Source organism: Aquimarina aquimarini, from assembly GCF_900299535.1.
Classification (GTDB): domain Bacteria; phylum Bacteroidota; class Bacteroidia; order Flavobacteriales; family Flavobacteriaceae; genus Aquimarina; species Aquimarina aquimarini.
Genome location: NZ_OMKE01000056.1, coordinates 1 through 115,343 on the forward strand (window position 1 = coordinate 1; position 115,343 = coordinate 115,343).

The 115,343-nt window shown below is 32.0% G+C and carries 85 protein-coding genes and 2 tRNA genes (1 of these 87 running past the window's edge); 42 read left to right on the plus strand and 45 right to left on the minus strand.

Features of this window, described 5'->3' with window-relative positions; translation table 11 throughout:
- Nucleotides 1-264: CHAT domain-containing protein (locus DG508_RS18760; RefSeq protein ID WP_159090928.1), on the plus strand; the 264-nt coding region annotated here is incomplete at its 5' end.
- A 727-nt stretch (nt 265-991) separates the two neighbouring features.
- Here the strand turns inward: DG508_RS18760 and DG508_RS18770 are convergent.
- Nucleotides 992-3,628 carry an AsmA-like C-terminal region-containing protein gene (locus DG508_RS18770; protein ID WP_108869623.1) on the minus strand — a complete coding sequence of 879 codons (2,637 nt, stop codon included), beginning with the start codon at nt 3,626-3,628 and terminating at the stop codon, nt 992-994.
- A 147-nt stretch (nt 3,629-3,775) separates the two neighbouring features.
- Nucleotides 3,776-4,483, minus strand: a complete 708-nt coding sequence (locus tag DG508_RS18775; RefSeq protein WP_108869762.1) for a queuosine precursor transporter — start codon at nt 4,481-4,483, stop codon at nt 3,776-3,778.
- A gap of 382 nt (nt 4,484-4,865) precedes the next feature.
- Here DG508_RS18775 and folK point away from each other — a divergent pair, with 382 nt between their 5' ends.
- A complete protein-coding gene (gene folK / locus DG508_RS18780; protein ID WP_108869624.1) occupies nt 4,866-5,993 on the plus strand; it encodes a 2-amino-4-hydroxy-6-hydroxymethyldihydropteridine diphosphokinase in 1,128 nt (375 codons plus the stop codon).
- 174 nt (nt 5,994-6,167) lie between these two features.
- Entirely contained in the window at nt 6,168-7,091 is a 924-nt protein-coding gene (locus DG508_RS18785) for a hypothetical protein (protein WP_108869625.1), read from the plus strand.
- Between the two features lie 59 nt (nt 7,092-7,150).
- On the opposite strand, the gene DG508_RS18790 is transcribed toward DG508_RS18785, so the two are convergent.
- A complete protein-coding gene (locus DG508_RS18790) occupies nt 7,151-7,678 on the minus strand; it encodes an RNA methyltransferase (protein WP_108869626.1) in 528 nt (175 codons plus the stop codon).
- Between the two features lie 322 nt (nt 7,679-8,000).
- On the opposite strand from DG508_RS18790, the gene mutS reads away from it, so the two are divergent.
- The 6 genes from mutS (at nt 8,001) to DG508_RS18820 (ending at nt 12,738) form a co-directional block, all read left to right on the plus strand.
- Complete coding sequence (mutS, locus tag DG508_RS18795) at nt 8,001-10,592, plus strand: DNA mismatch repair protein MutS (RefSeq protein WP_108869764.1); 2,592 nt, start codon at nt 8,001-8,003, stop codon at nt 10,590-10,592.
- A gap of 95 nt (nt 10,593-10,687) precedes the next feature.
- Nucleotides 10,688-10,759: transfer RNA gene (locus DG508_RS18800), tRNA-Gly, on the plus strand.
- A gap of 20 nt (nt 10,760-10,779) precedes the next feature.
- Nucleotides 10,780-10,863, plus strand: a tRNA-Leu gene (locus DG508_RS18805).
- Nucleotides 10,864-11,315: 452 nt separating this feature from the next.
- On the plus strand, nt 11,316-11,906 hold the full coding sequence (locus DG508_RS18810; protein WP_108869627.1) for a TetR/AcrR family transcriptional regulator: 591 nt from the start codon (nt 11,316-11,318) through the stop codon (nt 11,904-11,906).
- A 68-nt stretch (nt 11,907-11,974) separates the two neighbouring features.
- Complete coding sequence (locus tag DG508_RS18815; protein WP_108869628.1) at nt 11,975-12,433, plus strand: hypothetical protein; 459 nt, start codon at nt 11,975-11,977, stop codon at nt 12,431-12,433.
- A 2-nt stretch (nt 12,434-12,435) separates the two neighbouring features.
- Nucleotides 12,436-12,738, plus strand: a complete 303-nt coding sequence (locus DG508_RS18820; protein WP_108869629.1) for a DUF3817 domain-containing protein — start codon at nt 12,436-12,438, stop codon at nt 12,736-12,738.
- Nucleotides 12,739-12,908: 170 nt separating this feature from the next.
- Here DG508_RS18820 and DG508_RS18825 read toward each other — a convergent pair whose 3' ends face one another.
- From DG508_RS18825 to DG508_RS18860, 8 genes are all read right to left on the minus strand, one after another.
- Entirely contained in the window at nt 12,909-14,234 is a 1,326-nt protein-coding gene (locus DG508_RS18825; RefSeq protein WP_108869630.1) for an FAD-dependent monooxygenase, read from the minus strand.
- Between the two features lie 144 nt (nt 14,235-14,378).
- Entirely contained in the window at nt 14,379-16,055 is a 1,677-nt protein-coding gene (locus DG508_RS18830; protein ID WP_108869631.1) for an aminotransferase class I/II-fold pyridoxal phosphate-dependent enzyme, read from the minus strand.
- Between the two features lie 20 nt (nt 16,056-16,075).
- Complete coding sequence (locus tag DG508_RS18835; RefSeq protein ID WP_108869632.1) at nt 16,076-18,928, minus strand: type I polyketide synthase; 2,853 nt, start codon at nt 18,926-18,928, stop codon at nt 16,076-16,078.
- A gap of 2 nt (nt 18,929-18,930) precedes the next feature.
- Complete coding sequence (locus tag DG508_RS18840; protein ID WP_108869633.1) at nt 18,931-20,136, minus strand: aromatic ring-hydroxylating oxygenase subunit alpha; 1,206 nt, start codon at nt 20,134-20,136, stop codon at nt 18,931-18,933.
- Nucleotides 20,137-20,299: 163 nt separating this feature from the next.
- Nucleotides 20,300-26,935 carry an SDR family NAD(P)-dependent oxidoreductase gene (locus tag DG508_RS18845; protein ID WP_108869634.1) on the minus strand — a complete coding sequence of 2,212 codons (6,636 nt, stop codon included), beginning with the start codon at nt 26,933-26,935 and terminating at the stop codon, nt 20,300-20,302.
- A 149-nt stretch (nt 26,936-27,084) separates the two neighbouring features.
- Complete coding sequence (locus DG508_RS18850; RefSeq protein ID WP_108869635.1) at nt 27,085-27,621, minus strand: FcoT family thioesterase; 537 nt, start codon at nt 27,619-27,621, stop codon at nt 27,085-27,087.
- Between the two features lie 3 nt (nt 27,622-27,624).
- Nucleotides 27,625-28,521 carry a TauD/TfdA dioxygenase family protein gene (locus DG508_RS18855; RefSeq protein ID WP_108869636.1) on the minus strand — a complete coding sequence of 299 codons (897 nt, stop codon included), beginning with the start codon at nt 28,519-28,521 and terminating at the stop codon, nt 27,625-27,627.
- A 19-nt stretch (nt 28,522-28,540) separates the two neighbouring features.
- Nucleotides 28,541-30,118, minus strand: a complete 1,578-nt coding sequence (locus DG508_RS18860; protein ID WP_108869637.1) for a long-chain-fatty-acid--CoA ligase — start codon at nt 30,116-30,118, stop codon at nt 28,541-28,543.
- A 1,238-nt stretch (nt 30,119-31,356) separates the two neighbouring features.
- Between DG508_RS18860 and DG508_RS18865 the strand changes: the two genes are divergently transcribed.
- The 4 genes from DG508_RS18865 (at nt 31,357) to DG508_RS18880 (ending at nt 35,053) form a co-directional block, all read left to right on the plus strand.
- Complete coding sequence (locus DG508_RS18865; RefSeq protein WP_108869638.1) at nt 31,357-31,713, plus strand: hypothetical protein; 357 nt, start codon at nt 31,357-31,359, stop codon at nt 31,711-31,713.
- Nucleotides 31,714-32,039: 326 nt separating this feature from the next.
- Nucleotides 32,040-32,981: a diiron oxygenase gene (locus DG508_RS18870; protein WP_108869639.1), complete on the plus strand. Its 942-nt coding sequence runs from the start codon at nt 32,040-32,042 to the stop codon at nt 32,979-32,981.
- Nucleotides 32,982-33,112: 131 nt separating this feature from the next.
- Nucleotides 33,113-34,285, plus strand: a complete 1,173-nt coding sequence (locus DG508_RS18875) for a hypothetical protein (protein WP_108869640.1) — start codon at nt 33,113-33,115, stop codon at nt 34,283-34,285.
- Nucleotides 34,286-34,300: 15 nt separating this feature from the next.
- A complete protein-coding gene (locus DG508_RS18880) occupies nt 34,301-35,053 on the plus strand; it encodes a glutamine amidotransferase-related protein (RefSeq protein WP_108869641.1) in 753 nt (250 codons plus the stop codon).
- A 598-nt stretch (nt 35,054-35,651) separates the two neighbouring features.
- On the opposite strand, the gene DG508_RS21120 is transcribed toward DG508_RS18880, so the two are convergent.
- Nucleotides 35,652-35,837, minus strand: coding sequence for a hypothetical protein (locus DG508_RS21120; protein ID WP_159090929.1), 186 nt, complete (start codon nt 35,835-35,837; stop codon nt 35,652-35,654).
- Between the two features lie 255 nt (nt 35,838-36,092).
- Between DG508_RS21120 and DG508_RS18885 the strand changes: the two genes are divergently transcribed.
- Together DG508_RS18885 and DG508_RS18890 are read left to right on the plus strand one after the other, a co-directional pair.
- Nucleotides 36,093-39,704 (plus strand): carbohydrate-binding protein, encoded by a 3,612-nt coding sequence (locus tag DG508_RS18885; protein ID WP_108869642.1) that lies wholly within the window; start codon nt 36,093-36,095, stop codon nt 39,702-39,704.
- Nucleotides 39,705-39,901: 197 nt separating this feature from the next.
- Nucleotides 39,902-40,885, plus strand: a complete 984-nt coding sequence (locus DG508_RS18890; protein ID WP_108869643.1) for a phosphatidylinositol-specific phospholipase C — start codon at nt 39,902-39,904, stop codon at nt 40,883-40,885.
- A 100-nt stretch (nt 40,886-40,985) separates the two neighbouring features.
- Here the strand turns inward: DG508_RS18890 and DG508_RS18895 are convergent, their stop codons facing one another.
- Nucleotides 40,986-42,848, minus strand: a complete 1,863-nt coding sequence (locus tag DG508_RS18895; RefSeq protein ID WP_108869644.1) for a beta-1,3-glucanase family protein — start codon at nt 42,846-42,848, stop codon at nt 40,986-40,988.
- A 138-nt stretch (nt 42,849-42,986) separates the two neighbouring features.
- Nucleotides 42,987-44,414, minus strand: coding sequence for a carbohydrate-binding protein (locus DG508_RS18900; protein WP_108869645.1), 1,428 nt, complete (start codon nt 44,412-44,414; stop codon nt 42,987-42,989).
- 956 nt (nt 44,415-45,370) lie between these two features.
- Between DG508_RS18900 and DG508_RS18905 the strand changes: the two genes are divergently transcribed.
- The gene (locus DG508_RS18905) at nt 45,371-48,199 is read left to right on the plus strand and encodes a helix-turn-helix and ligand-binding sensor domain-containing protein (RefSeq protein ID WP_108869646.1); all 2,829 of its coding nucleotides are present in this window, start codon (nt 45,371-45,373) and stop codon (nt 48,197-48,199) included.
- Nucleotides 48,200-48,308: 109 nt separating this feature from the next.
- Here the strand turns inward: DG508_RS18905 and DG508_RS18910 are convergent, their stop codons facing one another.
- The gene (locus DG508_RS18910; RefSeq protein WP_108869647.1) at nt 48,309-49,310 is read right to left on the minus strand and encodes a hypothetical protein; all 1,002 of its coding nucleotides are present in this window, start codon (nt 49,308-49,310) and stop codon (nt 48,309-48,311) included.
- 705 nt (nt 49,311-50,015) lie between these two features.
- On the opposite strand from DG508_RS18910, the gene DG508_RS18915 reads away from it, so the two are divergent.
- Entirely contained in the window at nt 50,016-51,026 is a 1,011-nt protein-coding gene (locus tag DG508_RS18915; RefSeq protein ID WP_108869648.1) for a helix-turn-helix domain-containing protein, read from the plus strand.
- An 88-nt stretch (nt 51,027-51,114) separates the two neighbouring features.
- On the opposite strand, the gene DG508_RS18920 is transcribed toward DG508_RS18915, so the two are convergent.
- Both DG508_RS18920 and DG508_RS18925 read right to left on the minus strand, forming a co-directional pair.
- A complete protein-coding gene (locus tag DG508_RS18920) occupies nt 51,115-53,874 on the minus strand; it encodes a CHAT domain-containing protein (protein ID WP_108869649.1) in 2,760 nt (919 codons plus the stop codon).
- 71 nt (nt 53,875-53,945) lie between these two features.
- On the minus strand, nt 53,946-55,328 hold the full coding sequence (locus tag DG508_RS18925; RefSeq protein WP_159090930.1) for a S8 family peptidase: 1,383 nt from the start codon (nt 55,326-55,328) through the stop codon (nt 53,946-53,948).
- A 379-nt stretch (nt 55,329-55,707) separates the two neighbouring features.
- Between DG508_RS18925 and DG508_RS18930 the strand changes: the two genes are divergently transcribed.
- Complete coding sequence (locus tag DG508_RS18930) at nt 55,708-56,280, plus strand: RNA polymerase sigma factor (RefSeq protein WP_108869651.1); 573 nt, start codon at nt 55,708-55,710, stop codon at nt 56,278-56,280.
- Nucleotides 56,277-57,086: a tetratricopeptide repeat protein gene (locus DG508_RS18935; RefSeq protein ID WP_108869652.1), complete on the plus strand. Its 810-nt coding sequence runs from the start codon at nt 56,277-56,279 to the stop codon at nt 57,084-57,086. The genes DG508_RS18930 and DG508_RS18935 overlap by 4 nt, the downstream gene beginning before the upstream one ends.
- Before the next feature lie 30 nt (nt 57,087-57,116).
- Here DG508_RS18935 and DG508_RS18940 read toward each other — a convergent pair whose 3' ends face one another.
- Entirely contained in the window at nt 57,117-58,250 is a 1,134-nt protein-coding gene (locus tag DG508_RS18940; RefSeq protein ID WP_108869654.1) for a formylglycine-generating enzyme family protein, read from the minus strand.
- 423 nt (nt 58,251-58,673) lie between these two features.
- Here DG508_RS18940 and DG508_RS18945 point away from each other — a divergent pair, with 423 nt between their 5' ends.
- Together DG508_RS18945 and DG508_RS18950 are read left to right on the plus strand one after the other, a co-directional pair.
- Nucleotides 58,674-58,895, plus strand: coding sequence for a hypothetical protein (locus tag DG508_RS18945; protein WP_108869655.1), 222 nt, complete (start codon nt 58,674-58,676; stop codon nt 58,893-58,895).
- A 97-nt stretch (nt 58,896-58,992) separates the two neighbouring features.
- Nucleotides 58,993-60,153, plus strand: coding sequence for a pentapeptide repeat-containing protein (locus DG508_RS18950; protein ID WP_108869657.1), 1,161 nt, complete (start codon nt 58,993-58,995; stop codon nt 60,151-60,153).
- Between the two features lie 258 nt (nt 60,154-60,411).
- Here DG508_RS18950 and DG508_RS21345 read toward each other — a convergent pair whose 3' ends face one another.
- Together DG508_RS21345 and DG508_RS18960 are read right to left on the minus strand one after the other, a co-directional pair.
- Nucleotides 60,412-60,687 (minus strand): hypothetical protein, encoded by a 276-nt coding sequence (locus DG508_RS21345; protein ID WP_234418264.1) that lies wholly within the window; start codon nt 60,685-60,687, stop codon nt 60,412-60,414.
- Nucleotides 60,684-61,016 (minus strand): hypothetical protein, encoded by a 333-nt coding sequence (locus DG508_RS18960; RefSeq protein ID WP_108869659.1) that lies wholly within the window; start codon nt 61,014-61,016, stop codon nt 60,684-60,686. The genes DG508_RS21345 and DG508_RS18960 overlap by 4 nt, the downstream gene beginning before the upstream one ends.
- A 77-nt stretch (nt 61,017-61,093) precedes the next feature.
- Here DG508_RS18960 and DG508_RS18965 point away from each other — a divergent pair, with 77 nt between their 5' ends.
- Nucleotides 61,094-61,660 carry a nitroreductase family protein gene (locus DG508_RS18965; RefSeq protein ID WP_108869661.1) on the plus strand — a complete coding sequence of 189 codons (567 nt, stop codon included), beginning with the start codon at nt 61,094-61,096 and terminating at the stop codon, nt 61,658-61,660.
- A 65-nt stretch (nt 61,661-61,725) separates the two neighbouring features.
- On the opposite strand, the gene DG508_RS21210 is transcribed toward DG508_RS18965, so the two are convergent.
- Together DG508_RS21210 and DG508_RS18975 are read right to left on the minus strand one after the other, a co-directional pair.
- A complete protein-coding gene (locus tag DG508_RS21210) occupies nt 61,726-62,166 on the minus strand; it encodes a hypothetical protein (RefSeq protein ID WP_199912816.1) in 441 nt (146 codons plus the stop codon).
- A gap of 357 nt (nt 62,167-62,523) precedes the next feature.
- Nucleotides 62,524-62,907: an endonuclease domain-containing protein gene (locus tag DG508_RS18975; RefSeq protein WP_159090932.1), complete on the minus strand. Its 384-nt coding sequence runs from the start codon at nt 62,905-62,907 to the stop codon at nt 62,524-62,526.
- A 166-nt stretch (nt 62,908-63,073) separates the two neighbouring features.
- Here DG508_RS18975 and DG508_RS18980 point away from each other — a divergent pair, with 166 nt between their 5' ends.
- Nucleotides 63,074-63,841, plus strand: a complete 768-nt coding sequence (locus DG508_RS18980; protein ID WP_108869665.1) for an XRE family transcriptional regulator — start codon at nt 63,074-63,076, stop codon at nt 63,839-63,841.
- On the opposite strand, the gene DG508_RS18985 is transcribed toward DG508_RS18980, so the two are convergent.
- Nucleotides 63,838-64,836 carry an App1 family protein gene (locus DG508_RS18985; RefSeq protein WP_108869667.1) on the minus strand — a complete coding sequence of 333 codons (999 nt, stop codon included), beginning with the start codon at nt 64,834-64,836 and terminating at the stop codon, nt 63,838-63,840. The genes DG508_RS18980 and DG508_RS18985 overlap by 4 nt on opposite strands.
- A gap of 539 nt (nt 64,837-65,375) precedes the next feature.
- On the minus strand, nt 65,376-67,694 hold the full coding sequence (locus tag DG508_RS18990; RefSeq protein WP_108869669.1) for a sodium-translocating pyrophosphatase: 2,319 nt from the start codon (nt 67,692-67,694) through the stop codon (nt 65,376-65,378).
- Between the two features lie 310 nt (nt 67,695-68,004).
- Between DG508_RS18990 and DG508_RS18995 the strand changes: the two genes are divergently transcribed.
- Both DG508_RS18995 and DG508_RS19000 read left to right on the plus strand, forming a co-directional pair.
- Complete coding sequence (locus tag DG508_RS18995) at nt 68,005-68,724, plus strand: collagen-like protein (RefSeq protein ID WP_108869671.1); 720 nt, start codon at nt 68,005-68,007, stop codon at nt 68,722-68,724.
- A gap of 103 nt (nt 68,725-68,827) precedes the next feature.
- Nucleotides 68,828-69,598: a hypothetical protein gene (locus tag DG508_RS19000; RefSeq protein ID WP_159090933.1), complete on the plus strand. Its 771-nt coding sequence runs from the start codon at nt 68,828-68,830 to the stop codon at nt 69,596-69,598.
- Nucleotides 69,599-69,691: 93 nt separating this feature from the next.
- On the opposite strand, the gene DG508_RS19005 is transcribed toward DG508_RS19000, so the two are convergent.
- The 3 genes from DG508_RS19005 to DG508_RS19015 all read right to left on the minus strand — a co-directional run bounded on the left by DG508_RS19005 (nt 69,692) and on the right by DG508_RS19015 (nt 74,049).
- Nucleotides 69,692-70,222 carry an inorganic diphosphatase gene (locus DG508_RS19005; RefSeq protein ID WP_108869675.1) on the minus strand — a complete coding sequence of 177 codons (531 nt, stop codon included), beginning with the start codon at nt 70,220-70,222 and terminating at the stop codon, nt 69,692-69,694.
- 207 nt (nt 70,223-70,429) lie between these two features.
- Nucleotides 70,430-72,925 carry a DUF5686 and carboxypeptidase-like regulatory domain-containing protein gene (locus DG508_RS19010; protein ID WP_108869677.1) on the minus strand — a complete coding sequence of 832 codons (2,496 nt, stop codon included), beginning with the start codon at nt 72,923-72,925 and terminating at the stop codon, nt 70,430-70,432.
- A gap of 113 nt (nt 72,926-73,038) precedes the next feature.
- On the minus strand, nt 73,039-74,049 hold the full coding sequence (locus DG508_RS19015; protein ID WP_255412594.1) for a pyruvate dehydrogenase complex E1 component subunit beta: 1,011 nt from the start codon (nt 74,047-74,049) through the stop codon (nt 73,039-73,041).
- Nucleotides 74,050-74,289: 240 nt separating this feature from the next.
- Between DG508_RS19015 and DG508_RS19020 the strand changes: the two genes are divergently transcribed.
- From DG508_RS19020 to DG508_RS19060, 9 genes are all read left to right on the plus strand, one after another.
- Nucleotides 74,290-75,036, plus strand: a complete 747-nt coding sequence (locus DG508_RS19020) for an electron transfer flavoprotein subunit beta/FixA family protein (RefSeq protein ID WP_108869681.1) — start codon at nt 74,290-74,292, stop codon at nt 75,034-75,036.
- 106 nt (nt 75,037-75,142) lie between these two features.
- Complete coding sequence (locus tag DG508_RS19025) at nt 75,143-76,111, plus strand: electron transfer flavoprotein subunit alpha/FixB family protein (protein WP_108869683.1); 969 nt, start codon at nt 75,143-75,145, stop codon at nt 76,109-76,111.
- Between the two features lie 88 nt (nt 76,112-76,199).
- Nucleotides 76,200-76,817 carry a bifunctional nuclease family protein gene (locus tag DG508_RS19030; protein ID WP_108869685.1) on the plus strand — a complete coding sequence of 206 codons (618 nt, stop codon included), beginning with the start codon at nt 76,200-76,202 and terminating at the stop codon, nt 76,815-76,817.
- 59 nt (nt 76,818-76,876) lie between these two features.
- Nucleotides 76,877-78,577 (plus strand): NupC/NupG family nucleoside CNT transporter, encoded by a 1,701-nt coding sequence (locus DG508_RS19035; protein ID WP_108869766.1) that lies wholly within the window; start codon nt 76,877-76,879, stop codon nt 78,575-78,577.
- Nucleotides 78,578-78,711: 134 nt separating this feature from the next.
- Nucleotides 78,712-79,536 carry a thymidylate synthase gene (locus tag DG508_RS19040; protein WP_108869687.1) on the plus strand — a complete coding sequence of 275 codons (825 nt, stop codon included), beginning with the start codon at nt 78,712-78,714 and terminating at the stop codon, nt 79,534-79,536.
- Between the two features lie 23 nt (nt 79,537-79,559).
- On the plus strand, nt 79,560-79,985 hold the full coding sequence (locus tag DG508_RS19045; protein WP_108869689.1) for an energy transducer TonB: 426 nt from the start codon (nt 79,560-79,562) through the stop codon (nt 79,983-79,985).
- Nucleotides 79,986-80,094: 109 nt separating this feature from the next.
- Complete coding sequence (egtB, locus tag DG508_RS19050; protein ID WP_108869691.1) at nt 80,095-81,261, plus strand: ergothioneine biosynthesis protein EgtB; 1,167 nt, start codon at nt 80,095-80,097, stop codon at nt 81,259-81,261.
- A gap of 14 nt (nt 81,262-81,275) precedes the next feature.
- Nucleotides 81,276-82,247, plus strand: a complete 972-nt coding sequence (locus DG508_RS19055; RefSeq protein ID WP_108869768.1) for an L-histidine N(alpha)-methyltransferase — start codon at nt 81,276-81,278, stop codon at nt 82,245-82,247.
- 22 nt (nt 82,248-82,269) lie between these two features.
- Nucleotides 82,270-82,554 (plus strand): DUF427 domain-containing protein, encoded by a 285-nt coding sequence (locus DG508_RS19060; RefSeq protein WP_199912817.1) that lies wholly within the window; start codon nt 82,270-82,272, stop codon nt 82,552-82,554.
- A 134-nt stretch (nt 82,555-82,688) separates the two neighbouring features.
- Here DG508_RS19060 and DG508_RS19065 read toward each other — a convergent pair whose 3' ends face one another.
- The 4 genes from DG508_RS19065 to DG508_RS19080 form a co-directional block, all read right to left on the minus strand.
- Nucleotides 82,689-83,738 carry a YncE family protein gene (locus DG508_RS19065; RefSeq protein WP_108869695.1) on the minus strand — a complete coding sequence of 350 codons (1,050 nt, stop codon included), beginning with the start codon at nt 83,736-83,738 and terminating at the stop codon, nt 82,689-82,691.
- Between the two features lie 36 nt (nt 83,739-83,774).
- Nucleotides 83,775-84,788, minus strand: a complete 1,014-nt coding sequence (locus DG508_RS19070; RefSeq protein ID WP_108869697.1) for a PLP-dependent cysteine synthase family protein — start codon at nt 84,786-84,788, stop codon at nt 83,775-83,777.
- A 497-nt stretch (nt 84,789-85,285) separates the two neighbouring features.
- The gene (locus DG508_RS19075) at nt 85,286-85,582 is read right to left on the minus strand and encodes an isoamylase early set domain-containing protein (protein WP_103865818.1); all 297 of its coding nucleotides are present in this window, start codon (nt 85,580-85,582) and stop codon (nt 85,286-85,288) included.
- A 125-nt stretch (nt 85,583-85,707) separates the two neighbouring features.
- Nucleotides 85,708-86,790, minus strand: coding sequence for an aminotransferase class V-fold PLP-dependent enzyme (locus tag DG508_RS19080; RefSeq protein ID WP_108869699.1), 1,083 nt, complete (start codon nt 86,788-86,790; stop codon nt 85,708-85,710).
- Between the two features lie 65 nt (nt 86,791-86,855).
- Between DG508_RS19080 and DG508_RS19085 the strand changes: the two genes are divergently transcribed.
- The 3 genes from DG508_RS19085 (at nt 86,856) to fabD (ending at nt 89,651) form a co-directional block, all read left to right on the plus strand.
- Nucleotides 86,856-87,794, plus strand: a complete 939-nt coding sequence (locus DG508_RS19085) for a dihydrofolate reductase (protein WP_103865816.1) — start codon at nt 86,856-86,858, stop codon at nt 87,792-87,794.
- On the plus strand, nt 87,794-88,645 hold the full coding sequence (locus DG508_RS19090) for a fructosamine kinase family protein (protein ID WP_108869701.1): 852 nt from the start codon (nt 87,794-87,796) through the stop codon (nt 88,643-88,645). Before DG508_RS19085 ends, DG508_RS19090 begins: the two co-directional genes overlap by 1 nt.
- Before the next feature lie 124 nt (nt 88,646-88,769).
- Nucleotides 88,770-89,651 (plus strand): ACP S-malonyltransferase, encoded by an 882-nt coding sequence (fabD, locus tag DG508_RS19095; RefSeq protein WP_103867379.1) that lies wholly within the window; start codon nt 88,770-88,772, stop codon nt 89,649-89,651.
- 294 nt (nt 89,652-89,945) lie between these two features.
- Here fabD and DG508_RS19100 read toward each other — a convergent pair whose 3' ends face one another.
- From DG508_RS19100 to DG508_RS19125, 6 genes are all read right to left on the minus strand, one after another.
- Nucleotides 89,946-90,578: a SanA/YdcF family protein gene (locus tag DG508_RS19100; RefSeq protein ID WP_108869703.1), complete on the minus strand. Its 633-nt coding sequence runs from the start codon at nt 90,576-90,578 to the stop codon at nt 89,946-89,948.
- Between the two features lie 27 nt (nt 90,579-90,605).
- Nucleotides 90,606-91,508, minus strand: a complete 903-nt coding sequence (locus DG508_RS19105; protein ID WP_108869705.1) for a hypothetical protein — start codon at nt 91,506-91,508, stop codon at nt 90,606-90,608.
- Nucleotides 91,509-91,623: 115 nt separating this feature from the next.
- A complete protein-coding gene (locus tag DG508_RS19110) occupies nt 91,624-92,619 on the minus strand; it encodes a serine/threonine dehydratase (protein WP_103867375.1) in 996 nt (331 codons plus the stop codon).
- Nucleotides 92,620-92,764: 145 nt separating this feature from the next.
- The gene (locus DG508_RS19115) at nt 92,765-93,484 is read right to left on the minus strand and encodes a M949_RS01915 family surface polysaccharide biosynthesis protein (protein ID WP_108869707.1); all 720 of its coding nucleotides are present in this window, start codon (nt 93,482-93,484) and stop codon (nt 92,765-92,767) included.
- A gap of 370 nt (nt 93,485-93,854) precedes the next feature.
- Entirely contained in the window at nt 93,855-95,129 is a 1,275-nt protein-coding gene (locus DG508_RS19120) for a metal-dependent hydrolase family protein (protein ID WP_108869709.1), read from the minus strand.
- Between the two features lie 185 nt (nt 95,130-95,314).
- The gene (locus DG508_RS19125; protein ID WP_108869711.1) at nt 95,315-96,205 is read right to left on the minus strand and encodes a LysR family transcriptional regulator; all 891 of its coding nucleotides are present in this window, start codon (nt 96,203-96,205) and stop codon (nt 95,315-95,317) included.
- Nucleotides 96,206-96,336: 131 nt separating this feature from the next.
- Here DG508_RS19125 and DG508_RS19130 point away from each other — a divergent pair, with 131 nt between their 5' ends.
- Both DG508_RS19130 and DG508_RS19135 read left to right on the plus strand, forming a co-directional pair.
- The gene (locus tag DG508_RS19130) at nt 96,337-97,203 is read left to right on the plus strand and encodes a DMT family transporter (protein WP_108869714.1); all 867 of its coding nucleotides are present in this window, start codon (nt 96,337-96,339) and stop codon (nt 97,201-97,203) included.
- A gap of 504 nt (nt 97,204-97,707) precedes the next feature.
- Nucleotides 97,708-98,148, plus strand: coding sequence for a BLUF domain-containing protein (locus tag DG508_RS19135; protein WP_108869716.1), 441 nt, complete (start codon nt 97,708-97,710; stop codon nt 98,146-98,148).
- Between the two features lie 88 nt (nt 98,149-98,236).
- Here the strand turns inward: DG508_RS19135 and DG508_RS19140 are convergent, their stop codons facing one another.
- From DG508_RS19140 to DG508_RS19155, 4 genes are all read right to left on the minus strand, one after another.
- Nucleotides 98,237-98,668, minus strand: a complete 432-nt coding sequence (locus DG508_RS19140) for a response regulator (protein WP_108869718.1) — start codon at nt 98,666-98,668, stop codon at nt 98,237-98,239.
- Nucleotides 98,665-102,687 carry a CheR family methyltransferase gene (locus DG508_RS19145; RefSeq protein ID WP_108869720.1) on the minus strand — a complete coding sequence of 1,341 codons (4,023 nt, stop codon included), beginning with the start codon at nt 102,685-102,687 and terminating at the stop codon, nt 98,665-98,667. Before DG508_RS19145 ends, DG508_RS19140 begins: the two co-directional genes overlap by 4 nt.
- Before the next feature lie 266 nt (nt 102,688-102,953).
- Nucleotides 102,954-105,851, minus strand: coding sequence for a DEAD/DEAH box helicase (locus tag DG508_RS19150; protein ID WP_108869722.1), 2,898 nt, complete (start codon nt 105,849-105,851; stop codon nt 102,954-102,956).
- 151 nt (nt 105,852-106,002) lie between these two features.
- Entirely contained in the window at nt 106,003-107,148 is a 1,146-nt protein-coding gene (locus DG508_RS19155; RefSeq protein WP_108869724.1) for a DegT/DnrJ/EryC1/StrS family aminotransferase, read from the minus strand.
- A 105-nt stretch (nt 107,149-107,253) separates the two neighbouring features.
- On the opposite strand from DG508_RS19155, the gene DG508_RS19160 reads away from it, so the two are divergent.
- Nucleotides 107,254-108,498, plus strand: coding sequence for a 3-deoxy-D-manno-octulosonic acid transferase (locus DG508_RS19160; RefSeq protein ID WP_108869726.1), 1,245 nt, complete (start codon nt 107,254-107,256; stop codon nt 108,496-108,498).
- A gap of 32 nt (nt 108,499-108,530) precedes the next feature.
- Here the strand turns inward: DG508_RS19160 and DG508_RS19165 are convergent, their stop codons facing one another.
- The 3 genes from DG508_RS19165 to DG508_RS19175 all read right to left on the minus strand — a co-directional run bounded on the left by DG508_RS19165 (nt 108,531) and on the right by DG508_RS19175 (nt 111,336).
- Complete coding sequence (locus DG508_RS19165) at nt 108,531-109,967, minus strand: hypothetical protein (protein WP_108869728.1); 1,437 nt, start codon at nt 109,965-109,967, stop codon at nt 108,531-108,533.
- An 83-nt stretch (nt 109,968-110,050) separates the two neighbouring features.
- The gene (locus DG508_RS19170; protein WP_108869730.1) at nt 110,051-110,707 is read right to left on the minus strand and encodes a DUF2461 domain-containing protein; all 657 of its coding nucleotides are present in this window, start codon (nt 110,705-110,707) and stop codon (nt 110,051-110,053) included.
- Nucleotides 110,708-110,721: 14 nt separating this feature from the next.
- Nucleotides 110,722-111,336, minus strand: a complete 615-nt coding sequence (locus DG508_RS19175) for a deoxynucleoside kinase (protein WP_108869732.1) — start codon at nt 111,334-111,336, stop codon at nt 110,722-110,724.
- A 429-nt stretch (nt 111,337-111,765) separates the two neighbouring features.
- On the opposite strand from DG508_RS19175, the gene DG508_RS19180 reads away from it, so the two are divergent.
- Complete coding sequence (locus tag DG508_RS19180; protein ID WP_159090934.1) at nt 111,766-112,176, plus strand: DUF302 domain-containing protein; 411 nt, start codon at nt 111,766-111,768, stop codon at nt 112,174-112,176.
- 80 nt (nt 112,177-112,256) lie between these two features.
- Here the strand turns inward: DG508_RS19180 and DG508_RS19185 are convergent, their stop codons facing one another.
- Complete coding sequence (locus DG508_RS19185) at nt 112,257-112,598, minus strand: hypothetical protein (RefSeq protein ID WP_108869736.1); 342 nt, start codon at nt 112,596-112,598, stop codon at nt 112,257-112,259.
- 349 nt (nt 112,599-112,947) lie between these two features.
- Between DG508_RS19185 and DG508_RS19190 the strand changes: the two genes are divergently transcribed.
- A protein-coding gene (locus DG508_RS19190; RefSeq protein WP_108869738.1) for a TonB-dependent receptor crosses the window boundary here: on the plus strand, nt 112,948-115,343 show its 5' portion. It continues 25 nt past the right edge of the window; only the first 2,396 of its 2,421 coding nucleotides appear in the window; it begins with the start codon at nt 112,948-112,950; the stop codon falls past the right edge of the window.

Below are 115,343 nucleotides of genomic sequence, written 5' to 3' on the forward strand. Positions count from 1 at the left end.
ACCCCTGAATTGATGAAATATTTTTACACCTATCTCAAATCAGGAATGAATAAAGGCAAGGCACTACAGCAAGCTAAGTTGCAATATCTGGCAACTGCCAACATCAATAGAACAGCTCCTTTTTATTGGGCAGGATTCTATCTGGTAGGAGATACTACACCTATGCATTTTGAGCAGAGGACTGTATGGTATTGGGTACTTGCAGTGCTGGTATTAATCCTAATATCAACATGGTTTTGGTATCGAAAGAAGTATAAAATATAAAACCACAAAATTATAAATGTAAAATCATAAAGTGAAAAAGAGTTTTTGAATATCGAATACTGTCTTCTCCTGAAATAGCGATTGGGTAAAAAACATGCTCTAATGGACCAAAAAGACGTTCCGTTAGACTCAAGAGGCCCAAAATTGGACATTGAGGTCTCAAAATTAGAGAAGAGCCACCCAATTTTGGACTATAGACACCCATCGTTAGACTATATAGACCCAAAATTGGGACTCCTGAGTCTAAATTTTCATCAAATAGACCCAACGGAAGGTAAAATCGGTCCATCACATTATATAGACCTCCCAAATTTGAGACATGTTGACTCAAAATTGACACATAAACAGTTGAGAAATGAGAATTGTGAAAAAGGAATATCGAATATTGAAGTTTTCTCAATACTTATTACTCAATTCTCACTACTGATTTATTAAATGTAAAACCGCAAAATTATAAATGTAAAATGTAAAAGTGAAAAATATCAAGTTCACAAACTATCAACAAACAACCACCACATATTCTACCCTCCCAACGCAGACTGGGAACCAAGGAGTGTTTATTGTATGCTGTTGGATTCCAGTCTACACTGGAATGAAAAAGGAACACCGAATATCGGAGTTTCTCACTACTCAATTCTAACTTCTCACTACTACATCACACCTGTAAAAAACAAAAAGAGGTTGTCTTAAAAAAGCAACCTCTTTCTTTGTAACTAATATCTAGTATTTAATTTTTTGTTTTGGTAGTGTCTTTTTTCTTTTTCTTTCCAAGAAAACCACCCAAAATGTTCTTAGCTGTATTCTTTAGGGTTTCTTCTGTATTGGTTGAATTGGATTTTGTAGAATCGGTTTTCTTTTTAGAACCTCCTAATAAACCTGTCAATGCTTCTTGACCTTTGCCAATAAGTTCGCCTTTTACTTTTTCTTTTTTTCTGTCAAGGATTTGTTGACTCAGTTGTTTTACCGCCTGACCTGTATTCATATTGATTTTTGGGTTTTTAAAATTACCCGTTAAGCCTATTGGGATACCCACTGTCATGGCATTGGCTTCTTTATCATTGAGTTGAGATATCAGACTACCAACTTCACTACCCAAATATTTGGCGGGGACATCTAGCTTGATATTGTAATCCATTTTTTGCTCAAAACTATGACTTCCTCCAGTTGTAATTTTTATTCCTTTTACATCAAACTCAAAAGGCTTTACATTAATTTTTCCATCATCAAAACTTAAATTTGTTTTGATATCTTTTAGATTAAGTTGGTCTATTTCTATAAAATTAAGTTGATTATCCAAATTAGATAAAAAAGGAGTTTTGGTAGTAGATACTTGCGCATTAAGTATTTCTGCAAGTGCTTTACCTTTTAGGGAGCTCAAAATAGGAATAAGACTCTCATTTAGACTACCGTTTAGGTTTATTTTGGTAGTAAGGCTACCTGTAAGTGCTCTTGCAATAGGAGCAAGTCCTTTTATTAACTCTAGGTTGTTGAATGATTTTACGATATCAATCTTACTCAAATCTAGTGCCATATCAAAAGTTGGTACTTTGGCTTTGGTAGAAACGTTACCATTCAAAGCCATTCCACCATCAAAAATAGTAGAAGTTACATTTTCTAGATAGGCAGTTTCATCTTTTATTTTTACGGTTCCTTTGGTATTCTGTAGTTCTAGATTATCGTAGTATACTTTTTTGGTAGCAAAGTTTAGTGTAGCATCCAAGAAAGAAGGAATTCTCATCGTTTCATCTTCTACAGTGCTTTTAGAACTAGCAACTTCTTCGGTAGTTTCTTGCTCGCTAACCATAAAGTCATCTACAGCAAACACATTAGAATTTACATCAAAATTTCCTTTCAAGTCTTGTTTCGCAAAGAGAAAACCCATCAAATTATCGATGGTTCCTTTTGCAGCAAGATCAGACCTACCTGTAGTAGCCTGTATATTGTCTAATGATATAGTTTGGGGATTAAAACTCACATTGGCAGTTTCAATCTTTATTTCATTAGGCGTATCAGGAGAAGCGTATGTAAATTTTGATATACTGGCCGTTCCTGAGCTTTTTATGTTTTGGTATTGTTCTTTCTCTAAGGACTGCATATCAAAATGCGTTTGTATATCAGCCTTTACAATCCCGTTTAGTTTTTCCTCTAGTTGCAAAGGATATGCTTGATTCAGATTGGCTAAATTCAATGTTCCTTTTAGCATCATATCCACAATCATATTTTTGGTAAGATTTCGTAAACTTCCCTTGGCAGCAAAAGAATCTTGGTCTATCTTAAAGGTAAGGTTGCCTATTTTGATATACGTATCATCTACCAGTCCAGTCTCATTCATGATTTGAGTATCAATATTGATCTGTTGCACCCCTTTTGGCAAATCGGGATATTTGAATGATGCATTGTTTGATGCAATTTTGATATCCATTTTTGGGATATACGTATCATCAGACTTTCCTTTGATTTTCCCATTAATAGAAAAATCTCCACTCGTTTGTATTCCGTCTAGATTTTTAACATAAGCTTCAGGAATCACCGCAAGAAAATTTTTGAAATCAGAAGAAGGAGTTTTAAAACTGAGGTCTATATCTGTGAATTTTTCAGACAATTGTACATATCCAGCAAACTCTAGTGGTAATCGATTAATTAATGCTTTGTTCTCTTTAAAGGAGTATCGTTGGTTTTTGAGATCTAATTCTAGTAGGGCATCCAGTTGTAGTTTATTCTTGTTTAAATATTTTGTACTGTCTAAACTAAAAGAGGCTTCTGTATGTGTATGTGTGTCCAAAATGATTTTATCTCCAGATACAGAGCCATCACCACTGTGATTAAGACCTGTCATTGCCAGCATGGTTTTGCTAACATCATCTTTGAATAAAATTTTACTATCATTAATTTCGTAATGATCCAGATCAAAAGTAAATGCACTACTTTCTTCTTCTGGTTCAGGGTCAGAGGTTTCTTCTGATTTTTTAGCAATATCTACATTAGAATTTCCTTTTGCATCAGTTTTGATAGCAATATTGGCTTCGTCTATCTTTATTTTTTGAACACTGATAGGTTCAGAAGCTCCTTTGAATAATTCATTGACAGACATATCCAGAGCAATCTTTTTTGAATATGCCAGCGTATCCCCTTCAAAAGGCGCATAGTTTATGATAGAGAATTCATCGATTACTATAGATGCATGCGGAAAACTCCTTATCAGACTGATATCTAGATTTGCAAAATCTACCTTTGCGTTTACGTGCTCATTTACCAAATAGCGTACTTTATCCTGAATGGTGTCTTTGAATACAAAAGGAATGGCTATAAGAGCGATAATGAGTAGTAATAAAAGAATGCCAAGAACTTTGAGGACTTTTTTCATGGGTGTTGAATTATTGTTGTTTGTTGCACAGATCTGTGTAGCTATAAATTTGTGATAAAAAGGTACTTAATTTTATATAAATCGTGACAAAATAACGATTTACAAAGATACGATGTTACTTTTTTTAAGTTAACTATTTGTTAGATTTTAAATTTCGAGCGCTAATTCATCTCCTTGTTTTAGCCTAAATCGTCTTCTTATTGCATATACGCAGAGATATAAAATAGGGGTGTCTAATGCGGCAACGAGCACTTTAAATAAAAAACCATTCAGTAATAAAATTCCAAAGCGTTCCCAATCTATTACTCCTGCAAAGCATAATAAAAGAAGTACGGTGAAGGTGTCTATAAATTGAGAAGAAAATGTAGAAAAATTATTTCTCAACCATAGGTGTCTTCCTTTGGTAATCCGTTTCCAGAAATGAAAAATCTGGATATCGATATATTGCGCAAAAAGATAAGCCATCATTGAGGCCAATACAGCTACCACTGTTGCGCCAAATACCTGATTGAATATGGTATCGTTGATAGGAGACCATGCTGTTGCAGGGACTGCTGATGCTATAAATACGATAAGTAGAGAAAAGAATGATGCAAAAATACCTGCGGTAACAATCTGATTGGCTTTTTTCTTGCCAAAAATTTCACTAATAATATCGGTGATCAAAAAAGTAATTGGATAAGGGAGTATTCCTACAGAGATCTCAAAAGTATACATTCCTAAAAAATCCCAATAAAAGAATTTTTGAAAAATAAGATTAGATACTACAAGAGAGGAGATAAAAAGCGCACCCAAAATCAAATATATTTGATATGCTACTTTCTTGTCTTTTAAGCTGAGTGAGGTTTTATACAAAATCAAATGATTATTAATAGTCCTTTGTACAAATATAATAAGAAGCTATAATGTAGACTTGTTTAGTGTGTAATAGTTAAAAAGAGATAGACTAATTAGTCATCAAAATTCCCATCAGAAGGGAGTGTTCTAAAAAGGAGAGTAATGAGTTAATCCCCTTAAGGTGCCAAGGAACAAATGATTACAGGTGCTAAGAAAAGAAACTTAGTTTTGAAAAACTTCATTAGATGTTTTTTTGAAAACATAAAATTAAAATTGAAAAGAAGATAATAGGATAAATGAAGGATTTTATTTTTATGATTATCTATTTCTTTAGTTATTTTTGCGCTACACTATATAAATAGTGGTATTCGTATATTACCAAACTATATAATTCTAATTCTTGAAAACATTTCACCTATTACATATTTCGCTAGGAAGCAATATGGGCAATCGCCTAGATTTTATTCAAAATGCTATTGATGAAATATATAAAAGAATAGGGGATGTGGTATCTGTATCGGGAGTGTATCAAACACCAGCTTGGGGATTCAGTAGTGAAGATTTCTATAACTCTTGTATAGCTGTTCAAACTTTTCTTTCTACAGAAGAAGTGTTGCCTATCTTATTAGAGATAGAAGATATTTTGGGAAGAAAGAGAACTGAAGGAAAAGGGTATGAGGCAAGAACAATTGATCTGGATATTATTTTTTCATCAGGAGGTAATATCTCAACAAAAGAATTGATAGTCCCGCATCCCGCTATGCAGGATAGGAAGTTTGTATTGGAGCCATTGGCAGAAATTGCAGGAGATGTTGTGCATCCTAGATTAAAAAAAACAGTAAAAGAGCTGTTAGAGAATACCTCAGATAACTCAAAAGTAAGCAGATTACTTGATGTAGTTATAAATCCTAAGGATCGATATAATTTGTCTCATTTTCAATACCTCACTATAGAAGGTAATATTGGAGCTGGTAAAACAAGTTTAGCACAACTTATAGCCAAAGAATTTAACGCAAAACTTATTTTGGAGCGTTTTGCGGATAATCCTTTTTTGCCAAAGTTCTATGAAGATATGGAGCGGTATGCTTTTCCTCTAGAGATGTCTTTTTTGGCAGATCGCTATCAGCGATTACAGGATGATATTGCGCAATATGATTTGTTTAAGGATTTTGTAGTAAGTGATTATGATGTGTTTAAATCTTTGATTTTTGCAAAAGTGACCTTGCAGGAAGAAGAATTTGCGTTGTATAAAAAAGTATTTGATCTGATGTATAAAAACCTGACTAAACCAGGGTTGTATGTGTATTTGTATCAAAATACAGAGCGATTATTAGAAAACATCAAAAAGAGAGGAAGAGAATATGAACAAAAAATTCCACCAGAATATCTAGATAAAATAAATAAAGGCTACTTGCAATTTATAAAATCTCAACCAGAATTTAATGTAAGGGTAGTAGACGTTTCTGAATTAGACTTTGTAGCTAATCGATCTGATTATATAGCTGTTCTCAAAGAAATTTCTCAATAAAAAAAGATGTCTCTTAATTTTCAATAATAGTGAGTTTGTAATCATTGATTTTTGAATTGATACAACAATATTTAGCTATTTTTTTTGTTTTATCCCGTTAGTTTGTAGTTGGTTGTGATATTGTGAGTACTATTTTTTTCTTATTTTTAGCCTACCAACTTATATATAGATACCATGACACAAACATCGATTTCTAGACCTAATCTTATTATAATATTACGCCTTTCTGCTTTTCTTGTTTTTTTAGGAAGGGCCTACCAACATATTGTGTGGGATGCACCATATAGAGCTTTCTTTTGGGATGAAGCAATGCTGAAAGGGGTTGTTGAATCCACATTTGGGATAACCTGGCATCATTATGTGACCAGCCTATCCGTTGGCAACGGGATCTCTTTATTTATAAAAATGATAGGTGTTTTCTATTTACTATGCGCTATTGCTACATTATGGATAAAACCGAATATGAAAAGATTGGGTAAATTCTTTTTGCTCGGCGGTAGTATTGCACTTTTTATATTGGCATTTTTGTACTGTAAGGAAAAGTTTTTTCACGTTGGGCAGTTTTTTGAGTATACTATTCAATTCATGTGTCCTGTATTACTTTATATGTTACTATTTAGTACTATATCGTTAAAAAAAATACGATTTATAGCACTTATAGCCATTGCACTTACATTTAGTTGTCATGGTTTGTATGCTATAGGATACTATCCAAGGCCAGGAAGTTTTATTGATATGACATTAAATACTTTGTCAATTAATGAACCAAGTGCTCATTTATTGCTGAAAATAGCAGGAGTCCTTGATTTTGTAATAGCAATAGCAATTTTTATTCCCAGAATATCATACGTTGCATTGGTGTATGCATTTGTTTGGGGAGGCCTTACTGCAATAGCGCGTTTGACAGGGCATTTTTATGTTGACTTTTTAGGCGATACTTTTAGCCAGTGGACATGGGAGGTGTTTATACGATTGCCACATGCTTTAATCCCTTTGTTTGTCATGGTTGTTGATCGCCCTAAGGTTTTCAAAAAAATATTTTCCAGAATGTATAAACCTAAAACGTTATACACTATAGATACTCCAGAACAAGCATAGTTTTAACTCTAAGCCAAAAAAATGAATGAAGTTTACAAAGGATATGTAAACTTGAATTATTAGAGTTTATTATATAAATCCCAAACAACAAGGCCAGCACTTACAGAAATATTAAGTGAATGTTTGGTGCCGTATTGAGGGATTTCTAGAACGGTATCGCTTTCTGATACAACTTGTTGTTGTACACCCTTTACTTCGTTGCCAAAAACGATAGCATATTTTTGATTAGGTTCAGTAGTAAATTCATTGAGCATAACTGCATTTTCAGCTTGTTCAATAGAAAGAATCTTTACATGCTGAGCTTGTAGGTTTTGTATCAATGCCAAGGTGTCGCTTTTATGCTCCCAATCTACAGTGTCTGTAGCTCCCAATGCAGTTTTTTGAATGTCTTTATGAGGAGGGGTAGCAGTAATACCACAGAGATATATTTTTTCTATCAAAAATGCATCTGCAGTCCTGAACACAGATCCAATATTATTAAGACTTCGAATATTGTCAAGAATAATAATCAAAGGAGTCTTTTTTGAAGCCTTGAATTCTTCTACCGTTTTGCGATCCAGCTCGCTATTTTTGAGTTTTCTGTTCATTGAGGTTGACTAGGTTTCTTTTTGATTCAATGTTTTGATGTTATCAAAAAGAGATATAAAATAGTATTAAATCCGATAAAGGCTCAAATTTTGCTCAAATGTATCATTTTATTGTCAGTTATTAATTCTAAGATTACTTGATTTTCTTGCACAGAGTGATAAGAACTTGTAGGGACTAATTATTCTAAAACAAAATTGTGAATAAAATTGAATAACTCCTATTACTGATATTTCAAAAAAGATAGTAGAATAGCTACTTTAGCAGGATTCACAAAATTATACTTCATTGGCAGCAAAAGACGGAAAAAAGGTAACTCCATTAATGAAACAATACAATAGCATAAAGGCAAAGTATCCTGATGCGCTATTGTTATTTAGAGTAGGTGATTTTTATGAAACGTTTGGAAAAGATGCGATTAAGTCTGCTGCTATTTTAAATATTGTTCTGACCAAAAGAGGAAATGGTAGTGAGCAAGAAACAGCACTAGCAGGTTTTCCTCATCACTCTCTTAATACATACTTGCCAAAATTGGTAAAGGCAGGAGAGCGGGTTGCTATCTGTGATCAACTAGAAGACCCTAAGCAAACAAAAACTATTGTAAAACGAGGGGTAACAGAATTAGTAACTCCTGGAGTTGCCCTTAATGATGAGGTATTACAAAGCAAAACCAATAATTTTTTATGTGCTTTGCATTATGGTAAAAAAGGATTGGGCGTAGCATTTCTTGATGTTTCTACAGGTGAATTTCTTACAGCACAAGGTGATGTAGCCCATATGGATAAGTTACTTCAGAATTTTAATCCTAGTGAAGTTTTAATTTCTAAACCAAAAAAGAAAAATTTTGTAGAAGATTTTGGTACTGATTTCCATACCTTTTTTATAGAAGATTGGGTGTTTAAAACTGATTATGCAGATGAGACTGTAAACACTCATTTTGGAACCAAAACATTAAAAGGTTTTGGAGTAGATCATTTACAAGAAGGTGTTATTGCGGCGGGAGTAATTCTTCATTATTTAGGAGAAACCCAACATCATAAATTACAACACATTACTGCAATTCAGCGTATCGCAGAAGATCAATATATTTGGATGGATCGGTTTACAATTCGCAATCTCGAATTGTATCATGCCAATGCTGCAAAAGCGGTAACGCTACTGGATGTTATTGATAAGACGATTTCTCCTATGGGAGGGCGTACATTAAAACGTTGGTTGGCTTTACCATTAAAAAACATTGCTGCAATCCAGCAACGTCATGAGGTAGTACAGTTCTTTTTGGATGATGCCATATTACATCAGAAAATTCAGCATCAGATAAAGCAGATAGGAGATATCGAGCGACTGATTTCAAAAGTAGCTACAGGTAAAGTAAATCCTAGAGAAGTCATTCAGCTCAAAAATTCTCTCGAAGCTATTGTGCCTATAAAAGCGCAAGCAACAAATAGTACTAATGAAGCATTGCGAGTAATAGGTGAAACTCTTAATGATTGTGAGTTATTGCGTAACAAAATCAAAGAAACACTTAATGAGGAAGCTCCTGTAAATGTATTAAAAGGAAATACAATTGCAGATGGATACCTTGATGAACTTGATGAGTTGCGATCTATTGCTTTTTCAGGAAAGGATTACCTGGATAAGATGTTGGAACGAGAAACTGAGGCTACTGGGATTACTTCTCTAAAAATAGCTTCGAATAACGTGTTTGGGTATTATATAGAAGTAAGGAATACGCATAAAGATAAAGTACCTGATACTTGGATACGCAAACAAACATTGGTAAGTGCAGAGCGATATATTACAGAAGAACTCAAAGAGTATGAAGCCAAGATTCTTGGGGCAGAAGAAAAGATTTTGGCGTTAGAGCAACAACTTTTTGCAGATCTTGTTGTTTGGATGCATGAATATATCAAACCTGTACAGCTCAATGCCACTTTGGTAGGGCAACTGGATTGTTTATGTTCTTTTGCTCAACTTGCAACAGAAAACCAATACGTGCGACCTCTGATTGATGAGACGTATGAGTTAAAGATTAAGAATGGCCGTCACCCAGTAATCGAAAAACAATTGCCCCCAGGAGAGCAGTATATAGCCAATGATGTATTGCTGGATCGAGATACCCAGCAAATAATAATGATTACGGGGCCTAATATGAGTGGTAAATCTGCTATATTAAGACAGACTGCGTTGATCGTATTATTGGCACAAATGGGATGTTTTGTTCCAGCAGAAGAAGCCAAAATAGGTGTTGTAGATAAAATATTTACCAGAGTAGGAGCAAGTGATAATATTTCTATGGGGGAGTCTACATTTATGGTAGAAATGAATGAAACGGCTAATATCTTGAATAATATATCAGACCGTAGTCTTGTGCTACTGGATGAAATAGGACGAGGAACCAGTACCTATGATGGTATTTCTATTGCTTGGGCGATTAGTGAATTTTTACATGAGCACCCTTCACGTCCTAAAACCTTATTTGCTACCCATTATCACGAATTAAACGAAATGTGTGAGACCTTTGGTAGGATTAAGAATTATAATGTATCTATCAAAGAGTTAAAAGATACAGTATTGTTTTTGAGAAAATTGATTCCTGGAGGTAGTGAACATAGTTTTGGAATTCATGTAGCAAAAATGGCGGGGATGCCTCAGCAAGTATTGCATAGAGCAAATAAGATGCTTAAAAAGCTAGAAAAATCACACAGTAGTGAAGAGCTTACAGATAAAATCAAAGGATTACAGGAGGAAGACGAATTACAGTTAAGCTTTTTCAATTTAGATGATCCTCTTCTCGAAGAAATTAAAGAAGAAATTCTAGATATTGATATTGATACTCTTACTCCAGTAGAAGCATTGATGAAATTAAATGAGATTAAACGTATGTTAACCAGGAAGAAAGCATCTCAGGTGTAATTTTTTTTATTCTTTTTTCAAAAAAGACTTTGGTATTTCTATAATTGTTTTAAATTTGCATCCGCAATAGCGCATTACAACGTTCATAACATACTGCGAAAGTAGCTCAGGGGTAGAGCATCACCTTGCCAAGGTGAGGGTCGCGGGTTCAAATCCCGTCTTTCGCTCTGAGATAAAAATATACCAAGCTGAAGTGGTGGAATTGGTAGACACGTTGGACTTAAAATCCAATGGCCATTAGGCCGTACGGGTTCAAGTCCCGTCTTCAGTACTTAGACAACCTTTTATTATTAAGAGGTTGTCTTTTTTTTTGGAATTAAGTTTGTTTCTGAACACTTCATCTAAAATTTAAGGGTAAAACATAGGTAAAACAGATCAGGTGTTTTCTATCAATTATAGTTTTCCGCTTTCAACCTTATTTTGTATACTAAGTATTTGTGATTGTAAGATTAAAGTTATTAATTATATTTAAAAGCTAAACTTGTAAAAAGTAATCCAGAAATGGGAGAGCCATAAAAGATTTTATAAGAGTTTCAGATTATCATAGTTTTTAACCTCTTGGTTTTTGGAAAAGAGATATTCAATAAGTTCAGGTAAGATAAACCTTATTCATTTTTTGAATTTTTTTGTTTTGCATAGCTTGTAGTTCTACATTTTTTGTAAGACAGGAACTTTTTCTGTTTTTTTTGATTACTTCGCAAAAACATATTAATTAGGATTTTTATGACAAAAGCATCAAATACTCGGTATATTATTCTTGAGAAAGCATTTGATCTTATCTATAGAAAAGGTTATCAGGCCACAAGCGTTGATGAAATTATAGCTACAACAAAAGTTACAAAAGGAGCTTTTTACTACCATTTTAAAACAAAAGACGAAATGGGAATTGCGGTAGTTAATGAGGTTGTCAAACCAATAATGCGAAATGATTTTATAATTCCTTTACAAAATGCTCATAAACCAATTGCAGGAATTTATGAAATAATAAAATCATTATTATTAGAAAACTCTTTTTTAAAACTTGAATATGGTTGTCCGTTAGGTAATTTGATACAAGAAATGACACCTTGGAATTTTGAATTTTCTAAAACGTTGAATGAGGTTGTATCAGAATTACAAATTACTATTGAGAATAGTATTTCAAAAGAACGTGAAAATGGTAATGTGCGTACCGATGTGAATTCAGAACAAGTAGCTTATTACATTATATCTGGTTATTGGGGTATAAGAAATTTTGGTAAAGTTTACAATAATTCAAAATGCTATCATTCTTATTTAAAGGAGTTCAAATTTTATTTAAATAATTTAAAATAATTATTTAAATAAAACATACTAATCAGTATGTTCTGTTATCTTTGTACTATTGATTTAATAAAATATTGATGTACCAAGGATTAACGTTTTACCATTCAATACTTCGTTGGCTAGTTGTAATAAGCCTAATTTATTCTATTTATAGAGCTTATAGAGGTTATTTTTACAATTATACCTTTTCTAGGCATGACAACCTTGTTCGTCATTGGACTGCAACTATTGCTCACATACAGCTTCTAGTCGGAATTATACTTTATACACAAAGCCCAGTCATAATATATTTTTGGAAAAATTTTAATGAAGCTATACAGAATCTTGATGCAATGTTTTTTGCTCTAATCCATATGGTTCTAATGTTGTTTGCGATTGTTTTGTTGACCATTGGCTCATCTTTAGTAAAGAGAAAAATCAGTAATAAAGAAAAATTTAAAACAATGTTGATTTGGTTTATAATTGCATTAGTTATCATTTTTATTGCAATTCCTTGGCCATTTTCACCTCTTGCTAATAGACCTTATATCAGATAATTATGGATAATTTATTTAAAACAAAAATTGGGCGACTTCGCATTATTGGATTTTTAGAAGGGATTTCACTTTTAGCTCTTGTTTTTATTGCTGTCCCAATAAAATATTACTTTCAAAATCCAAGTATAACAAAGGCTTTAGGACCAATACATGGAACGTTGTTTATACTTTTTGTAATCAATACTTTGAGTGTTGGGGTTGAGCAAAATTGGAAATTTAGAACAACAACTTGGAAGATTATTTTGGCTTGTTTCATTCCTTTTGGAACATTTTATATTGATAAAAAGATTTTAAGTAAATTATAGATACCTTTAGTCTTATTAATTCAAGGCTACAATTTGTGAGGTTGTGTAAAGTATTTAAAATAGTTTTTTTACACCACCTTAATATTACTTTAGGTTACTGATTTTATTATAATATAAGTTGAATATTTGTTTAATTTCTAGATAGAAATGTTTATGGAGATTGATCAAGTTTATATAAACTTGATCAATCTCCATAAAATACGTGGATTAAAAAGACTTATAGGAGGTTTTAACATCATAGCTACACTAAGGAATGCTTCAGATACGATTCTATCTTTATTAGATACTTTTATTACATGATTTAGATATGTATTGGTCAAATTTATTAAAAGAGGTCTTTTTCCTGTGGTCTCTGGATAGCGAAAATCCTCTCCAGTAGAAGAACTCCAACATCTATTTCCTATTTTCTTAATTTCTTTAAAATATTGACTCGCTAGCGTATTATCAGAGGTGTTGTTTTTTAATAATTTATCTAATTCTGCTACTTGAAGAGAAGCAGAGGTCATTCCTTGAGCATAAATAGGGTTGAAACTAAAAATAGCGTCTCCAAGAACTAATAACCCTACAGGGAATTTATTTAATTTCTCATAATGCCTCCATAAACTTTCTTTGAATTTGTAGGATACAGCTTCTCCTAATGGTTCAGATTTGCTAATAATATCATAAATATCTGAACAAGGTAAGCCTTTTAAGAACTCTAAAATATCTTTATGCTCTGTTGAAGGGATGCTTCCATGACATCCTCCTTGTGTAAGCATCCATCTATTTCCTTCTACAGGCATTAAACCAGCCCCTAGTTTTTCTTTAGGAGGTGTTGGTTTATAAAAGATTCTATCATTACCTCTTGGGTCTTTGGGATCTCTATCATAAATTCTTGTACTATAGATTAGATTGATTTTTACTTTACTCTCTTTTGGAGCATCATATCCTATTTCTTTTAACCATTTTGGCATACTAGAGCCTCTTCCTGTAGTATCTACTACCAAATCTGCTTGTATTGAAGAAGACTCATCTGTATCTTTTTGCTTAATGAGAACTCCAGTAACTCTTTTTTTATCTTCTGATATCAATAACTCTTTTGATAAAGACTGATCTCTCAATTCAATATTAGAAATTGCAAGTGTGTTTTCTCTAATTAAATGCTCTAATAAAGGACGGCTCATTGTTATTACATCAATTCCTTTTGTGAACTTTTTCTTATATCCACCGTTTGAATAATAATTAAGACTATCTCCCCAATCTATTTTAATTGCGCCATGGTCAAGAAGTTGTTCTTCTAAATTTGGGTAGTACCTGAGCATTGTACTTAAAGCCACATATTGTAAGTAATGCAAATGTTTTGTATGAGATTGTCCTTTTCTGGTTTCTGGTAAAAAGGTTACTTTGTTTTTTTCAACTATAGTTACTTTTTTATAGTAATCACTGAGTACGCGAGCAGTCATTAGCCCTCCTAAGCTACCTCCTAAAACGATAGCGTGTTGTTTTTTGTAGGTCATGATTTTTTATTTAAGAAATTAAATAATTAGATATTTATAAGAACTGTTTCTTGACTTCTGAATTTTTTACTAAAGCAAATTATGACTTATGTTTTTAATGGTATAGCAATCGTATTGTTGTTAGTGAACTATGTAATTAATATATCAAGAGATATAACCAAATTTTTTTCCAGCTTCAATAAGTACCTTGGCTGTTTTTTGTAATTGTTCTGGTGTGTGCTCAGACGTAACAAAATGTCGAATTCTTGCAAATCCTCTGGGAGCTGCGGGATAACACAATATTGGTGCTTGAATTCCATTTTCTTTTAAATAGTCTGCAATCTTAAAAATTTCAATTTCATCTCCAAAAATGACAGGAACGATCCAAGTTTTTGTTGGAGCTAATTTTAATTTATTTTCGCACAATGATTTTAGTATTGTTGCATTAGTCATTAATTTTTTTCTTCTTTCATCTCCATCTTTACTAATCGCTAATTGAAAAGCTTTTAACATTCCTGCTGTAATGCTAGGAGGCAGGGCACATGAAAACATTCGGTTTCTAGCATATACATTAATATATTCTGAAATAGATTTTTTTGCTAATAAAAAGCCTCCTATTCCAGAAAAGGTTTTGCTAAAAGTGCCTACTATCATATCTACTTCTTCTAATACTCCTTGGCTAAAACAAACTCCACGACCTTGATCTCCTGTTAATAAAAATGAATGAGCTTCATCTACCAGAATCTTGGCACCATGCTTTTTTGATACTTGTACTATTTCTTTAATGTTTCCATAATCTCCATCTGCACTAAAAACTCCTTCTGTACAAACCAAAATTCGATTTTCGCCATTATCCAACTTCTGTAAGATTCTTTCTAGATCTTCTATGTCATTATGCATATAATAATGTAATGAAGCTTTAGAATTTGCAGCTCCATCTACTATGCAGGCATGGCTATAAGCATCCATTACAATATGATCTCCTTTTCCCATATAAGCACTTATTGAGCCAAACACAGCATTGTATCCAGTTGCGAATAAGGAGATTCCTGAGTCTTTTTTGTTAAAAAAAGCATGTAATTCGTTTTCTAACTCATTGTGGACCCCTAATCTACCACCTACCAAAGGAGAGGCTGTTGCGCCTAAACCATATTTATCTAGTGCTAGCTTTGAAGAATTTATTACCTCTGGGTGAGAAGCATAACCTAAATAGTCATAATTATTGAAATTTATAACTTCGGTTCCATCTTTTGATACAATAACGGGGCCTGTTGCACAGCTACGAGTAACAGGTTCTGGGTAGGATTGTTTTGCGAAATTATTAAATGATTCTATCTCAATGTCTTCTCGATCAGTAACATTTTCAAAAGAATGAAATGATAAAAATTCTTCTTTCTTACTTATGTTATTATTAGATGAAATAGTTGTTGTATTGGATTCTTTGTTAGAATCATTTTTTACTTCATCATTATTTATTTTTAGGTTACTTATAATGAATTGGGATATTTCTTCAATAGTTTTTAAGGTTACTATTTCTGAAACTTCAATTTCTATAGGAAACTCATTTTTCATTTTTTCTAAAACCCCCAACATCCCCATAGAATCCAATCCATATATTTTCAAATCTTCATTATATGCAATTTCGTTTTTGGGTATTTTTAATAATTCTGAAAGTCTTTGAGCTAATGTATCGCTAATTTTTTGGATAGAATATGTGTTTGTGGGTTCTGAAGTTTCATCTTCTTTATTTTCAGATAAGTTGACTTTTTTGAGTTCATGTAAAAGAAGTGACTTAAGAAGTTTTCTTTTTTTCTCAATTGTCATTGTTGTTATGTTTTCCATAGTTTTTGTATAAACTCTAATTAAGTGTTTTTGAAAATCGAGATTAGTGTTTCTAATTTTTTATTTGAAATTTCTTCAATAAAATTATCTAAGGATGTAAAAGAATAACCACTGGTTAGTTCCTTAATTAAATCATCAATATTACTTTCTGAGTACTCTTTGTAACAAGCCTCCTTTTTTCTTAAATTTCTAAAACTAACTAATGCTTCTCCCGTATTATTTAAAAGATCAATATCATAATTGACTTCATCTATTGATGGTTTATTATTAATATTTTCTCTAACATAACACCATAAAATTTCAGGAATATCCTCGTATATATTTAATTCTTGAATAGCAAATGGCAAAGTTATGTCCAAAGGAGTTTCTTTATTTAAATTTAGTATTAGGCATGTTTGCAGAGCGTTCTCTAGTATTTCTGGTTGTAAAACATAATCTCCTTTTTGAGGTAGTTTAATTTTGGAAAGAGCCTCTTTGTCATTGTGCCAAAGCTCTTCTATTCCCTGAAATCTCACATCATAATTCAATCCTTTGGCTTCAAATTGAGTATAGCAGTGTTCTTTACTTATATATTTAAGGCACCTCTTTTGAAGAGATTTTAGATTGTGATTAGGTAAAGGCTTCAGTTTTTTAGTGCCTATTTTTCCTTGACTATGGATCTTTTTTTCTTCTCCATTCTCACTATAAATCTCGAACCTTAATTTTTTATCGATAAGGTCAAGGCTTGTATGTATATATTCGGGCTTACCATTTATCTGTATCGGGTCAAACCATGTGATATCCTGTAGTTGTGTAACAGTAGATTCAGTACTATACTGCCCTGCTGCACGAGCTAACTCTATGTGGGCTACCTCAGGAAATATTTTTTTTTCATTATTTATATGGGTAAAAAGAAATGTTTCCTTGCCTGTATATGTACTCTTGTATTTCTGCCCTTTTAAACTTGATTCATTACTATGAAGTAGTGGATGTAAATTATTAGAACTATTTGAGATTGTTTTTTTTGATTTAGGAACCCAATATCGAGTACGATTAAATGGATAAGTTGGCAAACTTATCTTAGAAGGGTAATTATCATTTTCATATAATAAACTCCAATCAATATTAGTGCCTTTTACCCATAGTTGCGCCAGCTCATGAATATTTTTTTCTTTTAATGTCGGTCTTGTGGGAAAATTATTTACTTTTGTTACTTTTCCTAAAAAAAAACCTTCTGTAATATCTTCTTTTTTAAGGTACTGGTTAAACTTTGTTTTTAATTGTTCTACATTACTTACGATAAAAGCGACCCTTTCTTTCATAGGAGTTCTTGCTGTTTGTAAGGTGTATGCCATTCTAATAAGAATGGATTCATTGGTATTATTTGAATTAAGATAGTTTACTAACAATTGAATGTATGTAGTAAGGCTTTCTTTGGTTTTTGCAGAGACAACAATTATGATTGGATATTTCTTTAGAATATTTGTAGTAATGGTTTTCTCGGATGTGTTCATAAATTCCTCTATAATTACATGAGCATTACTCCCACTAATCCCAAATGAACTTACTCCTCCAATTCTTCTTTTACTATCAGAAGGTTTCCATGGTATCTTTTTTACAGGTATTTCAATAGCCATATCTTTCCATTTAATATGACTATTGGGTGTGTTAAAATGTAAATGAGGATATAGCTGTTCATTTTTGAGCTGTGAAATTATTTTTAAAATCCCAGCTATTCCAGAAGCAGCTTCTAGATGACCGATATTAGTTTTGATTGCTCCGACAAACATGGGGTGTTCTTTTGTTTTGCTCTCAGAGAAAACTTCATGTAATGCTTTCATTTCTATAAGGTCTCCAAATAAAGTGCCCGTTCCATGAGCTTCTATATAGTCAATTTGATCGGGTGTTATCTTGGCATTTTTTAATGCCTGCTGAATCAGCTCTTTTTGAGATGCTCCATTAGGTACTGTTAACCCTCCTCCAGATCCGTTATGATTTATTGAAGAACCAATAATTTGTGCAAGAATAGTATCTCCTTCTTTTATAGCAGTTGATAGCCTTTTTAGGACAATCATTCCTCCTCCTTCGGATCTTACGTATCCATTTGCGGTATTATCAAAAGTATAACATCTGTTATCTGAGGATAGTACACCAGTTTGAGAAAATGCTAACATACTTACAGGTGACAATAATAAATTAACACCTCCAGTTAGTGCCAGATCGCATTCTTTTCTACGAAGGCTCTCACAAGCCTGATGCAGTGCCGTTAATGATGAGGAACATGCAGTGTCAAATATCATACAAGGCCCTTTTAACCCCAGATAAGAAGATATTCTTCCAGCAGCTGTGCTATTGCTATTACCAATAGAGGTATAGCTATTATATGCTTTCTCGTCTACCTTTCTACATATTTGACTTAGGTAGTCTACAGATGAAATTCCTACAAAAACACCAGTAAGATAGTTGTGTAATGTTTTTGGTAGGATATTTGAATTTTCAAGAGCTTCCCATGACATTTCTAATAAAACCCTATATTGCGGATCCATCATTTTTGCCTCTTCTGGTGATATTTTAAAAAATTCTGCATCAAACTTATCTACATTATCAATGATACCAGCTTGCTTAGCATATATTTTACCTTGTTCTGGTTGTGAAGAATAATATCTGTCTATATCCCATCTATTTGAGGGGATATCAGATATTGTATCTGTTTTGTTTTTTAGGATTGTATGTAAACTATCTAAATCAACTATTTTTCCAGGTAATCTGCAACTGGTACCTACAATAGCAATGGGCTCATATTTTTCGTTTTCTAGTTCTCGGATTCTATTTTTACCATCTTTTATAGAATGGACTGCTTTTTCAAGTAATTCTCTATAGTTTCCTGTACTCATTATTATACAGTTAGTGATTCATGGATATTGTTTTTTACATCTTCTAAAGAATACTCACCATTAATTACTTCTTCTACCGTTTTGTGAAATTTATATAATAAGTCTTCGTAAGTCCCATATACAAAATGAGTATTAGCTTCTGATTCGATAGTAGTTTGGATAGACTCTCCAATTTCCATATCCTCATAAAGAGCGCCCCAATAGTAATTGTATTGCTGTTCCCAGAACATTTTGTTTTTCTCTGTGTGTGGTAAATCATCAACTAATGTGCCTGAGATAAAAGTACAATGTTTCTCGTCTTTTGGATAGACACTTAATACATGTCCAAAACCAGTTCCTGTTAAATAAAATGTATTGGGAAAAATAAAATAAATGATAGTTACGTTGTTTTGTAATTCCCAATCTTTTTCATCTTTATCGTATTCTTTCAGAATTTTCTCCTGTGGAGCTATTAATCTTGCGTGAGGTTTTAAATAATCAAATACAGATCCAAAACTTAGAAAGTTATCAGCTGAAGATTCTTTATGTAGATATGGAAAATGATAATTTTCGGAATTAGCTTCAATACTAAATTTCCAGTTCATATCTCTATGATGTATTTTGGACTTATAAAGTACTTTATTTTCATCATACCCATAACTCATCAAATTGTCATAAATCTCTCCTAAATGAGATTTTAAATCCAATTCTTTGCCAGGTGTAGGAATTACATAGATCATTCCAAAACATTCTTCTACAGGTAATGATATTAGTCCAAAATCTTTTTTGTTAATACAAGGAAAACCTTCAGGGTTGGGTAAACCTCTTAAATCACCATTCTTTGGGGAATAACTCCATCCATGAAAAGGGCATTTAAGATTACCTTTGCAATTGCCTTGTACTTCATCCAACATTCGTGCTCCTCTATGTCGACAAGCATTAATATAAGCTTTTAAAGACATATCTTTATTTCGGATTACAATAATTGGGGTGGTGGTTAAATCGTGAGCGATATAATCACCATGGTTTGCTATTTCTGAAGAAAACCCGACCATTAATGGAAATTCCTTAAATAGTGTGTTTTTTTCTTTTATAAATTTTTCACGGCTTGTATATGCTTCTACAGAAATTTTAGAGTATTCACTCTGATTTCCAGTATCAGAAACTTTCCTTGAATTTACATTTTCTATAATCCTTTTTAATATTGAAATTTCTAGTTCCCGGTTCATTTTATTGGTATTTTATGGCTTTATTCTAAATCTTAATAGATATGATATCTCAATCTTTATTTTGTCTTAATAGAATCGATCACTAGTTTTAGATAGATTCTATTAAGATTTAGAATAAAGCCTGTTTTGTTAATAAGTTTTAATGATACTATTTACTTAATTTTTATTCTACAAGTTTAGATAACTCTTGAGCTAACTCTTCTTCTGAAAATTCTGGAGTATTTGTTTCAAGGATTTCTTTTATAGGTTCAACTATATTTTCTTTTTCCTCTCCTAACCCTAATAAATCATTTAGAATATAGTCTGTAAGTGCTTCAAGTGTTGGTTGTTCAAAGATTATGCTGGCATTAAACTCCTGATTAATGCTTTTTTGTAATCGATTACTTAAATCTATTGTAACCAAAGAGTCGACACCAAGATCAAATAAGGGTTGTTCTGGGTCAATTTCGTCAATAGAATCAATCCCCATTAGTTGAGCTATTTCTTTTTGCATATATGTTAAAAAGAAAGGTTTTCTTTCTTCTACAGGCTTTTCTTTCAATAGGTTTAGTATTGAAAAATTTTGGTCATTTGATTTTTCTGCTACATCTTTAAAATTTTCCAAAAATTTTGGCACATTTATTCTTTGCTGGTTTTTGAAATAATTTTCCCAATTCATGTTCCAAACCCCTATATGATGACTTGAAGGATTTGCTAGTAGTTTTGAAAAGGTATTTAGAGCTTGATTGTCAGACAGGTATTCAACTCCCATATCTTTGATACGCTGTTGATCCTGTTTATTCATATTAGAAGCCATTCCTCCTTCGGCCCATGGTCCCCAGTTAATGCTTAAACATGGAAGCCCCAGATCTCGACGGTATCTTGCAAAAGTATCCATGAATGCATTTGCGGCAGCATAATTAGTTTGCCCTAATCCTCCTAAAACAGACGTCATAGAAGAAAAGCAGATAAAAAAGTCAAGATCAATCTTATCACTACAGGTATGTAAATTCCATGTACCTTTCATTTTTGATGACATCACACTCTCAAAACTATTCCAGTCTTGTTGCAATAATACTCCATCTTGTAGTGTGCCCGCAGCATGAATAATGCCTGCTAAGGATATTTTATTTTTATTTAGAGTTTTAAATAATTTAATAGTTTCTTTTTCTATTGAAATATCAGATTGAATGACTTGCACATTGACCTTGTGCTTTTTCTCTAATATTTCAATTTTTTCTTTTGCCTCACTACTAGGGTGGTTTCTACCTACAAGTGAAATATGTTTTGCTCCTAAATCTGCCATTTTTTCGGCAACTTTAAGACCTAGACTTCCTAAACCTCCGGTGATTAAATAATTCTTGTCTCCTACTAAAGGGGAGGAGGTTTTTTCTTTGATTTCTGGTAAGGAGAGAACAACTTTTCCAATATTTTTTGCTTGTGCTAGATATTGAAATGCTGTTTTGGCTTCTGTTATATCAAAAGAAGTTATAGGGATTGTTTGCAGTTTTTCTTGGGTAAATCTATCAGTGATTTTGAGAAGGAGTTTTTTATATAATACTTGATTATTTCTTATGTCATCACCAAGGTCAAATACAAAATAATCAATATCAGGACGTGTGTTTTTCATTTTTTCTTTAGTCCAGATACCTATTTTTCCTATTTCTACATACCTTCCATTTTTAGCTAAAACTTCTAGGTTTTTAGAAATATATTCGTCTTTTAAGCTATTTAATACAATATCAACTCCCTTATTGTTAGTTATCTTATTAATCTCATTAGCATAATCTAGACTTCTAGAGTCCATGATGTATTCTACTCCTTTTGATTTAAGGAAATCCCATTTTGACTTACTTGCTGTAGCAAATACTATTGCACCTGCATTTTGTGCTATTTGTAAAGCAGCCTGACCGACACCACCTGCACAAGCATGTATTAAAACTTTATCACCTTTTTTGATTTTGGCCAACTCCTCTAAACCATATAATGCGGTCATAAAAACAGTAGGTATTGCAGAAGCTTCTATCATACTAAGATTTGCTGGTTTTGGTACAATATATGCAGGTGATACTGTTACAAAACTTTTCATACATCCGTTAGGAGAAGTTGCTATTACTTTATCTCCTATTTTAGTGCTTTTAACATTCTTGCCAACGGCAGTTACAATTCCAGAACATTCAAAACCTAAAGGTTGATCTTTAGAACTAATAATTCCTTGTTGTTCACTGTGTTCTTGCAGTAACCCTAAAGTATGTAAGACATCTTTAAAATTAAGGGCACTTGCTGTAACTGCAATTTGTACCTCATCAACACCAGGAGCTTTCTTATTTTGCGAAACTTGTTCTAGATTTTCTAATGTTCCATACTCTTTTATTCTGAGTTGTAAGGGAGATGTATTTTGGTTTTTATCTTTCAATTGATATTCTGATAACCTTGCTACATATCGATTTCCATTTCTAAATGCTACCTGATCTTCAGGTCCTGGATTCCATATTTCATCAAAAAGTTGTTGTGCTTGTTTTTTGTTAAGATTTTCAGAGGAATCAAGATCAATACAAGATGGAGTATATTTTCCTAATTCATATGCTAAACTTGCCCTAAACCCCCATAATGTAGATTCTTTTGGGTTTATCTTTTCTGTATCATTTATAATTGCTTGCCCACCTTTGGTTATCCACCACAAACGTGGTTTCTCTGTAGTTTTTTTTGAAAACGTATTCAATAACTCTTCTAGGGATTGTATTAATAAAAGAGAACTATGTAACCCTTCTTGCTCAAAGGATTGTTCTATCCCCCATAGGTTTATTACTCCTTTTAATTTAGGAAAACTTTCATCAAACTCATCAGATAGAAAATCTTTCCAATTTTCTATATCTTCAAAATCAAAGTCTTCTATGTGTAATTGGATTGCTCTTTCTTGCTTCTCTTCTAATAAGGATGTAAGCTGATCTCCAATTCCTTGTTTATCACAAAGAATGAGCCAGCTTGTAGGGTCTTTTACCATCCGCTCTTTGTATGATAAATGTCTTTTTATCTCTGGTTGTTGAATCCAAGATACAGAATGGGTTATAGTGTCATTAATAGCACTTTCTTCTTCTGCATGCTCTTTTGTTTCTTTAGTTCCATTTATCTCATTATTTTTTAGACGGATCAACTTAAGGCCGTTTATAAAAGCAATGTTTTTACCATTACTATTGACGATATGAAAATCAGCTTGATAATAGGTGTCCCCAATCTTTTTAGGGGTATTTATATAACACCATAATTCTGTAGTAGGAACATCAAATATGGTTATAGACTGTATGCTTATTGGCAGTAATGCCTCTACGATTTTTTCTGGCGCCAAGAGTGCAGAAAGACTTTGGAAGCAAGAATCTAGTAATGCTGGATGAAAATGATATTCTGATGAGTTAGTGCTAGACTGATTTGGTAATTTAACTTGAGTCAAAGCTTCATTTTCATTATACCACATTTTAGAAACACCTTGAAAAGAAGCACCATAATGTAAACCTGTCAAACTTGTTCTCTTGTAATGTTCTTTTCCATCTATAGTAGTATGACATCTATCCTTTATGCTGTCAAGATCATCAATAGTGTCTATGATGTCAGGAGTATTCTCTAATTTTAAAATACCATTTGCATGATAAGTCCACTGAGTATTGCTTTCGTTTTTTTCTTTCTCTAAATTTTCAGAAACACTATGGATATTAAACTCATAACGAGAATTAGAGCTAGACATTAATGGAGAAAAAGAAGTTTGTATAGTTGTGTTTTTTCCTTCGATTAACTCTAAAGATTGTTTAAAAGAAATTTCAGACAATGTAATATGCTTTATACTTTTTCTGTTTGCTACTGATATAGCTCCTGCAAATGCCATTTCTATATAACCAGCTCCTGGAAATAATATCTTGTCATATACTTTATGATCTTTAATAAAACTAGGGTATTGCGTATTTAAAACTCCATTATACCTAATTGTTTGATCAAGGCTTAAAGCTAATTCTATTTTATTACCTAATAACGGGTGTTCATGTTTGTATATGTTTTTAGGTATCATATATGAATTTGAGTTTTCTTCTATATGATTTAGCCAATAGTATTTCCTTTGAAAAGGATAATTAGGCAGGACAACTTTTTTATAGTTTTGCCCTTCTATAAAGTTTATCCAATTAACCTCTACTCCAAAATGATATAGGCTTTGAATACATTTTAGAAATTGATTTTTATACTCCCCTTGATTAAAGTGGTTATCTAATATGATTTTTTCTTTTAAAGCACTGATTGTATTGCTAATTTTTTGGGGCCTACCAATGCATAAGAAGAGATCATGTTTTTCAATTATTGCTGTTAGGTCTAAGTTTTTATTGGTTTTTAAATTGCTAGATATCAGTTGGTTTTTCCAATAAATAATAGAAGTAATGTCGTCAGAGTCAATAAATCCCGATGTGTCGGTTGCTAAAGTTATATCTGGATTTGAAAACTCTATTTGCTCGATAATCTGTGTAACTTCCTTTTCAGTATCGGCTTTATTTATAAAGGAGTGTTTTTTTTCTAGTAATTGTATGGCACTCTTGTAATCAAATACACCTGATATACATGCTGCTAGAATCTGACTAGAACTATGATTACTACAAAGTAAAAGATCAGGTGTAATCCCCCAATATATCCAACTTTTGGCATAGGCATATAAAGCTGTGAAATATAAAATTGAGTTATCTTGTTCATCTAATGAAGTGTTTTGATCATTTTTTGTAGTAAAAGATTCTAATAGTTTGTAGTTATTATCTGTTACTCGATCGCAATCCTTTATTATTTTTCTGAACACAGGATGTTCGTTGAAAAGGAAGCGTACTGCTTCTAGGTTAAAATTAAGTAAATCAGGAATAATAAATGCTATTTTTGATTTTTCTAAGCTTATTTTACTAAAAAAAGCATTTGATTCTTTTTTGAAACTCGTTTGTAAACTATTAATGATATCTTCTTTAGAGTTCTCTATTACTGATATTCTATATTGAAAATGATTACGTCCAGTAAGCGAGGTGTAGCAAACATCAGCAATCTCTTTTTCTGTTACCTCTTTTAAATAATTTACATGATTTTTTACTTGAGTCTCTAATGCTTTTTTAGTTTTTGCAGAACAAGTAAAAAAATAATTTTTATCCTCAGAAGGAGTGTCTAATAGTTTTATTACTGGGGCTTCTTTAATAATAGCATGGGTGTTGGTTCCTGTAAATCCAAAGGAGCTAATTCCAGCATATCGAGATTTTTCATTTCGATACCATGGTGTGTTTTTTGTAACTACTTTTAGAGGCATGTCATCCCAATCAATGTAGGGATTAGGTGGGTCTGCATGTAAGTTAGAAGGTATCATCTCATGTTGCATGGATAATACGGTTTTCATTAGCCCTGCTAATCCTGCTACAGGCTCTGTATGCCCTATATTTGTTTTAACCGAGCCTATTTTTAATGGATTTTTATTGTTATGACCAATTCCAATTGTGTTGTTTAGAGCTTGAACTTCTATAGGGTCTCCTAGTGGAGTTCCTGTCCCATGTGCTTCTACGTAATCAATATCCTCAGGGTTCAAATTCGCTTTGTCTAAAGTTTTACGAATCAAATTTTCTTGAGCAGGGCCATATGGTACTGTTAGACCTCCACTTGCTCCATCTTGATTTATTCCTGTAGCACATATTACACTAAGGATTGGGTCACCATCTAATTGGGCCTTTTTTAAAGGTTTTAAGTAGAATACGGCACACCCTTCAGATCTTACATATCCATCAGCTTTTGAAGAAAATGTTTTGCAAAAACCATCAGAAGACAGCATATTTCCTTGACTTGCTGCTACATTATTTTCTCCAGAAATTATTATATTAACACCACCAACAAGTGCTCCGTCTGATTCATTGTTACGGATGCTTTCACAGGCATAATGAAGGGCTGTCATTGATGCAGAACAAGCTGTATCAATAGATAGACTTGGTCCTGTTAGCCCTAGAAAATAAGATAATCTTCCTGAAGCGGCACTAAGTTGAGTGCCCATTCCGCTAAAAAAGGTAATGTTTTTTGGATCTCTATCTTTTTCTGGAGGGTAATATTCGGTGTTACGAATTCCTACAAAGACACCTATATTGTTTCCTCTTAGATTATTGGCAGACTGACCAGAGTTTTCGATGGCCTCCCATGCTACTTCCATTAAGACTCTTTGCTGTGGATCCATTTCTGAAGCTTCTTTAGCTGAAATTCCAAAAAACTGAGGGTCAAATTCTTTGATGTTTTTTATAAAACCTCCATAGCGACTTGAAACTTTACCAGATTCTTTTTTGTCAGAATAGAATTGATCTATATCAAATCTCGATTTAGGAACTTCTTCAATTGCATTTTCATTATTGATGAGTAGTTGCCAAAAATCCATTGGATTCATGATGCCTCCAGGCATTCTGCACGCCATGCCTATTATAGCAATTTCATCTTTAGTATTCTCTGAGTTATTTTTTTGATTTAAAGACTTATCTATTTGATGTTCTGGTGCTATTTTTAATTCACTAAGTAAAAAATCTACTAATGTGTCTAGCCTTGGATAATCAAAAAGTACTGTTGTTTTTAGAGAACAATCTAATTCTTGTTCAAGTTTTAGTTTAAATTCTATAGCTTGTGCAGAATCTGTTCCTAATTCGATAAAACTTTGATCTTTTGTTATTACATGGGATGGATCCAGTTCAAGAAATTCGGTTAAAAGTTTTCGAATGTAATCGCTTAAAATATTTTGTCTTTTGCTAGGTGTGTTTTGTAGCAAGGTTTCTATTATGTTAATTGCCATATTTTAAATTTTTAGATTACAGTAGTTTTGGCTTATTTTAAACAACTTCTTACAAACTAATATTTCATTAAAATTGTCATCATTAGAAAATTTTAATTGTTATAAAAAAGAGAGTTTGTTTAAAATGATATAAGAACTACTATAAATAATTAAGGATTTAAAAGCACTACAAGTATTTCTCCTGTAGATTTTCCATTTATGCCATCTTCGAAATTACAGTAGGTATTTACAAAAGTACCTGTAGATCTTTTAGATAAACTTTTGATACCGATCTCACCCTTAAATTTTTTTGCATTAATTTCGGTTTTATAAGATGATGATATCTTGGCTATAAGGAGATGTGAAAGTTGGTTCTGGAAAAATATCTCTCCTTTATACATATTGAGCTCAGGAATCAGATTTTTTAATATACAATAGCCAAAAAAAGTATATGCTAATTGATTAAAACAGATGTTAAACTCTACGGCATTAAAATGACCAGTATCATCTATATAACAGGAACTGGCAATACCAAAATTACCTTTTCCTACTAATTCTTTAACCCCATTATGCTCATTAATATGTACATCTAAGTTTTTTAAGTAATGACAATGGTCGTGATAGGGGGTTAAAATTTTTTTTATATAATGGTCTTCTACCTTAAGGAGTGAGTTCTCTATGTCTGGATACATGTTTTTTGTGTTCATTTCTTATGAGTTTTTAGAGATTCCTTTATAAAAAGGGTATTTGTCATAGATACCGATTCTATAGCTTTTACTTTTCTCACCTACAGGTAATGCTGAGGATTTGTGGAGTAAATACCTATTATCCCAAATAATCAAATCACCTTTGTCCCAATGATGTGTGTGAATATGTTCTTCTTTCTCGATAAAATCAAATAACCTCTTTATTGTTTGTTCACTTTCTTCATGATTCATCCCTTCTACCTTCATCGTAAATCCACTACTTGCATATAATATTTTATCTCCCGTAACAGGGTGCTCAATAATTGCTGGGTGTTTTACAGGGGGTGCCGTTTTATTTTGATATTCGATTAATTGCTGTATAGATTTGTCTATATCATCTGGTGTTACTTTATACCTGTTATTACCTCCATGAATTAAGATTTTATTCTCAATAAGTGTTTTTAAGTCTTCAGGTAAGTTTTTATAAACCTTATTCATATCTATATAAGAAGTAGACCTAACTGTTTCTGGAATTATTACAGGAGTAATTGCAGTAAAGGATAAAGGTTGTTCTTGAAATTGACAATCAGTATGCCAGTAATGGCCAGTTCCAGCTACTCCTACTTTTTCACCAGGTTTATTTACATTAGAAGAAACAAAAATCTCAGGAAAATTGGGGTGATGATAATTTTCTTGTAAATAAATCTGCGGAGTACCTAGTTTTTTTGTGAAATCTACATACTGCTTAGGGTCTAGGTTTTGACCTTTAATAACAATTAGTTTATTGCGATAGATAGCACTTAGGATTTCGCCTATTTCTTCGCTTTCAGGTTCTAATTGTACGACATCTAAATTTGTGATGACAGCTCCTATTTGATCTTTTTCTGCATCTTTGATGTTAATCATTTGTTGGGTTTTCATTATAATGGTTTTAAAAGTTTTAGTTTACTAGTCTTTCTTGGTTTTTCCAGAAAGGTTTTTTTAATTCTGTTTTTAATATTTTGCCGCTTGAATTTCTAGGTAAGGCATCAATAAATGAAAAGGATTTGGGTATTTTAAAATCTGCAATTTTCCCTTTTAAAAAATTGACTAAAATAGTTTTGTTAATTAAGGAAGAATCTTCTTTGGTTACTACAAATGCTTTTACGATTTCTCCCCATTTTTCGTCAGGGATACCTATTACCGCTACTTCTTTGATACATTTGTGTAGGCTTAAAATATTTTCAATTTCTGCTGGATAAATATTTTCACCAGCATATATGATCATATCTTTTATTCGATCACAAATAAAAAGATATCCGTCTTCATCTAGATAACCAGCATCACCTGAACGAATCCATCCATCGACTAAAACTTCATCATTAGCTTGCTCGTTTTTCCAATATCCTACCATATTTGAAGGAGATTTAATCCAAATCTCACCAATACTACTAGGTGTTACTATATTTCCTTCTACATCTACTATTTGTATTTCTACTCCTGGGAGAGGTTTTCCTGCTGATTTAAGTATTTGATCTGATTTTTTTTGATGATCTTTTGGCCTTAAACAAACAGCCATATTTCCAGTTTCGGTCATGCCATACATCTGAAAAAAATCACATTTAAATATTTTCATTGCTTGCTTTAATAAGTCGGGCGATATAGGAGATCCGCCATATAGAAAACTATTAACGGATGATACATCTATTTTTTTTATTGAAGGTTCTAATAAAGAAAATTGAATCATAGAGGGCACCATTCCTACTTTAGTAATTTTGTGCTGTTCTATTAATTCCAAAACTTTCCATGCAATAAAAGCATCAATAAGTATTCCTGTACTGCCACTAAGAAACCCTTGCAATGTCCACCACATTCCTCCGATATGAAAAATAGGAAGAGACAGTAATAATTTATCTTCGGAATTTAAATCTACCCATAAATCTCCCCTGTCGCGCATTCCATTTAACAACTGAAAAAAGGTGTAATTCCCAATTTGTACGCCTTTTGGTCTGCCTGTTGTTCCACTTGTATAAATCTGAACAACAATATCATTTGTATCATATACAGCATCAGGTTTCAGTATTGATTGATCTGATCTCCAATCCAAATAGTCGGTATATTTACTATCTTGATTATTAATCACAATGATCTTTAAAGTGTTTACTAGTTCTTCATTAAGTTTTTCTATTATAGGAAGGAATTCATGCTCGACAAAGATAATTTCACTTTCTCCGTTGGTAATAATAAATAAAATTTCGTCATAAGTAAGCCGCCAATTTATTGGGGTAAAGACTGTTTTGGCCTTAACTGAACCGAATAAAATTTCATAACTATATAAACTGTCTTTACCTAAAAAGGTGATTCTAGAATTGGGCTTGATATTTTCATTGATCAAAGCATTTGCAACCTGATTTGAAAATTCATTCAATTTGCGATAACTCAATTTCTTTTTATTAAAAATAAATGCAGTCTTGTCATTATATAATTGCGCTTGTTGAAAAGATGCTTCTGCTAAGGTTTCAATATTTTGAAGTTTCATTTATGTTTCATTTGAAAATGTTAATTTTTAGGCATAACATATGTATATGGCACACAAACCTTATACTTAAAAACGAGATGCTTAAAGTGTAAAATTTGACCTTTTGAGTCTTCTGAAATTATGTGTTATTAACCCGTTGTGTATTGGTGAAATCGATATAAGTCTTTCGGATATGTTCGTTTATAGTTTTGAGCTTTTAAACTGAAAAAGAGGGTAGCCTCAAATCACTATTTTATTAAAAACAATTTTTACAAATTAGAATTAATAATATGAATCAGGTATAGTGCGCTGACTATAAAGTTGATTATTGTGATAAGAATAGAATTCATATAATTATATCTTAAATTTAAATGTTGATAAAGTAGAAGTTGTATAAAACATAGAAAAACGATTAGTTTTTTTATGGAGTTTAATTAACTTCTTATATACTTTATAAAAACTTAAGCCTAATTAGATTTTTTATTCTAAGACTAGAATAATTCAGTATAATACAACAGAAATATTATTGTATTTGCAAGAGCCGAAAAAAATATACGAAAATCCTAAGAATCCATTTCTGAATACCTTAATAATGAATTCACCATTTTAAGTGATTAAAAGGTTTTTTTTGAGTAATTGGTTTTACTATTTGAATTAAATCCGAAGATTGAATGTTTTGTAAATAATTCATGTGGGTAAGTTTTGTGGTTTTAAGATGATTAAAATTATACAATTTTAGATAGGTTTAGTCATAAAAAAAGTTAATAAAATAAATAATATCATAATTTAATGTTAATAGGTTAAATTTTGTTTAAAATGAGGGTAAAGGATTAATTGGAGTTTAAAAGTTGAAATTAATTTTCACAATAAATAATATTTGATGAATGATTGATAAAAAAGAAATGTCAATTTCCTATAATTTTTCATAGAAAACAGGCATTTTGTAATACAGTTGATTATTGTAATATTAGGTTGCAATCTTCATGTAAAGAGTTCAATATTAGCCCTGTATTCAGTACAAATCCTGATAAACAATTGTTTATCAGGATTTTTTGTTTATAATAGATACTACTTTAATAAATAAATAAGGTGAGGCGCAGGAAACAATAACGAAATACAGGAATCATTGAAAGAATACTAATGTTTTGTATTTTTTTTTGATATTTGGATACTTATTTAACAACTTATTGTGTTTTACAGTTATTTTAATTAGCTAGATTTACACTATTGGACTGATAATCATATAATATCATATAATTATGAATTATTTAAAATTTAGTGCATTTAACCGTTCTACTTTTTCTATGCAATCTTGTTCTAGAGATGGGATTAATTATTCTGAAAAAAACACTTCTCAAGAGGAATCTCAGTTTGAGCTATCAAAAGAAGTTTCAGATATATTTTATGCCTTAGAAATACCGCTAAGAGATGTCTATTTTGATATTCTCACTCATGAGCAAGGGTATGATGTAAGACTTTGTCATACTGATAGAGAAAGACTCAAGTCATCTGTTGTTTTAGGTTTCTCTATAACAAAAGATCACTTGGCAGGAATTCATACCAGAGAAACTCCTTCAGGAGACAAATTGAATCTAGAACCTGTTATGATGATATAAATATTTGTTTTATCATACCCACAGGGATTTGATATCAATTCCATTCTCATTCAATTTTTTTAAACCTAAAATAAAATTATTAATTGTCTTGACTTTTTTAATGTAATTAAATGACATCTGTAAAGAAATGATTTAAAATATGTTAAATAAAGCTCATGCTATAATAATTTCGTTTGTATCAAAAAAACATGTGGTTTGCTTTTGTATTAAGTAACTATTGTTTTCTTGTTAAAATTTTATTTTCATGTTGATTGATAATATCTGTAACCAAAGGTCTTATCAAGACACATTTTATATATCAATAACATCTTAAAACCTTTAAAATTATGTCACGACCAACAAAAGAGTATATCTCTAGGTTCAAACAATGGCAAGACACTGCTATTGTTCATTTAAACACTCATCCTACTCTTCAAGATTTTGAAGAAGGTCTAGATTTCTATTCTAGAGAACTTTCTCTTCTACTAAAACACCCAAAAGTTGCTAGTTTGCCTAAGGAAAAAATTGATTCTTTACTAGTATTAGAGCTTTATAATTACTTAGAGTTTACAGTTTGGCTAGAATTGGGGCCAGTAAACGAAGTTTGTAATTTAATTAGAATGCCTTCTTTTTTACCTTGGTTATCCAAGGAAATGAAAGATGATGCATTAAAAATTTATGTAGATGAAGGGGCACATGCAGAAATGGCGTTTTCACTTATTTCAAAAATAGAGGATTACACAAACATTAAATCCCTTAGATTAGAACCTATGTTTCTAAAAGAGCTCGATGCGATTATTCTTAATCAACCCAAGGAGCTTGAAAAAATGATAAAAGTCTTTTTTGTTATCATTTCAGAAACATTAATTACTGGAACATTAACTGGTTTGCCTAATGATGAAAATGTTCAAAAAGGAATCAGAGAGTTTGCTCTTGATCACGCTACAGATGAAGGGAAACATCATGCTTATTTTAAGCACTTTTTTGAGATTTTATGGCCAAAAATGCCTAGAGAATTGCAGATTACAATAGGAGAACAACTCCCTAAGATGATGCTAGGTTTTTTAAACCCAGATGCTCACGTATTAAAACAAGTATTACTACAGTTTTTTTCTGAAGAAGAGTCTGAAGAGATTTTAGATGACCTTTTAAGCTCTGAAGAAATAATAGAAGGAGTTAGAAAATCTAGTTTTCCTACTAAAAACATGCTTAAGAAAAGTAAATTGTTTGAGATCAAAGAAATTGAAAATGCTTTTAGTAATCATCAGTTGTTAAAAGTTCCTGTGTAATATTGTTCTTCACAAACAATCATTTTTTATCACATAATCAAAATTTAAACAAATTTGAGTGTACAGTTATTTTTGATTGTGTGATTCTATTTTGGATTTTTTTAACCTAAAAATAAATACTCTTAAAACATATGAAAACCGACACCACAAAAAATCTTAAGGATTTAATAGTAGCATTTATATCTACACCAGAATCCGATGGCTCTAATATAGATTTATTACTAGAAAAAGATGCTAAAGAAGTCATAGAAACATTTCATCATTGGATGAAAATGATCTCTAGAATAAACAGTAGAATTTTGCTAAGAAATTTATCCTTATTAGATCATAATACGGCTATTTTTGCACTTGTTAAACCAATAAAAACTCAAGTGGGAATTATATGTCAGTCTGCAAAAGATCAAAATCTTGATTTAGAAAAAAGGATTGAGTATCTAACACAGCAAGGAGCAGAGTTTATTTTCTATCTCTCTTATGATCAGAGTAAAGAAGAAGAGTTCATAGAGGCTTCAAAAAAAGAGAACGTTTTACCAATTAATATACATTGGTTAACTTCTATAGTTATAGAAAACAGTAAACCTTTCTTTGCACAGTTAGGAGAAACTGATGCATATGAGTGGACTCCTTATATACAAAAAAAGGTTAATAATTTGGTTAGTTTACAGGTCAACGATGAATTAACCAAAGAGCAGGAAGAGATAAATCATGTTTTAAAAAACTATAAGGGTGACATACTAACGGCTGAATCATATTTGCCAACGATTACATTGCCAATGTCTACAATTATTCGATTTTATACAGAAAAAGGCTATTCTGATGCAGAAATCAAAAAAGTTGTATCCTTGCGAGAGGAAGAAATAAAAACTTGGAAAAGTCACATAAATAATTATAACAGATACCATATTATAGCTATAGATTCTTTAAAGGAATATTTAATGAATCCAAAATATTTTGATATGGAGTTGACTATAGATGAAGTGATGGAGCAGTTGTCTAATCTGTTGGCTATCTCTAGATATTCTAATTATAATTTATGCTTAACTGAAGAGGTGATTGAATTATCTTATGAAATCAAACACCCTACTATTATACTTAGAACAAATTTTCGTAAAAAGTCAATGCCTAAGATAGGAAGTATATCAAATATCATTTTCTCTGATGGGGTGATTAGTGATAAATTTGAAAACGAATTTTGGGATATATATAACGCGGCTTCAGAAAAAAATAAAGAAAAATCATATATTCTAAAATATGTGTCAGACCTGATGCAATCAACATTTGAGCATGAATTTTCTATAACATAATTTAAACTTATTACTATGATCAAATTACATATTGTTATTCATGAAAAATTTGAAGGCCTTGGTGCAATAAAGGATTGGATTTCAAACAAAGGATATGACGTTTCTTTTTCTAGAGTATATCTAAATGAAGAACTACCAACGACGATCAATCATCTAGATGGGTTAATTGTAATGGGAGGTCCACAAAGCCCCAATACAACCAAAGAAGAATGTTCTTATTTTGATGCTAAAGCAGAAATGGCACTGATTAAAAACTTTATAGATCATCAAAAAATGGTTATTGGTGTTTGCCTTGGTGCGCAGATGATTGGGCAAGCATTAGGTGCTCCTGTAGAAAAAAGTCCAGAACCAGAAATTGGTTATTTTCCGATAATGAAAACCAGAGAGGGGCATATACATCCAAAACTTGTTCATTTTCCTGACAATGCGGTTGTAGGTCATTGGCATGGTGATATGGCTGGATTAACTCCAGAAGCCAAGGTTTTGGCTTATAGTGAAGGATGCCCTAGGCAGATTATCGAATATGCAGACTTGGTCTATGGATTACAATGCCATATGGAGTTTAATGAAAGTTGTATCGAAGGATTAATTGAAAATTCTACTGAAGAGCTTGCAGTACTCAACTCAAGAAAATATGTTGATTCTATTGAGACCTTAAGGAAGGAAAATGATTTTGATCTTATGAATACGCTTTTATTTACGTTTTTGGATACTGTTATTAAAGATTATAAAAACAAAAAAAGCAAGCGTATAGTTTCTAAAATATAATCGATTAGATACTATAAAGTGTATATGCTAAATCAGTAAATAGGTTGGTCAAAAAATCATTTTTTGACCAACCTATTTTTTTTTGGTTATTTACTAAGTGAAATTTTAATACTCCGAGGCTTGCTTGGAATTTAAATGCATGTTCCACACGAATACTTTATGAGCAAACCCCTAGGTTGTCTGTCTTCTATAAAACATACGTATTAGTATTTTTATGACAAAAGCATTAAATATTCGTCTTAGTAATCTTAAGAAAACTATTTGGTATAAAGGGTATCTAAATCATAAGCGTTGATAAAATTATAGTAGTAATCATCAAAGTTTTAACAATATCTACCCCATCAGTGAGGCTATTAGATGCTCTATTTAGCTCAAAACACCTTCTGATGCGTCTTTTTGACGAAGTGTTTAGCTTTGCTGGTCGAATTTTTAGGTCTTTGAGTTAAAATTTCAACCCATAAAGCTGAATTTTTAACTCTGGAGGTTAAAAACTTTGTGTTTTTTATTAAACGGAGCGTCTTTTTGACCCATCGGAACGTATTTTTGGTGAAATAAGTTACTAATTCTCGATTATTGAGTTTTTGTAAAGATTCTATTCTTAATTCATATATGATTTTTGATCTTGATCAGAAATCGACTTGTAAAAAAGTATTTTTACCACAACATTACCTATACATCTATATGGTGTCTTATTATTATCAGAGACATTTATTAATTCATTTTGAATCCTTGATAATGCTGTTTTTGTTTTGAATAAGAGGGTTTTATAATCTTTTTTATTCATGTTTACGCATGTCTTATTACCCCATGTATACTTTTTGTAGTGGTAAGTACTATGATATTCAAAAGAGCTTTGGGTTATTTTTGAACAATAATTTTTTTAAAGAATAAGTACTCAATTAAAACTCATGAATTCTAAAAAAAGCATGTATCATACATTACTGATGTATGTATGTCATGTTTGTTAGCCCTATTCATAATCCACACATAAATATTCAATTTAGAATTATAAACTTAAGTTCAAAAAAAACTCTTATTAATGAAAAAATTAATTTCATCACTGATTATAGTTGTACTATTACTATTACAGTGGTCATGTACTACAAAAAAGAAAGAAATAACGAATTATCCTGTTGTACAATTCAAAGAGAAAGAAGAAAAAGAAGAACATAACCCAGATAAGCATGCTATATGGACCCCTGAACAAGCGGCACGTCATCAAAAAATTCTTAAAAAACTTACTGTAACATCCAAATCTTTTATTAAAAGTAAAAGTGGTTCTAATACTACTTATGCAGATGGAAACTTACAAGGAAAATGGACCGTAAGAGGCCCTAAAAATATGCCAGGAGCATTTGTATTTGCAGAAATGTTGGACGGTACAGATATTGTTTATGGTGTAACCTATAACCACTATCCAAAGGAGTACAATTCAAAATCTTACATTTATAAAGGAACAGTGTACAATCCAAAAAAGGGTAAGGGAGGGGATGATTTTAAATTATTGACTGCTAATTGGCCAAATAGATATCAAAACTTGTTTGCTTTTAAAGTAAATGGAACCACCAGATTAATAGCTCATGTAGAAAATGGGCCTTTATATTATTCTGATGATGAAGGGAATTCTTGGGAAAAATCAGAAGGACTCCCCGAATCAAATACAAGTTCAGCGATCAATAGGCAAGACAAGCATACTATCTATGTTACCAATAACAAATCTGTCTATGTTTCAAACGATTTTGGAGTTAGTTTTACTTCTCTACAAAGCTTCAATGATTCTAAAAACTCTTTTTTGTATACCCCAAGGTATTCTAATCAACCAAATGCTGACCAATTATACCTGGCAAGAAGTGGTTCTTTCTACACCTTAAATGCAAGTAAAACAACATTTGTCAAAAACGGATCGTATACATCAAACCATGGTAGTACTAGATTTAGTATTGGTGGAGATTCTAGAAAATTGTACGTAACCGAAAATAAAAAATACTGGGCATCTATCAATGGAGGAAAAAGTTGGAGTGAGAAATATCCTAAAGGCAGAGCTTATAAAGACGAAACAGCAATGAGTTCAGGTAGGTTTTTTGCCGCAAATCCAGAAAACGCAAATATTGTGATTGGAGGCTATGTGTGCCCAGCGGTATCAACCAATGGACTTGAATCTACATCTGCTAATATTACAGGTTGGGGGAGATATCAAAACGGAAATCATTTATCTACACAAGATTATTATAACCGTATCCGATTCAATTATCATCCTGATTTTCAATCGTTTTATTTCTTTTACAACAGTAGTGGAGATCTTCTTTCTCTTCGCTGTTCTGATGGTGGAATTTTTGTTTCTTATAAAGAATGGACAGATTATCCAGCTCCTGGAGTAGCTTTTGATAATTCTGGATACGCAAATGCCCATTTTATTAATATTACTACCCTCAATACGATTACACCTTTAATTTACAGAAAAAATTTATTCACAGGAGCTAATGATCCTAATCATATCAATTATAGTACACAAGATCAAGGTAGTGGGAATATCATTCCTGGAACTACAGGAGATGTATTGGATTTTTATCAAAGCATTGGAGGGGATGGGCCGCCTATGGAGAGTTATGATGGAAAAAATGTATGGAAATGGTATCCTCATGGTGCAAAAGTATGGGGGCCAGTAAAAGTGTATGGAGATAATGGAGATTTTCAATCTATCGGAGAAATTAGGGGACAGTTTAATTCAAGCCCCTCTGTTGAGTTTCCCAAAAGAACTGATATGTCATGGATTCAAATGCATATAGATCATGATCAGCCAGATCAAAGAATATGGATGCTAACAAAGCAATTAAATAGAGCTACCGTAAATGGAAATAAGTTGATTGGTCATTCAATTACCAAAGGAACTAATCAAATAGCTGCTCTTGCTCAGGGTTGGGAAAACCCAGATGAACTCTTTATGCTTCAGGATGGGAAGGTTCATATTTCAAAAAATAGAGGAGACACTTTTGGAGTTGCAATTGCAACTCCTTACAAAAAAACCAGAGGAGGTCGTGGTCGTGGAGATATGGGAGATGGTGTGGTTATCCCTACAAATAACTGGATATTGTTTTGTGCTCCTAGTACCAATGATGTAGGATCTATCTTATCCAAAGATGGAGGAAATAATTGGATCGATGTTACAGGGGATTTTCCGTATGGAGAAGATGCACAAACTGGAGGTATGGTAGTTACCCCAGATGGAAAATACGTTTTTGCAGGTACAGATATAGGTCCATATGTATTTGTAGTAGAAAAAGAAAAATGGTTTTCTATTGCAGAAGGTATTGGTTTTTTTAATGCAATGGATGTAGATTATATCCCTTCTATCAATACCGTTCGTTTTGGATCTTGGGGTTCTGGCATATTGGATTTCAAAATAGAAGAACTTACAAATCAGCAAACCGCATACAAAGAGCATTCAATACCAGGAATTATACAAGTAGAAGAGTATGATAATGGGGGAGAAGATATAGCATATCATGATACTGATAGTGCCAATAGAGGTAATCAGGGAAGACTTACTGAGGGAGTAGATATGCAAAATACGACCGATGAAGGAAACGGTGCCAATGTAGGGTGGATTAGAGATGGTGAGTGGCTAGAATATACGATTGCCAATATAGAAAAAGGTACTTATGATATTACATTTAGAGTTGCTAGTACTGCTACTACTGCTAAATCTATAGAAGCCAAATTAGGAGCAACCAATTTGGGTACTGTTGCTGTACCAAATACAAATGGATGGCAATCATGGAGAGATGTAACCATTACCAATGTTAGGATTACTGATATTACGATTAATCAGGTGTTACGACTCAATCTTAATGGAGGGTCTTTTAATTTTAATTGGGTGAAATTTGAAAAAAATACAGCCCACAAAGTGCATTCAATACCAGGTATTATACAGGCAGAAGATTATGATATTGGTGGAGAAGGTTTTGCATATCATGATACAGATATTTCTAATAATGGTAACCAAGGAAGACTTAACGAAGGGGTAGATGTGCAAAATACAACAGATATAGGAAAAGGAACCAATGTAGGATGGGTCAAAGATGGTGAATGGCTTGAGTATACGATTGCGAATATAGAAACAGGAAACTATGATATTACATGTAGAGTCGCTAGTCCAGTTAATTCTACTAAATCTATAGATGTTAAGTTAGGAACAACCAATTTAGGGTCTGTTATTGTTCCAAATACAAATGGGTGGCAATCATGGAGAGATGTAACCATTCCTAATGTAGCTATTACTAATTCTGGAAGCAAACAAACGTTACGACTTAACCTGTACGGAGGATCTTTTAATTTTAATTGGGTGAAGTTTAAGAAAAACACGACGGTAATGAGTAGATCTGGTATAGAGCAAACGTTATCTGGTTTAAGTTTTTACCCTAATCCTGTAAATGATTATTTGACCATTGATTATAAAATTAAAGAAAATTCCAGCATTACATTACAAGTGATAGACCTAATGGGGAGAGCGATTGGAAAACCTAAACATATTACCAATAGTAATTCTAGTGATTTGCGATTAGACCTTACTCATTTACCAGAAGGGATTTATTTTTTTAAGGTTACAGAAAATAAATCTTCTATTGTTGAAAAATTTATGGTGGTACGATAGAGGTGAAATAATGATTTAGTTTTTGTGGAATTAACCAATAGGGTTGTAAGTGTTTTTTGAGTTAGTATAAAAATACATATATGCAACCCTTTTTGGGTTTAATAACATAGATAGATAACAGGATATTAGAAAACATTCAACCCTATCGTGTCTTTATACTACTAATTAAAAAATGAAACCAATTTAAATTAATACATATGAAAACCAATTTTATTACGAAGGCTGTTTTAGTAATAGCAACAGCCTTACTTTTTCAATCCTGCGAAAAGGACGATGGTTTAGAATCTATTATTTCTAATCCCTCACTAGAAACAAGCGATGTCAAAAAAAATAGCCCTAATTATTCTTTGTCAAGTTGGATGAGAGTGATTAATGGAAACACAAATCTTTCTGCATTGAGTATTCCAGGTACACATGACTCTGGAGCAAGATACGACTCTTCATTTTTTTCTGGTACAGCAAAATGTCAAGATTTAACTATCGGAGAACAACTACGCAGTGGGACTCGGTTTTTGGATATCAGATGTAGGCACATAAATAATAACTTTGCTATACATCATGGAGCAGTATATCAAAAGCTTAATTTTACTGATGTAGTAAATTATTGCTATGATTTTTTAAATAGAAATCCTACAGAGACCATTATCATGTCTGTAAAAGAAGAGCACGATCCTAGTAATAATAATCGCTCATTTGAAGCTACTTTAGATTCTTACATTAATAAGAATGCTAGTAAATGGTATTTGGGTGAGCATATTCCCACATTAAATACTGTAAGAGGAAAAATTGTATTGCTAAGAAGGTTTCATGCAAGAAATAAACCCAAAGGTATTGACGTTACCAAATGGAAAGATAATACCACTTTTACCATAAACAATGGCAAAGAAGTTTTAAGAATACAAGATAGATACAAGATATCAAGTAATGGTACAAAATGGAATAAGATAACAAGCTTGTTATCTGATGCCAAAAATGGAAACCGCAGAACGATGTACATTAATTTTACCAGTGGATATCAATCAAACTGGCTTGGCATCCCTAGTATTCCTAAAGTATCCAACAATATCAACCCTAAAATAACAAATTATTTTAATCATAATAGAGCTGGTCGCTATGGGGCAATTTTAATGGATTTTGCCACAGCAAGTAGGAATAAATTAATTATCGAAACTAATTTTTAAACCTATTGCCTCGATAGAGATAAAATAAATAGGGCTGTCTAAAAAGACAGCCCTATTTTTATTCAATGTTTTGTTCTAGATAGGTTGATACGAAATCAAACTATTTTTTAATCAGTTGTTTTGTTATGATACGACCGTCAATATCTACTTTAGCAAAGTACAAACCTTTGGCAAGGTTAGATAGATCAATAGGTGTATTTGGTAGCGCATTATAAGATGCTACTTTATGTCCTAAATTATTAAAAATAGTGATTTGTGCATCTTTACCGCTATACTCTAACTTAATTTGATTATCAAAAGGATTTGGGTACACCACAAGTTGCTGTTTGTTATTTTTGCTACGGTTTTTAATAGTTTCTAAAGACCTGTTAGTACTACTAATTTTTAGCCAATTTACATTGTAACCTGCTGTAGGAACATAAATAGCTATCTGTTGTGTTCCCGCCGTTAGATTAGTAGTATGAGATATGGTTTGCCAGTTTTGCCACCCACCTGTATTGGGTACACTTATTGTTCCGTAGATATTTTGTCCTCCAGCTTTTTCTAGTTGAATAACTCCACCATTTGTAGGGCTAGCTACTCTGTATTCTACTTTATAAGAATCGTTTGATGGGATATCAATATCCCAGATCATCCATGACCCATTGGTAAGATATCCTACATTTTGTCCACCTTCAGAACATTGTTCTTTTTTAACTTGATAAGAATTTACATAATCTTCTGCTTCAATTAGGGTACTAAATCCTTGCGGACGACTATCAAGACCACCAATAGTGATTTTTGCTTTTCTTGGATGTGGCGTATGAATAGTGGCAGATTGATTATAAACATCATCATAGGCAAAAGTATAAGTTTGACTTTCAAAACTAATCTCTGGTTGATGAAAGAATTTAGAATACCAGTTATAAGGCCATGTTTGATAATACTTAGATGTATCTCCAAAATTTTGTAGTACTCCTGATGATACATTCAAATCAACGGCATGTCGTGTAATTGCTGCAACCATTTGTGCTTGTACTACCAAATCCCATCGTGCTCCTGATGCCATAACACCACTTCCTTCCATAGCTTCTAGCGTAGTTGGTTTTCCTGAGATGGTGGCAATCTGGCCGTCACTATCACGACGAAATACAAATCGATTTCCGTTTTGTACTCTTCCTCTCCAGATACCTGCATCTGATGTAAATGCAAGTTCTTCATTTGAGTATTTAAACCAGATATCATTGATGTAGCCATCCATAAAACTTTTCGGGAATCCTTCTACTTTGGTAGGGAAATGAATAGCTCCTTCTGATGGGTTTAACAAGTTTTTAAACTCATTAGGAGCTGTTGTTTGCCATTGAGCGATAATCTCATTGTGCTTCTTTAATTCTCCTACTTTTTTATAAAAGTTATCACCCCAAACTTCTAGACCCATAGGATATTGGTAAGAATCAACCCTTGAAGTATTAGACCATAAACCATGATTGTTGAGTGTTAATTCAATCAGCTCATGTTTAATTCCCTGATTAGGATCTGTTGGATTCGTTAGATTTGGAGCAGAATACCCGCTAGGACTTCCCGAGTGGCCAAAAAAGTAAAGATATAACTGACTTTTAAAAGAGATCATGATCCGGCAACCTGCTATTTTAGGAATCTGGATCGTTTTATTAGGGATATCACTTAATCTACGAAAGCAGTTGGCATATTTACCATCTTGTCCAGGACCTAGATTACCACCAATAACAGGTCCTTGCACCGTATTGTTAGAAAGGTCCATGGGATGTACTTGACTGGTTACAGGGTCTACCCATACATGGCCATCTGTAATACCTACAATGGCTATAAAAACCTCGTTGTCGGGATATTTAGAGTTATTAGCAATTTCATAAGGCAATGTTTGTGCCTGTGTTATAGAGCACAAAAGCAGTAATAAACCAATAAAGAATATATTGGTAAACTTATTTTTACGTTTAGTTTTCATTGGTATTTGATTTTAAAAGATTAAATAGATTTAAAAAAAGGAGATAACTTTTTTTATACAGTTTCAAATGATTGACGAATCATAAAGAATCTCCTTTATAAGTTGTTGTAATAAAAGGTGTCAAGTAACCAATACTTATTATTGTTTGACGATACGTTTTGTTATTTTAATTCCGTCTTTTTCAATAGTGAGGAGGTATAGCCCTTTAGGAAGGTGAGAAAGATCCATCGTATTTTCGGCCTGATTTATTTTTGGAGTCATCATTTTATGACCTAAAGCATTGAGGATAATTACTTTTGTGTTTTTCAAATTTGTATTGAATTGAATTGAATTTGTGAATGGATTTGGGTAAATAGAGAGTTCTTCTAGAAAAGTATTGGTATTTGTCAAACTATTTTTTGTGTCATTGGTTTTAGAAGTTTGTGCTTTTATAGAAAACCAGTTGAGGTTCCATCCACCCTTAGAAGCAAATATTCCAAAATTATGGGTTCCTGCATTTATATAAACGGTATGAGAAATTGTTTCCCAATTTTGCCATCCTCCAGTTGCAGGAATAGTTATTTCACCTAGCTTTGAGGCTCCTGCATTGATATCAAGAGAGAGGTTGCCGCCATACATGCTGGCAACACGATATTGCACTGTATAATATCCAGAAACAGGAATAGAAATATTGTGATAGGACATCCAATCATCCGTATCAATCCATCCTACATTTTGTCCTCCTCCATGATCAGCAGTATTTTCTACCTGAACTCCTTTCATAGCAGTATAATTTTCGGCTTCTATACGAGTAGGAAGGTTATCTGTGTTATCTTGATATACGCGCACATAATCTACATACATGCGAGCAGGTAATTTGTTGTTATCAACTACAAAACCTGGCCATTTACCGCCAACTGCCAAATTGAACAATACAAAGTACTCGTCATGAAACTCGCTGGTTCCATTAATACCATTACTTATATCAACTTCATTATATTGGTGTCCATCAACAAACCATTTTATACTGTTTTTATCCCATTCAACAGAGTAGATGTGATAGTTGTTTGGAGTGACTGCTGTGTGACCAGTGTGTGACGCATAATTTCCTTGACCGTCCTTCCAATGTATGGTGCCATGAATTTCTGGATCACTATTTACATGCTCCATAATATCTATTTCTCCACAAGCAGGCCACCCCAGCGTAGTAATATTACTACTTAGCATCCAGAAAGCTGGCCACAATCCTTGACCTGTAGGCATGGCTATTCTGGCTTCTATTTTACCATACTTAAACTTTTTTCTTCCCTGAGTTTTCATTCTTGCAGAAGTATACTGTTGTCCACCAAAATCTTCTCTTTTTGCTGTGATAACCAGCTTACCATTTTCTACATTGGCATTTTCTTGCCGATAATATTGTAATTCCTTATTTCCCCAGCCCGAGTTATTTCCAGTTTCAAAAACCCAATCATGGCTAATTCCGTTTGTAAATTCATCCTGCCAGACTAAATTCCAGTTTTGAGAGATAGCTGATGGGCTTATTAGTATCAAAAAAAGTATAAAAAATGCGGTTTTAATTGTTTTCATTTGATTTGTGTTATTAAGTTAGTTTATGGAAATAATTCTCTGGTTTGTTCACAGGTACTCAATAGGTATTTATTCATCGATTATAGGTTGAGTAAAACGGCTATTGATGTAGTTGAATTAGATAAGAATACGAGGTGTCAAGGCTATTCTTTTCTTTGTGAATACCTCAGAGATTTGTGTCATAAATAATGTTTCTTAAGATTAAATAGTTATTGTTCTTATTTATTAATATTCCTCTTTCTGACCATAGTAAATTTAGAAAAGCATTGTGTAGATGTAGTGCAATAGGTTGCAACAAAAAGTATACAATAGGATGCTTTCTTTTTTTTATTCATTAACCTCCTTTATAGTACAACTTTAAAGAGTTTGTGAGTCTTAAAATAAATGAGAAAAGTAGAGTCATATACCTTTTTGTAGAGGTAATGTTGTAGTGTTTTTTGTGGTGTATTGCTTTATTTCTATTAGAATAAACCATGTATAATTTCTTTATACACTTGATTGTATGAACAACTGATTATTTTTTTTGATAATAGATAGAATATACAGATTGACACAGAGGTTGGTTTTGTATTCAAAAGAACGAGATAAAATAATAGTTTAGAATAGAGTGGAAGAGAGGTGTGGTTTAAGTGGTTGTAAATAAAAGTGTTAGGTTTTTGTGAACGAATCTTCATATTTCTACTTAAGAAAATGAGGGAAATTAACCCTGAAATTATGGGGGATATTACAATAATATAAAAAGTTAAAAGTTATGTAACATAACTTTGTAACCCAATGGAATTTACGATCACTTTGTTTATATAATGTCTGCTTATTTGATGTAATTATAATACGTACGATTAGTAAATTATATCTCAGTATATTATACAACAATAGCATGTTTAATGAAATGATCACTTCTTTAAAGCATACTGTTATAGAGGATTCCATTATATCCATACTTATAACACCTACTCATGTTTGTCAACGATACTTTGATTTCTCGAGAAAAAAGATTTTTATTGTTACTTTTTTTGTTTCCCATACTACTATCCTCACAAGAGTTACCTCCTATAGAAACATATGTGCCAGAAAATTATGGTGGAGAAACTCAAAATTGGTCTATTTCTCAATCTAATAATAAATACATCTATGTAGCAAATAATAAGGGCTTATTAGAATTTAATGGGGCGACATGGGTATTATATCCAACACCAAATGAAACAGTAATGCGATCTGTAAGAGCGGTTAGTGATCGTATCTATACAGGTTTTTATATGAATTTTGGATACTGGATAAAGAACGATTTCGGAAAACTAGAATACAACTCATTGAGTGATGAGATCAAAGATAATTTACTAGAAGATGAACAATTTTGGGGTATTGTAAATCATGAAAATCGAGTACTGTTTAGATCGCTAGATAGAATTTATATATACAATACCGATACCGAAGAAATAGATATAATAAAATCTAAAAATGGGATTCAAGGTATGTTTACTGTTGGTGGCGAGATTTACTATCAAGATACTACAAGAGGCATCTTAAAAATTAAAAAAGGCGAGCCCGTACTGCTTACAGATTTTCCTATTGCCAACAATGATCAAGTGATTAATATTTTTCAGATTTCTGATGGAGTTCTTATGCTTACAAAAGGCACTGGATTTTATACATGGTCAAATGATGAGGGTGTTCGCAAGTGGGAGATTCCTGCAGATGAGATTATAAGAACCGCCAAAGTATATAGTGGGATACAGTTAAGAGATAAAAGTTTTGCTTTGGGTACCATATCCAAAGGAATTATGTATCTGTCACCAAAAGGAGAGATTATACATCAAATTAACCAACATCAAGGGTTACATAATAATACAGTCTTGTCATTGTTTGAAGATGTTGATACTAATATTTGGTTAGGGTTGGATAACGGAATTAATTGTATAAATATAAAATCTCCTATCAGGTTTTTTAATGATTATGAAGGGAATATAGGGACTGTATATGCTTCAATAGTTTTTGAAGATTTACTGTATCTGGGTACGAATCAAGGATTGTTTTATAAAAAAATGAATACCAACGACCCGTTTAGGTGTATTGAAGGAACAAAAGGGCAGGTTTGGAGTCTTTTTGAATATGATAATACTCTTTTTTGTGGTCATGATTCGGGTACCTTTCTTATTCATAACAATACGTCTAAGACGATTTCTACAGTGAATGGAGGCTGGATTTTTAAAACGATTCCAGAACATCCAAACTGGTTATTACAAGGAACATATACTGGATTATGCTTATTTGAAAAAAAGGATGGGAAATGGGATTTTAAACATAAGATTGAAGGTATTGATTACTCAGCAAGGTATATAGAAATAGAAGGTCAAGAAATATGGATAAACCATGAATATAAAGGTTTGTTCAAAGTTGAAATGAATAAGGAATTCAATAAAATATTGGATCATACCAAAGAACCTTCAATACCTAAGGGGAAAAACTCAAACATTGTTACATACAAAGAATATATGTTATATGCACATGAGGGAGGTGTTTTTGTATATGATAAACAATCAAAGCGCTTTGTAAAAGAAAGTATTATAAGTCAGATTTCTGGTGATGAAAAATATCACACAGGAAAACTTATAAAAGATAATACAGGAGGATTGTGGGTTTTTTCTCAAGATAATATTGGGTATATCTCATCAAGCCAGTTTTCAGACGAACTAAAAATTACAGAAATACCTATTTCAAGGTCTTTAAGAAAAGAAATGTTTGGTTTTGAGAATATCACCCAAATCAAGGAAGGCGTTTATCTATCTGGAACCACTAGCGGGTATATGATATTGGATCTGTCTCAAATAAAATTTGAAGAGAATACTATAATCTTGGATAAGGTATCTGTAAAAAATAAGAATACAGAGTTCGAGGATATATCATTGCTAGCTACAAAAGCTGTTTTTGATGCTGATCTAAATACAATTTCTTTTTCTTATGCTATCCCAGAGTATGATGTGTGTTTACGCTCTAATTATCAATATAAACTCAATGGGTTTTATGAGAATTGGAGTAGTTGGAAACCAGATTCTCAGGTTGTTTTTGAAAACTTGCCTTATGGGGAGTATACATTTATGGTTAGAGCTAAAATAGGGAATAAACTGAGTGAAAATATTGCTGAGTATTCATTTAGAATAAACAGCCCTTGGTATTTATCTACACTAGCAATGTGGAGTTACTTTTTATCCATATGTCTTGTGTTATTTTTAATTCATAAGATGTATAAACGATACTACACTTTGCAGAACCAAAAAATGATAGAGGAGAATAAAAAACAGCTTGCGCTCAAAGAATTAGAAAAGGAACGAGAAATCATGAGGCTTACTAATGAGAAATTATCTCAGGATATAGAAAGTAAAAATCGTGAACTTGCCTCATCTACAATGCATGTTGTTAAGAAAAATGAAATCCTTAATAAAATCAAAAAAGAGCTTCAAAAATCTGAAACCAGAAAAAAAGAACTTGTAAATGTTGAAAAAATCATTGATAAAAATTTGAACCATAAAGACGACTGGAAACATTTTGAGGAAGCATTTAATAATACCGATAGAGATTTCCTAAATAAATTAAAAGCCAAACATGCAGATTTGACCCCCAATGATTTAAGGTTTTGTACCTATTTACGGCTTAATTTATCGTCTAAAGAAATTGCCCCATTACTCAATATCTCTGTAAGAAGTGTAGAAATTAAACGATATAGATTAAGAAAAAAACTGTGTTTATCTAGAGAGCAGAGTTTGGTAAATTATATTCTTGAGCTTTAATGCAAGGGTTTAAAAGATCTAGAAGAAATCAAAAACCAATAATTGTTAAAACCATAAAAAGGGTTAGATGTCTTTATCTAACCCTTTACTACATTTTATGAGATAGTATCTAATACTTAGAAACCCATGCTCGAACCATCAGCACTTTTCCATATTCCTCATCCATATTTAGAATGTAATGTCTATCACGCTGTGTATACTCATAGAAGAATTTATTAGCAGAAACAGCCCAAAAATAATGGCCATCATGTTTTTTGCCGTAATCAGCTCCTACATACCCCTTAAACTCCATAGGAATTTTCCATGTTGACTTATAATTTTTATGACTTTCTACAAGCTCCCAGTTACCATAATATCCTGGAGGAACTAGTATTGGGTCTGGATTTTTAACAATTTCAGTTATTTTTGTATATTCCTTTTGACCATCAGTTCTAGCTAACCCAACATTAACTTTTATCGATGACTTAAAGAAAGGAAGCTCTACTTCTGCCCCTATTTCGGTATTAATTGATCCAGTTATACTCCAACTTGATTCGTTATAGGTTTCTATACGCCATTCACCTGGTAAATTCATATATTTGGCTTTTCCAGATCTGTTTTGATCTTTTCTTGCATTTGCATTTTTTACTGGCTGAAAATCGGTTGTAGGAGATGAATTGTCTATGGCTGTTACTTTTCCTTTTGGTCTCATTTCCGTATGCCACCCATATGTATTACAAGGATTGACGCCAGGTCCAATTTTGTGGTCATTTACAGATACACTTTTAGGGCGGGTACTTCCTTTGTTGATTGCCCAAGTAAATCTATTTAACATGTCATCATGGTGTAAATAATTGATGTCTGCATTTTGAGATAATTTCCGTAAGTGGTCTCTAGTTACTTTCTTCCACTTTCCTTCGATAGTTTGAGGTGTATTATGTTTTTTGACAATATCATCCTTTACTTTTGTAACAGGACCGTAGACATAGTTGATCGTATCAGATTCTTGTGCTACTTCTTCTGAGATAGATTCGTTTAATTGAGGATCGACGATGTTATCTTCTTCTTTTTCACAAGAGTTTAAAAAGAATAAAAAGCATAAGACATAACTAATTTTTAATAGATTTTTCATGTGTTTTTGTTTTAAAATTGTTTTTAAATTGGTTTATACTAAAATTTGTTATTTCAAAAGTACTTTATGCCTATAGTAAACAACTTATAATATGCCACTACAAAAAGTATACGTGATGTACATAAATACATGCAAGTAATAGATGGAGAGTGATTAGTGTGTTGGTTTTTAATTATTTAAAAGTGTTTAGGAAAAAATGGTTTTATTTAACAATGCAAAGAATGTTACATGTTTGTATGGGTAATGTTGTATAATCTATAGCGTTTAGGAGGGGGTAAAAGTCGAATTGAATAATAGAATTTTATAAGAATGTACTGTAAATTGAATTTTTACAGCTAATTTATGAGTTAGAAAGTATTTATAGTGTTTGTAAATGGTATTTGTTTATCTATATCATAAACAATAAAGAATAACAAGATGACATGCGTTAGTTACTAGTTAATAAGGTGTTGTTATTTATGCATCTAGGAGTGTTTTGTAAAATAAGATTGAAAAGATAATCTAGAGAAGAAAAAGCATCTAAAATGAATATATATCATATAGGTTAGACAAAAAGAATAACCGAGTTTTTAGACGATCTGAGGCTTTTTATTGTACTTTTGCAAAAATAATTTAGACTTAATAAATATAACAAAATTACTTGATTTGGGGAATAATCACTAACGGGAAAAGAAGTATTTATAACGAATTAAGAACAAATGAGTAATGGAATCAACGTTCGAATTTGAGAATTATCCAGGTAAAAAGCTGATAATAAAGCAGAGGAAAGGGCTACGTACTAAAGCCATTGAAGAAAAAAAAACAAACATAAATATTGATGAATTAAAAGGAGAAAATTGTGAAATCTTATTAGATGGTATTAATATTGATATTGTTAATGTAACGATTGTACCTCCTCTCAATATGGAAGTTGAGCATGATTTCCCGTTTTTGAAAATTCATTTTGAATTACAAGGTAGTAGTGAATATAAACCCAAAAATAAAAGAAGTATTCCTATTATTATTGAAGACGGGCACTATAACTTTTTTTATTTACCCGAAGTAAAAGGAACATTAGAGTATACTTCTAAGGTGAGAAAATCATTAGAAATTGTTTTTACAGAAGAATATATAAAGAAAATTTTTAAAGATACATTTGGTGAAGTAAGTACCGATTTTGGAGTGGCATTACAACAAAAAATACCATTTGTGATGTTTCCTGAGAGCCAACCAATACCTTCTCATTTACTGCTTATTATCAATGATATCATAAATTGCTCTTATGAAAAAGAAATTAAACAAGTGTATTTGGAATCTAAAATCATAGAAATCTTTAGTTACTTATTTACACAGATAAAAAATAAAAGGAAAAAGACAAAAAGTGTTCGATTAAAAAAAGAGGAATATGAGCAGATATTGAAAGCAGAGGAACTGATACAAAAAAATATCCAGAATCCACCCACAATAGTAGAGCTTTCAAAATTATCAGGGATTAATCAACATAAGCTGAAAACCAATTTTAAACTTGTTTTTAAAGAACCTATATTTTCATACCTGACGAATATAAGAATGGAAAAAGCAAAAAAAATGCTTATTGAAGAAGAGTTGACCATTGCAGAAATTTCTTATGCTGTTGGGTACAAAAATCCACAGCACTTTACAGCCGCTTTCAAAAGAAAATTTGGGTACTTACCAAGTAATTTAAAGAAAGAGTATTCTTTAAAAAAAGAAGTGTAGCACTGTACTCACCAAGTGAAATTTTAATACTTCAAAACTAAAGGTTTGTTTTAAACGAATACTTTTGGTGAGTTTACCACAAGGTGATTTATGATGATGCTTTCTTTCGCATTCGTATATAAAAAATACTAAGTACTATTATTATCATGATGATGATAGCTACATATAGTATTGTCGTGTTTGGTAGAGATAGGGAAATCTGCTTGTGATCACCAATAAGCACCAAAGCACCCCAGTAGAAAGGAGATAACTCACTACCTTTGTGTGTCTGAATATATTTTAATTTGGCATTACGCAGAGCAGTTGATTTTGTCATACCTTGATCCAATCCTTTATAAAAATCAATCATTAATTCTTGGTTGGACTTATCATTGGCAGCCCATAATGAAGAAACAACACTTTTTGCTCCAGAGTAAAAGAAACCTCTTGCCAAACTCATAACACCTTCTCCTTTTTTAAGTACCCCTGATGAGGTTTTACAAGCACTTAACACAATCATGTCTGCTTGATTATGAGTTGCATAAATCTCATTTAGAAACATCTTTGTGTCCCTAAATGCAATCCATGGTGTGGTTCTGTGATTTGCATCAGCATGTGTAGAAAGATGAATAATTTTATACTGATGAATTGTATCTAAGAAGTTAGCTTTTGTAGCATACTTCTCTAGTAACATATTACCAGAGAGCATAGATGATATTTCTGTAATTTCTTTTTTACTAAGCGACAAGTCATTTAATTTAGAAGAATTAAATGTTACTGGGGCCACACCCATGAAATTGAATTCAGGAGTCCTTTTTATTTGCTTGGTACGATCTAGATAAGACATAGAATAAGTGTATCTGATTTCTGTATCTTTTATCAAATAGCTATGTGCTTTTGGAGAGGTGGTCAAGGTTTCAAAAGAAATTTGTTGTAGCGTATAATCTGGTAGTATGGTTAGATTTTTTTGTTGAACTTGAGAATATATGATATCAGGAATTAGCTTCTTAAAAATGTGATGTGATTTTTTTTGGAAATTAGAGAGCTGGGCTTGATCAGAAAACCAATGAGAACATTGCTTGCGTAGGGTAGTAATATCCTCCTGTAAAGTGGTTACATCATGAATCTTAAAAAAAGTGGGGCCACCTACGGTAGTTAGTATCCCGAATCCTTGACGATCATTAAGAATATAATGTAGTACAACCTCTTTGTTAGAAATGTATTTTTTTTTGAATAGTTCGTATGGGAGTACTTCAATCTTTTGTTTATTTGATGAGTATTCAGGGAATGTTTGTGTCAATGAGTCTATAAATTTTTCATAAATGTGTTTGTTCTTGTAAATTTTGTTTTTCAAAAAAAGCAAGGTGTTTTTAGACGGTTTTTGAGTGTTATTTAATTCGTTTTCAGAAAGGTGTATCGCTTGTTTTAGAGCAAATTCTCGTTTAGAAATATGATCAGGAAGTTTAGCGTATTCTTTGGCTTGCTCATTTGTAATATCCTCCAATAGTAATAGCGCTTTATTTTTTTCCATAAAATAATATGCTTTTTCAGGCTTGTTGAGCAAATAGCAAGTTTCTACTGCTTTTATATATAAAGATGCTCCTTGTTCTCGCCAGTATAACTTAGATTTATATTCAGAGCTTTCAAAACGAATAATATCAACCAACCTGTCAGCAATAGAAAAAGTTCTCAATGCCTGTATGAGGTGTTCTTTATTTTTGTCATAATGATAGTATTGAATCCAGGCATTTGCTTTTTGGATAAGATGGTGTAACAAATCATATTTATGTATCGCCAGATCCAGATCTTCTTGATTCATCAAACTATCATATTGTAGTTGTAATGTGGTAGAAACGCAAAAAGAAATTGCTTTCTGATAGGCCAATAATCCTTTGCGAAACTCATTGTTTCTACAATATAGATCTCCCATGTTTTCATAGGCAGGAGTAAAATTAGGATTGTAGGATAGTGCTTTTTGTAGATTTAAGTTAGCTTCCTTATGGTTAGAAAGGTGTAATTGTGCGATACCAATACTATTATAGACTTCTGCTAATCGTATAGAATCATTGATTTGTAACCCTTTGAGAACTTTATTAAAAAAAGTAAGTGATTCTTTATCTTTTCCTGTTGTTAGCAATGTATTCCCTCGAATTTGATTGATATCATTGTTAAAACTTTGGTTTTTGAAATCCCATTGATTGATTAAAGAATCTGCTTTGTCGATATTATAATAGATTTGCAAAGCATGTTCCTTGTAGCCCATCAAAGCATATGTTTCTGCTTGTCTTACATACCCTTGTATAAGTTGTTTTTTGTGTATTGGCTTTTTTTGAGATAATGTAATCAAGCGATCAAAACAATGTAATGCTTTATGAAAATCTCCAATTCTTGTATAAGTTTTTGCAAGTCCACGATATGCGTTAATTGTTTTTTTGTCAATTTCTTTAATCTCTATTATTTCTGAAAATGCTTTTATAGCATCAAAGAAATCTCCTTTGTTAGAATAGATGACTCCCAGGTTGTATAAAGTACGTTTTAAGGAGTAATTTTTTAAGAGAGAGTCACTTCTTTTTATAGTAGCAGATTTCTGAAAAATAGTAATGGCTGTATCCAAAAAAAACTTTTTGTTTCTTTTTTTCCATTGTTGTTTATAACACCATTGATAGGCATAATCGTGATAACAGTCAGCGAGTTCTTGAGGAGACATTTTTTGAACGTTATCTTCAAAAAAATGATCTAATTGTTTTTGTTTAGCAATATGTTCTAGATCAGCATTGATAAGAAGAGATAGTTCTTTTTGGTATTGGGCAATACTGGTGAGAGGAAGTATCCAAAATAAAAGAAAACCAACAATAGATTTATAATTCATGGACTAAAAATATGAAAATATAAATCTATTGCCAGCTCTTTTAGGATAACTAAATTCTTATATGAATTACTTTATGATTGCGGTAGAGGAGTAGGTACAGGTGTTTGTCCTCCAGAATTTATCATATTCTTTACAATAATAGTTTGATTTTTAATGATCCCAAAAAGCCCCCTTGACCTGTATCCAGTTTCTATGGTTGCTTTTTTAAGAAGAACTGGAGACAGTGTTTTGTTTTTGAAAAATAATCCAGCTGTTCTTGCTGATGTAAGAGCACTACCAAAAGAAGTACCTTGTGTCAATATTTTGATAATACTATTTGGTGAGACTAATTTCATACGATATCCAGAGAAAGGTGCGAGTACATCAATACTCGAGAATCCATAATTAGAATCTGGAGCTTTTGATAAACCGTGAATATACCCATGGGCATCAATATTGGTAGCTACGCCATCTGGTTGTATATATCCACCAACGGTTAGTAGATTATAAGAATCAAAACTAGAAGGAAAATGCTCATTACCGAATAGATCTGTGTCAATACCCTCATTACCTGCAGAAGAGATAAATAACATTCTATCTTTGACATTTTCAATAATGTTTTTTAGAATATTTTGATTAGGAAATCCGTAATACCCAAAACTGGTATTTACTATAAATCTACCAGGTTTTTTAGCAATGTAGTTCATTCCGCAAATTACAGACCAGAAAGTACCCTTGCCGTGTTGATCAAATGCTTTTACTGGTAGAATTTGATACGGAGTGTTATTTTGATCTAATATATCTGTTATTATCTTGGTTACAAATGTACCATGAGTATTATCATCTCTAGGATCATGATCGTTATTTATAAAATCCCAACCTGATATTTCATTAGTACACCCATTTGGTGAGGAACTTCTATATAAAAATCTTTCAGGGAAATAATCATAATCAATACCAGTATCTAGAATGGCAATGTTTACAGCATCTTTAGAATTACTAATCACTGTTTTTTGTTCTAAGGAGCTAGAATGACCACCAGCATATATAGCATCATTCAATATTTGAAATGAAAACTGATAATTACCATCCATATCACTTTCACCTTCTTGATTGTTTGATAAACTTTTTACTAATTCTTCTATTGCTCCTTTTGCATTAACAGCTTGCACTGTCCATAGTTCTAAACCATCATTATCGCAATCACAAGTCTCAATGTTTTGTATAGAAAAATTAAATCTATCTTCATATTTAGATCGCACTACCTGCTTTTCTTCTTCTGGGATATTTTTATTTTTGAAATGAATGACGACCTGATTAGAAATTCTTTCAGAAGGAATGATTTCTGGAGCAGTGCTTTTTGTTGTCTGTACTTGAGAAATTGAGGTGTTCTCTGTGATTACTTCTTCATCTGTAGCACATCCCCAGAATGCTAATAGACATAGTGTTGAAATTAAAAAAAAACTTTTTTTCATGATTTTAGTTTTTAAGTGTAATACAATAAATTGATTTTTGTTTCCAATTATTTTGCATATAGTAATATGCATGTTCTAAATAAGGGAGTGTAAAAAAGATAAAATGTTACCCAAAAACAATTGTATTTTTTAAAATTACTGATTACATCAATTCTATTCTAAATTGATACCTAGCTGAACTAATACCAATGCTCAATAGGTAGATTCATCTCTAAGGAGTTGACCGTTTTTGGGTAAGCATTTGTGTGATAATACTATAGAAAAGGATTGTTTCTTGATGTAAAAATCAGGGTTTTTCCCCCATGTAAATCTGTAAATTATACCTAAGTTTGTGTATGTAGTACTTACTAATATCTAATTAGTTTATCAATACAATTACATGACCAATAAAGAGTATGATAATTATTTACTAAAAAGTCTTATAGAAGGAGATTCATCTGGAATTGTTGAGATTTATAAAAGAATTTACCCAAAAGTACTTAGATATGTTTGCAGTCATGATGGTGCAGAGGATGATGCAAAAGATGTGATGCAAAAAGCATTATTGTTATTGTCTACTCGTGCACAACAGAAAGAGTTCTCAATTACCACTAGTTTTGAAGGGTATTTTTTTACAACCTGTAAGAATGTATGGAGGCGTGAGGTAAAACAATCTAGAACAAGGGTAACAAATGATAAGGTAATTGATCTTATACATGAAGAACGAGAAATTGCTTTGGCAGCCTATGAGCAAGAAAAGTGGGTGCTTTTTCAGGAAAAAATAAATCAGATTTCTGAGAATTGTAGAAAAGTGTTAAAACTGTTTTTTAATAAATTACCATATTCAAAAATTGCAGATGAACTGGGATATGCAACAGAAAATACAGTGCGACAGCGAGTCTTTAAATGTAAATCAAAACTAAAAGAAGCTATTCGTTCAGATGTTAGATATAAAGAATTAAAAGAGTTATGAGTTATTTAGAAAAAGAAATCGAAGCATATCTTAATGGTGAAATGACTCTTGATCAAAGAAAGATTTTTGAAAAAAAAGTAGCAGATGATTCAGAAGTAAAAAAGGAGCTCGAGCTTTATATAGAAATGAATACTATATACGATGAAACTGATTGGGAAGTAACCTCTTCTGCGATACAACACCCTAAAGTATTGCAACATGAAACATTTCTTAAAAGTGACAAAGGCAAATCGATTAAAAAGAGTATAGCGAATGCAGAAAAAGTATATTTTGACAAAGAAAAATCGAATCGAAGAAAGCAGTACTTTTTAAGGTATGCAATCTCTATAGCCGCTGTTCTAATTTTGGGTATATATATAACATCTAAGTTTGGGACTACTATGGATCATAATAATTTGTATATGAAACATAAAAACTGGGAAGAATTACCCTCATTAACCTCAAGAGGTAATAATACTGATTTGACCAAAGGAGAAAAAATGTTTAAACAACAAAACTATCAGGAAGCTGTCAAAATATTTAAAAAACATCAATTAGAATCTTCAGAAGATATTAATCCCCAGATAGTAGTATATGTAGGGGTTGCTTATTTAGAATTAGAGCAACATAAATTAGCGATAGAAAGTTTTGAGCAATTAAAAGAAAGTAATACGCTTGATGCTACCAAAGCATACTGGTATTTAGCATTGACATATCTAAAAATGAACCAAGAGAGCAAAGCAAAAGAGAACTTGCAAATATTAGCAGGAGACACAACCGCTTATAAGCATCAAGAAGCACTGGAATTAATAAAAGCGCTACAATAAAAGAAGATAAAGAATTGTCTTTTCTGAAGGTTATTTTTTTGTCTCACGAATCATATCCAAACTTACGACTGTTCTGAAACCTAAATGTTCTAATGAAGAGTCAATACTAGTAGCCATTCTGGCACTATTGCGATAACTTGCACAGTATGAATCGCTACATAAAAAAGACCCACCTTTGATTACTTTTTCTTGCACAGTAGGGTTATTGGGATTGTATGGTTTTGATGCTCCTTTGGGGTTATGAGTTATTCCTTGTTGTTTTAATTTCTTATAGTAAGTAGTGTTATACCAATCTTGAGTCCATTCCCAAACATTACCTGCCATATCATACAATCCATAAGAATTAGAAGGGTAAGAACCAACAGGGGCTTTATTTTCGTACCCATCTTTGGTTGTGTTTTGTGTAGGAAATTCCCCTTCCCAAGTATTGGCATATTTGGTTAAATTTTTTAAATTATCTCCCCAGAAAAAAATAGTATTCTTATTTTTTCCTCTTGATGCATATTCCCACTCAGCCTCGGTGGGGAGTCTTCTTCCTGCCCAACGACAATAAGCAATAGCATCTTCATAAGCTATATGAACCACAGGGAAATTTTGTTTTCCTTGTATAGAGCTTTTAGGGCCAGAAGGACGTTTCCAGTTTGCGCCAATTTTCCATATCCACCATTGCGAATAGTCATAAAGGTTAGGAACACTTTTGTTAGTTTTTTTAAAAATTAACGATCCAGGTTGTAATAAAGAGTCCTCAGGCTTTGGAGAATTAGGGGGGAGTTGTTTCTTTATTTCTTCCCATACGACTGCTCGCTCTGCTACTGTTACATAATGAGTGGCCTCTATAAATTTTTGAAATTGAGTATTTGTCACTTCTGTGGTGTCCATAAAAAAGCCATCGATGAGTACCTCATGAGCAGGAGTTTCGTGATGCATTAGTAAGGTGTCATTTTTTACTGCTCCTTGGGTAAAACTTCCACCAGGAATCCATACCATTCCCGTTGGAATAGATACTCCTTCAGGAATGTTTTCTATAACCTGAATAGAGGTTGTAAGAGTTGGATTTTGTGTTTCTTTAGGGGGCTGTTTTTTGTTGCAACCAATACATATAATTACACTAGTAAATAACACGATGTCTCTTATGTAAGAAGGGTGATATCTATTCAGAATCATTTGTGATCTTGTTTAGGGTGGAAATAAGTTGGTTCTTCAAATGTAATCTTTTTTTAAGCCATGAAAAGATAAACTTTTTTGTGATATTCTACAAAACGAGAAAACTTGCTTTTAATCGAAGATTAATTGTTTAATGAAGTGTCGTTTTATTTTTTCAGAATTAGATATTTTAGTTTTAATGACTGTTTTTTAGTGAGTTGTGGATATGTTTTTTAGTAAAAAATTAAAGAATGTTTCTTAATCAAAAGAATATGCTTGTTTGCAGTGGCACCTGTTTATGTGGTTTTTACAGTATGTAATGAAATTTTAAAATGTAAGAAAAATATAAATAACTGGTTTTCAACTCATGTTTGTTGCAACAGATTTTATTTGAATCTCTATTGAAATAAATCTGGTCTTTTAAAAATAATAAATCATGAAGAAATGAAAAAGGAGTTAGATATTTCTGAGGTAAAATTGATCATACGTAATTTGGTCACATTTATAGTAGTAGAAGGAAAACAATATGTAAGTGATAGTCAAAAGAAAGCTTATGTATCTGGATATGTACAGCTTTTGATCAAAACGATTCATTTGATTGATGAGCAGGAAGAAATTTCTATTGTAGAAGATATAGCAGAAGATATTTCTACCTATCTTAAATAGAACTCACAGATTACCAGTTTTATACATTGTTATGTTAACCTTTTTGTATAAGTAAGAAGGCTTACTTTTTTTATAGTAGTAATAACTTTTATATCTTATGCGCTGTAATACCCAAATTTATAGCGTAGTGAATGAACAAGATTATATTGAAAGGCTAAAAAAAGAGAATAAATTACTTCAGGATAAACTGGATAAAATAAATAAAGGAAAGCAGAAGAAAAGAAAATTCAGATGGTGGCTTTTAAAAAAATCAAGTACTCCAGTTTTTGGAGCTAGATTAAAGAAGAGTATTAGCACCGCTATTAATGAGTATAAAGAATATAAAACAGTTTCTGTAGATTCGGTTTCTGATGTATCTTCTAGTGTGATTTGGCGTATTACCAGAGTTGGATTATTTGCATTTTTGTTTGCTATTATCCCTTCTTTGGTATTAATTGTTCAAACCAAGTTATTAATAAATCAAAATAAATTGATTACCAACCAAAATAGTTTGGTTGAGGCAGATCGTAGATCGTCATTAGTATTTGTAATGAGTGATGTACTTGGAGATTTAAATGAGGAATTAAAATATAAAGGCTCTGGAGGGCGTAATATAAGTAAGACTCTAGAAGCTAGAGTTATTAGTTTATGTATGGCAATGAAGCCTTATCGATATATCGATAATGATACAGGAGAATTAATAAAGGATCCTATCAGTCCAGAGCGAGGACAACTATTATTTAGTCTTTTGAAAAGTGATTTGGGACCTGAGTCCTCTCAAGATATTTTGAATTCTGCTGATTTTAAATATACAAACCTTAGAAAGGTAAATCTGGGACGAGGTGTAAACCTTAAATATGCCCGATTGGATCATTCTGATCTAACAAATGCTCAAATGCCTGCTGCCAATCTGGAACGTAGTGATTTACGAGAAACAAAAATGAGTAAGATTAATTTGTCTGATGCTAATTTAAAAAGAGCACGATTGAATAATACAGATCTTAAACATGCAGAATTGCTAAGTGCAGATCTTACAAATGCAAATTTATTTGGAGCTGATCTTACGGGAGCTGATCTTTCTGAAGCCGTGTTATGGGGAACTAAGTTAGAGAATGCTAATTTAACTGATGTAATACTAGATAATGTCATTGTAGATAGAAAGGATTGGATTGATTATGTTTCAGATACCTTAGATCTTGAAGGAGCAGGTGAAATCGATAGTAAATACAGGGTTAAAAAACAAGGTAAAAAACAGTTTGTTCTAGTGCCAAAAAAATAAAAAATTTACTCACTAAGTGAGATTTTAATGCTCCGAAGCTTGCTTCGGAGCATTAAATATTTATTTTAAATAACTACTTTGTAGACAGGCTCACGAAGTAGTTTCTTTTTTTGAAAAAATCAAGTCATGTGTTTTTTGCACTAGCCAGTTTCCTGCGGGAAAATACAACGCAAAGAACAGAGCCATCCCTAGACTAAAATTTTGTGGGTTGAATATATCATCTAGTATATTATTAGGGTAGGCATATGATGTTTGTAGTCAATAACCTAAGAATTCTAATATTCCCATAGCAACTAGCCCATATGAGTATTGCTCAAAAAAAGAATAGTTTTTTAATAGAATAGAAATAGGCACCATGTATAAGATGTAACAACTAATTACTTGCCACCAGTATGTAAATCGTGCAATTTCCATTTCTATTCCAAAACGATTCATACCTAAACCCCATGCAAAATAAATAATACTATAGAGTAGAATCATTGTTTTGGGAGTAGTTTTTAGAACAGATAGGTGGTTGGTAAGTAGTTTTCTCATTGTGTAAAAGTTATTTGTGCTATCATGCGAAAAAAAGGTTTTTTAAAGACCTTATATTTTCTGATTCCGTTGTTTTGTATGATTGTTTTTAATTCTTTAGAGATATATGCAATACAATCACCACCACCACAACCAATATCTACAATATTAAATGTTTTTAGGGCAGGTTTTGATTTGCAGTATGATACAATAGAGTTGCTTAATTGTCTGTGATTCCCAAAAAAAGTATTGATAAACTTGAGACTACTCAAAGTGTTCTGTAATGATGATCCAGATAAAGAGAGGTTATCAAGTTGCTCTGGTTGTTGTAATCGAATCTTAGGATTCACAATATTATATTAATTAATGAATATGTAGATTTTTAGTCTATGGAATAAGAATATCTTTACAAAAAATAAAGAATTACATGGATATTGATCAAATAATAAGAAACAGACGCTCTATTTTTCCTAGACAATATAATGGAAAACCAGTTTCTAAAACGATTATAAAAAAAATACTAGAGAATGCAAATTGGGCTCCGACCCATAGATTGACACAGCCTTGGCGTTTTAAAGTTATGCAAGGAGAAGCAAAAAATAGATTAGGAACATTTTTATCTAATACATATACTGATATCACTTCTGATGATGATTTTTCTCCTTTTAAGTATGAAAAGATTCTTAATAATTGTAAATCATCTAGTGTTATAATTGCTATTTGTATGCAACGAGACCCAAAAGAACGTATTCCTGAATGGGAGGAAGTAGCAGCTACTGCAATGGCAGTGCAAAATATGTGGCTTACCTGTTCTGCACATGAAATAGGATGCTATTGGAGTAGTCCTAAACTAATAGAGTATATGGGTGACTTCTTTGATTTTGAAGAAGGAGAACGATGTTTAGGCTTTTTCTACTTAGGTAATTATGATAAAAGTGGAGAAGAGGTTTCTAAGCGAGATGCTATTGATAGTAAAGTAGAATGGATGGAATAAAAAAAAACCATCTGTTTTACAGATGGTTTTTATGTCATAACAGACGTATTTTATATTTTAAAATACTATTGTTGTGTCATTGCTTTAGCAAGTTCTGTCATTTCTTTAGACTTTGCAGTCATGTAGTCAGCCCATTTTTGAGCGTCATCACCAGTTAATTTTCCAGAAACTTCCTGAGCTTTTGTAGCAAGATCTTGTCCTTTTTGGCTAAGTCCAGCAAAAGCAGTCATATCTTTACTTTCTACTATTTTCTTATACTCTGCTACGTACTCTTCGTATGAATTAACATATTCTTGAACAGCAGGATCGCTAAAGCTAGGCACGCCTTCAACAGCAGCTTCTACTTTTTCTGCAGTTTCTTCAACAGCAGCTTCTACTTTTTCTGCAGTTTCTTCTACAGCTTCTCCAGCAGTATCAGCAGCGTCTTTAGCTTTGTCTGCAGTGTCTTTACAAGAGATTACCGATAAAAACATTAGAGCTATAGCTCCTAAAAAAAATTTTTTCATAATAAAATAGATATAGTTAATTTTGGTTACTTAACGCCAAATTTAAGACTTTATTTCATCTATCCGAAATTTAAGATGGGTAAAAAATACACACTATTTCTATTTTACTATTTATTATGCAAGAATAAAATCTTAACTCATTTATAAACAAGGTGTTTGAAGGATTTGGTTTTCTAAGCTATTTGATAATAATTATTACTTGTTTTCTTGTTTTTATATATTGAACTATAATAGATATAGGGTTATGGTTGATAAAATGAATATATCAATGATGTAAAAAGGTCAATTTTTAATATTCACGTATTCTATAAAAAGGAGCAAGTTTAATCAATACCTTTTATAAGTAGATAAAGTGTGTTATACAATATAGGTGTGCTTTGAATGAAACTTTATATGATTTTTTAGAGTTCTTATAATTTCATCCATATCAGTTAATATTTGATAATCGGTATATCTGAGTACTGTAATTCCTAAAGAAGAAATGATCAACTTTTTAGGAGCATCTAGATTATAGATGTCAGAAAATTCATGTGCATAGCTATCAATCTCAATCGCAACCTTATATGAAGGACAGTAAAAGTCAAAGTTATAATTTGATATAGTTTGATTTTTGAGAAAATGAAACCCTTTTTCATGAAGTTTGATACTAAGTTGACTAACAGCTGTAATTGAATTATCTAATGAATGTCTGATAATTTTCTCTGATACCTTTTGATATAATGGAATACTTTGTGAAGACATAATGATTGCTTTAGTTGTAATTTTTCCAAATTTATGGAATTTTTCCATATAAATAAAAATCAAATCATGTTAAAATTGGAAATATTCCAAAATCTTGTATCTTTGTTATCCAATCATCCCAAATCCTAACCCCCATATATATGATAATAAATTAAAATTTGATTTTATGGATATTTCAACCGACCAAACCATAAAGCGTTTTAAACAAATTCGCGAAGAGAACCACTATACCCAATCTGATTTTGCAAAAGTATTGCAAATTAAAAACTCTACAGCCGATATAGAGAGGGGTAAAACCAAAATTTCAGGAAAAGTTGTTGCCAGATTGCTACAGGAATTTAGTGTAAATCCCTTGTGGCTATTTGGAGAAAGCACCCAAAAGAATATACAACTACATTTGGGTGATGTATCACCTAAAGTAGTTACTATTGATTCTGATAATAACGAAAATATAGTTTTGGTAAATGTAAAAGCCGCTGCAGGATATCCTCATAATGTGCAAGATTTGGATTGGTATCAGCAGTTACCAGCTTTTGATATCCCCTTACCCGAATATAGGAATGCTACATATCGTGGTTTTCAGGTAGAAGGGGATAGCATGTTGCCATTGCTTGAACCAAAAGAGTGGGTGATAGGCAAAGCTGTAAATAATCTAGCAGAAGTAAGTAATAATACAATATGTGTTGTTGTTCTAGAAGATAGTGTTGTGGTAAAGAAAATTAAAAAGAATGAAGATGTTTCTGTGATCACATTGGTTTCTTTGAACTCAGAATACTTACCATACACCATTCAAGCGCATCAAATTGTAGAGCTATGGGAAATAAATAGCAAAATCAGCTTTAATATTGATGCTAATTCTGATATAGCAAGTATGAAACAGTTACAGGAAGCTATGCTAGCATTAACTTCAGAAGTTAGGGGATTAAAAAATTAATCAATTAAACCTGAGTTTTTAGCATGCTCAATAGCTTGCTCAGATGTTTGAACAAGAAGAATAGGGGAAGTAGTAAAAGAGTGTATTATTTTTTTGATTCGCTTTTCTTTTCGACGATGTTTTACATTTCTTAAGTAAATAGCCAAAATACGAGTAGGGTAGAGCTCTGCAATTTTGGTATAGATGTCTGCATCTTTTTCTCCGCTATCTCCAATTAAAATAAAATTAAGATAAGGATACATCTCTAGAAGATTTATGATTTCTGATTGTTTATGAGGTGTTTTTGGTTTAGGTGTTTTATCAAAAGGAGTTCTAAAATCCCTTAGTAGTACGGGGCCTTTGGGGAAATTATTTGTTTTTAGAAATTCATTTAGATAATCATACAAATTCCAAGGACTGTTGCTTACATAAAAAAAAGGGTTGGCTGTGCCCGAATTTTTGCCAGAATGTAGTTTGTTATAAAATTTGGCAGTACCTTCTATAGCAGTTCTTTTATCAAAGTTTTTAAAAAATGTATTTGCAATTACTCTCCATTTAAATACAGATGCTACACCTGTATGTATGATAGTATCATCGATATCACTTATAATTCCAAAATCTGCTTTGTCAGAAGGAATAAGCATCTGGCTAGTGAAGTTGTTTTTATTATTTATTTTTTTTTGAAGTTCTTTCTTATAAGAAACACTATATGTGATCCAGCCTTGGTTGTCTTTATATTTAGAAAGTGTTGTGTTGTTAAGTTGTATGTGGTAGTAGCCTTCTTGATCTGTTTTTGTGTCAATAATCTGATCATCTGGTAGTTTTAACTCTATAGATGTATTTCTAATCTCATCACTCTCAAACTGCCTATATATATTTCGTAACGTTTTGAAAATGTTTTGATTCTTACCAAAATTGATATTTTCATCTTCAAGAGCTCTTCCTGTAGCACGAAAGAGAGTATCTGTACCATAACCAAGATATGTGTTAATACGTAAAGCTTTCTTCTTAAACATGAAAAAAAGGATTTTTATAGAGTATAATAAACTGTTTTTTTATTTAGATGATATATTAGTCGTTTGAATGAGTTAATCTTTTAAAAAAATAGAAGCATTTATGTTTTTTATATAAAAACCGTTGATTTGAAAATTATAAGTGTCTGTCATAGTTATTGTTATTTCTTTGACGATAGCTCCTTTTTTAATATGGTTAAGTAGTTGAGTTCCGATTTTATTATTTCGATATTTTTCTTTTACTCATAATATTTTAATTTCAAGACCATTCCAATACCTTATGCCAGTATGTATTCCTGCGACTTCTTCATTGTTTTTATCTTTGACAACATATTCTAGTAGAGTCTATAGATCAGACATAGCATGGGTTTTATTTAGGTTGTATTTGCTTATACCAGAACCAATTTTATTACAATTTTCTTTATTACAATGTTCAATAACAAAATTATTTGTCATTTTACTTTTTTATTGCAAGTTACACATAACATCAAAATAAACAACCTCACTATAGGAGTGAGGTTGTTTATGGATTGATTTATTTTTTATTGTAGAGATATTTTGTTTTTTGTTTCTTTAACAATGGGGTTTGTGTTTTTGTCTTCTAGGGTTACTATTTTGTTTTCCAATTTTGTTGTTACCTCTTCGTTTTGTATAGAAATAATATGTTCTGTTTGTGTTTCTGTTTCGTTTGTAGCAACGGCAGTTTCAGAATCATGTTCTCCTAAGATAGGTGCAATTACTAGACCTACCAAGCAAGTAAGTTTGATAAGAATATTCATTGATGGACCAGATGTATCTTTAAATGGGTCACCAACAGTATCTCCTGTTACAGCCGCTTTATGTGCATCAGAACCTTTGTATGTCATTTCACCATCAATTTCAACACCAGCTTCAAATGATTTTTTTGCATTATCCCATGCGCCACCTGCATTATTCTGAAAAATAGCCCACATAACACCAGATACACATACACCAGCCATATAGCCTCCAAGAGGTTCTGCATCAAATAATAGTCCAATGATAATAGGAGTAATGATTGTAATCAATCCAGGTAAGATCATTTCCTTCAATGCAGCTTTTGTAGAAATGTCTACACATTTAGCATATTCTGGAGTGGCTGTACCTTCCATAATTCCAGGTATTTCTTTAAACTGGCGTCTTACTTCTTGCACCATTTCCATAGCTGCTTTTCCTACTGATTTCATAGCTAATGCAGAAAATACTACAGGAATCATACCTCCAACAAATAACATTGCGAGTACATCAGCCTTAAAAATATTAATTCCGTCAATTCCAGTAAAAGTAACATATGCTGCAAACAATGCTAATGCTGTTAATGCAGCAGAAGCAATAGCAAAACCTTTACCAACCGCGGCAGTTGTGTTACCTACAGAATCTAAAATGTCTGTACGTTCACGCACATGATCATCTAATTCACTCATCTCTGCAATACCTCCAGCATTATCTGCAATTGGTCCAAAGGCATCAATAGCTAATTGCATGGCTGTTGTTGCCATCATTGCAGAAGCTGCAAGAGCAACACCATAAAAACCAGCGAGCTCATAAGACCCATAGATGGCAGCGGCAAATAATATAACTGATAAAAATGTCGATTTCATACCTACTGCTAATCCAGCAATGATATTGGTTGCCGCTCCAGTAGAACTATTTTGTACAATATCAAGTACTGGTTTTTTGCCTAAGCTAGTGTAGTAGGCGGTTACTACAGATATCAATGCGCCTACTGCCAATCCGATAAGAGTTGCATAAAACACATTCATTGATGAGATTTCTTTAGTTCCTTCTCCAAAGAAGTTCATTTGCATGGTTTCAGGAAGCATATATTGAATCAAGAAATAACTGGCAATTACCGTTAGAATAATTGCAATCCAATTCCCTAAATCTAAAGCTTTTTGTACTTGGGATTCTTTGGCATCATTGCTTTTGATACCTACCAAAAATGTCCCTAGAATAGATGCTAAAATACCAACTCCAGCAATTACTATAGGTAATAGTATAGGGCCCATATTACCAAAAGCATCTGTAAATTGAGTGGTTTGAGACATATCTCTAATCAAATAGTTCCCTAATACCATTGCGGCAAGTACAGTGGCAACATATGAACCAAATAAATCTGCTCCCATACCAGCAACATCTCCTACATTGTCTCCCACATTATCTGCAATAGTTGCAGGATTACGAGGGTCATCTTCTGGTATGCCAGCTTCTACTTTTCCTACAAGGTCAGCACCTACATCAGCAGCTTTAGTATAAATACCACCTCCAACACGAGCAAATAGGGCGATAGATTCTGCTCCTAGAGAGAATCCAGCAAGTGCCTCTAGTACTATCGTCATTTCTTTATAAAAATTCTCACTTCCAGTAATGAATTGGCCAGTAAAAAACAGAAAGAATAAGCTAAGACCTAATACAGCAAGTCCTGCAACTCCTAGTCCCATAACGGTTCCTCCGCCAAAAGATACTTTTAATGCTTGTGGGAGGCTAGTTTTTGCTGCTTCTGCAGTTCTTGCATTGGCCTCAGTAGCAATACGCATACCTATGTTACCTGCAAGGGCAGAAAATATTGCTCCGAATACAAATGCTGGAACAATCATCCAACTAGTAGTATCTACAATTATAGAGATACCAAACAATGCTATCGAGGCAATAATTACAAAGATTACTAATAATTTATATTCTGCAGCAAGAAATGCTAATGCCCCTTCTTTAATACTTTTAGAAATTTCTTGCATTTTATCATTCCCAGGGGCTTGTTTTTTTACCCAAGCCATTTTGACAAACATAAAAAGTAGCCCCAGGATTGCCAATGAAATTGGCACAAAGATCATATTTGATTCCATAAATATATTTTAAGTTAATTAGTTACTAAAAGTAGTAAAAATAGGCTAAATACAAAAGGATGAGTGAATTGCATAGTAAACAAAAAATAATCCCAAAAAATAATATAATAAAAGCACTGTTTTCAGGGTGAGAATGGAAGGTTTCTTTATATAGTTTTGCGGCAGTCAGAGGGTAGATAAGATAAAAGGGCTGTACTATTTTGTGTTGTTTTTTAAAAAGAGAAAATTAAATAACATGTGTAGTCTGATTATTGTTGAGAAATAGATTCTCAAATATCTATGATTGTAAATCTAAATTAATAGTGAAATTATGAAAAAAAATTATTTTAAAATTGTAAGTAAAGCTCTTTTAATAGGCTGTTTAGGTGTTTTTCTTATAAGCTGCGAGGGTGAAGATGGAGAAAATGGAATAGATGGAGCAAATGGTATTAATGGGGTAGATGGAGTGAATGGTTCAAACGGTACAGATGGTACAAATGGGGAGAATGGTACTGATGGAGAGAATGGAGTAGGTTTTGATGAATTGACAAAGTATGGTAAAATAACATTGGATATTGCAGGAACCAGATCAGATAATGTTGCTTTTACACATACAGATGAATTAAAATTCATACATAACGATGCTGGAAATAATGATGTGTTTTACAATGACCCTAATATGGGATTTTCTGTAACTAGATTTGTGAATTCTCCTGATTCTCATGAGGATAGTTCTGTTAGACTTTCTTTATCTGTGAATGATGTAGGATTGCCAACTCAAAACTTTGAGTTTAATGTTCGTTTTGATGATTATTCTGTGATTTCTGATGATTTAAAGTATTTTAATATAAATAGTACATTTGATCAGTCTAACATGGGGGTGTCAAATGCTACTATAACAGATTATAGTTTTGATGAGACAACTAATAACTTAAGATGTACCTTTACTATGACTGTTGCAGGCGCTAATAATATAACAGGTAATGATATGACTATATCAGGTACAGTTGATGTGATTGTGTTAGAAAACTTGGGTGGAGTGCGTTTTTAGTAGGTAATATGATGATTTATAGAGAGGCTGTCTTTTTTTAGATAGCCTCTTTTTTTTGAATAACTTTATGCTAGAAAAGAAGAGCAATAAAATAAGTATAGAGATGAATTTTTATTTAGAGAAACCGTTTTTTATAGGAGTGTTTCAATTCTTTTTTATAATAAATTCTATTAATGCGCAATATGCTTTTGAGAAGCATCCAGCTCCTTATTATGAGGAATATGGTGATTGGGTAGTATATGATAGAGAAAACAATCAAAATAAATATGATTGTACACAGACTATCGATGATTTTTATGGTAATAAAGATGATCTAACGATACAACTAACCTGGTTTGATGGTGATGTTGATTTTGGGATGATCCGTATTTTTCGCAATAAGAAAGAAATTCAAGAAATTAAAGAATCTGGATCTTTTTCTCGGTTAACAATGATGGATACCAAAGTTCTGATATCAGATATAAATGGTGATGGGTATAAAGATGTGAAGTTAATACAACAAGGAACAGGAAATGGAGTAATGGGGATGCTAGTAAAGGTGTTGTATTTATTTCAAAATAAAGAAGGGGGATTTCACAAGATATCTTTTGATGATATGACATTCAAAAAACATAGGGAGGAGAGAGATATTGATAATGATGGTAATTATGAGATCGTAACGATGAACCTTGAATATATAAAAGGGCATAGCTATTGGGTGTTTAACCTGTATGAATATGTAGATGAAAATCTAAAAAATGTGAATATAAAAAAAGGATATCCTATTGCTATTCCTTATACCAATAATAGAAGTTATAAAATTACTAAAGATATAAGTGTATCTCAACTAAAGGACTACGAAAGAGAGTTTCCAAAAGAGTATGAGGTAAATTGAATATCAACTAAATTGCCGATATAAGTGTCTGTATAAAAGACATGCTTATATCGGCAATTTTATTCTTTTAGAAAGAATACCAAGTGTATTTGCTTAAGAGATGCTAAAGAGCCCTTCAGGCTTGTCTGCTATATCTTCAAAACGTTTAACACAAGATTTTATAATATCTTTAGCTTCATTCATATCGCCCCATCCACCTACATCAACTTTTTTCTTTTCTAAGTCTTTATATACTTGGAAAAAATGTTCTATTTCTTTTATTAAGTGAGGGTTTAATTCTTTAAGATCTGAAATTCTATTGGCTATTGGATCAGAAACAGGTACACAAATGATTTTTTCATCTGGTCCTTTTTCGTCAGCCATATGAAAAACTCCAATAGGTTTTACTTCAACAACACACCCTGGAAATGTAGGCTCTGTAACCAATACCAATACATCAAGAGGGTCTCCGTCTAGAGCAAGAGTTTCTGGTATAAAACCATAATCCGCAGGATACATCATAGAAGAGAAGATCATGCGATCGTATCTGATTTTTTTTATATCAAAATCGTATTCATACTTATTTCTACTTCCCTTTGGTATTTCTATTAGTACATCAAAGCTTTCTTTGGTAGCTGCGCTCATAATTTAATTCTCTTTTTTTATCGGCGCCAAAGATAAGTATTACTGAGGGGAGTTAAAATTTATAATTATAAATTATTACATCATACAAAGGCTGTTTGAGGTAAACTAGCACACTGTCAGGGTAGTATGGAATAAAAAAACATATAAAACAACAGTGTGATTTCGTTTATTTTACTCTGTGAATAGCCTATTTACCTTCAATTTTTCTTAAAAATAGAAACCAAAAGATCCAGTAACTCCAAACTTACGAGCATCTGGATTATCAAAATAATTTCCTCTAAAATGAAAATCTATTCTGAAAATTTTGAAAATATTACCTACACCAAGGCTATATTCCCAATATACTTCATCGCTAGGAGCCATTAGAGTTTCGTTAGATGGAGCACTAAGTAAGATGTTGTCATTAGATAATTCTCCCCAAGCTCCACGTACACCAACAAGCTCTCTAAGATTTAGTTTTCTTAATAATGGGATTCTAGAAAATATTCTTCCGTTAAAATTGTGTTCTAGATGCAAGGTCGCATAGGTGTCAGTAACAAACTCATAAAAATTAAGTAAAGGAAAAGTATTGTATATAGATAAGTATGTCTGATTTCCTGGTATAACACTTAGTAAACCAAGAGGGACATCACCATAAGTTTTTCCTAATTCAAGAGTACTGTTTAGTCTTCCAAAACCTCCAATATTCCAAGGCTGTTGATATAAGAGTTGAATTTTTTGATAATCAAAATCACTTTCTATAATCCCCTGTAGTCCTACGCTATAATTAAGAAATAAAGTGGCAAAATCTCCAGAATTTACAATAACTCTATCTACTCCGTACCCTGTTGTTTTTCTACCAGGGAAATAAGCAAGAGAAGTAGCAATCTCGGTCTGTTGGATTTCGGTCTCTAATACATTTGTTTCGGGATTGATATAGTCTAAGCTAAATAGTGACCTATCTGCGGGTTTTAAATTTCTATATGATCCCGTGACTCCAACCGTAAAGTTTTTTCTGGGTTCAAACTGCATAGAGAAAGCAGTAAGGTTGATAGAGGTGAGTCTAGTGTTGTCTCCCGTAGCAATAATAGATGAGGAGGCTAAACTTCTTCCTTCTACATCATTTGTATTAGTTAAGCTAGCGCCAAGTTGTTCTACATCTCTACGATTTCCTGCTGAGATAAGTAGCCTAGATTTTCTATCTACCAAGTATTTACCAGATACTCCATATTTAAATTTTTGATCTTTAAATCCATAAGCACCATACCCTTCTATTCTCCATCTATCATTAGCGGTAAAATAAGTTCGCCCTCCTGCCCGTAGTCTCCATCCTTCGATATCATTATAGCCAATGGTAGAAAATAATGGGCCAAAATCGAAGCCGTTGGCCTCTATGTACCCTGTTGCTAGGATGGTTCCAACGTTATAGAGTCTTTTAAAAGCTTTTACTGTTTTTAGTGTGTCAAGAAGCTTGTATACTTTTTGCTCATCTTTATTTAGTTTTTCCATTCTGGCATTAGACCAAAAAGAATCTTTTCTGTTATAAATGTCTTGATCATAAGGGTCTACTTGACTTTGGTAGAATTTTTTTCCTTTTTTTATGTCAAATTTATAATTATCGTATAATGTCGTTCTTTTACCGTAGACCCCTCGGGATTTTTCTTTTTTGCTAAAAGAAAAATCAGATTGAAAATAATCTTTGGTTATTAAAAAAATAGAGTCATTCAGTACATCAAATTCTTGTTCAATATAAAGATCTTTTACCCAGTTTATGTTTGCACTTTTGGTAACTTCAAGATTTATTTCTTTGATAGCCCAGGTAGAATCATTTACCCAAAAATCACCTTTGAATGTTAGCTCGTTCTTTCTTCTGGGGTAATAAATAATGTTATAACACCATTTATTATCAATATAAGCACTATCAGAAAGAACATAATTGTATACACCTACTCCAGTTCTTGATAGTGGACTGGTAAAACTTTTATCAAAAAATTTAAGGTAATTGTCATATATGTCATAATCTGAATACAAATCTTTGACAAATGCTATTAGTGTTTGATTGTCACTGAATCCAGCATTTTTATTTCCTGTAAGTACTTCTTTGTATTCATTGATTTGATTGTCTCCATATACTTTTGAGAGCGCTTCATTAAGAAAAATAGGTAAGTATGTTTTTCCAGTTATTCTTGATGTGTCTACATCATCAAAAATAAACTCCATACCATTAAAGATTCTACTATTGATCAGTGTGCTGTCTATAGTATTTAAGTCAAATTCTAATTTTTCGTACTTATCATAAGTATATTGTTTGAACTTTTTTACACCATTTTCTCTACGGTGGTCCCATATTTTTCTTAGGATGTCAATAGCTGGATTATTCTTTTTAGAAGTTTTACCTTTATAAATAACGACTTCATCCAATGCGGCTGCTTCCTCTTCCAAGATGATTTCCATCTTATAGGTAACCCGTTTATCTAATTTTATCGTTTTGGTTTTAAAACCAATAAATGAGACTTTTACATTAGAGTGATTGTCATCAGACTCCAAATAAAACCTACCATTTTCATCAGTGATTGTTCCAACTGTAGAATTTGCAAAAATAATATTTGCAAAAGGAACAGATTGTTTATTGCTGTCAAATACTTGACCTCCAATCTTAGTCTGAGAATGTATGGAAACACAGCTAAATATGGTAAAAAGTATTCCTAAAATCAAATGTCTCATCTAAAGCTATTAAAATTAATACTTGTGATAATTAGTGGGTCACATCAAATTTTGGACCATTTATATGATTCATATTCCAAAAATTGATGAAACGTAAAATAAAAAGAATCATTTTATTTATACATCACTTTTTTAACAGCTTTTACAACATCCTTACTATTAGGTAGCCATTCTTCTAATAGCCCTGGAGAATAAGGAGTTGGTGTATCTGCGGTATTTATTTTTAATATAGGAGCATCCAAATGATCAAAAATAGTTGATTGAACCTGATATGTGATTTCAGAGGCAATATTAGCCAAAGGCCAAGCTTCTTCAAGAATAATTAGACGGTTTGTTTTTTTAACAGAGGTGAAAATAGCTTCCAAATCTAGAGGACGAACTGTTCTCAGGTCAATGATTTCACAAGAAATATTTTCTTTAGCAAGTTCATCTGCAGCTTTATAAGCTTCTTTTATAATTTTTCCAAAAGAAACAATGGTAACATCAGTACCTTCTCGCTTAATATCTGCTACTCCAAGAGGGATGGTAAACTCACCTTCAGGAACTTCTCCTTTGTCACCGTACATTTGTTCACTTTCCATAAAAATAACAGGATCATTATCTCTAATCGCAGATTTTAAAAGACCTTTGGCGTCTTTTGGATTAGAAGGAACTACTACTTTTAGTCCAGGAGTATTAGCAAACCAGTTTTCAAAAGCTTGTGAGTGTGTCGCTCCTAGTTGTCCTGCAGAAGCTGTTGGGCCTCTGAATACGATAGGGATATTAAATTGTCCCCCACTCATTTGACGCATTTTTGCTGCATTATTGATAATCTGATCAATACCAACCAGAGAAAAATTAAAAGTCATGAACTCAATGATAGGGCGATTACCATTCATAGCACTACCAACACCTATACCTGCAAATCCTAATTCAGAAATTGGAGTGTCTAAAACCCTATCTGGGCCAAATTCATCCAACATGCCTTTACTCGCTTTATATGCTCCGTTATATTCTGCGACTTCTTCTCCCATTAGATAAATAGATTCGTCTCGTCGCATTTCTTCGCTCATAGCCTCGCAAATTGCTTCTCTGAATTGTATGGTCTTCATGTTTTTATTTTTATTATTTTTTTTAGTTGGTATAACTAATCATTTAGGTTATTATATCAGACAATAATTAGTTATGTATTACATTATTATTTTTATCATTATGGTTTTACTGATAAAAAAATATTTTGTATAATAACGAAGGCAAAAGTAGGAATTAAAACCCTTTGATAAGGGATGAATGCCTAAAAAATTTACTATGCACGCATAGTAAATTAGACTTTTTATTTGTACATTCGCTTTTATTATTAAATTCTCAAAAAATACATATATAAAATGAAGATATTAGTTTGTATTAGCCACGTGCCAGACACGACTTCCAAAATTAATTTTACGGATGGTGAGACCAAATTTGACACCAATGGTGTTCAATTTGTAATTAATCCAAACGACGAATTTGGATTGACACGAGCAATGTGGTTTAAAGAAAAGCAAGGAGCATCTGTAGATGTTGTAAATGTAGGAGGAGCAGAGACAGAGCCTACCTTGCGAAAAGCTCTTGCAATTGGTGCTGATAATGCTATAAGAGTAAATACAGAAGCTACAGATGGTTTTTATGTAGCTAGACAATTAACAAAAGTTGTACAGGATGGAGGATATGATCTTGTAATTGCTGGTAGAGAATCTATCGATTATAACGGTGGTATGGTTCCTGGTATGATCGCAGGGCTTACTGGCGCTAATTTTGTAAATACATGTATCGGTCTAGAAGTAGATGGTGATACTGCAACAGTAACAAGAGAAATAGATGGAGGTAAAGAAACTTCTACTGCCAAGTTGCCTTTGATTATAGGAGGGCAAAAAGGATTGGTAGAGGAGAGCGATTTGCGTATTCCTAATATGAGAGGGATTATGATGGCTCGTAAAAAACCACTTACAGTAGTAGATCCTGTAGAAGCAGGTCAGGAAACAAAAGCCGTTCAGTTTCAAAAACCAGCTCCAAAAGGAGAGGTTACATTAGTGGCTCCTGATAACATCGATCAGTTAGTTGAGCTATTGCATAATGAAGCTAAGGTAATTTAGTGAAAACTAAATCATTCTGAATCAGTTTCAGAATCTTCTTAAACTAGTAAAAAAAATAATCAAAGAATTCCTTAAAAACATAAAGGAATCATTAAAACAAAATTTTATGTCAGTTTTAGTATATACAGAAAGCGAAGGCGAAAAATTTAAAAAAGCAGCCTTGGAAGTAGCATCTTATGCAAAAGAAGTTGCTGCAATGCTGGGTACAACAGTAACCGCTGTAAGTATTAATGGAGGTAGTAGTAGTGAATTAGGGGCGTATGGAGTAGATAAGGTATTAGAAGTTAAGAATGATAAATTGTCCACTTTTAATGCAAAAGCATATGCAGATGTTATAAAACAAGCAGTAGAGAAAGAACAAGCTAAAGTGGTTATCGTAAGTTCTAGTGCAGATAGTAAGTTTTTAGCACCTTTGTTGTCAGTGCATCTTAATGCGGGATATGCACCCAATGTAGTGGCACTACCAGAAGAGAGTTCACCTTTTAAAGTAAAAAGAACAGCTTTCTCTAATAAAGCATTTAATATTACAGAAATAACTACAGATGTAAAGGTAGTAGGGCTTTCTAATAATGCATTTGGAATTAAAGAAAATGCAGCAGCAGGAGCATCAGAAGCATTTGAACCATCTCTTTCTGATAGTGATTTTGGAATAGAGATAACAAATATAGATAGAGCTACAGATAAAGTTTCTATTGCTGATGCAGAAATCGTAGTATCTGGTGGTCGTGGATTAAAAGGCCCTGAAAATTGGGGTATGGTAGAGGACCTTGCAGAAGTGCTAGGTGCAGCAACGGCATGTTCGAAACCTGTAAGTGATTTAGGGTGGAGACCACATGCAGAACACGTAGGGCAAACGGGAAAACCAGTGGCATCTAATCTATATATAGCAATCGGAGTATCAGGTGCAATCCAGCATTTGGCAGGTATTAATGCTAGTAAAGTAAAAGTGGTAATTAATAATGATCCTGAAGCACCTTTCTTTAAAGCCGCAGACTATGGAATAGTGGGCGATGCTTTTGAGGTAGTGCCAAAACTTATTGAAAAATTAAAAGAATTTAAGTCGAATAACGCATAATTTTCATAAATTGTGCCCAAATTAGGGGCTGTTTGAACTTATGTAAAAGTCCACATGTTCAAACAGCCTTTTTTTTATTTAGAACACTATGAGTTTAGTTCGACTGAACATAAAAGGAATATCATACAGTCAGACCCAAAATGGAGCATATGCCCTTATTTTGAGTGAGGTAGATGGAGAAAGAAAGTTACCTATTGTAATAGGTGCTTTTGAGGCACAGTCTATAGCAATTGCTTTAGAAAAAGAAATAAAGCCACCCAGACCGCTTACCCATGACCTTTTTAAAAATTTTGCAGATCGTTTTGATATTGTAGTAAAACAGGTGATTATCCATAAACTGGTAGATGGTGTGTTTTATTCCAGTGTTATTTGCGAACGAGACAAAATAGAAGAAATTATAGATGCTAGAACAAGTGATGCAATTGCATTAGCATTACGCTTTCAAGCTCCTATCTTTACTTATAAAAACATCTTGGATCAAGCAGGGATATATCTTAAAGTGAATCCTAAAAAAGATGATGAAACTGATACAGAAAGTTTGTTGGTAGATGAGTTAGTGTCTGATGATGTTGAGGTTTCAAGCAAAGAAACCAGTTATCAGGATTTATCTCCAGAAGAACTTAATAGAATGTTGGATCAAGCTGTTTCTAATGAAGATTATGAATTGGCAGCTAGAATTCGAGATGAGATTTCCAAAAGAGGATAATTCATATAAGTGTGGTGTTTAGTAGGGGTTCAATGTGTTTTTAAATGATTTCAGTTTTTATGAAAAAAGTAGTACTTACTTTTCTATTTTCACTTTTTGCTTTTACCTTTTTATCTGCACAATCCATAGAGAAAAAATGGATTTTAGAAAATGTTAAAGGAATCTCAGAAGAAAATTTTAGGGTCAAACAAGGGGATTATCTCGAATTAGATCAAGGTCAGTTTTCGTATTCGTTTAGTGGTGATTTACAGAAGTTAAACGGAGATTACCTTCAGCAGAATAATGTTATCCTGCTCTTTGCAGAAAAGGCTCAGGATTCTATGATACGATATAAAATTACCAAATTCACTGATTCTACTTTGGTAATTTCAAAAAAAGGAACTGTTTTTTCTTTTATTTCAGAGAAGCAGCCTATTCAAACCCCTCCTGTCAAAGAAGTAAAAGAACTTATTCCTAATCAAGGATTTTCATTCAATAGTTTGTGGAGAGGTGTTTTGGGAATGATTGTACTATTGATAATTGCCTATTTACTAAGTGCAAATAGAAAAGCAATTAATTGGAAAACAGTAGGAATCGGTCTGGGAGCCCAATTAATATTGGCTTTTGGAGTGTTGAAAGTAAGTTTTGTACAAAAAACATTCGAATTTGTTGGTAAAATATTTGTTCTTATACTTGACTTTACAAGAGCTGGAAGTGAGTTTCTATTGGGGGATATGATGAATGTAGACAGCTTTGGCTTTATTTTTCTATTTCAGGTGTTGCCTACTATTATATTCTTTTCGGCATTGACTTCGGTATTGTTCTACTTGGGGGTTATACAGGTTGTAGTAAAAGGAATGGCTTGGGTGTTGACCAAATTGATGGGAATTTCTGGAGCAGAAAGCTTGAGTGTTGCTGGTAATATATTTTTAGGCCAAACAGAAGCACCCTTAATGATCAAAGCTTATTTAGAACGAATGACAAGGTCTGAAATCTTATTGGTGATGATAGGAGGGATGGCAACTGTAGCTGGAGGAGTTTTGGCTGCTTATATAGGTTTTCTGGGAGGAGAAGATTCGGTATTAAGATTAGAATTTGCAAAACATTTATTGGCAGCATCTGTGATGGCGGCGCCAGGAGCGATTGTGATTTCAAAATTGTTGTACCCACAAGAAGAGCCAATTGATATAGATGTAAAAGTATCAACAGATAAGATTGGGTCAAATATTCTTGACGCTATTGCTAATGGAACTACAGAAGGGCTTAAGTTGGCTGCAAATGTTGGAGCAATGCTTTTGGTGTTTATAGCCTTTATAGCAATGATCAATTACGGATTAGGTAAATTAGGAGAGGTTAGTGGTTTAGATCTTTTTTTATCGGCTAATACTCCGTACAAAAAATTCTCATTAGAAGCTATTCTTGGAACTGTATTTGCTCCTTTAATGTGGTTAATTGGTGTTGCTAAAGAAGATATGATGTTAATGGGACAGTTGTTGGGGATTAAGCTAGCAGCTAGTGAATTTGTAGGGTATATTCAATTAGCAGATTTGAAAAATACAGCCAACGAATTGCATTTTACATATAATAAATCTGTAATTATGGCTACGTATATGTTATGTGGATTTGCAAACTTTGCATCTATAGGTATACAAATAGGAGGTATTGGTTCTTTGGCTCCAGGTCAAAGAAAAACCCTGTCAGAATTTGGTATGAGGGCATTAATAGGAGGGACTATTGCTTCTCTTTTATCTGCTACAATTGCAGGAATGATCATAGGATAATTACTTGCGATATCGTTGTTGTTAAAAACTATTTTACAACTAACCTTTAATCAATAAATTAAAGAGTACCCCGTATGCAATTTTTTGTATATTTGGGAAACATATAGGTTAATATAAAAATTGAAAGAGAGAAAATGAAGCAATATTTGGATCTTGTGCATCATGTAATTGAAAATGGAAATGCAAAAGAAGATCGAACTGGGACAGGTACAAAAAGTGTTTTTGGATACCAAATGCGTTTTGACCTTAGTGAAGGTTTCCCTATGGTTACAACAAAAAAGTTACATCTGAAATCAATAGTTCATGAATTATTATGGTTTCTGAAAGGAGATACAAACATAGACTATTTACAAGAGAATGGTGTTCGTATCTGGAATGAATGGGCAGATGATAAAGGTGATTTGGGGCCTGTATATGGTCACCAATGGCGTAACTGGAATAACGATGAAATTGATCAAATTAAAGATATAATAGATACACTCAAAAATAATCCTGATAGCAGACGTATGTTGGTTTCTGCTTGGAACCCGAGTGTAATGCCAGACACATCAAAGTCTTTTTCTGAAAATGTAGCAAATGGTAAGGCAGCATTACCCCCTTGTCATGCATTTTTTCAGTTTTATGTCGCTGATGGTAAGTTGTCTTGTCAATTATATCAACGTAGTGCAGATGTTTTTTTAGGGGTGCCTTTTAATATAGCTTCTTATGCATTGTTTACAATGATGGTGGCACAGGTTTGTGGCTATGAAGCAGGCGAGTTTATACATACCTTTGGAGACGTTCATATATACAATAATCATATAGAACAACTAGAGCTTCAGCTATCTAGAACTCCTAAGAAGTTACCTAAAATAATTCTTAATCCTGAGGTGAAAAATATTTTTGGCTTCGTTTTTGATGATTTCAAGTTAGTAGACTACGATCCGCATCCTCATATAAAAGGAAAGGTTGCAGTTTAAACCCAAATTTTAAATGAACTACTATGAAGAGAACATTACTTTTATTAACAATTTTAATTTCAACACTTTCCTTTTCTCAAGATGGGATAATTCTATCGCAAGAAAATGCGAATGAAAAAGGTATTACCCCTATGTGGCCAAAGTGTGATCGATCTAGACAAACCCCCGTAGAGTGTTTTGACCAAAAACTAAGAAATCACATCATTCAAAATTTTGAATATCCAGATGTTGCATTAAATGAAGGGTTAAGCGGTACAGTAACTATAGAGTTTATAGTCAATAAAAAAGGGAAAGTAGAAGTGATCGAAGTTACAGGAGCACATAGATATTTACAAAGAGAAGCTATCAGGATCATTAGAGCTATTCCAAAAATGCAACCAGGTAAATGGGGGAATAAGCCAATTGCTGTTGCATATGTCGTTCCGATTACATTTAGAAAACCACAATAAAATAATACTGTATTTCTAATTTTAACATTGGATTAACCTTGTTCAAAGATAAAGAATAATAAAAATCAGTAAATTTGAGTGTATGCGTAAGCCGTATATACTCTTTTTTATGATAATTACTGATAATTTACTTACCTCTTTTTTAGAAACACGTTCAGATACCGAAGAAATTTGCGCTCCGTTACAGGTTGAAGATTATGTTGTGCAACCTATTGTAGATGTCTCTCCACCAAAATGGCATCTCGGTCATACGACCTGGTTTTTTGAAGAATTTATATTGTCAAAATATAGTATCGAATATGAGCGTTTTCATCCCGAGTATGATTATGTTTTTAATAGCTATTATGAAAGTGTAGGGAAACGAGTCATACGTACAAATCGAGGGAATCTTTCTCGACCAACAGTTAGTGAAGTTTATGAATATAGAGATTATGTCACATCTCATCTTCAAAATTTTTTAGAAGAAAATGATGACCCTAAAATCAGAGAATTGATAGAAATAGGGATTCATCATGAAAAACAACACCAAGAATTATTACTTACAGATATAAAATTCATTTTAGGAAATAATCCTTTATTGCCCAAATACAATGATACATTTACAGAAAACCCTGAGCTAGATAAAGTTTCTGGGTATAGTTTGGTAGAAGAAGGGATTTATAAGATTGGATATGACGGTGATGAGTTTTGTTATGATAATGAACTAGGTAGGCATAAGGTCTTTCTTAGAGAATATGCTATTAGTAACAGATTGATATCAAATAAAGAATACTTGGAGTTTATAGAAGATGGAGGATATAAAAACACCTTGCTTTGGCATGCCGAAGCTTGGGATTGGGTACAACAATACCAAATTAAAACTCCTTTATACTGGCATACTATCGATGGGCAATATCATCAATATACCTTACAAGGACTTAAAGAGGTTAACTATAATGCACCAGTAACTCATATCTCATATTATGAAGCTTTTGCTTTTGCAGAGTGGAGAGGAGAGCGTTTACCTACAGAATTTGAGTGGGAAGTGGCCCAATCTTTCTTTAATTGGGGAGTAAGGTGGGAGTGGACAGAAAGTGCTTACCTTCCTTATCCTAACTACAAAAAAGCTCCTGGAGCATTGGGGGAGTATAACGGAAAATTTATGGTGAATCAAAAAGTTCTCAGAGGAGGATCCGTTGCTACACCACAACACCATATAAGACCAACATATCGTAATTTTTTTCATCCTAATCTTAGATGGCAATTTACAGGAGTAAGATTGGCAAAAAACCTATAACCTATCTAGTTTACATGAATTGTAAAAATCAAAAAGTTTTAACTTCTACTTTTGAAAAAGAAGTGTGCGAAGGATTGAGTGCTTTTCCTAAATATTTATCTTCTAAATTTTTCTATGATGAAATAGGAGATGAACTTTTTCAGAAGATAATGGCATTACCAGAATATTATCTCACCAGAGCAGAGTATGAAATTTTTAAAACTCATAAATCTGATATTATTCAAAGATTTGATGAAAACCAAGAAGGTTTTGATCTGATTGAATTAGGGGCAGGAGATGGTAAAAAAACAAAAGTGTTGTTGCATGAATTGCTAGACAATCATTTTGACTTTACTTATACCCCTATTGATATTAGTCAAAATGCAATAGACGGACTGGTGAAAAACTTAAAAAAAGAAATGCCAGAAGTTGTTGTACAAGGACAACGAGGAGAATATTTTGAAGTTTTAGATAGACTACAACATATGAGTAATCGCAAAAAAGTAATTATGGTATTGGGATCTAATATTGGTAATTTACTGCACTCAAGAGCAATTCAGTTTTTAAAAAAACTGTGTAATGTAATGCATTCTGGTGATTTTCTTTTTATGGGATTTGATCAAAAGAAACACCCTCAGAAAGTTTTGGATGCTTATAACGACAAAACAGGAATAACAGCAGCTTTTAATAAGAATATTCTAACTCGAATTAATAAAGAACTCAATGCAAATTTTGATATAGATACATTTATGCATTGGGAGACGTATGACCCCGAAAGTGGAACTGCTAAAAGTTATTTGGTAAGCAAAGAAAAGCAAACTGTAGATATTGATAACCTATCAATGCAAGTTCATTTTGAAGCCTGGGAGAGTATTCATACAGAGATATCTCAGAAATACGATGATACTATCGTAAAATGGTTGACAAAAGAATCTGGTTTGAAAATTGTAAAATCTTTTTCTGATCAAAATAATTATTACAAAGATTATTTGATTACCAAAGCCTAATACTTAATGAAAAAATAAAATTATGAAAGCAATTTGGAACGGACAGGTAATTGCAGAAAGTAATGATACCAAAGTTATAGAGAATAATCATTATTTTCCTCCTGAAACAATTAAAAAAGAATTTTTTACAACTACTGATACACATACTAATTGCCCTTGGAAAGGAATGGCATCATATTATACCATACAGGTGGATGGAAAAGAAAATGTGGATGCAGCATGGTATTATCCTGAGACTAGTGATCTAGCAAAACAAATAAAAGGATATGTAGCTTTCTGGAAAGGAGTTGAGGTTGTAGAAGGCTAAAAAAATGCAACTCACTCATGAGCGACTTTATGTGTAAGAGAGTTTAAAATGCCCATTTAGTATATATAAAACAACTCCTAATCATTAAAAAAATAGATTAGGAGTTTGAGTAAGTACTAATGTTGAGAGTGTGATTAATAGTATAGTACTCCAAATGGATTTAATCCAGAATCATATTCTGATTTTTTTTGTAAAGAACCATTGTTATTCACAGAATAGAAAACAACTTTTGTTGCTGATGCTCCTGAATGTGCTAAGAATAGTATAGTACCTTTTTTATTTACGGCTAGATTATGAGGGATGTTATAATCAGTGTCGATTTCTGAGATAACTTCATTAGTATATCGATTGATTACGCCTATTTTTTTATTTGCAATTCCTGTAGTAAATACATGCCTGTAACTAGCAATAATTCCATGCGTAGAATTGTATGAGATTTCTTGCTTTTTGTTCAAATTAAATCTGTTGAATACAGTTAATTTGTTATCATTTTGTGCAGGAACATATAAATTGTAACCTACAGGTAATATGTGTGCATCACCTCCTACAGTTTCATGTTTAAGGTATTCTAGAGTGCTGGTGTTATACATTACAACATAGCTTTTATCAGGACCATCTAATATGGTGACATAAGCAGCATATCCGCTTGGAGAAATAGTAACATCATGCTGTACAGCATTTTCAGTTAATTCAGGAATCTCATTGGTAGGTAATGATAAGTTATCAATAAGAGAATTAGATCTCAAGTCGATTACAGAAGTTGTTTTAGAAACTATATTGTTTACCCATAATTGGTTGGCGCGCTCATTGATCCACATATGAAAAGCACCCTCTTGGATAGCTATTTCCCCTTTCATTTTAAAAGTATTTGCATCGTAATAAACGATTTTCTTATTCGCAAAATCACCTACATATACTGCATTATTTCTTTTGCTATGAGCTAAATAAGTAGGTTGTGCACCTGCATCGGGTAAAGTTATTTCTGTTATGAGATCGGTGGTTTTACCATTAAAAACGCTTACTGTAGAAGAGCCTCTATTGGCAACCAGAAAATATTCTTGATTATAATAATACGATTTTTCAGAAGTAAGTGAATTTTCTTCTTTTTGTATGGATTCTTTTTCGCACGAACTTATTAGTGCGATAATAAACCCTAAGGCTAGTAATAAACTGATTTTTTTCATTTGTGTAAAGTTTTAAATAATTGGAGTAAGTAATTTTTATCTAATAATTTCAAATCCTATTAATTGTATATCTGATGACATAAAATCATCTTTTTTTGTCTCTGTGCAGCATAGATCAGTACTTAGGTATTTTTTATTACAATCAGAGAAAACAGTTACTACATTGGCATCAACCCCTAATTTTTCTTGAGCAATGATTGCACCTAGAAAATTAGCGCCAGATGAGATACCTACTCCTAGACCAATTTCGTTTGATAGTTTTTGTGCGATTATAATTGCATCTCCATCATCAACTTGAATAATCGAATCTAATTTTTCGAGTTTGATAATAGAAGGAATAAATTCATCTGATATCCCTTGTATACGATGCTTTCCTATTTTGTAACCAGTAGATAATGTAGGAGAATTAGCAGGTTCTAAAGGGTGAATTTTTATAGTACTGTACTTTTCTTTCAAAAAGCCCCCAGCCCCCATTATTGTTCCACCAGTGCCTACACCAGCTATAAATGCATCTATGGTAAGCCCTAAATTTTTCATTTGATCGTATATCTCTGGTCCAGTAGTCATATAATGACTTTCTACATTGTAAAAGTTGTCAAACTGGCGGGGTAAGAAAACATTTTTCTTAGAGAGTTGATGTCTTTTTGTAAACTCAATACTGCCAAGAAAACCACCCTCTTCTGGAGATACTAGAAAAATAGATGCACCAAAACTTTTGATTAGCCGCTTTCGTTCGTTACTCATCCAATTAGGCATATATATAGTTACAGGATGATTGTATACAGCTCCTATGGCAGCAAAAGAAATCCCCATGTTTCCACTCGTTGCCTCAACAATTTCATCATAAGGATGTAAATCACCGTTCTCATAAGACTTATTGATAATATGTAAAGCAACACGATCTTTTATGCTACCTGTCATATTAAAATTTTCGAGCTTTGCGTATACGATTCTTTTTTTTCCTTTAAATAAAAAAATGATTTTAGCAAGAGGAGTATTGCCAATAATATTTTTTAAATCAATCTTTTTATAAGCCTTAGTTGTAAGCATTACGGTTCATTGGTTAATAGTGATGTATTGAAAGACAATACATCACTATTGTTATAAATAACATAAATGTTTAGTATTCATTTATGAGTTGAGTGTGTTTTGTGTGTAATATTTATCAAATTTAGAATATAAAAAACGATACTTTATTGATGTATCTAACATATTAGATTAAAAAATAATCGCATGATAGACAGTTGTTTATGTTTTGACCGCAATAAGTTTAAGTGTATTCAGTAAGAAAAATAAGTAAAGAGAAGAAGAGAGGTATATCTCTGCTGTTGGATAAGGTTATATAGGTACTATATTTTTTTGAAATCCTGTGATTTAATAAAAAAAACTCTGGATTTGAATGGTTTTGAGGTAATTATACGCAAATTTAACCCAAGAATTACCTTTCTCGGTTTACAGAGTTATTTTTCACAAAAAAACATGTCAAAACCATTCAAAAAACCAGAAGAGAATAAATAATTAAGCTGATTATTGTTTGATAAAAGTACTTATAATACAAGTAAGCTATTATCTGCAGAAGCAAATTCATTCCATTGATAACCATCAGCTTCTATTTCATTAGTCCATTCACCATCTACTACATATTTGAATTCGAATTTATTGTCTTTGGGAAGGTCTATAGTTCCTTTAAAGTTTCCATTTTTTAACTTTTTAAGAACCGTAGCTTCAGTATTCCATTCGTTGAATTCGCCTGCTACACTCACTTTATTAGCTTTTTTTGCTGGAACAATAAAAGTAACTTTACAGACTGGTTTAGATTTTAAGTATTGTTTAGTAATTGCCATAATTGTGTGTGTTATTTAAAATTTTGGTTAATAACTTAGAAACTAAGTTACTATAAAAAGATTAAAAACAAAAAGATAGAAGTGTCAGATTTTCAGTATTTTAATGAGTGTTTGAAGGTGAATTATTAACAATAACGATGTAGGGCAGTAAGTAATTTTTCTATATCATCAATGGTATTATAAAAATGAAAACTAATTCGGATACCTTGTCCTCTTAGAGAAGTAGTAATATTATGCTCTTTGAGATACTGATGTAATTGGTGATCACCTTTTAGATTTAAAATAGAACTGTGTTTTGGTCGTTTTATTACAGTACTATCCAATAGATGTAGTTTGGTCAGTTCTTTTGTTGCATATTCACATAATTCATAGAGATGGTTTTCAATAGTTGCAACTCCTATTATAGAAATGAAATCCAAAGAATGTTGTAAACTCCGAAAGTTCAATGTATCTAGATGACCGCATTCAAACCTAGCTTGTAAAGTTGTGTATGAAGGGTTTTGGTCTGCTTTTGCAGCCATATTGATATAGGATAAAGGGGTGATCTGATCTAGTATTCCGTGATTAAAAAGAAAAAAACCATTACCATAACCACTCAATAGCCATTTGTAACCACTACCTCCAAGGATATCAATTCCAGAATTCTTAAAATCAAAAACTTTAGTGCCACAAAATTGAGTGCCATCTGCAATGATAAGCATATCAGGATATTTAGTTTTTAATGTCTTTATAAAATCTAGATCTATCGCAATGCCACTGATATATTGTACGATACTACATATAAAAACATCAGGAAGGTGTTTTTTTACAGCTTTCTCTATATTTTGTTCCAAGGTTGCATTTATGCTAGCATAGCAAACCTCAAAACCTTTGCCTATAACTGCGGTATTGATAGAAGGGTAATCACCATCAAGTAAAAGTACTTTTTTGTTTTTGTCAAGGCCGTCTAAGAGAATTTTTAAACCTAGAGAAAAATTAGGGATTAAAATAACATCAGTATCAGAATTACCAAAGAAAGAAGAAATTGTTTTGCGCACATTACTCAAGTCGTCTTGTTGTCTTTCTCTAAATACGCCGCCTTTATTATAGAAATCTAAGTCATGTCTTTTTCTAAAATCTAAAAGAGAAGTGTGTAGTAATCCAGAATAGGCAGTATTGAGATAGGTATGATGTGATAAAACAGGAAATTCTTTTCTTAAATTCTTCATAAGTAATTTTAGTGATTTTTAGTAAAAGCTATATCTTTACTTGCCGATACTAAGTTAGCATTAATATGTTTTCAAAAAAGAAAGAAACACCACAAATTGATCCACAGCAACGTGAGCTTTATGAGCATGCACGTAAACGAATTATTCAAAAGAAAAGGTTATTTCAGCATTTTATACTTTTTATAGTAGGCGCTGTTTTTTTTGCAATTCTTAATATTGTATTTGGCTACGGAAAAGAGATTACATTCTTTGGGTCAAATTGGTATATCATTGCTATCTTATGTTGGGCTTTTCTATTTGTATTGCACTTCTGTAATGTATGGTTGTTTAGTAAGTTTATGGGACAAGCCTGGGTAGATAGACAAATGGAACAATTGATTATCAAACAGAAAAAAGAAATAGCATTGCTTCAGAAAGATGTGGATTTGATGTACCCTAAAGAAGAATTACTAAAAAAGAAGGAAGAATTTATTAAAGAGAAAACGACTAGAGTTGCTACCGAACCAATTAAATCGAAACGTATGGTAACTATGATTGCAGCAGCAGGAGAAAACAATGCTTTAGGTAAAGACAATGATTTGGTTTGGCATTTGCCAGATGATTTTAAACGTTTCAAAAAGATGACTACAGGGCACCATATTATTATGGGACGTAAAACTTTTGAATCTTTTCCCAAATTATTACCCAATAGAGTACATGTAGTAATTACTCGTGATAAAACATATCAGGCAGAAGGAACCATAGTTGTACATACGATCAAGGATGCGTTAGACATAGCCAAAGCAGATGAACAGCCTTTTATAATAGGCGGAGGAGAAATTTATTCTTTGGGATTAGAATATACTGATTGTATTGAGCTAACAAGGATACATGAATCTTTTGATGCAGATGCCTTTTTTCCTGAAATTGATACCAAAACCTGGAAACTGGAAAAAGAAGAATTTCATGATATTGATGAAAAACATAAACATCCCTTTACATATCTTACGTATAAAAGGAAATAATGTATTCCTCAAGATTACTCTCTTATTTTGAAGAGTTGATTTCTGAAAAAATAATATCTTCTACTCAATTATATGGAGGAGATATCAATGAAGTGTATGTATTACAAACAAGTAATCAAAAAGTTGTTGTAAAGCTCAATAGTGCTTCTAGATACCCTGATATGTTTAAGAAAGAAGCAAAAGGATTGTACTTTTTAGAACAATTAAGTACGTTTACTATACCAAAAATTATTCATTGTGATAATTTTGAAGAAATAGCTTTTTTAATGTTGACGTATATAGAGTCTGGGAATAAGAATGACAATTTTTGGAAAACATTTGGAGAGAAATTGGCACTTTTACATCAACAGAAACAATCTTGTTTTGGGTTTGAAAATGATAATTATATAGGAAGTCTATTTCAGAAAAATCAGTTATGTGATTCTCCATATAAATTTTATACAACACAACGATTACAACCTCAGTTTGAATTAGCAGAACAAAAAGGATACGTGTTTTCAGAATTAAATGCTTTTTATAAAAATATTGAAGATGAAATCCCAAAAGAGCAACCAAGTTTAATTCATGGTGATTTGTGGAGTGGCAATTTTATGATTGATAAGAAAGGAACTCCTTGCCTTATTGATCCTGCAGTATCTTATGCGCCTAGAGAAATGGATATTGCTATGATGCATCTTTTTGGTGGTTTTGATTCTCAATTGTTTGATGTGTATGATGAAATTTTTCCGTTTATAGATGGATGGGAAAATCGATTATCACTGTGGCAGTTGTATTACCTATTGGTTCATCTTAATCTTTTTGGAGATTCCTATTACAATCAAGTAAAAACAATTGTAAAGTCATATATCTAAAGTGTAATATTATTGTTTTCTGAGAGGTATGGTTATTGCTATATATGTCAAAACGAAACTGATTACAAGTTACATTGTAAATATAATCCTTATTTTTGCCAAAATTTTAAATACACAGTATCATATGAACGCATATGTATTTCCCGGTCAAGGAGCTCAATTTTCAGGAATGGGCCTTGATTTATACGAAAATTCAGAAATAGCAAAAGAGCTTTTTCATAAAGCTAATGATATTTTGGGCTTTGAGATTACCAAAATCATGTTTGAAGGTACAGCAGATGAACTAAAACAAACTAAAGTAACTCAACCAGCAATCTTTTTGCACTCAGTAATTCTGAGTAAAGTATTAGGTGATAGTTTTGCACCAGATATGGTTGCAGGGCATTCTTTAGGAGAATTTTCTGCCTTGGTAGCTAATAAGACACTGAATTTTGAAGACGCTTTGCGTTTGGTGTCTAAGCGAGCTATAGCAATGCAAAAAGCATGTGAATTAAAACCATCTACAATGGCTGCTGTTTTAGGACTTGAAGATGAGATAGTAGAACAAGGTTGCGAGGCAATAGATGGAGTTGTAGTTGCGGCAAATTACAACTGCCCAGGACAGTTGGTCATCTCAGGAGAAATAGAGGCGATTAATAAAGCATGTGAGTTGATGAAAGAGAAAGGAGCTAGAAGAGCATTGGTGTTACCTGTAGGAGGAGCATTTCATTCTCCATTGATGGAGCCTGCCCGTGAGGAGTTAGCTGCTGCAATAGAAGGAACGACATTCAATATACCTAAATGTGCAGTATATCAAAATGTAACAACCAATGCAGTTACAGACCCTTCTGCGATCAAGGAGAATCTTATAGCGCAACTTACAGCTCCTGTAAAATGGACTCAAAGTATACAAAATATGATCAAGGATGGAGCAACATCGTTTACAGAAGTTGGTCCAGGTAAAGTATTATCTGGATTGGTGAAAAAAGTAGATCGATCTATGGAAACCATTTCTGCTTCCATATAAATCGCTGTTATATATAATATCTAATCTCCTATATTTTATAAAGTATAGGAGATTTTTTTATAATAAAAACACTAATTGATAAGATGTAATTTTACAAGGTAAGTTCAAGTAAGAAATACAATTAATTTGCTGTTATACCAGTTCTGATTTAAATTTACTCATAAGAAAAATGATGGATTTTTGACTTAGATAAAAAAGAAAATTCAAGCATAGCAGGGCTACGGTCGTGTTTTATTTTGAAATATTAGACAAAAAGGCGCAGTTTTATTGAGTAAATTTAAGTTGGAAATGGTATTAGATAATTTCTATTTTTTTTCCGAGGTATTTTGGTTGTACACCAAATATAATATCTAAAAAGACTTTGGTTCTGGCAAAGTATTCTCTTAGGTTAGTTCTGATTCCGTTTCTTCCATTTACACTTTTAGCATTAAACCCAAAAGCTTGAATTCCATTTTTTTCTGCAAGATAAATAGCTCTTTTATTATGAAATTCTTGAGAGATAATAACAATCCTTGTTTGTCCAAAAACTTCTTTTGCTCTAATTACAGAATCTAATGTTCTAAATCCTGCGTAATCTAGATAAATCTTATTTTTGGGAATGCCGTTTTTTATTAACTCTTCTTTAAAATCAGCGGGCTCATTGTAGGTTTTTGTTCCGTGATCTCCACTTACAAGTATATATTGTATTTTTTTTGCTTTGAATAGTGCTACTGCTGCCTTTATTCTATATTGAAAATATAAATTCCTTCTACCATTTTTAAGTGTTTTTGAAGTACCCAAAACAAGTCCTACTTTATGTTTTTTGACTTTGTCAATATGATAAGAAGTTTTTCCTTTTGAGAATTTTTCAATAGAATAATTAGACATAATAACCGATCCAGAAATCAAAAAGATGATTAATAAAAGTATTTTTCTTTTGCGACTCATATCTAATATCTTACTTTTTATAAATTGTTAACATAGAGCTTGCCACCATGTTAGTTTTGTCAAAATAAACTCATTAAAACTAATGGTTGAAGAACGTGCTACCTTTTCTTTGATATAGAACTTGCTTTTGTTTCTATCCCAACCAAGGGTGATAGTGTCATATTTTACTAATTGATATATGGTATAAATAGTATGTGCTTGAGTTATGAGTTTATTTAGATAAGTAACCGATTTTAAAAAGTCGTTGTCCTGATTAATCGTATTAGTAATCAAAATTTTGTCTTTGTCAGTAATTTTTTCATATTGTTTATTCAAGATATATTGTAATGTTTGTTTGTCTTCTATAGTATTTGCGATTTGTTGTATTACAATACTATTATCTGAGGTTTTATCATTTTCTGTATAAGAGTAAGTAAGTATATTATTAGCTTCATAATTTACACCATAGGGTATAAGTTGTAACGAAGCATTTGTATCTGTACCTATCTTGGGGATATCAATCTGTAAATAGAAAATAGCATATTTTTGATTGTATTTTTTAAAATCATAACTAGGAATAAAAGATTTGATCATCAATTCTTTTGGTAAAATTTGCTGTAATGGTTTGTTAGAAGATAGTTTTTTCTTCCAAGAGCAACCCCATTCTTCTGTAGTCAATACAGTATATGTTGCATTCTTTTGTTTATATGCTCCTGCGGTACTGGTGCAATTACAGCCGCAGGTAGGAAAAGTTCCTGATACCTTAAGATATCCATTTTTGGAGTCATCAATGACTTCTCCATCCATTATTTTTTCATTTTCTTCTAAATCGTACGTCAATTCAGAATAACAAGGATTAACACTATTCCATAAGATATTTTTTAAAGATTGCGCATGTATTGATTGTACTATTATTATAACTAAAATTGATAGAAATGTTTTTTGTTTCATTGTTTATTTAGAATCATTTTGCTCACTAAGTGAGATTTTAAAGTTCTGAAGCTTGCTTCGAAATTAAAAGTTTGTTTTAAACGAATACTTCGTGGACTTACCGAGGTAGTTTATTTTATAGCAGACTTGGTATCTCGGATAGGAAATCATTTTCCCAAATTTTTAAATTTGTAGGTTGATCGATATTGCTTCCAGATAGGATGATTAGTATTTTTTTCTTACTGGATTGTTTTTTCATCCATTGCTTTGCGGCTTCCATAGATAGAGCACTTGTAGGTTCTATTCTTAATTTTAATAGGTGAGTTAACCATTGTGTCCAATAAATCATATCTGTCTCTTTGATTTCATAAAACTCATCGAGTTTTTTTAGATATTCAAAGGTTATTCTTCCTACAGATAATGTCATAGCCCCATCTGCGAGTGTATTTGGTACCGTTTTCAATCGTTGTATAATATTTGTTCTGATAGAATTAGCCGCATCATTGGCGTTAAGAGGTTCTGCTCCGATAACTTGTGTAGTAGGAGATATTCCTTTGGTGGCAACATATGAACCAGATAACAGACCACCCCCTCCACAAGGAGCAAATACAGCATCTACTTTACCAATTTCTTGTAGCGCATCATATGCTACTGTTCCTTGTCCAGAAATAACTTGTTCATGATTGAATGGAGGAATCCAATAGGTGCCTTCTTCTTTTGCTGACTGCTGTACTTGTTGATCTGCTATAATGCGAGATTCACAAAGAATCACTTTGGCTCCATATGAAGAGGTTGCTTGTATTTTTATTTTTGAGGAGTATGAAGGCATATAAATAGTAGTGGGTATTCCAAACATTTTTGCAGCCCATGCTACTGCTTGTGCATGATTTCCTGAACTGTTTGCAACAATATGTTTAGGTTTTTGGTTGTTTTCTATAAGCCATGCGATTGTATTACACGCTCCGCGTGCTTTGAAAGCCCCAATTTTTTGAAGCCCTTCTGCTTTAAAATAAATCTCATGGCCTAACCATTTGTTTAATAAAGAAGATCCAATAATTGGAGTGTCATTTACCAATGTACCTATACGTTTTTTGGCTGCAATAATATCACTTAATTGAAGTAGGTTGTTCATATTATACTGTATCGATTTGTGTGATCGTTTTTTTATGAATTAATACTAGAGAGCACTGTTTATTTTAGTGTGATTAACCCTAATTTTTAGTACTCATTATATAATTGTTGTAGTCGCTTTTCAAATTTATAAAATAAGTAGTATATTAATTTAGCTTCTCACATTTGTGCATCTCCCATCTTTTTTCTAAATATTCATTAAAAATACGATTTGTTTTTAAAGATTCACTTGCTTTATATGTCCCACCATACATTACTTCTTTTTGTTTGCAAATAGCTGTTTCTCCTCTCAAAGCATATTTGGTATCATCTTCATACATTATTATTTTCATCGTTCCAGGATCCATTCCTCCTCTACATATCAACACGTATGGGATAGAGACTTCAGAAATCCCATCTTTATCTAAATCTGTAATTGTTGCTGCTTTTTTTATGAAACCAGTGTACATGTCAACACCAAAACACTTGGTGTAATCATACATTCTCCATTTCATCTGAAATTGATTTTGATTAGAACGTTTTTGAAACAAGTATACATATAGCTCTGATTTATCTTGGATATCGTATTTTTGGGATCCTGATTTGTAGTATTCTTTCCAGTCAAAAGAACCACTTAGGGTAAAGATCAAAATATTTTCTCCCAATGCATCTTTCCATTTCAAAGATTCTACGACTGTTCCTCTAAAATTTAAGCTTTTGGGAATCTCATCATATATAAGAGAGGTCGTTTTGATAGAATTTTTGGTGTCAGTAATTTCTAGCTTTAATTCAGCTTCTAGTTGATTTTCTTTTTCTTCTGTTGTTTGACAAGTTGCTAGATTAAAAATTAAGGAGACGGCTGTTATAAGTGTTATTTTTTTTATCATCAATAAAGTCTTGTTGATTAGTACTACTAGAGAGTGATTTTTTTATTATATACTAGACAAATAAATAGTTGTTATTTGATGTAAAATAATGAAATAAAATAGACTTATATTAGGCCTTAAACAGGTGTTTGTATTCCCCTGAATACCTTGATTGGTTATTTTTTGTTTTTATACACATTTTAAGATTCTATTTTTTTTCAATTTGTGTGTATTGATAACACTTTTACTCACTAAGTGATATTTTAATACTTAAAGCTTGCTTTGGAACTAAAGGTTCGTTTTCAAACAAACACTTCGTGGATTTACCTCGAGGTAGTTTATTATATATGTTACCAGTATTTTTTGTAAAGGTATACTAATTCGATTTTTCCTATTGCTTATAGATTTTTCCATCTTTCATTACAAAAACTATATTTTCCATTGTATCAATCTTTTGTGTTGGGTCATCATTTACAGCAACGATATCAGCCAAAAAACCAGGAGATATTTGTCCAATCTGATCATTCATGTTAAGGATTTCTGCATTGGTAGTGGTAGCGCTTTGTAGGACAGCCATAGCTGGCATTCCTGCTTCGACCATAAAACCAAATTCTTTTCCATTCTGTCCATGTTTATATACTCCAGCATCAGTTCCAAAAGCGATTCCCACCCCGTGATCATATGCTTGCTTGAAAGTATTTTGAATTTTTGGACCTATTTCTAATGCTTTTGGAACAATAATTTCTGGATAATATCCATCAATTTTAGCTTTTTGAGATACTTCTTTTCCTGCGGTAATAGTAGGAACTAAATAGGCGTCATATTGCTTCATCAAATCCATTGTTTTATTACTCATCAATGTGCCGTGTTCTATTGTTTTTACACCTCCTAAGATTGCACGTTGCATTCCCTCATCTCCATGTGCATGGGCTGCAACATGAAATCCATAATCTTTGGCAGTTTGGCAGATAGCTTTGATTTCTTCTATAGTAAATTGTGGATTAGAGCTACTTTTTGCTACACTTAATACTCCTCCTGTTGCGGTGATTTTGATAAGATCAGCCCCATTTTTATAGCGTTGTCTAACTGCTTTTTTTGCATCTTCTATACTATTTACTACTCCGTCTTTTGGACCAGGGTCTCCAATTAATGACCTTTTATTTCCGTTGGTTGGATCTGCATGGCCTCCAGTTGTAGCGAGTGCTTTGCCAGCAGTAAATATTCTAGGGCCTTTAATTTTACCTTGGCTGATAGCTTTTTTTAATGAAATATTTACACCACTCCCACCGAGATCTCTTACGGTGGTAAAACCAGCCATGAGTGTTTTGTTTGCATAGTTAACTGATTTGAAAGCAATATCTGCTTCGCTATCAGTGTATTTTTGTAAATATGCTTTAGGGTTAGTTTCCATCTCAAGATGCACGTGCATGTCAATTAATCCAGGTAATATTGTTTTGTTCTTGAGATCTATTACTATATCTTCTTTTTTACCTGTAGTATAACCGTTTTCTATTTTTACGATTTTGTTTCTTGAAACTACGATTGTTTTTTGGGTAAGAACCTTTCCTTTTTTGGTGTCAATAAGTTTGCCGCATTGTAAATACGTGTCTTGAGCAAAAATTGTAGTACTGATAAGTAAAAAAAGTAGTGTATATGTGTATTTCATTGTGCGAGAGTTAATTTTGTTAAGCCTGAGTCTATTAAAAATGGAAGAGACAATTTAAAATAAATTGCTGTAAAAGGGGAGAGGATTATAATTTATTTTAAGATATGCAATGGTAGAAAAGAAGTTGTTGTGTATAAAATGTAAGATTTAATCATTTTTTGACTGTAATTTTTAAATATTACTTATTAGGATGTGATTGAGTTTTCTTTGAAATTAGAAATGAAATCATTAATATATTTCTTAGACTCATCTGTTTTACGTATTACTAAATAATGCGTGCGTTTTAATCCTTGATTTCCAATTTTTTTAAGAGTGATTTCTTCTGATAACTTAAAAGATTTTAATGCCCATTTTGGCATTGTCATAATTCCCATATTTGCACAAACCATTTCAAGAGCAACTTCTGTGAGAGGAATGGCTGATATTTTTTTAGGAATGATATTATTTGGTTTTAAATAATGGGTATATACCGAAACAGTTTCCAAAGGATATGAATGTATGATTAGGTGGTTTTCTAAAAAGTGAGTAGGTTCGATATATGGATACGCACTACATTTATTTTCTTTATGCATTATAGCAAATATTTCATCGTCAAAAATGGGAATACTTTTTAGCGAATCGTCAAATGGTCGTTTGGTTACAATGGCAATGTCTATTTCATTAGTATGTAATCTAGGAATTGGTGTTGAGGTAGCTTCTACAATAAGGTCTATTTTTATTTCGGGATATAAAATTCCCATTTTTTGAATAAAACCTGGAATCCCTTGGTAGAAAGAAAAACACTCGGGAGTAATCCTAATATGCCCTTTGGATCCAGATGCTATTTTTTGAATATCTATAAATCCTTCATCAATTGTTTTTAGAACCTTTGATGATAAATTATAAAACTCAATACCTTGCTCTGTTAGTTTCCAATTCCCTCGGGTTCTATAAAAAACTTTAAAACCAAGTAATTCTTCTAGGCCTTTGAGTTGATGACTTAACGCAGATTGGGTTAAAAATAGTTTTTTTGACGAGTTGACAATGTTACCTTGATCAACAATAGTCTTTATGAGCCTGAAGTATTTGATTTCCATATAGACAAAGTTATGGTAAAAATAAATTTCTATTACTGAAAATATTTCATCAGAAAATTAGATTAATTCATCATCTGCAGAGGTGTATTTTTGAAAAGAGGTAATACGTTTGTTTCTTATATATTTCTGATATGAGACAGCGATTTTTTATTTATTTATGTTTGGTCATTACTTTATTATTATGGGCATCATCTTTTATTGCGATTAAGGTTGCTTTGATCGATTATTCTCCATATGCTTTATCTGTATATAGATATATTATAGCTTCTATAGTATTATTAGTAATAGCAGTATTTATTAAAGTTCAATTCCCTCAAAAGAGAGATTTATTTCGATTTTTTATGATTGGTTTTATTGGGATTGCGATATATAATGTAACACTTAATTATGGGGAACAAACGGTAAGTGCAGGAGCAACTAGTTTTATTATCAATACCGTACCTATGATAACATTCATTTTATCCATAATTTTTCTAAAAGAAAAAATAAACACCAAAAGGGTTATGGGTATGATGATTAGTTTTACAGGTATTGTGATTATCACATTTGGAGAGCATGTTGATGTAGTGTTTAATAAAGGTGTTTTATTTGTTGTTATAGCAGCATTCTCTCAAAGTATATTCTTTATACTTCAAAAACCATTACTAGAAAAATATTCTTCTTTTAGTTTAATATGTTGGTCCATATGGTTAGGTACATTTACTATGCTGCCATTTTTGATTGGTAATATGAATATGCTTTTAAAAGCTAGTTTTGAGTCTAATATGTCTCTGTTGTATCTTGGGGTATTCCCTGGAGCAATTGGATACCTTGTCTGGACCTACGTGCTTTCAAAAATGAAAGTACAGTATGCGACTAGTTTTTTATACTTGATTCCAGTTATATCAGTACTTATTGCAATAGGATGGATCAGAGAATTCCCGAATGGTTATATAATTTTGGGAGGTGCTATTGTTATTGTAGGCGTGATTATTTTTAATAGAAAAAAGAAGGGATAGTTCTTATTTATTTAAGGTTTAGCTATACCATTGTTGTATTGTGCCACTTTCTATTTTGGAATGATCAATGCAAAAACAATAAAATATAGATCATTTACATTACAGGAAAAAGACTATTTAATTGAGGTATTTCTGTATGGTACTAGAGAACATATTTTTTATCTTTACAGCAAAGGAAACAGGAGTGATCAAATAGATATATCAAACACAAACTTTAGTTAAACTAAAAAAAAACTCCTGTTTCTCCTTTTATAAAAGAATTCATTCACTAAGTGCGATTTTAATACTTCGAATAGTAAAGATTCGTTTCAATCGAATACTTCATAAGTTTACCACGATATAGTTTATTTATTTAATAAAAAAAACAGAACTTCATTTCTGTCTATATTAAAATGTATACGCATTATTGTTTTTTAATTATTCTTAGTTTGTTTTTCTATGTATTTGAAAATAAAACAACTAACTTTAGGTAAACTTGTTTAACCAACTTAAAATAAAAAAATAATGAAAGGAATTGTATATGTTAGTAAAGCAATCGAAGATTTTACCCCAGTGACACTACATCAATTAGCAGAATTTGCATCAAATTGTAATGAAGAACATGAAATAACTGGGTATTTATATTTTGAAAAAAAATACTTTTTACAATATATAGAAGGAGAGAAGGGTGCTATAAATAGACTTATCAATAACATAAAAAATGATGCTAGACATGAGGTGTTAAATGTTCAGATAAGTACCGATATAAAAGAAAGAAAGTTTCCTACATGGCATATGCAACAATTGACAAAATCATCGTTAATTCAAATCAATATGGAAAATGTTCTTATGGATTACATGAGGAATTGCAGCAAGCCTAATAGTAATATTAATGAGGAACATGTATGGCGTATGGTTGATAAATTATCAGGTTTTAGAAAAAAGCTATCGTATTCAATGGGCTAATAGATAGCTATAGCTATTGATTTGGCATATGACTCTATTTAAATGTTTTTTGCACTTCATAACAATATTACGAAGTGCAAAAAATATTTTATAGTTTAGAATTATAGTATTCTGCTATCGTGATCAATTTAGTTTTTTCTAAGGGTTTCTCAATGTAATCATATATCATACTTGTGTCAAATGCTTTTGTTTTATCCTTGCTCCAGTTAGAAGTAGTAAGAAATACGATAATCATCTCGGCACGTTTTTCTTTTGGGATTCCAGAATAATGTTCTAGAAACTCAAACCCATCCATAAGAGGCATATTGATGTCGAGAAAAATTATATTAGGCTTAGGAAATTTGTCTTGAAGTTTATTTTCTTCGAATTTCCCACGCTTATGTAAATAATCAAGAGCCTCAATCCCATTATAGGCTTCATGTACTTCATTTGCTATATCAGCAATTTGAATCATCTTTTTGTTGAAAAAATTGGTAGAGGGGCTATCGTCTACTAATAGAATACAGTTAATTTTTTTCATGATTTATTAGGCTTAAAGATGGTGAAATAAAAAGTAGCCCCTTCTCCAAGTGAAGATTTTACCCAGATGTTTCCGTTATGATTATCAATAATTCTTTTGCAATTTGCCAAGCCAATACCAGTTCCAGCATAGTCATTTTGAGTATGAAGTCTTTTGAATACCTCAAAAATCTGTTGGTGATACTTGGGGGCAATACCGATTCCATTATCTTTAATAGAAAATAAATAATAGGTTCGTTTGTTATCAAATGTAATGTCAATTTTAGGTTGCTCGTTATTTTGATATTTTAAACTGTTAGAAATCAAATTCTGAAACAATTGACGTATCTGGATCATATCACAAGTTATGATTGGTAATTTATCGTAATTGATGATAGCATTTTTCTCTTCTATATGTTGCCTTAGATCTTCTAGTATTTCAGATAAAAGAATGTTTAAATCTACAGGTTGAAAATTCAAAGATTTATTATCCAGTTGAGAATATGCTAATAGATCATTGGTGAGTGTGATCATACGTCCTGATGCATTTTCTATAAATTCGAGGTATTGTCGCGCATTATCATCAAAAGTATGCTGGTATTCTTCTCTAAAAAGACCTGTAAAACTAGAAATTGTACGTAGAGGTTCTTTGAGGTCATGGCTTGCCAAGTAGGCAAAACGTTCTAGCTCTGTATTAAGTTCACTCATTTTTTTCTCTGCCTCTTTTCGGGCATTGATATCCATAAGTGTACCTACTATTTTTTGTGTATTTTTTTGAGAATCCAATTGTGATTGGGCACTCATCAAAAACCATCGGTATCCGTTTTTGTTTGTTTTTATTTGAAGTTCTTGCTCAAAGTTTTCACCTTTTTTGATATGATTGTCTATTCGTTTTTTAAAGGTCTGTAATTGATCAGGATGTATCATATTGATGAGTGATGTAAAGGTAGAAAGCTTGTTTTTTGGATAATTTTCTAAAAGCTTTTGGAACTCTTTTGACCACCAGGCATTATCGGTTTTTATATCACTCCATTCCCAAAGGCCAGCCCCAGACCCCAAGATTGCTAGACGATATCGCTCCTGACTCTCTTTTAACTGTAATTCCATATCCTTGGTTTTGGTAATGATGTTCATGACCCCAAGTATATTTTTAACTTTTCCAGAACTACTTTTTTCATTTAATTTATCTGTACATAAAACCCATATGTATGTTTTTTTATTTTTGTGAGCAACACGGTATTCTATCTGAAAAACGTCATCTTTTTCGATTGTTTTAAGTTTTTCATAATGGGTAATAACTCGCGGATAATCATCAGGGTGCACAATCTTTTTTAAGAATGTTAGTCCCATTTTTTTAATATCAGATGCAGAGTACCCAGCCTCTTTGAGGATTTGGCTATTACTATATACATATTTGTTTTTTTGAATGTCATATATGTATATAATTGCTGGATTGGCGTTCATTACATGGCTTAAAAAATCGTTTAATTTTTCTTTATCAGAGTATACTGCCTTTATAGTATGAATATTGATAAAGTTAACGACTACTCCTTTTATAACATCTTTATGGTGTTTGTAAGGAAATATTTCCATCATAAACCATGTTCCTATTGGGTTTTGAACTTCTTTCTTGAAGGGTTTTCGTGTTTTTATGACATTTTTGGCATATTCAGCTAGATTCTCTCCGCCTAATGTGCCCGAAAAATGATTAATAGGTCTACCAATATCTTCTATACGTAATTGAAAATGCTCATTGATAGAAGGAGTAAATTTTCTAATCTTGAATTCTTTGTCTAGAAATATAGTTCCGATATTAATATTTTTTACCAGATTCTCCATATCAGAATTTAGCTCAATGAGCAAGGTGTTTTTTTCCTGTAACTCACCGTTTACAGTATGAAGTTCTTCATTTACAGATTGTAATTCCTCATTGGTGCTTTGTAATTCTTCATTGGTTGCAAGCAACTCTTCATTGGTCATCTGCATTTCTTCATTAGAACTTTCTAACTCTTTGATGATTGCTTGTAGATCATATCTAGTATCGTTTAAAGTTTGTTCTAGTTCTTCAATATCATTTTTTTGTGTCTCAGTACTAAGTATTGCATCATCTTTTTCTTCTTTTGTAATTTGGCGCTCTACTTTTTCTATAAATGTGATTAAAAAAACTTCATAATCATTAGACCTGGTTTTTATAGAACGTATTGCAATATTTATAATCTTGATTATGTTTTTATCGATTGCATGTTTTATTTGTGTCTTGATAGTAAGAGGATCAACTTTTCTTGATAGTTTTCTGATACTGGTCATTAAAGGGATCTTAAATTCATCAGGCAACATCTTCAATAGATTATTAGAAAACCCTTCTTCAGGAAAACGGAGATACGTATTTACTTTTCCATAAGAATGAATGATCTCAAAGTTTTTATCAATACAGATGCTTACTGCACCCAACTCATTCATTAATGTTTGGTTGATTGATTTATCTATTTTTTCTTCAAATGATTGTTTGAGATATTTGTTCTTATAACTATCTAAGTTATTTCGCTTTACTTGCCATTTATCTTTGGTTTTGATTTTTAATGTTTTGTCAATGTCTCCAATAGTTTTTTGATAAATTTTCCATTTAGAATTTATGACATTAAAAACGTTATCTAATAATCCTAAACTCTCTGAACTTCCTAAAAAGAGATATCCATCTTGATTTAGTACATGATGAATGGTGGCTAATACGCGTCTTTGAAGAGTATTTTCCATATAGATTAACATATTTCGACAAGAAATAAGATCAACTTTATTGAATGGGGGATCTTTTAATACATCATGCTTAGAGAATATAATTTTTTGCCTGATATAAGGAGATATATGATAATATCCATCTTTTTCTAGAAAGTATTTGCCAAGTCTTTCTTGGGAGATATCAGAATTAGTTGTAGTATAAATCCCCTGTGAAGCAATGTCTATTGATTTTTGATGGATATCTGTGGCAAAAATTTTATATTCTAGGTTGTTGTATTTTTTAAGAGTAAGATATTCTTCAAGCAATATTGCCAGAGAATAGGCTTCTTCTCCTGTAGAGCAACCGATTACCCATATTTTAATACGATCTGAATTTTTGTTTTTTTTCTCTATTAGATCAGGGATGACTTCTTTTTCTATCACATCATAAGCACTATAATCTCTAAAAAATGAAGTTACACCAATCAAAAATTTACTAACAAGTGTATGTTGTTCTTCTTGATTATTTTTTAGGTACTCTATATAGTCTTCTATAGATGCGCTTTTGGTTGATTTTATCCGTTTTGATATGCATCTGGATAATGTTGGTTTTTTATAAGAGAAAAAGTCATATGCTATCGTATTGTTGAGGATTTCTAAAACCTCATTTATAGATTTTTTATCAAGATTGTCTATAGATGTAGCAAATTGTTGAGATTGCATATTGTCTATATGAGAAACTAATTTGATAGGTATTTCTTTTGCAGATAACACAAAATCACCAATACCATTAGAAATCGCACTTATTGGCATTCCGTCAAAATGAGAATCTTCTGGGCTTTGTATAAATAAAGTTCCTCCTGATTTTTTGATAGCCATTGCACCTTTGGTGCCATCAGATCCTGTTCCTGAAAGGATAATACCTATAGATTTTTCTTTTTGCTCAATAGCAAGTGAATTAAAGAAAATATCTATAGAGAAATTTACCTGATTGCGTTTAGAACGAGAGATAAGCCATAGTTTTTTATCCTGTATAATAATGTTTTTATCTCCAGGAATTAAATATACGTGATCTGGTTCAATATTATTTTCTTCTATAGTTTCACAAACAGTCATTTCGGTATACCGAGATAATAATTCTGGCATTTGACTTTTGTAATCGGGTGATAAATGTTGTATTACAATAAATGCACATCCTGTATCGGTGGGACATGAATTAAAAAAATCTTGTAAAGCATTTAATCCTCCGGCAGAACAGCCTATACCAATGATATAAAAATTATCTGTTTCTGTCTTTTTGACTACTTCTGGTAACTCTTTTTTCATAATTATTGGGTATGAATAATGAAAAATATATTATGTATGTAATTAAAAAAGGGGGGAGTGTATTGAGTAGCAGATTAATAGTAAGTTAAAAAAAAAATAAGGATATAAGAAGAGAAATTGATTTTTTTTCAAGAACAGTAAATAGTTTGTGGCTTAACCATTTCTTATAGCATTGTTTTTTTGTAGAAAATACAGAGAAAGGTAATAGAAAAAGCCCTGCAAATGCAAGGGCTTTTTCTATACAAAATTAGTAGAATATAAATGAATTATTTTAACAGCTCAGTAAGGTGTTGTTCTATATACTGTGGCATTGCATTTATATCTATAATCTCATCAGATAATCCTTTTTTCTTTTCTTGCAATCGTATTATTTTCTCTTCAATAGTATTTTTGGTAATAAATCTAGTCACCATGACTTTATTAGTTTGCCCTATACGATGTGACCTGGCAATGGCTTGTTTCTCAATAAAAGGGTTCCACCATGGGTCTAATAATACTACATAAGAAGCCTTGGTAAGATTTAACCCTACACCACCTGCTTTTAATGAAATAAAGAAAAAAGAGAGATCATCATTTTCCTGAAACTGATTAACAATAGCTTCTCGGTCACTACTTTTTGTTTGCCCTGTGAGGGTTACAAATGATATGTTCTTTTCTGTACACCATTTTTGATATAAGTCAAGGTGAGAGACAAAAGAACTGAATATAAGCACTTTTTTATTTGCACTTGCCAGCGTAGACAAGTAGTGAGTGACATCTTGAAACTTACCAGATTCTTCTTCTGTAGTTTGATCTATAAGTTTAGGATGATTAACAATTTGCCGTAGTTTGGTTAAGGTGTTGAGAACATGTATTTTGTTTGTAGCGATCGTATCTATTCCCAGTAATAGATTTCTGGCAGCAGATTTTTGAGATTCATATTGTTTTTCCTGATCAGGTAACATCTCTGTATAGACTGTTTGTTCTGATAATTCTGGAAGATCTTTGGCGACTTGTTCTTTGGTTCTTCTTAGTATAAAAGGATCAATAAGCGTTTTTAATTCATCGATACATTCTTGATCCTGATTTTTTTCTATAGGAATTTTGAAACGATCTTTAAAAAAAGAATAACTGCCAAGCATTCCTGGATTAATAAACTCCATTTGTGACCAGAGATCAGATAAAGAATTTTCTATTGGGGTACCACTTAATGAAATTTTATGGGCAGTTTGAATGGTGTTGATTGCCTGAAAAATTTTGGACTCTTTGTTTTTTATCTGTTGACTCTCATCTGTAATCAAATAAGTAAAATCTACTTTTTGTAAAGCAGTTATGTCTTTTGATACTGTTGTATATGTAGTAAGGATGATATCATAAGTTTCTAGATAAGGAGTAATCTTATTACGATCAGGTCCTATATATTTTACAATATTAAGATGTGGTGCAAATTTTAAAATTTCCTGTGCCCAGTTGAATACCAGAGAAGAGGGTAACACAATTAGGGCTTTGAGATATGTTTTGAGTTCTAGAGGATCATTAAAAAGATCCAATCTAACACTTTGAACCTTATTGTTTTCAGGAATCATTTTTTCTTTGGCAAATACCAGCATTGCAATGGTTTGTAGTGTTTTTCCTAATCCCATGTCATCTGCCAAACATGCCCCTAATTGATTGCTATAATGATTTACCAACCATTGCACCCCTTCTGTTTGATAAGGGCGTAAGGTTGCTTGTAATTTTGATGAAGGGACGTATTCCTGTTCTGTAGTATCATCAATATTGATTTCATCAGGCGAAACAATGTCTTTGAGTAACGTATAATTACTTTTGTTGATGCGTATACTTTGATCTTTTGATTGTCCAAAATCTGCAAGTTTTTTATATCGTGTCATCCATTCTAGAGGAATGATAAAAACCTGATCTTCATTTATAGGAAAAAAACGGTCATTTTTTCTGATGTAATTTATAAACTTTGAAAAAGGGATTTCTTGAGTACCAATAGTGACCACTCCTTTAACATCAAACCAATCATTTTCTTGCTTACTGCCGATCTCAATAGTATGTGGAGCGGTACAGATTATTTTGTCTTCTATCAAAGGGAGATCAATGGTAAAACCATCTTTTTCTAGTTGAGTTTTATAGGTCGTTAGCCATTCTAGAATTTCAAAAGGATCATTAGAAGCACTTGTTTCAAATAATAAGGTGCTATTTGTTTTTAAGCCTTTGGTAAGTAGTAAGTCAATAATTTCTTGCTCTGCTTCAGGATTTCTTTTGGTTTGAATAATCTGTATTTCATCATTTTCAAAAGATACATCAGAGCTTATTTTTTTTGCACTATTGTAATCAAAAGAGACAGTATCATAATCAAAAGTAATTTTGGCTACATAAATTCCTTGAATAAAATCTTGAATAACTTCTAAACTATAAGATGTTATTTCTTGATAAGTTGTAATATCAAAACCATGAGTAATAACATCTACATTTTTGATTATAGGAATAATTACTTTTTCTAAGTATATCTTAACATGTTTTTGTGCAATAGTAATTTTTTCTTTATCAAAAAAAGGTTTTAATTTATTGGCATTCAGACTTTCTATTTGATAGATGCATTTATTTACAATAATCCAAGAAGGTGCATTGAGTAATATTTGGATATTATGATCTTTAGGTATTATAGGAGTACTTTTGTTTTTTAAAGAAAAAGCATATTCAATACCTTCTTCTGTCTTGGTGAATTCCAAAATAGGCCCAAGCACAGTATCACCAATATCTAATCTATGATTTTGAAAAGGGTCTTTTCTTTGTGCGTTATAACATATTTGATATTGATTTTTAATAATAATAGAGTAGAAAGTAGCTAGTTTTTTACTCACATAATTGAGGATGACTTCTTTTATTTTTGAATCCTGTAATAATTCAGATAGTTTTGGTTTTTTCCTTCTCTTTGCAGGAGAGAATTGTTGTTCTAGTGTGTTTATTTTAAGGCTAGAACAGATATCTAATAACTCCTCATGTGGAGTCTCTCTGAATGGTATTTTATAGCTTTCCAAAGTTTGAGGAGTGGCCTGTTTTTCTACATAACCAAGGCGTTCTTCTGTAACAGGTACGATATATGCTTCTGGTACGGGGGGAAGTTGAGCAAGATTATGATTAACAAGGTTATAACAAATGCAAAAAGAATCCATGATAAAGGAAAATAGGTTTGTTTAGTATTAGGTTAGGTTTTGATATAACTAAAGATACGTTACTTATTTTGTTTCACGCAAAATCGAGAATTATATAAGGAATATTCCTTATATAATTCTCGATTTTTATAAAGTAATAACTTTTATTTTTTTAAATCACTACAGATTTAGAAACAAAATCAATAACAGTTTGAGTGATGTAATTGATTTGTTCGTTATCTAACTCAGTATGCATTGGTAGTGAGATTACTTCTTTTACCAATTGATTTGTTATAGGAAAATCAGATTCATTATATCGTGTATCTTGATACGCCTTTTGACTGTGTAGTGGTATAGGGTAGTATACTCCACAAGGAATATTATTATCATTAAGATGTTTTGCAAGTGCATCTCTGTCAATATTCTTTATTCTTAATGTATATTGATGAAATACATGGGTGTCATCTGTACCAATAATTTCTGGTGTAATAATATTTTCTTGTCCAGCAAGAGCTGCATTGTATTTCTTTGCCGCTTCTCTACGAGCATTGTTGTATGTATCGAGATTAGGAAGCTTAGCTCTCAAGACTGTTGCTTGTATAGAGTCTAATCTAGAGTTTACTCCAACAACATCATGATGATATCTTTTGTACATACCGTGATTAACTACTCCTCGTATAATATGTGCAAGATCATCGTCGTTGGTAAAGATTGCTCCACCATCTCCATAACATCCTAAGTTTTTTGAAGGGAAGAATGAAGTTGAAGCAACGTGACCTATAGCACCAGTTTTGGTGACTGTACCATTTTTAAAATGATAATTAGCCCCTATCCCTTGTGCATTATCTTCTATCACAAATAAGTTATGCTCATTGGCAATATCCATGATTACATCCATATTGGCAGGTTGTCCAAATAAGTGAACAGGTACTATTGCCTTTGTTTTTGGAGTAATAGCTTTTCTAATAGCTTCTGGATCAATATTAAAAGAAGTAGGGTCTACATCTACCAATACTGGGGTGAGTTGTAAAAGAGCAATTACCTCTACTGTTGCAGCAAATGTAAAATCAGCGGTAATTACTTCATCCCCAGGTTGCAATCCAAGTCCCATCATTGCAATTTGCAAAGCATCTGTACCATTTGCACAAGGGATCACATGTTTTACACTCAAATATTCTTCTAATTCTTTTTGAAAACTATGTACCTCAGGACCATTAATGAATGCTGTGGATTGTATTACATCAAGAATAGATGCATCTATGCGCTCTTTAATTTGTTCATATTGACCCTTGAGGTCAACCATTTGTATCTTCTTCATAAATGTTTTATTGTAACCTCACGAAAATACAAAATATTGCTACTATAGCCAATGTAATTTTAGATAAAAGAAATGTATTTTAGCAGTTCATAAAAATTATTCTTTTTGAGCTTTTTATATAACATCTTTATTGCACTATTTAATAGGATACTTCCTGTGATTGGATTATTGAGCCCTAAGCTCAAATTATTTGTAAACGGAAGGAAAATAGTTTTTGAAACCTTAAACAAACATTTTCCCGCACAAGATAAAGTCATCTGGTTTCATTGTGCATCTTTAGGAGAATATGAACAAGGAGTACCAGTTATGGAGGCATTAAAGAAAAAATATCCCAATCATAAATTGGTGGTAACTTTTTTTTCTCCTTCTGGTTATGAGATAAAAAAGAAAAGTACATTGGCTGATGTTATAGTATACTTGCCTATAGATACCAAAGCAAATGCAAGACGTTTTATACAATTGATAAATCCTGAGCTGGCAGTATTTGTAAAGTATGAATTTTGGCCTAATTATCTCAAAACATTAAAAGAAAATAATATTCCTGCAATATTCATATCAGCAGCCTTTAGAGAAAATCAAGCTTTTTTTAAGTGGTATGGCGGTTTTATGAGGAGTGCACTAAAAACTGTAGACCATTTCTTTGTTCAGGATAAAATATCTGAAAGATTATTAAATGAACAACATTTTTCTAATGTGACTTTGAGTGGGGATACGCGTTTTGACCGTGTGTCGCATCAAATTGAGATGGATAATCACGTAGATTTTATTTCTGAATTTATTGATGGGAGGCTTTGTGTAGTGCTAGGGAGCTCATGGCCTGAAGACGAAAAGGTGTTTTTGGATTATATGAATACAACTTCTGAGGGTGTTTGTTTTATTATTGCTCCTCATGAAATAAAAGATACGGGTATTAATGCACTGAAACAGCAGATCAAAAGAAAAACAGTTTTATATTCTGAAAAAAATGGTGTTACCCTCAAAAATTATGATGTGTTTATAATGAACACTATAGGGTATTTGTCTAGAGTCTATAGTTATAGTGATATAGCATATGTTGGTGGAGCTATGGGAACAGGAGGGTTACATAATATTTTAGAGCCCGCTACTTTTGGGGTTCCTATTATAATTGGTAAGAATTTTGAAAAGTTTAGAGAAGCAAAGCAACTTCAAAAATTAGCAGGGTTATTTTCAGTTGCAAATGCAGATGAATATACTCAAACTATGAATAAGCTTGTTGCAGATAAAAAATTCAGAGAGAAAACGGGGATGATAGCTGGGCATTTTATCAACAGTAATACAGGAGCTACCTCATTAATTGTTGACTATCTCAATACTAAGATAAATGATTAATTATCTATTCGCTTTTTTAATAAAACAATTATTTATTGCTCATTACCATTAGGAGTGTCTTCATTTTGGTATAAATTGTCATTTATACTAGTGTTTTTTAAAGTAATTTTAGAAAGATCTATTTCAAAATTATCCTTGTTGTTTTTGATATTGGTATTGATAAATGATATGATATCAGAGTTGCCTGATCTGGAGATAAAAATAAAGTCTTGATCTGCTCCATCATTATTGATGATTTCACAATTTTGAAAAGAAATCCCCAAGTTATTGTTTGGCTTCTCAAAATTGATAAAAGAAAGAAGCGTGTTGTTTTGGATTTTGCAGTCAGAAAATTTTAAAACAGAATTAATAGGAGTGCCTTTTGGTTTTTTGATTCCTAAAATAGCGGTAGCGTTATTATGAAGGAAAGCACTATTGTGAAATTGAATAGGTTGTAGTGTGTTTTGTTCTTCAAGAATGTTTTCTTGCTGTAGTTTGACTAATGTACCATGATCATTTTCATATAGCATACTGTTTTCAACCATAACACCATTGGAGTTGTGTATTGTGATGACATCACCAGAAGTATTATAAAATTTACTTTTATAGAATTTAATATTATTAGAATTTGTTACCAATGCCCCTAAAGCACCAGACCCATCAAACTCAGTATTCATAAAGGTAGTGTTTTTACATTCTTGCAGAGTAAGGATAAATCCCTGTTGACTATTTTTATTACCTTTTTTATGTTGAAAATTAAACCCATCAACAGTAAAGTTTGTACAATTTGTACAAGAGAATAAGTTTTTATGTATTTTTTTTGCAATAAATAGTACTTGTTTTCCGACACTTCTTAAAGTTAGGTTTTTGTAGTCATGAAGTTGTAGACTTCCAGACTCAGAAAAAGTATAATGTCCTATTGCTGCGTCTTTATTAAAATCTTCTGACCCAGAAAATTCTTTATAGTAGTGATCAAAATTTAATGTATCTGTTTCTATCAAAATTACTTTGTTAGAAGACAGTGCATCTAGAAATTCCCATTCGTTTTTTATAGAAACATAGGCCTGAGCATTTGTTTGTTTCTCTTTTTGGTCATAATTAACAAAGCTGTCAAAAATATATCCAGATATATTAGATATAGAATTGGGTAACGCATAGTTAATTTTTAACCATTGTCCATACGTATTCTGAATAGTATCGAGGGGAATTTTTTCAAATTTCCCTGTTTGTAATGTTACCTGTACTTTTTCTTTTGGAACCAAAGTTCCTATTTTTAGAGAATCGATAGATGGATGATTCCATACAGAAATTTCATTTTTTGAAGATACGATTGCTTCAAAAATAGCAGGGTCGTTAGGAATGATATTTTCCTCATCTTGTAAAAAGTCTTCTTCCTGTTTTACTACTTCGTTATTATCTTTAGTTTTTTCTTTTTTTCCGCAAGAAAAAATACTACTACATAAAAGGGTAATAAGGATGACTTTTTTCATCTGTTTGTATTTCGTTTTATTGTTTTATAGAATTCGTATATTCTATTTCTTACAAGCTTACTATGAGTTTGTAATCAAGTATTCTATACAGTCACTGCCTCATTAAAATATCTTCTAAAAGGTAGCATTTCTTTATAAACTGTGATTATTCTGTCTGTAAAATCAGCTTTAAGTATATCTTTTTTAGTCAATGGGTGAATTACCGCAAATGTTCTATGTCGTAGTAAATCTATATGTTTATGATCAGCAGTATATCCTTTTGGCGCCTTTTTTAGAGTGTCTTTGCCAGTATACATTTCTCCAAAAGTTTGTTTGAAGCTTTTTTTGTTCAATATTTTCACCAATTCTTCACCATTATAATCAATAGCTTCACGAATGCTACTGAGCATTTTTTGATCAGGTTTCCAATATCCACCAGCAAGCTCAGATTCATTAATTCCTATTTGAATATAAAAATCTCCTTGTTTAGTACGTTGATCTAATCCAGCGGCAAAATGATCTTTGTATACTGGTCTGTTTGGATGAAAAAGTAAATTGTTGTTGATACGATTGATTCCTTTTCTACCCGAGGTAGGGTAATAGTTAGGGTCAATTGCAGCGAATTTTGAATCTAATTCATCTAGCCATTGTATAAAAGAGTTGCGGATGGTTTGATATCGTTTTCTATTGGCATCCATCCATTCTTTGTGATTATTATTTTGTAAATCTTGAAGAAACAGAAAGAGTGCATTAAAATCCATAAGAAATTCAAAGATTAGAAAAGCCCATTTAGTTCGGCATCAATACGGTTTATTATATTTCCAAGGTCCTCTGGGTTGTCCAGAAAATTAATATTGTCTACATCAACAATCAGAAGATTTCCTTTATCATAATCATGAGCCCACGCTTCATAACGCTCATTAAGTCTACTTAGATAGTCTATGCTTATGGTATTTTCATAATCACGACCACGTTTATGAATTTGATTAACAAGATTAGGAATGCTACTTCTAAGGTAAATTAATAAATCAGGGCCTTCTACTACATTTTCCATAAGATCAAAGAGAGATCTGTAGTTCTCAAAATCTCGATTGGTCATAAGGCCCATCGCATGAAGGTTTGGAGCAAAGATATAAGCATCTTCATAAATGGTTCTATCTTGTATTATATCTTTTCCGCTTTCGCGAATATCAAGTATTTGCCTAAAACGACTATTGAGAAAATAAATCTGAAGATTAAAAGACCAACGCTCCATTTTGTTATAGAAATCTTCTAAGTAAGGGTTTTCTAATACGTCTTCAAAATGAGCTTCCCATTTATAGTGTTTAGCAAGTAATCGAGTTAATGTTGTTTTTCCTGCTCCAATATTTCCAGCTATCGCTATGTGCATAGTTGATTGTTTTTCCTAAGGTGTTTGTGTAAAAAAATGTATATCACAGTTCGAGGGTAAATATACTAGATTTTCTGAGTAACATAAAAAAGGATGGATAAAGAATTTTATAATGATAGCTTAAATTTTGCCAGATTGATGCAGAGAGTATATATGTAATGATTTTTAATGTAGCTTTTAATATTAATCTCGTAATATAAATTAAAGATGTATTGCTTTTTTGATATTTGATGTAAGGTTTTAATGTGTTACAGAAGAAGTGAGTGTAATTATTGTTTAGATGATTACGACATACACTATGTAATTTAAAAAAAAATGAGAATGAATATATGTAAAATTGTAGGGTTTGTTTTTATAATATGTCTAATGTCTTGTAATCAAAACCAGAACGGCGCGTCTAAAGAGAAACAAATAAATTTGAAACAGGATATGGAAATTACTAAAGCACAGGGTGTAATAACAAAAATAAGTTCAAAAAGTTTTGAAGATACATATAATACATTGGTAGAGATTATTACCAATAATCCCAACTTGAAAATCATTGCTCAGCTAGATCATCAGGTTAACGCTGGAAAAGTAGATTTAAAACTAAATCCAACGCGAATAATCTTATTTGGAAATCCTAAATTGGGAACTCCTCTGATGCAAAACGCTCAAATAATAGGGCTGGATTTACCTCAAAAGATTTTGGTGTGGCAAAATGATGAAGGAGTTGTGCATGTGTCATATAATGATCCTGAGTTTTTAAAAGTTCGATATGATATTACAGGAAACAAAGAGGTTTTGGCAACGGTAGCCAAAGCGCTGAACACAATAACAGATAAAACTATTGGACTATAAGTTTTATCCATTTTAAGAATTGAATTAGCCTCAATTTAAACTAAAAGCCCTTTTAAAATAATTTTTTTATTTTGAAAGGGCTAATTTTGAAGTTTTACTTTTATAGGCCCTCCACTCGATACATAACTTCCTCCTACCTCGTCTATATTAATATTTAACTCTTGATCAGTACTGATAGTAGAGAGGTCTACTTTGAGTTTATCATAAGTATCGATATTTTTAAGATTTACATCAATTTCATCAGAATTACTCAATTTTACTGTAATAGAACCATCATCATTAATTGGTATGATTCCATAATTTGTTGTTGAGGTACTATTTGCGTGTGCCTTGGGGATAATATCAGTATCTCGTATTACTATAATAACAAGGCAAATAGCAATAATGCTTATTACAAATTTGGTATATGTATCAGTTTTCATAAAATATAGTTTTTGGTTTATCAAAGAGCATCAATAAAGATACCAAATTGGATATTAGAGAAGAAAAAAAGATATTTGGAAATTATTTTTTTTGGATATAAACACTAATAATTCTTATAATCAATTATCCCCGTTAAGTAGTAGGGGGTAGAGTACATGTTTTGAACAATAATAGATGTGCAGTAAATATAAATCACTTCATTTTAAGGGTATAGCGTCTAATGAATTCTTTGTAATTAGAAGTTTTAAAGAGTTCTATTTAGATTTGTTATAAATAACTTGTGCAGTCCATGACAACTAGATATTTTTGTTTGAAATTTATTGTTTAAATTAAGATTAAATAAATATAATGAAATATCAATTGTCAATCTTATTATTGATGCTAAGTAGTTTAGCATTTTCTCAGAATGGTATCATAAATGGTATCATTACTGATAATACACAAACTCCGCTTATAGGAGTAAACGTTTCTATAAAAAATACAAGTATAGGAACACAGTCTAATGAAAATGGAATTTTTGAAATCAATTCTGTCGAAAGCGGAGATTATATACTATCTATATCGTATTTAGGTTTCAAAAATCGTGAGGTATCAATCTCAATTTCAGATAATCAAAACTTAGATTTAGGAAAAATAATTTTATATGAAGGAAATGAAATTCTTGGAGAAGTAGTTATTGAAGGAAAAAGAATCAATAAATTTTCAAGAAAAAATACCGCTTATGTTTCTAAACTTCCTTTAAAGGATATTGAAAATTCACAAGTGTATAGTACGGTAACAAATGACCTTTTAAAATCTCAGGTAGTTACTAATTTTGATGACGCATTAAAAAATGCAGTTGGTGTTGATAAGTTATGGGAGTCAACTGGTCGTGGAGGTGATGGAGCAGGATATTATTCATTAAGAGGCTTTTCTGTTCAACCACAATTGGTAAATGGATTACCTGGATTAACAAACGGAACAATAAATCCTGCAAATATAGAGCGTATTGAGGTTTTAAAAGGACCGTCAGCTACCTTGTTTGGGAATGCAGTAAGTTCTTATGGAGGACTTATCAATGTGGTTACAAAAAAACCATATGTAGGTGCAGGTGGAGAGCTTTCTTATACTTCTGGAACATATGGATTTAACCAAATAATCGGAGATTTTAATACAGCATTGAGTAAAGATGACAATCTATATTTCAGATTAAATACAGCATATACAACAGAGCAAAGTTTTCAAGATGCAGGTTTTAGAAAATCATTTTTTGTAGCACCATCATTATCCTATAAAGTAAATAATAGGCTTTCTTTTTCTTTTTATGCAGAAATTACACAAGCAGAACAAACCAATCCTACCTTTTTGTTCTTAAATAGACGTGCATCAACAGAATCAAGAAATTTGGATGAATTAGGGTATAATCCTAAATTATCTTTTACGAGTAATGATTTGACGTTAAAAAACCCTAATCAAAATTATAGGGTAGAAATGGACTATAAGTTATCGGATGCTTGGAAATCACAAACCTTGCTTTCAAAAAGTGCAACTTCTACAAAAGGATACTATTCTTATCTATTTGATCGTCTTACTTTGGGTAACGATACTTTTTCTCGTTTTATCAATAAGCAAAACTCAAATACTCAAACTACAGATATTCAACAAAATTTTATAGGTGATTTTAAGATTGCTTCATTAAGGAATAGGGTGGTTATTGGTTTAGACTATTTTAATGCAACAGAAATAGACAATAGCACTGGATACGCATTTTATGGCAATGTAACTCCTCAAGGAGGAGTTAGTGGAGATCACCCGTCTACAACAGAGATAGAAACAGATGTGTTTCCGCTTTCAGCTTCTGGAGTTGATGCTGCTTTGGCATCAACAGGAATTAGTAATATAAAAACCAAATACCATATTTATAGTTTATATGCTTCTGATGTAGTGAATATAACCAGTAATCTTTCTGCAATGGTGGGTCTGCGATTGGATGTGTTTGATAATGAAGGAGATTTAGCCGATCTAGAAGATGATTATGATCAAACTACATTATCTCCAAAATTTGGATTACTGTACCAACCTATTAAAGATAAATTATCAGTTTTTGCAAATTATCAAAATGGGTTTACTAATGTAAAACCACAATTAGTGGGTGACCCTGAAGAAGGACCACAAACATTAAAAACATTTACCCCTGAGCAGGCAAATCAATTAGAATTTGGTGTAAAAGCAAATCTGTTTAATAATAGATTAAATGCGACAATAAGTTATTATGATATTAAAGTCACAGATCAAGTAATTACAGATCCATCATCACCATTCAATAAAATTCAAGGAGGAGAAAGGGTGAGCAAGGGTGTTGAGATTGAAATTAATGCAAATCCGATTAAAGGATTAAATATAAGAGCTGGTTATAGTAATAATGATAGTGAAACTACAAAGTCTGATAATGATGAAATTTTAAATAGAAGACCACTTGGTGCTGGGCCAGAAACACTTTACAATTTTTGGGCGAATTATGAATTTCAAGAAGGAACCCTCAGTGGATTTGGTCTTGGTTTAGGATTTAATGGTGCAAGTGAGCGTTTTGCTATAAATTATGTCTCTACAGGTGAGTTTGTTTTACCAAGTTATACTATTGCTAATGCTTCTGTTTTTTATCAGGCTAAAAAATATAGAATAAGCTTAAAACTTAATAATGCTTTTAATAAAGAATATTATAAAGGGTGGACAACTATAAATCCTCAAGCTCCAAGAGCTTTATT

Bases quoted from the DNA above. Each gene is read 5' to 3' on its own strand.
- DG508_RS18995 (WP_108869671.1), top strand. From the start codon at position 68,005: ATGAAAAAAAATTATTTTAAAATTGTAAGTAAAGCTCTTTTAATAGGC.
- DG508_RS18830 (WP_108869631.1), bottom strand. From the start codon at position 16,055: ATGGAAAACATAACAACAATGACAATTGAGAAAAAAAGAAAACTTCTT.
- DG508_RS19145 (WP_108869720.1), bottom strand. From the start codon at position 102,687: ATGAAAAAAGAGTTACCAGAAGTAGTCAAAAAGACAGAAACAGATAAT.
- DG508_RS18770 (WP_108869623.1), bottom strand. From the start codon at position 3,628: ATGAAAAAAGTCCTCAAAGTTCTTGGCATTCTTTTATTACTACTCATT.
- DG508_RS19085 (WP_103865816.1), top strand. From the start codon at position 86,856: ATGTTTTCAAAAAAGAAAGAAACACCACAAATTGATCCACAGCAACGT.
- DG508_RS18860 (WP_108869637.1), bottom strand. From the start codon at position 30,118: ATGAAACTTCAAAATATTGAAACCTTAGCAGAAGCATCTTTTCAACAA.
- DG508_RS18890 (WP_108869643.1), top strand. From the start codon at position 39,902: ATGAAAACCAATTTTATTACGAAGGCTGTTTTAGTAATAGCAACAGCC.
- DG508_RS19135 (WP_108869716.1), top strand. From the start codon at position 97,708: ATGAAAGGAATTGTATATGTTAGTAAAGCAATCGAAGATTTTACCCCA.
- DG508_RS19045 (WP_108869689.1), top strand. From the start codon at position 79,560: ATGAAGAGAACATTACTTTTATTAACAATTTTAATTTCAACACTTTCC.
- DG508_RS18825 (WP_108869630.1), bottom strand. From the start codon at position 14,234: ATGACCTACAAAAAACAACACGCTATCGTTTTAGGAGGTAGCTTAGGA.
- DG508_RS19130 (WP_108869714.1), top strand. From the start codon at position 96,337: ATGAGACAGCGATTTTTTATTTATTTATGTTTGGTCATTACTTTATTA.
- DG508_RS19030 (WP_108869685.1), top strand. From the start codon at position 76,200: ATGAGTTTAGTTCGACTGAACATAAAAGGAATATCATACAGTCAGACC.
- DG508_RS19125 (WP_108869711.1), bottom strand. From the start codon at position 96,205: ATGGAAATCAAATACTTCAGGCTCATAAAGACTATTGTTGATCAAGGT.
- DG508_RS18950 (WP_108869657.1), top strand. From the start codon at position 58,993: ATGCGCTGTAATACCCAAATTTATAGCGTAGTGAATGAACAAGATTAT.
- DG508_RS18865 (WP_108869638.1), top strand. From the start codon at position 31,357: ATGAATTATTTAAAATTTAGTGCATTTAACCGTTCTACTTTTTCTATG.
- DG508_RS18820 (WP_108869629.1), top strand. From the start codon at position 12,436: ATGGATAATTTATTTAAAACAAAAATTGGGCGACTTCGCATTATTGGA.
- DG508_RS18975 (WP_159090932.1), bottom strand. From the start codon at position 62,907: ATGTCTTCACAAAGTATTCCATTATATCAAAAGGTATCAGAGAAAATT.
- DG508_RS18905 (WP_108869646.1), top strand. From the start codon at position 45,371: ATGTTTGTCAACGATACTTTGATTTCTCGAGAAAAAAGATTTTTATTG.
- DG508_RS19140 (WP_108869718.1), bottom strand. From the start codon at position 98,668: ATGAAAAAAATTAACTGTATTCTATTAGTAGACGATAGCCCCTCTACC.
- DG508_RS18920 (WP_108869649.1), bottom strand. From the start codon at position 53,874: ATGAATTATAAATCTATTGTTGGTTTTCTTTTATTTTGGATACTTCCT.
- fabD (WP_103867379.1), top strand. From the start codon at position 88,770: ATGAACGCATATGTATTTCCCGGTCAAGGAGCTCAATTTTCAGGAATG.
- DG508_RS19105 (WP_108869705.1), bottom strand. From the start codon at position 91,508: ATGAAACAAAAAACATTTCTATCAATTTTAGTTATAATAATAGTACAA.
- DG508_RS18945 (WP_108869655.1), top strand. From the start codon at position 58,674: ATGAAAAAGGAGTTAGATATTTCTGAGGTAAAATTGATCATACGTAAT.
- DG508_RS19170 (WP_108869730.1), bottom strand. From the start codon at position 110,707: ATGGATTTTAATGCACTCTTTCTGTTTCTTCAAGATTTACAAAATAAT.
- DG508_RS18985 (WP_108869667.1), bottom strand. From the start codon at position 64,836: ATGTTTAAGAAGAAAGCTTTACGTATTAACACATATCTTGGTTATGGT.
- DG508_RS18785 (WP_108869625.1), top strand. From the start codon at position 6,168: ATGACACAAACATCGATTTCTAGACCTAATCTTATTATAATATTACGC.
- DG508_RS18980 (WP_108869665.1), top strand. From the start codon at position 63,074: ATGGATATTTCAACCGACCAAACCATAAAGCGTTTTAAACAAATTCGC.
- DG508_RS19075 (WP_103865818.1), bottom strand. From the start codon at position 85,582: ATGGCAATTACTAAACAATACTTAAAATCTAAACCAGTCTGTAAAGTT.
- DG508_RS21345 (WP_234418264.1), bottom strand. From the start codon at position 60,687: ATGAGAAAACTACTTACCAACCACCTATCTGTTCTAAAAACTACTCCC.
- DG508_RS19155 (WP_108869724.1), bottom strand. From the start codon at position 107,148: ATGAAGAAGATACAAATGGTTGACCTCAAGGGTCAATATGAACAAATT.
- DG508_RS18835 (WP_108869632.1), bottom strand. From the start codon at position 18,928: ATGAGTACAGGAAACTATAGAGAATTACTTGAAAAAGCAGTCCATTCT.
- DG508_RS18880 (WP_108869641.1), top strand. From the start codon at position 34,301: ATGATCAAATTACATATTGTTATTCATGAAAAATTTGAAGGCCTTGGT.
- DG508_RS18790 (WP_108869626.1), bottom strand. From the start codon at position 7,678: ATGAACAGAAAACTCAAAAATAGCGAGCTGGATCGCAAAACGGTAGAA.
- DG508_RS18885 (WP_108869642.1), top strand. From the start codon at position 36,093: ATGAAAAAATTAATTTCATCACTGATTATAGTTGTACTATTACTATTA.
- DG508_RS19000 (WP_159090933.1), top strand. From the start codon at position 68,828: ATGAATTTTTATTTAGAGAAACCGTTTTTTATAGGAGTGTTTCAATTC.
- DG508_RS18965 (WP_108869661.1), top strand. From the start codon at position 61,094: ATGGATATTGATCAAATAATAAGAAACAGACGCTCTATTTTTCCTAGA.
- DG508_RS19180 (WP_159090934.1), top strand. From the start codon at position 111,766: ATGGAAATTACTAAAGCACAGGGTGTAATAACAAAAATAAGTTCAAAA.
- DG508_RS19055 (WP_108869768.1), top strand. From the start codon at position 81,276: ATGAATTGTAAAAATCAAAAAGTTTTAACTTCTACTTTTGAAAAAGAA.
- DG508_RS19020 (WP_108869681.1), top strand. From the start codon at position 74,290: ATGAAGATATTAGTTTGTATTAGCCACGTGCCAGACACGACTTCCAAA.
- DG508_RS18915 (WP_108869648.1), top strand. From the start codon at position 50,016: ATGGAATCAACGTTCGAATTTGAGAATTATCCAGGTAAAAAGCTGATA.
- DG508_RS19065 (WP_108869695.1), bottom strand. From the start codon at position 83,738: ATGAAAAAAATCAGTTTATTACTAGCCTTAGGGTTTATTATCGCACTA.
- DG508_RS19040 (WP_108869687.1), top strand. From the start codon at position 78,712: ATGAAGCAATATTTGGATCTTGTGCATCATGTAATTGAAAATGGAAAT.
- DG508_RS19100 (WP_108869703.1), bottom strand. From the start codon at position 90,578: ATGAGTCGCAAAAGAAAAATACTTTTATTAATCATCTTTTTGATTTCT.
- DG508_RS18930 (WP_108869651.1), top strand. From the start codon at position 55,708: ATGACCAATAAAGAGTATGATAATTATTTACTAAAAAGTCTTATAGAA.
- DG508_RS19175 (WP_108869732.1), bottom strand. From the start codon at position 111,336: ATGCACATAGCGATAGCTGGAAATATTGGAGCAGGAAAAACAACATTA.
- DG508_RS18810 (WP_108869627.1), top strand. From the start codon at position 11,316: ATGACAAAAGCATCAAATACTCGGTATATTATTCTTGAGAAAGCATTT.
- DG508_RS18850 (WP_108869635.1), bottom strand. From the start codon at position 27,621: ATGAACACAAAAAACATGTATCCAGACATAGAGAACTCACTCCTTAAG.
- DG508_RS18855 (WP_108869636.1), bottom strand. From the start codon at position 28,521: ATGAAAACCCAACAAATGATTAACATCAAAGATGCAGAAAAAGATCAA.
- DG508_RS21210 (WP_199912816.1), bottom strand. From the start codon at position 62,166: ATGAAAAAATTTTTTTTAGGAGCTATAGCTCTAATGTTTTTATCGGTA.
- DG508_RS18845 (WP_108869634.1), bottom strand. From the start codon at position 26,935: ATGGCAATTAACATAATAGAAACCTTGCTACAAAACACACCTAGCAAA.
- DG508_RS19165 (WP_108869728.1), bottom strand. From the start codon at position 109,967: ATGAAAAAAGTCATCCTTATTACCCTTTTATGTAGTAGTATTTTTTCT.
- DG508_RS18990 (WP_108869669.1), bottom strand. From the start codon at position 67,694: ATGGAATCAAATATGATCTTTGTGCCAATTTCATTGGCAATCCTGGGG.
- DG508_RS19035 (WP_108869766.1), top strand. From the start codon at position 76,877: ATGAAAAAAGTAGTACTTACTTTTCTATTTTCACTTTTTGCTTTTACC.
- DG508_RS19115 (WP_108869707.1), bottom strand. From the start codon at position 93,484: ATGATAAAAAAAATAACACTTATAACAGCCGTCTCCTTAATTTTTAAT.
- DG508_RS19080 (WP_108869699.1), bottom strand. From the start codon at position 86,790: ATGAAGAATTTAAGAAAAGAATTTCCTGTTTTATCACATCATACCTAT.
- DG508_RS18870 (WP_108869639.1), top strand. From the start codon at position 32,040: ATGTCACGACCAACAAAAGAGTATATCTCTAGGTTCAAACAATGGCAA.
- egtB (WP_108869691.1), top strand. From the start codon at position 80,095: ATGATAATTACTGATAATTTACTTACCTCTTTTTTAGAAACACGTTCA.
- DG508_RS18910 (WP_108869647.1), bottom strand. From the start codon at position 49,310: ATGAAAAATCTATTAAAAATTAGTTATGTCTTATGCTTTTTATTCTTT.
- DG508_RS19185 (WP_108869736.1), bottom strand. From the start codon at position 112,598: ATGAAAACTGATACATATACCAAATTTGTAATAAGCATTATTGCTATT.
- DG508_RS19120 (WP_108869709.1), bottom strand. From the start codon at position 95,129: ATGAAATACACATATACACTACTTTTTTTACTTATCAGTACTACAATT.
- DG508_RS19090 (WP_108869701.1), top strand. From the start codon at position 87,794: ATGTATTCCTCAAGATTACTCTCTTATTTTGAAGAGTTGATTTCTGAA.
- DG508_RS18815 (WP_108869628.1), top strand. From the start codon at position 11,975: ATGTACCAAGGATTAACGTTTTACCATTCAATACTTCGTTGGCTAGTT.
- DG508_RS21120 (WP_159090929.1), bottom strand. From the start codon at position 35,837: ATGAATAAAAAAGATTATAAAACCCTCTTATTCAAAACAAAAACAGCA.
- DG508_RS18875 (WP_108869640.1), top strand. From the start codon at position 33,113: ATGAAAACCGACACCACAAAAAATCTTAAGGATTTAATAGTAGCATTT.
- DG508_RS18940 (WP_108869654.1), bottom strand. From the start codon at position 58,250: ATGATTCTGAATAGATATCACCCTTCTTACATAAGAGACATCGTGTTA.
- DG508_RS19110 (WP_103867375.1), bottom strand. From the start codon at position 92,619: ATGAACAACCTACTTCAATTAAGTGATATTATTGCAGCCAAAAAACGT.
- DG508_RS19005 (WP_108869675.1), bottom strand. From the start codon at position 70,222: ATGAGCGCAGCTACCAAAGAAAGCTTTGATGTACTAATAGAAATACCA.
- DG508_RS18895 (WP_108869644.1), bottom strand. From the start codon at position 42,848: ATGAAAACTAAACGTAAAAATAAGTTTACCAATATATTCTTTATTGGT.
- DG508_RS18935 (WP_108869652.1), top strand. From the start codon at position 56,277: ATGAGTTATTTAGAAAAAGAAATCGAAGCATATCTTAATGGTGAAATG.
- DG508_RS19060 (WP_199912817.1), top strand. From the start codon at position 82,270: ATGAAAGCAATTTGGAACGGACAGGTAATTGCAGAAAGTAATGATACC.
- DG508_RS18925 (WP_159090930.1), bottom strand. From the start codon at position 55,328: ATGAAAAAAAGTTTTTTTTTAATTTCAACACTATGTCTATTAGCATTC.
- DG508_RS19010 (WP_108869677.1), bottom strand. From the start codon at position 72,925: ATGAGACATTTGATTTTAGGAATACTTTTTACCATATTTAGCTGTGTT.
- DG508_RS19025 (WP_108869683.1), top strand. From the start codon at position 75,143: ATGTCAGTTTTAGTATATACAGAAAGCGAAGGCGAAAAATTTAAAAAA.
- DG508_RS18900 (WP_108869645.1), bottom strand. From the start codon at position 44,414: ATGAAAACAATTAAAACCGCATTTTTTATACTTTTTTTGATACTAATA.
- mutS (WP_108869764.1), top strand. From the start codon at position 8,001: ATGAAACAATACAATAGCATAAAGGCAAAGTATCCTGATGCGCTATTG.
- DG508_RS19070 (WP_108869697.1), bottom strand. From the start codon at position 84,788: ATGCTTACAACTAAGGCTTATAAAAAGATTGATTTAAAAAATATTATT.
- DG508_RS19150 (WP_108869722.1), bottom strand. From the start codon at position 105,851: ATGGATTCTTTTTGCATTTGTTATAACCTTGTTAATCATAATCTTGCT.
- DG508_RS18840 (WP_108869633.1), bottom strand. From the start codon at position 20,136: ATGAACCGGGAACTAGAAATTTCAATATTAAAAAGGATTATAGAAAAT.